Below are 114,205 nucleotides of genomic sequence, written 5' to 3'. Positions count from 1 at the left end.
GTCCCGGCTGATGTTGAGCATGACTTTGACGATCGTGGTGCCGGCCGCCGTCTGCCGGGCCTCGAAGTCGTTGATGGCCGTGTAGCGGCGCTCGAGTTCCTCGGGGCTGGCCCAGCTGTGGACACGGTGGATGAGCACGTCTTCATAGTGCGAACGGTCAAAGACGCCCACCATGCCCGCGGCCGGCGCCTCTTTCTCGATCCGCCACAGGAAGTCATAGGACTTCTCCTCCGCGGTGGGGGCCTTGAACGACTTGAGCTGGACCCCTTGCGGGTTCATGGAGCCCATCACGTGCGTGACAATTCCACCCTTTCCGGCGGTGTCCATGGCCTGCAGGATGAGCAGGATGCGCCGGGTACTGCCGAACCTGGACCCGGCAAATAGCTGCTCCTGGAGCTGTGCGAGGTTGTCATCCAGGTCAGCGAGCAATTCTTCGCCGGCGTTTTTGTCCCCGTCATAGCCCGGGGTGGAGTCCGGATCCGAGTCCTTCAGGCTGAAACCCTTGCCCGCCTTCAGGGTGGCTGCGGGATTCTTCGTAAATCTCACGACGTCTGCCATCAAGGGCCTCTTTCCGGTTCACGCAGCCTCCGTTAGGGACACATGGGAGCACCCATGCCGCGCTGCTGTCCTCAGGCTAGTTGCCCTTGTACCGGCTCAGGAAGTCCGCCATGCGGTTGATTGCCTCTTCGAGGTCCTTCACCAGCGGCAGCGTGACCATCCGGAAGTGGTCGGGGCGGACCCAGTTGAAGGCGCGGCCGTGGGAGACGAGGATCTTTTGCTCGCGCAGCAGGTCCAGGACGAATTTCTCGTCGTCGCGGATGCGGTACACCTCGGGATCAAGCTTCGGAAACAGGTACATGGCACCCCGCGCCTGCTGTGTGCTGACGCCGGGGATGGCGTTGAGCATGTCGTAGGCCTTGTTCCGCTGCTCAAGCAGGCGCCCGCCGGGGAGGATCAGATCGTTGATGCTCTGGTACCCGCCGAGCGCCGTCTGGATCGCGTGCTGCGCCGGGACGTTGGCGCACAGGCGCATGTTCGCGAGCAGGCTGATGCCCTCGAGGTAGTCCGCGGCATCCTTCTTGGGTCCGGAGATGGCCATCCAGCCGGCCCGGTAGCCGCAGACCCGGTAGGCCTTGGAGAGGCCGCTGAACGTCAGGCAGAGGACGTCGTCCCCGGTGAGGCTGGCCATGTTCACGTGCACGGCGTCCTCGTAGAGGATCTTCTCGTAGATCTCGTCCGCGAAGAGCACCAGGCCGTGCTTCTCGGCGAGGGCCACGATCTTCTTCAGCGTGGCCTCCGGGTAGACCGCACCCGTGGGGTTGTTGGGGTTGATCACCACGAGGCCCTTGGTGCGCGGGGTGATCTTCGCTTCGAGGTCCTCCAGATCCGGCTGCCAGCCGGAGTCCTCATCGCAGAGGTAGTGCACGGGCCTGCCGCCGGCGAGGGCCACGGAGGCAGTCCACAGCGGGTAGTCCGGTGTGGGGATCAGGACCTCATCACCGTCGTTCAGCAGCGCCATAAGCGACATCGTGATGAGCTCGCTGACGCCGTTGCCCAGGTAGATGTCATCGACGTGGATGTTCTGGATTCCGCGGGTCTGGTAGTACTGCGACACTGCGGTGCGGGCGGAGAAGATCCCGCGGGAATCGCTGTAGCCCTGGGCGTGCGGCAGGTGCCGGATCATGTCCACCAGGATCGCGTCCGGAGCTTCGAAACCGAACGGCGCCGGGTTGCCGATATTCAGCTTGAGGATGCGGTGTCCCTCGGCCTCCATCTGCTGGGCGGCTTGGAGGATCGGTCCACGGATGTCGTAGAGGACATTATGAAGCTTGGTGGACTGCTTGAATTCTGCCATTCATCAAATATGCCATATGGCGGATGTACTGCGTCCGCGTCATGTCTCACAGCCGTTTCCGGCCGTCACAGGCACCGGGACCACCTCGGCAAACACGACGGCGGCAACCGGACCCCGCCGTGAGGCAAAGTCCGGCAGCCGCCGTCGTACGTCAGGAAATGAAGGAGGTGCGCCCTACTTGACCAGTCCCTTGTCCTTGAGCCATGCGGCCGCAGCGTCCTTGGGGTTCTGCTTCTGGCTTCCGCTGACCGCGCGGTTGAGGTTGATCAGGTCATCCGTGGTGAGGACCTTGGAGACCGAGTTCAGGGCTTCTTTGGCCTTGTCCGTCATCTTGGCCTTGTTGTAGAGGGGCAAGACCTGCTGGGCGATGAAGTTGTTCTTCGGGTCTTCGAGCACCACCAGATCGTTGTCCGCGATGGACGGGGTGGTGGTGTAGATATCGGCCACCTGGACCTGGTCCGAGAGCAGGGCCTTCAGCGTAACGGCGCCGCCGCCGTCGCTGAACGGTTCCAGCTTCTTGGGGACGCAGTTGTAATTCTTCTTCAGGCCCGGCAGGCCGTAGGCGCGCTCGGCGAAGGTCGCCGGGGCGCCCACCACGATCTCGCCGCAGACCTTGGCCAGGTCCTCGAGGGACTTCAGTTTGTACTTCTCGGCGGTGGCCTTGGTGACCACCATCGCGTCCTTGTCCTCGGCCTTCGAGGCGTCGAGCACGGCAAGGCCCTCCGGCAGCTTGCCGGGCAGCGCCTTGAAGATGTCCTCGGCAGAGACCGCTGTGGCATCCTTGCTGACGTGCAGCAGCAGATTGCCGCTGTAATCGGGGATAACGTCCACCGAGCCGTCCTGCACGGCCTTGAAGTAAACCTCGCGGGAACCGATGTTCGGCTTGGTGCTCGCCGTGATGCCGGCCGCGTTCAGCGCACCGGCATAGACCTCGGCGATGATCTGGCTCTCGGGGAAATCGGCGGAACCGATCACAAGGGCTGAGCCGGACGCGGCACCACCGGTGGCGGGAGCGGACGAGAGCGGATTGGATGAGCCTCCGCAGGCGGACAGAGCCATGGCCAGGCCCAGGCCAGCGGCCAGGCCGCCGAATGCGCGCCTGGCAAGTGCTTGGGGGCGGGGTTCTTTCATGACGTACCTCCTTGAACAACAGGCTCCGGGGTTACGGGGTCTGTGAGATCCACCGCAGCCTGCTGGCTCCGGTTTGGCTGGGATGAGGCCCCCCGTGACAGGAAGAGCCGCTGGAAAAGGGCAAGGACCAGGTCGATGGCGATGGCGAGCCCCGCGATGAGGAGGGAACCGCCCAGCATCTGCGGGAAGTCGGACAGGACAAGCCCGTCGAACAGGTAGCGGCCGAGGCCACCGAGGTTGATGTATGCCACCACCGAGACGGTGGCGATCACCTGGAGGACACCGGTCCGGAAGCCGCCGAACATCACCGGCAGCGCGTTGGGGAACTCGGCGCGGAAGAGCACCTGGAGTTCGGTCATACCCATGGCCCGTGCTGCGTCCACGACGTTCCGGTCGACGCTGGAGATGCCGGCGTAGGTTCCGGCAAGCAGGGGCGGCACGGTCAGGATCACAAGGGCCCAGACCGGCGGCATGAGCCCGATGCCGGCCAGCAGGACGAAGAGCGTCAGCAGGCCGAGGGTGGGCAAAGCGCGGAGGGCGCCGGCGAGGGCCACGACGGCCACCCGCCCGCGGCCGGTGTGCCCGACATACAGTCCGATGGGAATGGCGATGGCGGTGGCGATCACCATCACCAGGCCCGTGTACTGCAGGTGTTCGGCCAGCCGCGCCGGGATCCCGGCGCTGCCGGACCAGTGCTCCGGCTCGGCGAGCCAGGCGAGGGTGTCCGTGACGACGTTGCTCATGCGTTTCCCCCGCCGGACTTAGGACGTGAAAACCGCTGTGCCGCGGACGGAAGGGCCGCCTTGTCCGGGGTGGGTCCCTGTGCTGCGGCGGCCCGGGTCCACGGCGTCAGCAACCGCTCCAGAAGCACCAGCACGGCGTCCATCAGCAGCGCGAGGATGAGGATGGCAATGATGCCCACGATCACCTCGGTGACGAAGTCGCGCTGCAGCCCCGAGGTGAACAGCATTCCGAGGTTCCCGATGCCGAGCAGTGCCGCGACGCTGACAAGGGAGATGTTGCTGACCGAGACCACCCGCAGCCCGGCAAACAGCACCGGCAGCGACAGCGGCAGGTCGATCTGCAGGAAGCGGGCGAACGGCTTGAAGCCCATCGCGACGGCGGCCTGCCGCAGGTCCTCGTCCACGGAGTCGAAGGAATCCAGCGCGCCACGGACCAGCAGTGCGACGGCGTAGACCGTCAGGGCCACTACCACGTTGACGGGATCCAGGATCCGGGTACCGAGAATGGTGGGGAGGATGATAAAAAGCGCCAGCGAGGGAATGGTGTAGAGCAGCGAGGAGGCCGTCAGGACCACCGAGCGCAGGGCACGGTTCTGCCTCGCGAATTGGGCGAGCGGGATGGAAATCAGCAAGCCGAAGATCATCGGCAGGATAGCCAGGACGAGGTGCTGGCCGGCCAGGCTGACGACCTGCCCGCTGTTGGCCAGGAACCAGTCCATCAGAGCGCGCCTTGCCGGGCCACGCGGTCCGATTCGATCACGGCGAGCACCTCATCGGCCTTGATGACACCGGCTACCCGGCCCTCAGAGTCCACGGCAACGCCGAGTCCGGAGGGCGAGGAAAGGGCCGCGTCGAGCGCGCGCCGGAGCGTGTCACCCTTGCGGAAGAGCGAACCGCCGGGGACCATCGCCGGGACGGCTCCGGTGACCGCGCCGGGGCCGGCCCAGCCGAGGGGGCCCAACCCGCCGTCGACCACCAGCTGCCACTCGTCCGGGATGCCGCCGTCTTGCTGGAGCTGCTCCGGGGTGATGGTCCGGGCCTGGTGGATGGTGACGCCGTCGGAGGGGCTGAACCCGAGGTGCCGGAAGCCGCGGTCCCGGCCCACGAAGGACGCCACGAAGTCGTTCGCGGGGGCGCGCAGGATTTCCTCGGGGGTCGCGTACTGCGCCAGTTTGCCGCCGAGGCCGAATACTGCCACCTTGTCCCCCAGCACCGTGGCCTCGTCAATGTCGTGGGTGACGAAGACAATGGTCTTGGCCAGGTCCCGCTGGAGCCGGAGGAGCTCCTGCTGGAGTTCGTCGCGCACCACGGGATCGACGGCGCTGAACGGTTCGTCCATAAGGAGCACGGGCGGGTCGGCCGCGAGCGCCCGGGCCACGCCGACGCGCTGCTGCTGGCCGCCGGACAGCTGTGAGGGGTACCGCTTGCCCAGCGACGAGGCCAGGCCGACGACGTCGAGCAGTTCCTGTGCGCGTTTCCGCGCCTCGGTCTTGGAGACTCCGTTAAGCCTGGGCACGGTGGCGATGTTGTCCAGCACGGAACGGTGCGGCATCAGCCCGGAGGACTGCATAACGTAGCCCATGGACCGCCGCAGCTTGGCCGCCGGAACCGAGGTGACGTCCTCGCCGCCCACGGTGATGGTTCCCGACGTCGGCTCGACCATGCGGTTGATCATCCGCAGCGAGGTGGTTTTCCCGCAGCCCGACGGGCCGACAAAAACCGTGATGGCCCCTTTGTCAATGGACATGGTCAGATCATCCACGGCAGCCTGCCCGCTTTGGTACTGCTTGGTGACACTCTGGAACTCGATCATGGCTTCAGCCATTTCCGGGCTTACCTAACTGTTGGCGGCGACGACGGACCGTCCGGCCAACTGATCATATGCATGCTGATTTTTTTGCTGCAAAGCGGGTAGAACCCAGCGTAGCCAGCGACGGCGAGAAAGTCAGTGCCTCAGCGGCTGCCGTCCCGATTCGTAAGAGACCGCATGTTGCTTCGTAGGAGACTGCCTTTTGGATGGGTGCCATACAACGCGGGGTCACTCCGCGCCCATTCCACCCGGCGGAATGGGCGCGGAGTGACCCCGCGTTGCTTTTTGTCGCTGCGCCCCGTCAGCGGCTCCGCCGGGCGCCCCCTTTGGCCCCGCCCCGGCCGGCCCCGCCCCGGCCCTTGCCGCCAGGCCTGGCTCCCTGTTCCTCAGCCTTCTCATGACTGGCCCGTTCTGCCGAGCGCTGGCTTTTGCCGGCAGCTGCGAGCTTTTGCTGCCACTCCCGCTGATACGCCCGGCTCGCTGCCGCGTCGTGGCGCCGGCCCAGGGCGGCCACTTCGCGCTGCAGCTTCAAATAGCTCGTCCAGCGGCGGTCATCGAGGGAGCCATCCGCGAGCGCAGCCTGCACGGCGCAGCCCGGTTCCCGGCCGTGGGCGCAGTCGGAGAAGCGGCACGCCCCGAAGAGGTCCTCCAGGTCGCCAAAGATCTCCGCCATCCCGTCATCCGCGTCGAACAGTCCGAAGCCGCGCACGCCCGGAGTGTCCATCAGCACGGCCCCGCCCGGCAGCGGCACGAGTTCACGGGACGTCGTGGTGTGCTTGCCTTTCCCGTCCCCCGCCCGGACTGCGCCGGTTTCCTGCGCCTCGAAGCCGGCGAGGGCGTTGATGAGCGTGGATTTGCCCGCGCCCGAGGGTCCAAGCAGCACGAGGGTTCCGCCGGGCGGCAGATGGCCCAGCAGTTCATCGAGACCGTCGCCCTGCTCGGCCGAGGTGGTGACCACGGCGACGCCGGCGGCCTGGCGCATGACCTGCCCCACGACGTCGTCCGCCACGTCCCGGAGGTCCGCCTTGGTGATGATCACCAGCGGTGTGGCGCCGGAGTCCCAGGCGGCGACCAGGGTGCGTTCGAGCCGGTTGTGCGTGAGCGGGCGGTCCACCGGGACGACCACGCCGACGACGTCCATGTTGGCGCCGAGCACCTGCGCCTCCGAAGACCCTTCGAAGGCTCGCTTGCGGCTCAGCTCCGAGTGGCGCGGCAAAACTCCCACGATGGCGGGTTCCCCCGCAGTATTGGTGCCGAGCCAGACCCAGTCCCCGGTCGCGGGAAGGTCCCCGCCGCGCGGATAGGGCAGGTGGAGCGCCCCGTCCCGGGCGGCGACGAGAACCAGGTTCCGGTCCACCCGGACAACCCGGCCCGTGCCGGTGCCGGCCGGCACGGGGTTGGCCGCGAAGTGTGCCGCGACAGCAGGGGTGTAGCCGTAGCGGTCCGGACCTGCGGTTGCGTCGATGATGTGGCTGGTTTTGGCGGCGTCTGGAGCGCCCGGTCGCACAAACGAGGGGTTTACAAAAGAAGAAGTCAACGAAGTCCCTTGGCTGGGGCCCCGGTGCACAGGCCGCGCTGGGGGTTCACGTGGAACCAGGCAGCTGATGCGGGCTAGGAGGTGCGAGAAGCCGGGGCAGGAGTACTGATATGGCTGGTATCGGCGCGCATCGCGCGCTGCGCAATTGCAGTCATCGTCTCCACCTCCCCGCTTTTGTTACCGCTTCGTCGTTGCCACTCTCGCCGGTGCGTGCCGGTGCGTGCCGGTGCGTGCCGGCTGCGTGCCGGCTGCGTTCCTAGGATATCCATGCCTGCCCCGGTGTGGCTACGGGAAAACTTCAGGGAAGTTTGCCGTTTAGCGGCCGCTCACGGTAAAGCCGGAACGCGGCGTCCACGAGCGAGACCTTGTTCAGCCCGTCGACGTCGGCCAGCGGGATCCAGGCCGCGTGGGTGGTGCTGCCGTTCACCTCGTGCCGCAGCTCCCCGCCGGTGATCTCCGCCTCGTAGACAAGGCGCAGGGACTGGAAGTCCCGTTCGCCGCCGTCGATCCGGATCTCGGCAGGCCAGTGCCCGACGTCGATCCCCAGCATGGTGCCGATCTCGGCGTCGTACCCGGTTTCCTCGTAGACTTCCCGCCGGCACCCATCCACCGGGTGCTCGGCCAGATCGAGGCCTCCGCCGGGCAGGGTCCAGCCTTCCTTGCCGCCCTGTTTCCAGTACGCCAGCAGGATGGCGCCGTCGCGGATGATGACGGCGTAGGCGGCAGGGCGGGTGTCGAAGTTCAGGCTCATTCCCCCAGCGTAGCGGCGGGACTAGCCCTGGCGGGTGTGGTCCAGGCCGGACTTGTCCTGTTCGGCCACGAGCTGGAGCACTCCGAAAACAGGCTCCCGCTCCAGGACGCGCACGTCGCTGATCCCTGCGGCAGCCAGGGCCGAGCGGAAAGACTCCTGCAGCCGTGGCACGTTCATGCCGAGTCCGCCGCCGAGGATCACCGGGCCGTCGATGCCCAACTGCCGCAGGCACTGCACCGCGAGTCCGGCAAGATCGCGACCGGCCTGGTCCACGAGCGCCTGGCTTGCGGTATGGCCGGCGGCGGCGGCCTCGACCACGGACCGGGCCCGCTGAGCCCAGTAGCGGCGTCCGGTGTCCGTGGAGTGGAAGAGCGCGATCAGCTTGGCGGGGTCCTCCACGCCGCAGTAGGCCAGCAGCGCCGTGGTCAGCTCGTCCGGTTCCAGCCCCAGGTTCATGCGGCGAAGGCTATGGCGGACTGCCTCGCGGCCCAGCCAGTAGCCGCTGCCTTCGTCGCCCAGCAGATAACCCCAGCCGCCGGCGCGCGCCTCGTCGCCTTGGCTGTTCCTGCCCCAGGCTGCCGAGCCGGTGCCGCCGATAACCGCGACGCCGGTGTTCGCCCCGCCTGCGGCCAGCAGCAGCCGTGAATCGTGGACCACGGTGATCCGGGCGCCCGGAACATGCGGGGCAATCAGGGCAGCGAGCGCCGCGGCGTCGGCGTCGGTATCGATGCCGCCCGCTCCCGCATAGACCTGGCCCACGGCTCCCCCGCCGATCAGGGCAAAGAGCTCCGCGAGGTGACGGGCGGCTTCCTCCCGGCTGACGTTCTGGACGTTTGAGCTGCCTACCGATTCATCGGCCACCGCCAGGCCGTCCTCGAAGCGGACGCCGCGGGTCTTAGTTCCGCCAATATCAAGGCCAATCACGGCGCCGGCCGCAGGGGCCCGTGCGGGGGACGGCCCGGTTGCCGGCGACGGTGAGGACGCCGGCGGGGAAGGCCTAGAGACCGCATGGGTATAAGGGGACACAGCGTCCGCCGCCGGCGGGATGTCAGAATGGGTCACCAGACCAGCCTACTGAATCGTCTCCAGGAGTGAGTCATGCCGCACGCCCTCTTCGGTACCCGCATCATCGCCGCTCCGATGGCCGGCGGGACGTCCACGCCGGCCTTCGTCACCGCCGTGCACGCCGCCGGGGGCCTGGGCTTTCTCGCCGCGGGCTACAAAACCGTGGACGCCATGAAGGCAGAAATCCGCAGCACCCGGGACTCCGGGGCACGTTTCGGGATGAACGTCTTTGTCCCCGATCGCGCCCGGCTGAAGCCGACAGATGGCCTGCGCGCGAAGGTCGAGGCCTACCGCTCCGAGCTGCGCGTCGATGCCGCACGCTACGGGGTGCAGCTCCCGCCGCTGCGGTTCGACGACGACGATCACTGGCAGGCCAAGATCGACGCGCTGCTGGAGGATCCGCTGGAACTGGTCAGTTTCACCTTCGGGCTGCCGGGCGCGGAGGTGATGCGAGCCTTGCGCCGGGCGGGCTCCGCGGTGCTCGCCACGATCACCACTGAGGCTGAAGCGCTGCAGGCCGCCGAACGCGGCGCGGACGCGCTCGTGGTCCAGCATACGAGCGCCGGCGGCCACAGCGCAGCGTTCCTACCGGGCGGCGGAGAACGGGGTGGCGGGTCCGGCGGGCCGGGCGGGCATGGCGGGTCTGCCGGACCGGGCGGCGGTCAGCCGGCTACGACGGCGGAGCTGGTCGCCCGGGTGCGGTCCGCCGTCGGGCTCCCGCTGATTGCCGCCGGCGGGGTCATGGACCGCTCCGGGCTGGACGCCGTGCTGGCCGCCGGAGCCGACGCCGCCCAGCTGGGCACCGCGTTTCTTCGCACGGATGAGAGCGGAGCCCGGCAGCTGCACAAGGATGCCCTGGCCAGCCCGCACTTCACCCGGACCCGGCTCACCGCCGCTTTCACCGGCCGCCAGGCCCGGGCGCTGGTCAATGAGTTCGTCCGGGACCACCCGCACGCACCCGAGGCCTATCCGGCCATCCATCACTTCACCGCTCCGCTGCGCGCGGCCGCGGCTGCTGCCGGGGACCCGGAGCGGCTGAACCTCTGGGCCGGCACAGGCTGGCGGCAGGCGCGGACCGGTTCGGTGGCGGAGGTGGTCGCGGACGTGACGGCAGGGCTGCCCGCCGGCGACTGACCACCATCCGCAGCGCCGAACCCGCCGACCACCACCCGCCGTCTGGGATGCCGTCTCCGGGAGGCGCCGATCATGGTGCTGGCGCGTGCGACCGCCCGGTTGACTGTGGAAAGCAGCAGGCCCAGCACTTCGGCGGTGACGGTGACGTGCCTGGTGCGCCCGAGCCCGGCCAGCAGCGGAAGAAGTTGCACGAGTTGTTTGCGTTCCACGTCCATGGCGCCGGCTGTCCTCATCCGTTCCGTATTTGACGTTGATTGTATGGAAATCATGCATTGGATGCATGCCCTGGTCCACGCCTATGGTGGGGGGATGCCACGACTCGCATTACCCCGCCGCGCCGCCGCACGCGTTCCGCCCGGGTCACCCGTCCCGTCTTCCGACGACGGTCATCCGGCCGCTGACGGTGCGGCTCACGCTGCGGCTGACGGCGCGGCTCACGCTGCGGCTGCGGCTCACGCGGACGCTCCCGCCTGGACAGGACATCCGAAAGGATCCGCGGCGTACAGGAAGGTCCTTGCCGGACTGGCCTTCGCCGGCGTCGCGACCTTCGCCCAGTTGTATTCCACCCAGGCGGTGCTGCCCATGATGGCGGCGGACCTGCAGGTCACGGCGGCGGAAGCGGCCCTGACCATCTCGCTGGCCACCGTGGGCCTCGCCGTGACCGTACTCCCGTGGTCCTTCCTGGCCGACCGGATCGGCCGGGTCCGGGCCATGATGTGGGGCATCTCCGGCGCCACTGTCCTGGGGCTGCTGGTTCCGCTCGCCACAACCTTTCCGATGCTCCTGGGTCTGCGGATGCTGGAGGGTATGGCCCTGGGCGGCATCCCCGCCATCGCGATCGCGTACCTCAACGAGGAGGTCGACAAGGCCCACGCCGCCATGGCGGCCGGAAGCTACGTCGCGGGCACCACCTTGGGCGGACTCTCCGGCCGGCTGCTGGCCGGCGTCGTCGGCGAGCTGTGGGGATGGCGGGCCGCGGCGCTGGCCGTCTCCCTCCTGGCCGCGGCGGCAGCCGTGTTGTTCCTGGTCCTGGTGCCGCAGGCGCGGGGATTCACGGCTGCGGCGGCCAGCGGCTTCCGCGGCGCGCTCCGGACCCTGGCGGGCCACGGCCGGAATCCCCGGCTCCTGGCCCTCTACGTCCAGGCGTTCCTGCTGATGGGCGGCTTCGTGGCGGTCTACAACTACCTCGGCTTCCGGCTTACCGGGGAACCCTTCAGCCTGCCCGCCACCGTCATCAGCCTGATCTTTCTCGCCTACCTGTCCGGAACGGTGTCCTCACGCTGGGCAGGCGGGCTGACCCTGCGGTTCGGGCGGCGCAGCGTCCTGATCGCCGGAACCGTGCTGATGGTGGTCGGCCTGGCCATGACACTCACCCAGCTGCTGGCCCTCATCATGGCGGGCCTGCTGCTGTTTACCGGCGGCTTCTTCGCGGCGCACAGCGTCGGCGCGGGCTGGACCGGAGTCATTGCCACGACCGGCCGCGCCCAGGCGGCCTCGCTCTACAACCTCGCGTACTACCTCGGCTCGAGCATCATCGGCTGGGCCGGCGGGCTGGTCTTCCAGTCACTCGGCTGGACGGCCCTGGCCCTTACCGTGATCGGGCTGGCGTGCACGACGGCGGTGATCACCGCCGTCGTGCATCCCGCACGGCAGCAGCCGGTGCCCGGGGCACCGGCACCGTAGCGCTGGAACGACCGCAGGGCTAGCTCGCCTTTTCGCTGATTCGTCCCTGAGTCTTGGCCCGGGGCCGGGAGGGCACGGCTCAGGGACATGCCCCGCGCCGGGGCCAGCGGCTGGACATAATGGCATTGTGCCCAGTCCCGGGCGCGAAGAATGGGCACGTCCCGCGGGACTGGACACCCGACCCAAGGGACATGCCCCGCGCCGGGCCCAGCGGATGGACATAATGGCATTGTGCCGAGTCCCGGGTGCGAAGAATGGGCATGTCCCCCGCCCCCGCCCACCTGTGCGAAAACGTCCTGGCGCTGCCTAAACCCCCGCCGAACCAAAGAAAATGCCCGCTAGCGCGTCGACTCGATCGCCTGCACGAGGTCAGCCACCACGTCCGAGGGGTCCTCGAGGCCCACCGAAATGCGGAGCAGGCTGGCGTGCGGCTTGGCCTCGGCGGTCACCGGCCGGTGGGTGAGCCCGGCCGGGTGCTGGATCAGGGTGTCGATGCCGCCGAGCGAGACCGCGTGCGTGATCATGCGGACCGCGGAGGGTATCCGTTCGGCGTGGTCGGCGCCGGCCATCTCAAAGGCCAGCAGCGAACCGGGGCCGGCCATCTGCGTCCCGATCAGGCCCTGCGGATCGCATTCCGGCAGACCGGGGTAGAAAACGCGCCGGACCAGCCCGTGGCCGGCGAGGGCGACGGCCACCTTCTGCGCGCTGGCCTGCTGGGCGCGGACCCTGACCGGCAGCGTCGCCAGCCCGCGGTGGAGCAGGTAGGCCGGCCAGGGCGTCAGGATACCGCCTGTGACGGCGCGGATCTGGCGCAGCCTGGTGGTCCATTCCGGTGCCGCGGCCACGACGCCGCCCATGGCGTCGCCGTGCCCGCCAAGGAATTTCGTGGCACTGTGCAGCACCATCGCGGCACCGTGCTTGAAGGGCTGCTGGAGGACAGGGCTGGCGAAGGTGTTGTCGACCAGGAGCGGGACACTGTCCGCGGCAACGGCCACCCGGGCGATGTCGACGAGTTCCAGGCTGGGGTTAGCCGGCGTCTCCAGGATGACCAGTCCGGTGTCCGGCCGGAGGGCGGCGCGGACGCCCTCCGGGGTGGAGAACGTGACCTCGTTGCCGAGCACACCCGAGGCGAGCAGGTAGTCGCTGCCGCCGTACAGGGGACGGACCGCGACCACGTGTTTCTTTCCGGTGGCCACGACAGCGAGCAGCACCGCGCTCAACGCCGCCATGCCGGTGGCAAAGGCGACGGCCTCCGGGGTGTCCTCCAGGACGGCGACGCCCTCCTCGAAGCGGGCCACGGTGGGGTTCCAGAGCCGCTGATAGACCGTGCTCTGGCCCTCAACGTGGGTGCCGCCGGTGGCCATGTGCTCATAGGCGAGGCCGCCGTCGTGCACCGAGGGAAGCGGCGCCGTGGTTGAAAGATCGATGGGCACCGCGTGCACACCCAGTTCAGTGAGGCCATTCCGGCCGGCGTGAACGGCCAGCGAGTCTTGAGAAAGCACCTTGCTCCTTATGAATATTCACCATTGAATGTGGCAAGTATCTGGCAATAATTCGGAGTTTTATAGGGCTAATGAATGGAACTGTCGGAATCCGGCGTTTATGATGAACAGACCACATGTCAAGGAGGATCCGTGAATAGCAGTGCGAAGAATATTCGGCCGGGCGCGGGTGCCGGCGAGCCGCTGGACGCTATCGATGAGCGGTTGCTCGCGGCCCTCGTCGCCGATGCCCGCATCTCCAACAAGCAGCTGGCGGAACTCGTTGGCATCGCCCCGTCCACCGCGCTGATGCGCACCCGCGCCCTCTCCGAACGCGGGATCATCCAGGGGTTCGAAGCCAAGCTCAGCCTGTCCGCCATCGGCCGCTCGGTGCAGGCACTGATCGCCGTCCGGCTGCGGGCGCACGACCGCGAGCAGATCGACCGCTTCACCGCACGGGTCCCCAAGCTGCCGGCCGTACTCTCAACCTTTCACACCTCGGGCTCGGTGGACTACCTGTTGCACATCGCGGTGGCCACCACCGAGGACCTGCGCGACTGGGTGCTGGACAACCTGGCCACCGATCCCGTAGTGGGCCACACCGAGACCACACTCGTGTTCGACCACATCCAGGGCAACCAGGGCCCGCTCCCGGACTAGAGCGCGTCCCGGCGCAGGGCCGTACGAAGGGTGATGACCGCGAGGGTCCCGGCGGCAATCGAGCAGAGCACCACAAAGCCGGCGACGGCCGCCTGCAGGCCGACCACGCCCGCGGCAACCCCCAGCCCGATGACGGGGAACGCGCTGCCCAGGTAGGTGATGACGTAGACGGTGCTGACGATCTGCGCGTGGCGCGAGGCCTCGACTTTTCCAGCCACATCGTTGAACACGGTCCGGAAGGACACGCCCTGGCCGACGCCGGCCGTGATGCTCGCCAGGATCAGCAGCCACGGGCTGCTCCAGGCGGCGGCAGCGGCAATCAGCAGCACCGATACCGCCAGCACGCCCAGCCCGGCCGGCACCACAAAGCGTCCCCGCACGGCCAGCAGCTGGCTCAGGGCCGAGGACCCGAGCGTCACTCCCGCCAACAGGCCGATCAGCGGCCGTGACTCGGCGTGGACGATCGCCGCAAAGTAGCCGGGCGCAAGCGAGAGGCAGAAGCCGAAGACCGCGAAGCTGAGGAACCCCACCGAGGAGGCCAGCCAGAAGGCCCCGCGGGCCTCGCTGGACACGGACGGCCGGCGTGGTGCCAGCACCCGCAGCGGCTGGGGCCCTGCGATGGAGCTGACGGCCGGCCGCGCTCTGAGCAGGTACAGCGGGACCAGCAAGGCTACCAGGACGAGGGAATGCACGTAGTACGGCGTGGACGTTGGCACGGGAAGGAGCGAAAGCACTCCGCCGATGGCCGGCCCGGCGGCCACTCCACCGGCGGAGGCCAGGAGCGTGAACCGCGAGGCCCATTCCGGACGGCTGGGAAGCAACTCACGGAGCGCCGCGGAGCTGGCTCCGGTGGCGAGTGCCACCGCGATGCCCTGCAGCGCCCGGCCGGCACAGAGCGCTATGAGGCTGTCGGCGGTGGCGAAGACGGCGCCGCCTGCCAGCCCCACCAGGACCGCCAGCACCAGGGCGGCGCGGCGGCCGATGTGGTCCGACCAGTGCCCGGCGAGCATCAGCGTCGCCACGAGCGCCAGGACATAGGCGGAGAAGGCCACTGTGACAGCCAGGGCGGTGATGCCGAGTTTGGCCTGCAGCAAGGGGTACAGCGGGGTCGCCAGATTGGCACCCACCAGCAGTGTGAAGATCACGACGCCGGCCATGACCAGCCGCGCGGTGGTGGAAGCATCCCAGGCCCGGCGGTCAGCCGTGGCCGGGCGCATGCGGAGTTCGCTAAAGACAGACAAGCCCGGGCCCTTTGCATGGAAGCGGGCCGCGCGCTTTACCTCTGGTGGGGGAACCGCCGGCCCGGTGACAATTGGTCCCTAAAGTTTGACGCCTTCATGACCTATTGGGCTAAGGTCTGTGTCAAAATTGATCAAAAGAGTCAATTGCAAGCTGCCAAAGTGAACTGGAGTGATGATTTGAACAGTCTGGACCCCACCGACCTGAAAATCCTGCTGGAACTGATCAGGGACCCGCGGATCCAGATCGGCGACCTCAGTGAATCCCTGGGCATCGCACGGAACACCGCCCAGTCCCGCCTGCGGCGGATGCAGCGCTCCGGTTTGCTGCACGACGGCGGGCGCGAGATCGACCTTGAGGCGGTGGGCTACGACGTCGTCGCATTTGTCACCATCGAGGTGAACCACCGCGAACTCGACGGCGTGGTGGGCGCCCTGCGCCTGATCGCGCAGGTCCTGGAAGTCCACGAGATCTCCGGACGCGGCGACGTCTGGTGCCGGGTGGTGGCCGCCGACACGCATAACCTCCAGGCCGCCCTGCGGTCCATCCTGCGGATCAAGGGCGTCATCAGGACGGAGACCGTCCTGGCCCTCCACACGCACATCCCGTACCGCACCGAGCCGCTGATCAGCAGGCTCGCCCAGGGCAGTTCACTGGCTCCCGGCCGCTCGAAGTGACGGTCCGCACCCTGCGGCGCGGCGCGTTCGGCAGCCGCTGCCGCCGAACTCCCCGGGGACACGGGACAATTGCCCCGTGACTATCATCGATAACGCCGTTTACGTTGACGGCGTCCGCAGCGCCGAGCCGCAAAGCCTCGAGCAGACCTTCGAGACCCTGACAGAGCGTGGCGGCATGGCGTGGATTGGCCTTTACCGGCCAACGGAAGCCGAAATGGCTGCCGTGGCGGCGGAATTCGGACTGCACGGACTGGCCGTGGAGGACGCAATCTCGGCGCATCAGCGCCCCAAGCTGGAACGCTACGACGACAACCTCTTCACTGTGCTTCGCCCGGCCCGGTATCTGGAGGAATCTGAGACGGTGGAATTCGGCGAGCTGCACGTCTTCACCGGCAAGAACTTCGTGGTGACAGTTCGGCACGCCGAGACCGGCGGCGTCGCGCAGGTGCGCCGGCGGCTGGAACGGCGCCCGGAACTCCTGGCCCAAGGTCCCGAGGCGGTACTGTATGCGCTGCTCGACCAGGTAGTCGATGACTACCTGCCTGTCGTTGCCGGGCTGGAAAACGACATCGACGAGATCGAGGACCAGCTCTTCAGCGGCGACACGACCGTCTCCCGACGGATCTACGAACTCGCCCGCGAGGTGATCCAGTTCCAGCGCGCCATCCACCCGCTGCCAGCCATGATGCAGCTGCTCCGGCGCGGCTTCGAAAAATACGGCGTGACGAGCGAGCTGCAGCACAACCTCCGCGATGTGGAAGACCATGTGGCGCGGCTGATCTCGCGGGCCGATTCGTTCCGCGACCTGCTGCAGAACGCCCTCACCCTCGACGGGACCCTGACCGCCACCCGGCAGAATGAGGCGAGCGCGGAACAGAATGAGCAGGTCAAGAAGATCTCATCCTGGGCCGCCATCTTTTTCGCCCCGTCCATTGTGGCGGGCATCTACGGCATGAACTTCCAGTCGATGCCAGAGCTGCAGTGGACCTTCGGCTATCCCATGGCCATCGGGCTGATGGCGGCCACGGCGACGCTGATGTACGCCATTTTCAAGAAAAAGGGCTGGCTGTAGCCCCGGCAGGCTGACGTCAGGCCCGCCCGGCAGGCTAGCGTCAGGCCCGGCAACGGACTGGTTTCAGTGCCCGGCCTGCGGGCCCGGCTGCTTACCGGCGGAGGCGCGCCTGAGCCACGAGCCGGCGGAAGGCTAGGACGAAGACGGCCTCGATCAGGACCATCAGCCCGAGCAGCAGCCACGCACCCTGGCTGATGAAGACGACAGCCCCGCAGACCACGAGGATGGTGCCGAGCGTGAGGGCGTAGACGGCGAAGCCGATGGCTACCTTTGCGCTGCGGACCCCCGTGCGGAAGCCAAATCCCACGGGTTCACCACCCGGGTATCCCTCAACGCGGTCCGGACCCGCCGGCTTGAGCTCATCGAACTCATCCCACGGGTCGCGGTCCTGATCCTGTTCGGCCATGGTCCCATTATCCCGCGGAACGGCCGTGCTGCGGGGTGCGTCACAGGCCCGGGGTCACATTCGCCGCCTGAGGCTGGCCAGCCTCAGGCGGCGCGCACCTCGACTTCGCCCGGGTCCGCGCCGTCGGCGCCGAACACGAGGTGGCGGTTGGCAATCTTGTCGCTGAAGAAACGGTCGTGGCTGACCACCACCACAGCCCCCGGAAAGTGGATCAGCGCCCGTTCCATGACCTGGGTGCTGGACATGTCCAGGTGGTTGGTCGGCTCGTCCAACAACAGCACCGAGGCACCGGACAGCAGGCACTGCGCCATGGCGACACGCGCTTTCTGCCCACCGGAGAGGTTCCCGATTTTCTGCTTGAGATCGGCCTCCGAGAACTGGAACATCGCGAGGAACCTGTTCACGGACTTCTTCGTGGCGCTGAAAGCCAGGCTGTCCGGCAACGCGTTGACCGCGTGGGACACGGTGTCGGCGTCGTCGAGGTCTTCGAGCATCCGGTTGTAAGAGACAAAACCGGGCCCTTTGGCCCAGGCCACGTCGCCGGAATCCGGCTGCTCCTCCCCCGTCAGCACCTTCAGCAGTGTGGACTTGCCGCTTCCGTTGGAGCCGAGGACCACAATCCGGTTGCCCCGGCGGATCTCAAAGCTCAGGCCCTCGAACAGCACCTTTTCGCCATAGGACTTGCCCAGTCCCTCCACCCGGCAGAGCACATCCTTCACGTGCAGGCCGCCGTAGATCTCCGTGACGATCTGGTCCACGGGCCGCGGTGTGCGGGACTTCTTGATCTTGGCCAGCTGGTTCCCCAGCCCGCGGCCGGCGGCCTTCGCAGCCTCGCGGCGGTCGGCGATCCCTTCGGCCTCAAACGCCAACAGCTCCGATTCGTGCACAAACTGCTGCTCAAGGGTCTTGAGGCGGAACTGTTTCTGCACCACATATTCGCCAAAGTTGCCCGGGTACTCGTGCAGATGGAAGTTTTCGACTTCGATGATCCGGGTGACGACGGCGTCCAGGAACTTCCGGTCGTGCGAGACGATGATCGCGGCACCCTTGAAGTCCCGGAACCAGCCTTCCAGCCATTCGACGCCGGCCACGTCCAGGAAGTTGGTGGGCTCGTCGAGCAGCAGCACGTCCGGGCCCTCCAGCAGGATCTTGGCCAGGGCCGCGCGGTTGCGCCACCCGCCGGACAACTCATCGATCGCGCAGCTGCGGTGCGCCTCGTCGAAGCCGAGGGTCGTGAGTACCGTGTCGATGCGCCGCGGGTAATCCCAGCCGTCGAGGCGGTCCATCTCCTCGAACAGCTCGGCCTGGCGCTGGATCAGCCGGTCGAGGTCTGCGCCGGAAGGGTCCGCCGCGATGGCCGCGTCAATGGCTGCGAGCTCGGCTTCGATGGCCGTGATCTCGGCGAACAGTCCGTCAAGCACCTCCCGGATTGTGGCGTCGCCGTTGAGTTCGGAGAACTGGGAGAAGTAGCCCACCCTGGTGCCCAGCTCCAGGGTCACGGTGCCCGTATCGGGTGTCACCTGGTCGAGGACCAGCTTGAGGATGGTCGTTTTCCCGGAGCCGTTCTTGCCGATCAGGCCCACCCTGTCCCCGGCTTCGAGGCGGAAGAACGCCTCGCGAAGGATCTGGGTGTTATCGAAGCGGACGCTGACATCCTGCAGCCGGATCAGACTCATGGGTATTTTCTCTCTCGCGTTGGGGCTTGGTAAGGCATGTGCGCGCCCAGCGGCGCGTAGCACTGCGAAGTACTGCGTGGCGCCTGGCGCTAACGGGGAAGGAGCCGCCACAGGGACGTGACCTCGGCCGTGCGGGCCTGGAACAGCGGATCGTTGCGGTCGGATGCCTTCGGATGGGTTGGCCGTGTGTCGAGCCGTTCCAGGACCTCCAGGCCGGCCGAGTCGATGGCGCCCAGCAGCTCGTCACGGGTCCGCAGGCCTAGATGCTCGGCGAGGTCCGAGAGCACGAGCCAGCCCTCACCGCCCGGCTCCAGATGACTGGAGAGCTCGCTCAGGAAACGGAACAGCATCCGGCTGCCGGGGTCGTAGACGGCATTGTCCAGGGAGGAATGCGGCGTGGCCGGAATCCACGGCGGGTTGCACACGATGAGCGGGGCGCGGCCGGGCGGGAACATGTCGCCCAGCACAGCCTCCGCACGGTCCTGGACGCCGAGGTTCCGGAAGTTCTCGACGGCGCACGCAATCGCGCGGGGTTCATTGTCCGTCGCCACCACGCGGTGGACGCCGCGGCGGGCCAGAACAGCGGCGAGCACCCCGGTGCCTGTTCCGACGTCGAACGCCAGCGTGCCAGAGGGCAGCGGAGCGGCGGCCACCAGGTCCACGTACTCGCTGCGGGTGGGAAAAAACGTGCCGTAGTGCGGATGGATGCGGCCCTGCAGCGCGTCGACGTAGACGCCGTTTTTTCGCCACTCGTGGGCACCGATGGCCCCGACCAGCTCATGCAGGGACACCACCGAAGATTCGCCGATTTCCCCGTATGCCTCCACGACGGCGTCCTGGAGGTCCGGCGAGCGCCGCAGCGGCACCACCGGGCCCGGATCAAGCGGGATCAGCAGCAGGCCGAGGATGCGCGCGCGATGCGAGCGGGCCTGGCGGTGCCGGTAGAACCCATCGGCCGGGGTGTCAGCGGTCTTCTTCTTCTTCCCGGCGCCCACCCGCCGGTCCATGGCGTTGAGGATCTGCCGCGCATTGTGAAAGTCTCCGTGCCAGAGCATCGCGATGCCCTGGGACGCCATCCGGTTCGCCTCATCGGCCGTAAGCGCGTCGTCGACCACTTCAACGCGCGCAGGCGCCGGCCTTCCGTTCGCCGATCGCCACCGGGCAGTCCTGCTGTGGCCGGCCTCCGCCCAGGTCACGACGGCGGGCCCATCCGCCCCGGCTGCCTGCGGGGGCTGGAGGGCCGGCGTCGGGATGGCCAGGGGGCCTGGCACGGCGGTAGCGATATGAGTTCCATTCCCAGAGTCCGAGGGGCGGATCGGAGACTGAAGTTTGCGGCGGGATTCCGCGATGCCTGGGATGCGGTCCAAGATTTCGGCCAAGGTTTCGGCGATGAACCGAGCCCGACGAAAAGCCGATACTGCCGCTCGACGTATGCCCTCAGGATACAGCTGGGCGATGGCCGTCATCCGCCATCCGGCGTCAGGTCATTCGCTGTCAGGCCAGGGCGGCTGGCTCTCGGGGCCGGACCGTACTGTTACTGCGGGATGCGGCTGCGCACGATCTCGCTGACGGCCTTGCCGTCGAAGCGTCCGGCGACCTTTGCCGTGACGGGCTTCATCACGGCACCCAGCTGCCGGATGGTCAGCTCAACACCATCAGCCTTGAGTGTATTGATAACCCCGTCCACGATTGCTTCCACCTCGGCGGCGGTCAGTGCCTGGGGCAGGTACGCCTCGATGATCCGGGCCTCGGCAATTTCCGCTGCCGCCCGGTCCGTCTCCCCGGCCTCGGCGTAGATGCGGGCGGTGTCGCGGCGCTTGGCGGCTTCCTTCTGGAGCAGCGAGGTGACCTGGGCGTCGTCGAGCACCATCGGCGTCTTACCGGACTTCTCGCGGGTTTCGATTTCGCCCAGCACGTTGCGCACCGTGGTGAGGGCCAGCTTGTTGCGGTCCTTCATGTGGCTGACGACGTCAGCGTGCAGGCGTTCTTTCAGGGTGGTCATGATTCTCCTCGTCTCACTGGACAGGATATCGGGAATGTCCCGCTCCCCCGGCGCGTTGGCCGCCACGTCAACTACAGTTCGAGCAAGAGCGTGTCTGAGCCGCCGTTGCGGCCGGCCTTGACGAAGCCGGAACGCCCGTAGAGGACCCGGGCCCGGTTCCCGTCCTCGACGCTGAGGCTGATGGCCCGGAGTCCACGCGCGGATCCGAGGGCTATCAACCCTCTCATCAGGGCCGAACCAACGCCTCTCCCGCGATAGCCGGGCAGCACACCGATGGTGAGTTCGGGGACGTCTGCGGCCACGAATCCGTACCCGGCGTCGTCGGCGGCGAAAATCCGGCACCAGGCGGCACCCACGCCGGCGCCATTGACTGTCTCGGCGACTACGCCGAAATCTTCCGTTCGTTGCCAGCCCGCGAGGTAGTGCGCCAGTTCGGGCTTGTTCATGAACTGCTCGGGCGTGCAGCGGGCTTCGCCGCTCCAATTCATCGCTTCGAAGCCGGCCGCGGCGAGGATCAACGCATCATCGGCGGTTGCTTCACGGATAGTGACTGCCTCGGTGTCCATGATCATGAGGGTAGCGCGGCTGATGGTTCGACAGCTGCCCCTCAGTTCCTTTCCGGCGGGTTTGTAGACTCGGGGCATGTCGAATCCGGAAGTGCTTTCAGTTGAGCGCTGGTGTTCGCGCTTTTTGGGAGAGGGCGCACTCATTGCGCTGACTGCCCTGGCGGGCGGCCAAATGTCGAGCCTGTTTCGCTTCGACGCTGGGGACGGGCGCTCGTTTGCCGTAAAAGTCCGGTTGGATCAACCGGCCAAGGTAGACCGCTGCCTCGAAGTCCAGCGGTTTGCAGCCAGCGAGGGGTTCCCTTGCGCCCGCCCGGTTACGGCAGCTTATTCGCTAACGGGTGGATTGATTGTCTCGGCCGAAACGTGGCTGCCAGGCGGAGAGATGCAAACACCGGACGACGCATCGTTCACCCAGCGCTCAGCGACGCTCCTGGCCATGCTTTCCGGGACTCTCGTTTCCCAATCCCCTGCCGGATTTCAACCGCCCCCGCCGTGGATGCACTGGAACCCGCCGGGCGGGGACCTGTGGCCCGCCAATCCAGCTATCGACATCATGGACCAGAGCCTTGTCCCCGAACATGTGCGCGACGTCGCCCGACGCGTCGCAGCCCGGCTGGCGGAAACCACCTTGCCGTGGGTGATTGGTCACGGGGACTGGGAGAGCCAGAACCTCCGATGGAAAGGCTTCCGGCCATGGGCGGTCCACGACTGGGACAGCCTTGTCGCATTGCCTGAAGCGTCGATCGCCGGAGCAGCATCTGGGGCGTTCACCAGCACGGACGTTCCGACCCTCGCCCCGCTCGAAAGCTCCGAAGAGTTCCTGGAGCACTACCAGAGAGCAAGAGGCCGTCCATTTACCCGGGAGGAACACGAAGTCGCCTGGGCGGCGAGCCTCTGGCCTGCCTTGCACAACGCACGGGGCGAGAGCCTCTTCCGGTCCAGGCCAGAAGCACTTCACGAACTGACTCAACAGGCACAGGAAAGACTCAAGCGCGCACACGTCCACAGCTAAACATCCCCGAAATTGGGGGTAGGGTCCACTCATGACCACCCCAGGCGCCTTCTCGACCAAGCCCACAATTGAGGGCGAGAAGGCAAAGCTTCGTCCGTTCACGCAGGCAGACATCGATGCCATGGGACCGATCCTTGCCGACCCTGAGGTGCTCAGGCTCACCGGGTCCGTTCATACCACCGCCGAGGCGGAGAGCAGGTCGCCCGTGCTGGACGCCTCCACGCGCGAATGGTACGAAACACGATCGGATCAGGCAGACAGGCTGGATCTGGCCATCGTGGACCAGGCCACCGATTTGTGCGTCGGCGAGGTCGTCCTGAACGACTGGAACGAGCACGATAACACCTGCAACTTCCGGATCCTGATCGGGCAGTCCGGCCGCAACCGCGGTATCGGTTCGGAGGCTACCCGGCTGGTTCTCGCCCATGCCTTCCGGAGCACCAATATCAACCGGATCGAGTTGGACGTATACACCTTCAATCCACGGGCGCGCCGTGTCTATGAGCGCAGCGGGTTCTCGCACGAAGGACGGAAGCGGGCCGCCCTCACCTTCGATGGTGTCTACATCGATGCCATCGTCATGTCAGTACTCCGGTCTGATTGGGAATCCTGACGCCAGACCGGACCCCAGTCGTGTGCGCCTCGCAGCCACGGTCATCAGGTGAACAGATGCTTGATCAGCGTCTGGCCAGAATCCCCTGTCGCGACATGCAGTTCCCCCTTGTCTGTCCCGAGCGCAACGATCTTCCAGCCCCGCCTCAGCTCGGCAGGTCTTTTGGACGGCGGATCCACCTGGCCGCGGTCCACTAGATCGGAATACACGGTGATCCGGCCTTCGGGTTGGCCTTTGTCCACGTAGTCCGGCTGGAATTTCATCACGCCGCCGCTCAGCTCCGCAAAACCCGGCAGCCACCTGCCCCGCAGCGATCCCGGGAGCGCGTCCGCATACCGGAGGGCGAGTTCGATCACTCCGCGTTCGGCGTCGCGCGCCAGACGCGCTTCCTTCTGCGGCTTGGCCATGCGCACAAGCAGGTACGTGCCGAGACCCATACCTATGGCGACCATGGCCGTCGAACCCCAGAATCCGACTTCGTCCCGAAGCAGGTTTGAAGCGAACAGTGCGATGAAGAGCAGCCAAACGTTTGAGGAGACAAGGGCTTTCTCCCAGCTGCCCCGGGGCGACGGCTTGAGCATTTCCACTGCCATCTTTGCATCCTATGGTCACGGGGCCCGTTTGGCAGGGGCGTGCTAGATACTCTTACGCTCGATATATAACCATATCTTCCTAATGAGATCGTGAATTAGTATTTGAAAATTCCAATCCTCGCTGAAATGGTTAGCAGAGCCAGGCCGTCCGGATGACAACGACACCGCGGTCCGCAGACTGTCATGAGAGGACAAGTCCCGTTGCTCATCGAATCCACACCGGACAACAGCGTGCTGACAATCGTCCTCAACGACCCGGCGCGCCGAAATGCCATGGGCGATCACATGCGCGGCGAACTCGTCACGGCCCTCGAACGTGCCGCCGGCGACAGCTCGGTGCGCGCACTGGTGCTTCGGGGCGCGAACGGCAACTTCTGCTCAGGAGGCGACCTGACGGCCATGCCTCCGGAGAACCTCACCGCGGCCCGGCAGCGCCTGGCTCAAGTCGCCAACTTGGTGCGGCTACTCTGCGGCTTCACCAAGCCCACTCTTGCCGTTGTGGAGGGCGCCGCCGCAGGCCTGGGAGCCAGCCTCGCCATCGCTTGCGACTACGTCTACATGGCGGACGACGCCCGGCTCATGTTCCCTTTCACCAGGCTAGGGCTCCTGCCCGATGGAGGAATTCTGCACAGCCTGGGAGCGCGGATAGGCGTCCCCAAAGCGAGGCAGTTGCTGCTCGAGGGCCAGACACTCGGCGCGGACCAGTGCCTCCGCCTCGGGCTGGCCGACTACTGCTATCCGCCGGACCAACTCGCGGCGGAAGCCGCGGCCAAGGCGGGCAACCTGGCCGCTGTGGCGCCCCTCTCCGTCGCGGGCATTAAGAGAGCCTTGGCCGAGGGGCTTCCTTCTCTGGAAGACGCTTTCGCCGCCGAGCACAGCGACCAGCCCGCGTGCTATTTTTCCGGCGATTTCGCGGAAGGCAAACGGGCTTTTGCCCAGCGTGGACTCCCCGTCTTCACGGGATCATAGACAGGGTGAATCGAGTTGAGGAGTGCCAGGAACGGTTCCCGCGACTACCGGTGGCCGGCCTCCGAACTCCTGATGCTGCTCGACGTCTCCAGGATCGGCAGCGGATCCATCACCGTACGCTACTCGGCCATCCAAGAATCCGCGCCCGTCTTCCGGGGCAGCACCGTACTGGTCCCGTTTGAAACGAAAACGAACCGCCCCAGAAAACTAAGCACCGCTGAAACCGAATACCTCTCGCGGTATTCCGAAACGGAGACATCATGACCGAATCGACCGACTTTTTCCTGCTGGAAGAATCGCTGACAGCGGAGCAGCGGGCCATCGCCGGCCGGGTGCGCGCCTTCGCCAACAAAGAGGTCCTGCCCATCATCAACGACTACTGGGACCGGGCAGCGTTCCCTTTCGAGCTGGTGCCAAAAATCGCATCACTGGGAATAGTCGGGACCACCATCGAAGGGTACGGATGCCCCGGCATGGACCGGCTCTCCTCGGCCCTCGTCTCTCTGGAGATGTCCCGCGTTGACGGCAGCATCAACACTTTCCTCAGCGTCCAGTCCGGGCTCACCATGGGATCGATCGCACTGCTGGGCGATGAGGACCAGAAAAGCCGCTGGCTGCCCGCCATGGCCGCGCTGGACAAGATCGGCGCCTTTGCCCTGACGGAACCGGACCACGGCTCGGACTCTGTGGCATTGGAGACGACCGCACGTCGCGAAGGTGACCATTGGCTGCTCAACGGCAAAAAGCGCTGGATCGGCAACGCAAGCTTCGCCGACGTCGTCATCATCTGGGCCCGCGACGACTCGGACGGTAAAGTCAAGGCCTTCGTGCTGGAAAAGAACCCCGACGGCACCTACCCCGCGGGCTACACCACGGAAGTCATCACGGGCAAGATCGGCAAGCGGGCCATCCTGCAACCGGACATCGAGATTGCCAATCTGCGGATTCCGGCCGGCAACATGCTGGCGGCTTCGACAGGATTCAAGGATGTGGGCCGCGTGCTGATGGCCACCCGGGGCAACGCCTCCTGGGAGGCTCTCGGCCACGCCATGGCAGCGTACGAGGCGGCCGTCGCGTATGCCAAAGACCGCGTCCAGTTCGGCAAGTCCATTGCCAGCTTCCAACTCGTCCAGAACAAGCTCGCCAATATGTTGGCCGAGCTGACAGCCATGCAGCTGATCTGTTTCCGGATCACCGCCTTGCAGGAGCAGGGAAAGCTGACCGGTCCGATGTCCTCGTTGGCCAAGATGCACACCGCAAAGAAGGCGCGCTGGATCTGTGCCGAGGCCCGGGATGTCCTGGGCGGCAACGGGTTGCTTTTGGACTACCACGTTGCCCGCCATATGACCGACATGGAGGTTGTTCACACCTATGAGGGGACCGACTCCATCCAATCGCTCATCCTGGGGCGCGAGATCACCGGCATTTCCGCTTTCAGCGGGTCTTAACCGCTGCCGGGAAGGGGGACTGCGCCGAAATGGCGAAGTCCCCTTTTTTCCATTCCCGGCTAATCCGTGGCTGCAGCCATGAGCGCGTGGCGTCCGCGCCTCCGAAGCGTGTTCAGTGACGTTGGTGTTCTCCTCGGTCAGTGGCCGGTTAGGCGCCGGCCGCCGTCGATCAACAGCTCGGTGCCGGTGATGTAGGATCCAAAGTCGCTGAGCAGAAAGGCGCAGGCATCGGCGATTTCCTCTTTCCGGGCGAGCCTTCCCAGCGGAATATTCGCCAGGTGCTCGTCCATCTCCGCTTCCGTTCCGTACAAGATCCCGGCGCCGCCGGTCTGACCCGTCAGCCCGGGTGTGAGCACGTTGAGGCGGACGCCGTGGGGTGCCCAGGCCGCGGCAAGCGACTTCGTCATTGCCAGCACTCCCGCCTTCGCGCTGGCTGAATGGACGGTGTCCGGGTTTCCCGTCAGTGCCGCGGAAGTGCCGATATTCACTACCGACAAGGGCACCGAGGACGTGATGGCACGCCGGCCCACTGCCTGTGTAAGGTTCCACGTGCCCTTGAGCACGATGTCAACCACCGCGTTCCAGCCATTCGGTGTCAGGTCCAGCGGGTTGACGCGGAAATTTCCGGCGGCGTTGTTCACGAGCAGGCCTACCGGACCGAAGTCGGTTTCGATGGCTTCAAGGGCGTTATGCACCGCCGCTTCGTCACGGACGTCCGCCCGGTACCCTCTGACTTCGAATCCTTTCGCCGTCAGGGCGGCGGCGGCGGTCTCAAGTTTGGTCTCATCGCGTCCGATGATTGCTGTCTTGGCGCCGAGGGCTCCCAGGCGTCCGGCAATGGCCAGGCCGATCCCGGAGGTGCCTCCCGTGACAAGCGCGGTCCGGCCGCTGAAAATTTGGGTGCTAAACATCCGCTTCCGCTCCTTTTCTCACCGGAGGTAGACCCGGCCTGGATCGATTTCGTCACGGAGCAGCCGGAGTTCTTCCCGGGTGGGCGGAGGCGTCACGGTAAGGTCATCCCGCACTGTGACCGGCCACCCGGTCTGCTCACGGACCTGCTCCAGGGTCACGCCCTCGTGGATACTGGCCAGGCATAATTCACCCGCTGCATCCGCTTTGAAGACACCGAGTTCGCTGATGACGGTGGTGACACCAGCGCCCCGCGTCGGCACTTTGGGATCGACCCGCCGTGCTGCCGCCGGCGAGGGGCTGGTGCAGAAGTCGAGCTCCCGGACAAAGGAGGTGCTGTTGTGTCGGCGCATGACGACGAATACCTCCTGGGAGTTCGCCATCACCTCGGCGGCGCCCCCGGAACCGGGAAGGCGGACCGTCGGCGAGTCCCATGGGCCAATGACGCTGGTGTTCAGGCTGCCGAACCTGTCGATCTGCGCCGCGCCGAGAAAACCCACGTCGATCCAGCCGCCCTGCAACACGTATCCGAACAGCACGGGCATGGACAGGATAGCTTCGGCTCCGGTGGCCAGTGAGGCATCGGCGATGGTTTCCGGAAGTTTCGGCGGGTGAGCACCACAGACACCCGACTCGTAGATCTGTTCTATGTCCGGAGATGTGGACTTCTGCGCGAGCGCAACGGCAAGGGTTGGCAGGCCGATCCCGGCAAAAACGCGCCGTTTCCCCTGCAGGTAACGGCAACTGACAACCGCCAAGAGCTCACTGACGGTGTAGTGCGGAGATGGTACCGGCCCGACGGTGGTTGCCTCGGCAACGCTGGTCATAGGACGCTCCCATAGTTGACGGGGTTGGACAGGCGAGGGAACGGCGTCAGCCGGTCAAAGAATCCGTCGCCGAGTTTGCTGAGGTAACCGTCGTGGTCTGCCGGGTCGTGGATCCATTCCTGGATCCAGCGTTCGAGACGGTCCGGGTCTTTGCTGATGGCTGACCAGGAGCGGTAGAAGTCGTTGTCCCGGTCGTAGTGGCCCTGCGCGAAGGATGGGTGCGCCCCATATTTACACTCGACGACGGCATCGACGACGAACCCGGGGATGAGCGTCCTGTTGGGGTCGGAGCGGATAACGTCGTCGTCGACAATCTCCTCCACCAGCACGATGGTGCGCCTGGACGCGAACGCAACCTCCTGCTGCGGCCCGAGGATCCCCCAGCTCTGGATGTTGCCATGCCGGTCCGCCCGCTGAGCGTGGAGGATGGCCACATCGGGGTTCAGGGCGGGCACCACATAGGTCTCGACATCCTCCGCGAAAGGGGACGCTACCTTCCTCAGCTGGGGATTGATTTTGACCAGGTCGCTGCCGGCGTAGGACCTGATCGGCATGAACGGGATCCCGGCGGCACCGGCCTGGTACCGGGCCAAGAGCCCATAGTGGCTGTATTCCTCAAGCTCGAGCTCGCCGGGACCGCCAGCCTCGACCGCCCGCCGCACCGCATAGAGGGAACCGACCGAGCTGTTGCCGGTGAACGCGAAGACCATCTTTTTCACGCAACCGGCCGCTACCAGCTGGTCGGCAATAATGTCTGGTGTCATCCGCACCAGAGTCAGGCCCGCCAGCCCCTGCCGAATGATTTCGTGGCCTGCCGCGAAGGGGATGAGGTGCGTGAATCCCTCCAGGGCTACGACGTCGTTGTCGGAAACGAAGGTGCTTATTGCATCTCTCAGGGAGAACAATTTTTCGGCCAAGGGGAACTGCCTTCCGGATCTTTCGTCGGGTCCCCCTCATGCTGGCACCCCAGATATATAAGAGTCCAATACATAAATCGGACTTCTGTGATAAGAATCAAGTCTGAATCATCCGAATCTGATCTGAATCGAAAGGGAACAGTGGAACTCAGACATCTGGCAGGCTTTATCGCCACAGCGGAGGAGCTGCATTTCGGCCGGGCCGCCGCCCGGCTACACCTGGCGCAACCCGCCCTGAGCCAGCAGATCCGGCTGCTGGAGAAAGAACTCGGGGTCCAACTGTTCCACCGGAACACGCGGTCCGTGACCCTCAGCGATGCTGGAAAAGCACTCCTCGGCCCAGCCAAACAGGTCATGGCCGACGTCGACATCGCCCGCCGGTCAGCGATTCTCGGGAACTCGGAGATCGTCGGCAGGGTGATCATTGGCTTCGCCGGGGCAAGTAGCAGGAACGTACTGCCTGTGTTGGCACGTGCCGTCCGGGCGGAACAACCCGGCATCGAACTGGTGCTCCAGGGGCAGACATATGCCGGCACGGCGATCGCCGAGGTTGCGGCCGGCGACCTGGACATTGGCTTCTCACGCCTTCCGGTCAACAACCAGAGCATCGCCACCCGCGTCTATGGCTACGAACGGATGGTGGCTGCCCTACCGTCGGACCACCCGCTGGCCAGCAAAGAAACGATCCGGGTTTCGGACCTGGCGAGCGAGCCGTTTGTTACTTTCCCGGGCACCCAGGGCTCCACAGTGCGGGATGCATTGATCCATATAGCCATGGGCGCCGGCTTCACTCCGCGGATCATGCAGGAGGCCCCGGATTCATACACCATCCTCGGACTGGTTGCCGCCGGCGTCGGGGTGACCATCACCGTATCGTCCGTGCAGCACATCGACACGCCGGGCCTCGTATACCGGGATCTGGAGGACGACCTTCCGGACCTCGCTGCCGTACTGGCGTGGCGGAAGGACAACGTCGCCACGGCCACCAACGCTGTGCTGGAAATCGCGCAGCGGGTACTTCCAACACCACCGCGTCCCAGCTCATCAGCCATCCATGCGGCGGAAGGCATCGATTTATAGGATTTCCCACCGACTGTAGGTCGGATTAGATATTGGACGCTATGAATTTGGACTGTCAGGGTTGGGGATGAAATTCACCGTGTGCTGCGTCACAGGGTGCCACAGCCAGACAATGGAGTTGTTGTGAGCGGATTACAGAAGACGGAATCGGGCACAGCCCAGCTCCGGCAGAAGATGGCCAGGAAGGCCGGCCTAGCATCTTTCGCCGGAACCACCGTCGAATGGTATGACTTTTACGCCTACGGGACAGCCTCCGCTCTTGTCTTCGGCAAGATCTTCTTCCCCGCCCAAGATCAGGCGGTGGGCACCTTGGCTGCCTTCGCAACGTTCTGGGTCGGCTTCCTCGCCAGACCGCTCGGCGGAATCATCTTCGGTCACATCGGCGACAGACTGGGCCGCAAAAAAGCCTTGGTAGCCACCCTGCTGATGATGGGAATCTGCACCACCGCCGTCGGTCTCCTACCCACCTACGCCCAGATCGGCAGCTGGGCGGCGGTCATGCTGGTGGCACTGCGACTCGTTCAGGGCATTGCCATGGGCGGCGAGTGGGGTGGCGCCGTCGTCCTTGCAGCGGAGCACGCGCCCAAGGGCAAGGGCATTCTCTACGGCGCCTTCGCCCAGCAGGGCTCCCCCATGGGCAACCTGCTTTCAACGCTTGTGTGGCTCATGGTGGCACAGCTCCCCGACGAGGATTTCACCACATGGGGCTGGCGGGTCCCGTTCCTCCTGTCGGCGGTACTGGTGGGAATCGGACTCTTCGTCCGTTTGAGCATCGAAGAATCTCCGGCCATGCGGGCGCTCATGGAGACCAAGACCGTGGCCAAGGCACCCCTGCGCGAAGTACTCCGAAAGTCCAAGGGCATCGTGGCCCTTGGCATCGGAGCGTGCGTAATTGCCGTCTCGGCAACCTACTTCAAAGGCACCTTCGCGCTGGCTTGGGCGGTCGATGAGGGGCTCTTCACCAGGACAAGCTTCCTGTCCATCGTGACCATCTCCCTCGTGGTGCAGTTCATCGTGCAGCCATTCGGCGCACTCATCGCCTCCAAGCTCACCCTGCGCACGGCGGTGCTCCTGATGCTGGTCCCCGAGCTCCTGGTCCTTCCCATGATGTTCATGATGATCGGGACCGGGGACTACATGTTGGCGGCCGTTGGCATGGCGCTGGCCACCATCCCGCACTCCATGTACTACGCCGCGCTGGCAGGGATCCTGGCTAAGTCGTTCCCGCCCAACATCCGCTATACCGGCATATCCCTCAGTTACCAGCTCAGTTCAACCGTCTTTGCGGGGACGGCACCCATGATGGGCCAGTTCCTGCTCAACGCGACAGGATCCATCCTGGCCGTCATCGTCTTGGCCCTCGTGCATGTGGTGATCACGATCGCCTCAGTTCTCGGCCTATTGTCACGCTCGCGTAACCTCGGCGCGGACTACGGGAGCGCTGACAGCTTCGGAACGGAAAGCGAGACTACTCCCGCCGCCGGAGCAGAGTCTGATCGCAGCCCCAGCCTGCAGCGCTAGGATCCACCGAAGCACTGAGGAGGCAGTTGCCCAGTGTCTGGTCGGCTTGGTGCCAGCCGCCATCGTCGAGGTCACCGGTGCTCGTCCGAAGTGTGGTTGACCACAAGGTCCATGACCAGCTTCATACCTCAGGAGTGAAAGCCGGTGATCAGTTCATCGAGAGTTTCAAGATTTCCGAAGACCGGATCGATGACTCGATAGCCGCTGATGCCATAGCCGTTGTCGTTCTGCGGGGAGCGGTAGACCGGCGAGAGCCGCAGGACATCGACGCCGAGTCGGTGCAGGTAGTCGGGCCGGGAAATGATGCAGCCGAGGTCGCCCGGGCCGTAGCCGTTGGCATCGGCAAAGCTGCACGAATAGGGCTGATAGACCACGGCACCCTTGAACCAGTCCTGATCTGCACTGACAGGTGGTTCCGTGTGGGTTCCGGCGGGACCGAAAGTGGTCGCCGCTTGCTTTGAGCTGTGCGTTTCCTTCCAACGCGAGATCTCGGCGGCGGCGCGAAGTCGCACAGCTATGACCAGATCGCCCGGGTCCTGAGCTCCGGACCCGGCCGGCCCATCCGGTGCTAGGCTGAGCACGACACGACGGGGGACGGCTGTGCAGGGGATGCCAAAAGGGGCTCGACGTCGTCTATCCGCAGGCTCTGACCTAACTCCGACCCCGGATGCCCACCCGGTGGCCCGCACCCCCGCCTACCGGGCTGCCGTGACGTGGCCGCGCTGGCTGATGGGGACCCTGGTGGTGGTGTACTTCCTGGCCCTGATGCTGCCTGGCGAGCGGCCGCATCCGTTTGTCGAGCTGGGCCTCGGCAACGCCACCCGGTGGGTTCCCATAATCGTGGCGTGGTGTGCCGTGTACCGCACCCGGTTCCGCAGGCTGGAGTTCCTCTGCGTTGCGTCCGGCCTGACCCTGTGGGCCGGCGGCGACCTGTACAACTACTTCGCCCTGGACGGTTCTGGCGTGCTCTCCTCGCCCTCACCCGCCGACGTCGGCCATCTGCTGTTCTACCCGCTTATGCTGATCGCACTTTTCGTGCTGTCGTGGCGCACGGTACGGACCCTCACCGGTTCGGTGCTGCTGGATATGGCCGTGGGAGCGCTGGGGGGCGCAACCCTGTTCGCCGTGCTCCTCGATCCGGTTCTGAGCGAGGCCGCTTCCGGGCCAGCCTCGCTGTCGACGACGGTCGCCCTCGCCTATCCGCTGAGCGACGTGCTGCTGGTGGCGATGATCACAGGCATGGCCTCTGCACCGAAGCTCGGCTTCGGCCCAGGCTGGATGGTGCTCTCCATCGGCCTGTCCACCTACGCCGACACCGACCTGGGTTATGCCCTCCTCTCGCAGCAAGGAACGTACGTTTCCGGGTATGTCCTTGACGTGGGCTGGGCGATCGGCGTCATGCTGGTTGCGTGCTGGGCGGATGTTGCCTCCCGGGTCGAAGTCCGTCTGGCGGCCCCCGCAAGCCAGGTGCTTCCGGTCTCTGTGCCGATGCTCGCCGTCGTTGTCGGGCTTGGCGCGCTCCTGCTCGGCACCCGAATGACCCTGTCGACTCCTGCTGTGGTTCTCGCCGCAGCCACGGTCGCTGCGGCGGCGGTTCCGCTCACCTTTCGGCATCGGATCGTGCGCCGCGAGTCGCGCACAGACGAGCTGACCGGGCTGCCGAACCGGCGGGCGTTCTACGCGGACGGGCCCGCCCTACTCGGCGGCGGCACCGTGGGCAGGGCCAAGACTCTCCTCGGCCGAGCCGTCCGGGTGAGACCCCGTTCTACCACAGCCAGCCCGACCCTCCTGGCCGGCTCTGACGATCCGGTCTCCCTCCCGGCAGGGTCCCAACAACTGTCAGGAACGCAAAGCAGTCTCTCGGCTCCGCCGCGGGTCCGCGGCAGTGCGCTTCTGTTGCTGGATCTGGATCGGTTCAAGGACGTCAACGACAGCCTCGGGCATCAAGTGGGCGACCGGCTTCTCGTGATGGTGGGGGAACGGCTGGCCGCGAACGTCGGTCCGGGCGATCTGCTGGCGCGGCTGGGCGGGGACGAGTTCGCGATCGTGTTGCGTCAGGCGGATGAGGCAGCGGCGGTGGGGACCGCGCTCCGAGTGCGGGCGGCGCTGGCTGCTCCGTTCGCATTGCCGGGCATCGGCCTGCAGACGAGTGCGAGCATCGGCGTCGCGCTTGCACCCGGTCACGGCCGTGACCTCAGCGTGCTGCTGAGCAAGGCGGATATTGCGATGTACAAGGCAAAGGAGTCGCGAAGCGGCCATCACGTGTACACGGTCGGGGACGATGGCCACGGCGATGCCCGGCTGCGCACCCTCGAGGAGCTGCGGCTCGCGCTCAGCGATGACCAGTTACTGCTGCACTATCAGCCCAAGGTCCAGTTCGGATCCGACGAGGTTGCCGGGGTAGAGGCGCTCGTGAGATGGCAGCACCCCCGGCGTGGCCTGGTGTACCCGGACTCGTTTCTGCCTCTGGTCGAGGATGCCGGGCTGATGCACGAGCTGACCCGGGTAGTGCTGACGAAGGCCCTCGATCAGGCGCTCGTCTGGCAGGAGCGGGGCCACCCGCTCACGATCGCGGTAAACCTGTCGGTGAGTTCCCTCGTCGACACGGACCTGCCCACCCGGATCGCCGCGATGATTGCGAATCGCGGCCTACCGGCGTCAGTGTTGATGTTGGAAATTACCGAGAGCTTCTTCATGACCGATCGGGCGCGGGCGCTGGATATCCTCACCCGCCTGCGGGATGCCGGGATCCAAATCTCGATCGACGATTTCGGAACCGGGTACAGTTCCCTGGCATATCTGCGGGAGTTGCCGATCGATGAGCTCAAGCTGGACCGCTCATTCGTGCTGCCGATGGCCGAGGACCCACGCGCGGCCGCACTCGTGGCGTCGACGATCGATTTGGCGCACAAGCTGGGCCTGCGGATTGTCGCAGAGGGAGTCGAGGACAAGGCCGCGCTGACCGAACTTGCCAGCTATGGCTGCGATTCCGCGCAGGGCTTCTTCCTCTCCCGGCCGGTCACCGCCGACCAACTCGACACCTGGCTAGCCACCCGCACCGCCGCCGTGGCGGCCACCTAAGCGCCGTCCTCACCAGTCAGACCGTTACCAAGTGCCGCCTCGTCGACCGGCTGCAGCCGGCGGACCTCGCCCGACGCGAGAGCTGCGTTCTGACCGGCATGATCGGTCTCGCGGTCCGGGATGACGCCCTGCACAGCAATCCAATCCGGGATTTGGGCCCCATCAAGCTCGCCACCAAGAACGTCCAGGCCCTGTCAATCAAAGACGTCGAGTAACTCCGAACAGTCATCCGCAACTGGCAGGAAGACCCCAACCACCAGGGACGGCCTCGCGCCACAGATCTGTCCGTTGTCTTGGATGTCTTCTTGGCAACAGGTGCCCGCATCGGTGAGGTCCTTGCCGTGGCGGCCCGCCCGTCGGAATATTCGGGCGCCAACGATTTCTCCTGTCGTTCGGTCCATCTCGTTGCCGTGGTGAGTGGGGCGATTCGTTTAGGCGCCGGATCTCGTGAGGTAAACCGTACATATCTGTACGTGATAATGCTACAGTTATCCATACACTCATGTATGAGATATCTCGCGGATTCCCCGAAAGGAGTGTCATGACCCATCACGAGCAGTCACCTGCCGCAGCTTCACGAGAGGTACCCGCCGACCGGCCGGCGCGGGAGCACAAGCGCCTAGGCGCGTTCCTGGCTGCCGGAGCGGGCATCCTCGTCGGTATAGCCGTTGTGGGCGGGATTATCGGTCTGGGCGTTGTGCGGACGATGACACAGAGCTTCGCCGCCCAAACAGCATCCGAGCTTCCACCGCAGCCTCGCATCGACCAAGCGACAGGACGGATCCAGGTGGCGGTGGTGATGGGCGTTGGTGGATCAGTGGTGGCGGACGTGCTCGCGCCGTTCGGAATCTTCGCCCAATCTGATGCCTTCAACGTCTTCACCGTTTCAGCCGACCGCGCTCCGGTGGGGCTCTCGGGCGGCCTCACAGCGGTTCCTGACTTCTCCGTCGCTGACCTCTGTTCGGGACGGGCGCCGGAGGCGGACATCATCGTGGTTCCAGCCTTCGCTGACCCGGCAGGTCAGGCGAACGAACCCATCAGGACATGGATCAAGCGGGTATACGCCAACGGTGGAACGGTCCTCGGCGTCTGCGCCGGCGCACGCGTGCTCGTCGCCGCAGGTTTGCTCGACGGCAAGACGGCCACGTCGCACTTCGCCGACCTCGCCGACCTCGAGGCGAATCACCCGGAAACGATCTGGGTGCGCGGCGAACGGTACGTAGACGACGGGCGCATCACCACAACCGCGGGCGTGACGTCGGGAATCGCAGGCGCCCTGCACCTGGTCGAGCGATTTTCCAGCAGCGCAGAGGCGACGCGTATCGGTCAAGACATAGGCGCGTCCGACTGGAGCTTGTCGGGTGGAACCAGCATGCCGATTCACAGGGCCGGCCTAGAGGATTATCCGTACACGCTCGGCTCGGCGCTGCCCTGGTTGCAACCGAAATGGGCTGTGGCACTCACCTCTCAGACCGACGAGATGGCCGTGGCGGCAGCGTTTGAGGTCTACTCGAGCAGTTCGTTCGCCGTATCGCTGGTCCCTGTGGCGACGGAATCCACCATCCGGACCAGGCACGGCTTCGCTCTGATCGCCAGTAAACCCGAGCAGATCAACGGCAGTGTGGACCGCCTGCTCCTCGCCGGTGGGGTCAACCCCGAGATGGCGCCGTTGATCCAGTGGAGCACGGCGAACGCCGTTCCGATGTTCATCCCGCACCGCGAAGACGGCGAGTCATCTTTCGGACCGCTCGTTCGAGACCTGGCACAGGTGTCGGATGCGGCGACAGCCGCCACGCTCGCCAAGTACATCGAGTTCCCCGTGAACGAAGTCCGAGCAGATACTGCGCTCCCGCCGAGGCTACTTCTGCTCATTACCTCAACCGTCCTTCTCGGCGCGACAACGGCCGTAGTGACGTGGATGCTCGCTCGCCCGGGGTCGCGGCTGCGCCGAGCACTCCGCGGCCGGGCGGGGAGATCTACAAGGTAAGGCGGGGAGGCAGCATTCCTGTCGATCCGCATAGCGGGTCGGATTCAGCCAAGCCTCCACCGAACTCCCCCGCACTGTCGCGAGTCGCAGTTGCGATCTTGTCCCGCCAACGCAGTACTCATTTATCCGGGCCCTCAAGCCGCCCGCACCAGCGCGCGGATCGACTCTCTGACGAGCTCCGCCGCTTCATCCTCCCTCAGGCGTCCGGCGCGCACCTCTGCGGCTGCCGCGTGCAGGATGGCTATGTAACACGCGGACTGCCACTCCGCCGGTTGATCATCACGGAACAGTCCTGCGGAGCGACCCTCCCGCAGCAGCGCCCGTAGCCGCGCCATCGGACGATGCTGATGCTCCGCGTGAAGGTCCGCCGGCAGTGCTTGCTCCACGGCGGCCACCACCCCGGTCAGATCTGCCAATAGGCGCCAGGAGGACTCGACGAGTTGATCGAGTGCAGCCCACGGCCCTGCAGTCAGATCGACAGCAGCGAAGCTGGCCTCGGTACGGTCCATCGTCTGATCCAGCACACTCCTCAGAAGCTCCTCGCGTGATGAGAAGTGCGCGTACAGCGTCACTCGGCCCACGCCGGCGGCTGCAGCGATTTCCACCATGCTGGCCCGGGGGTTGGCGTTCAAACATTCGACCGCCGCACTTAGGATGGCGTCCCGGTTTCGAACCGCGTCCGACCGCAGGGCTCGTTGCGACGATCGTTGACTCATGCGGGCCTCTCTTAGGTACGTTCTCGTACACCACTGTAGTGGATACTGCTCGCCGGCCGGAGTCGGTGATGACTATCTCTGGACGTTGGCTGTCGTCGTCGTCCAAATCCTGCAGGGACTCGCATGCTGACCCAGGGACCGGCGGCCCCCCAAGGACCTATTTGGTCGCTGAAATGACAGCCCCGCACGGCCCAGAATCCGCAATCAGGTTTGTCCTACCAACTAGTTGACGTTGAATACCCGACCCTCTAGAGTTGGCCATACAAACTAGTTTGAGGAGATTACGATGGACCGGACGCAACTCAAGGCGGCGGCAGCGAACTACACCTACTTGCGAGGGCTCTTCTTCATACCGTTAGGCGCGCTCCCAATCATCAGCGCGCTGGGGAACACGGGTTGGGGCCCGCTGCAGTACCCCCTGGTTTTCTTAGGCGTCGTGGCGCTAGTAGGGATCGTGTGCGTCCCGATCAACAACTTCTACAACAAGCACTACGGCAAGCTTCGCCCCTCTGCCGGACAGCAGGCACGTGCCGCGGTCGCGGTTGTCCTTGCAATCGTGGTAGTCGTGGGAGGTTCTACCCTGCTGCGCAGCCAAGCGAGCTGGTCCCTGAACCTCCCGGTTAACGCGACCGCGGTGACCCTGTCCGCAGCCATTGTTCTCTCCTACGCCGCCGGCCGCGTCCTCAAGGCCCACCACCTGATCATCTGGGTGACCGTCCTGATGGCGGGAGCGATCCCCCTATGGGACGGTCCGGATCCGAGCAACATCGGCCTCGCGATCGTAGGGGTGGCCCTGATGCTGAACGGCATCCTGGACCACCTGCTCTTCGTTCGCACCTTCGGAGCGCCCGCGGCCATCGAAGTCAAAGACGGCAATGCCTGAGCCTAAGCCCGCCCCGGTGTTCGACCGGCTAGTTCACGAACCCGGCCGGCTGGCAATCCTCACCGTCCTCTCCTCGGTGACCGATGCCGACTTTATCTTCCTGCAGCGGGCGACGGGGCTGAGCAAAGGCAACTTATCCAGTCACCTCACCAAGCTCGAGGAAGCCGGACTGGTGAAGATCGAGAAACGGTTCGTGCGGAAGAAGCCCAACACCAACATCGCCCTGACCGAGGAAGGCCGGACACGGATCGCACGGCACTGGGAACAGCTCGACCAACTCATGCGCCTCTCAAAGCCCTCGTCATGACCGGGCGCGGAACCCGCCACAACTAGGCCCCCGCCCTGCCTGGACCAACCCATAGGTAATCAACGTATGTGAGTGCTCGGGTCTGCGAGCGGATTGGAGAGCTTCGATGGCAATAACAGCGGAGCAGCTGAACGACGTGGTCACTGCAGCGGCAACGAAAGCTGCTCGATACGCCGGCGTCGTGGTCGCCGCCTTCACGGGCACCGACACGGTGGTACAGGGCTGGGGCACCACCGGCCACGGCAACCCGCCGCCGAGCGCCGAGACAGTCTTCCAGATCGGATCGATCACAAAGGTATTCACCGCGCTTGCCCTGGCCGATGCCGTGGTACGCGGCGAGCTGTCACTGGACACACCGCTCGGTGAATACCTCCCCGGAACTAAGCAGCCGGGTACGGTTGCGGACATCTCCTTGGCGCATTTGGCCACGCACACCTCCGGGCTGCCGCGGCTTCCCGCCGGCCTCCGCCGGAAGGCCCTGCGCAACCCGCTGGACCCCTACCGGGAATTCGGAACCGAGGACCTGCTCGCTGCGCTGGCCGCCTGCAGGCTGCGCTCAGCGCCGGGGAGCAGGGTTCGGTACTCGAACTTCGGCGCCGGCCTGCTTGGTGAAGCCCTGAGCCGGCAAGCCGGGCTGCCCTATGACCGCGTTATTGCGGAGCGGATCACCGGCCCGCTAGGCATGTCCGAGACCGTGGTGCGTCTGCGACCGGACCAGCTCGAGCGCCGGGCCGTTGGCCACAACGTCCGACGTCAGCCCGTGCCGGACTGGGATCTAGGCGGCATGCCCGGCGCGGGAGCACTGTACTCCACGGCCCATGACTTGCTGATCTTCGCGCGCGCACACCTCTACCCTGAGACGACCCCGCTCGCCGACGCGCTGCGCCTGGTCCAGCCACCGCGGGCCAAGGCCAACCGATGGGTCAGCGTCGGGCTGGGCTGGCATACAGTGCGGGTGCGGGGAACCAGGCACACCGCCCTGTGGCACAACGGCGGGACCGGTGGCTTCAGCTCTCACCTGTCAATACTGCCGCACGCAGACGCGGGTGTCGTGGTCCTGGCCAACTGCTCCCGGTTGGTGGACCCCATAGGGTTCCGAGTGATCGAGCAGCTTGCTAAGGCGATGCCGTCCAAGTAGCTTTGGTGTCCCCTTGCGGGGCGCCCCTTCCGGGCCGAAAATGTGCGTGCGGTCGGCTGTCCAGCACGGGTGCCACCGCGATGACTGCCCCGAAGGTTTCCGGGGCCATGAGCGCCGACGTGGCCACCACGGGTCCGCCGTGCGAGGCCCCCACGGCCACGAGAATTCAGGCTTGGTCCACCCTGCGCTCCAGGCCGCGGTCCGTTGCCACGACCATGGTCCCTGTAGCGGGGTCGTAGGCGTCTCCGTGACCGTCGTCAGAGATCCTGCCCATCACCTCACCTCGCAGTTGGGGGCAGTGCACCCCCACGTTCAGGATCCGCTCGAGCGACAGGGACTCGATGCCGCACGGGGCCCGTCGGGCGTTTCCGACACCACGACTCCGGGCCCGCCTACGCAGGTGCGGACGCGGCGTGAGCGCGGGCCACCGCCGGCGGCCAGATCCACCACAGTGAGCAGATCACTCCAGGGTTCCCATAACCGGCCGAGACCAGTTGTCACCGCAATGTAGCGCCCGGCGGGGTCGCAGGCGAGGTGCTGGCCAGGGATAGCAACGGAGATCCGGTGCTGGACAGGATGCCCGCAAGGAGCAGAGCCTCCGAAAGGAGTGCCTGTGTCGAGGGGGTCCGCGATGATCACGGTTCCGCCGGCATCGTCCACAAACGCGCACCACCCGCCGCCTAAGGGCAGGATCCCGGCGTGTTCGGCGAGGACCACGTCCTCGATCAGTCCCACCCTGGCCCCGGCCCCGGTGTCAGGGAACTGGACCGTTCCGGCCTTCTGGTCTGCAACTACAAGAATTTCGCGTGGCATGGCACCTCTCCAACAAACATTTGAGAATGATTCTCACGAATTGTAGTGTGGCGGTATCACCACACGGCAGCGATCAAACACCGATTGACAAGGAGACCACCCATGGAGAACGCCAAGGTCCTGATTGAAGTTGAAGTGACCGAGCAGCTGGCACACCTGTCGGCAACGCAATCGAACGCCCTGGTCGAAAACCCGTTCGACTAGTCACTAAGCCAGGGGGGCGGGCGCGCCGGCATGTCCGCCCCCTTAATCCGCCCGCATTCACCGCACCCCCGGAAAGGGAGCCAATGCACAGCCATACAATCGACGCTTTCGACGTGACCGGGCGCACCACGGTCCGTTCAGGGGACGGTGTTCTCCTGCGCTGGCGCACCACACCGCGGCGGGGCCGGGGGACTTCACCCTCGCCCCACCGCCGCACATGCAGTCCGCCGTGATGATCAACGGAGCTTGTCCCAACAGTGGGACGGCGTTTGCAGGCATCTTCGCCAGTGCCTGGTCCGGGGAGGAACCGGGGCCCATGGACCACCCGGGCCCCCGGCAAAACAGCTGGGAAGGACCGAGCCATTGGGGCATCCCGCTTGGCGACGACCGTGTTCTTGGACGCGGGCCCGGACGGGTCCCGGCGCTGGCGATGCTCCACACCCTCTGGTGGAGCGGTCAGTTCCATGCCGATCCTGCCACCGGACTGCCGGGGACCATCCGGCAGCGCGCGGTCCCCTCGGCAGGGGCCTGCTATCCCGTTCAGCTCCATGTGCTGTGCGGGGCCGGCTGCGCTGTCCCGCCCGGCGCCTACGCCTTCGACGCCGACCGCGGCCTGCTGGCGCGCCGGGGCGACACCGGCATGGCAGACAGTGCTGCGGGAGGCACCACTGGCACAGCGACGGGCGCCGTCGTCGTGTTCACCGCACTGCCGCAGGGACACTACCCACCCTCGAACACCTGGCCGCAGGCGCCGGCGCAGCACCATCGCGCTGCGCGAACCGCCGGCCGCGCAGCCTCGCCCCCGCGGCCCGCTGGATCGAGGACTACCGCCCCGGTTTACTTGGCGGAAGTCTGCCGTTCCATGGCTTTCCGGGGGTGACGGCCAGCCAGCTCGCGCGGCGGCGGAGCGCCGCCGTCGGGCGTCCTTCGTCCGCCACGGGGATCCCGGCGCGGGAACCGGCCGGGCTACTGCTGGAACAGGCGCTGGCGACTCTTCCGCTCAAGAAAGCCGCATCCTGCCGAGTCCTTCCGCTGGACCACGCTCTACTGCAGGACCCACTGCTCGCCGATCAGTGCGCAGGCCAGCAGTGGATCCGGAACCTGAACGGCATGCTGCTGTTCCAGACGTCCGCGCCGCCGGACCCCACGGGGATGTGGTGGGCCGCATCACTCTCCGCCCACATCCTCTACACCGCTCTCGCGGCCGACGCGCCGCTGCACTTCCGCCCCATCGGCGGCTGGACCGGCACACAGGGCGGCTGGACCACCCTGCACGGGCTCGGATTCACCGCCGACACCCCACCAGAAAGGACCCCACGTGCTGGTCAATAGCAGACTCCTGGCCATGACCGGCGGTCACCGGGGCAGGCTCGCCGCGGTCACGGCCGTACTGTGCGCCATCACCGCGAGCTACTGGCTCCAGGCCTGGTTCCTGGCACAGGCCCTCGGCGGACTGGTGCAGTCGATCCGCAGTGCGAAGCCCGGTTTGCAGCTGGGTGCCGTGCCGTACCTCTCAGCGGTGCTGGCGTGCGGGGTGGTCCGCCTTCTCCTGCAGCAGCTCCACAGCCGCCTGGCGAGTTCCCTGGGGGCCGCCGTCCGGCTTGACCTGCGGCGCAGCCTGGCCCGAGAGCTGTTGCGGCCGGAACGGTTGAGCGACGCCTCCGAACGCGGCGGTGCGCGGCGGCTGGCGCTCAGTGAGGGCGTGGACGGAGTTGACAGCTATATCACCCAGTACATTCCGCACGCCTTCCAGCTCCAGCTCCTGTGTCCGCTGCTGCTGGCCGGTCTGGCATGGCTGAACCCGCTGCTTGCCGGGGCCCTGGCCATGGCCGTGATCCTCGCGGTGGGCGCTCCCCGGCTCTGGGGCAAGCTGCTGGCCAGCCGCGGGAAACAGCACTGGGACTCATATGAGGCACTCAGCGCCGACTTCCTCGAAGCTCTCCAGGGCATGCGGACCCTGAAGATCCTGGACGCCGTACCCCGCGTCCGGAAGAAGCTGAAGGGCCGCTCGGATGAGTTGCACCGTGCCACCGTCGCCACCATGCGCACATCCCTGGCAGACACCGCACTGGCGGACTTCGGCATCCAGGCAGGGCTGCTGGCAGCCGCCGCGCTCACCGCACTGGCCGCCGTCGGGGCCGGGCCGCTGCCTGCCGTGCAGGACCCGGGCCTGACATATTTCGCTTTGCTGCTGTCCTCGGAGGTGTTCCGTCCCGTCCGTGACCTCGCCCGGCAATGGCATGCCGGGTATTTGGGTCTGTCGGCGCTCGGCAGCATCGACGCAGCGCGCGGTCCAACCACAGATGACCGCGACGGCGCGGTCACGATTAAGCGCCAGGAAGCGGCCGCCGTCGCGGTTCCGGCCACCCACCGTCCCGAGACGCTGATCCTTGACTCCGTCTCCTTCCGCTACGCCGACGACGCCGACTGGGTCCTCCGCGACGCCTCGGCGCGGATCCGGCGGGGCGGTATCACTGCCCTGGCCGGGGTCTCGGGCGCCGGAAAGAGCACACTGTTCGATGTCATCCTGGGCTTCCTGGAGGCCGAGGGGAACCGGATGCTGGACGGACGGGCCTTGCAGCCGGGTGACGTCAGCGTGGTCTCCCAGCGCAGCTACCTGTTTCCCGGGAGCATCCGGGCAAATCTGCTGGTTGTGGCGCCGCATGCCACGGACAGTGACCTCCTTCAGTCGCTGGGTCAGGCGGGGCTGGGCCACGAGCTGCGTACCTGGCGCGAGGGCCTGGACACCGTCCTGGGCGAAGCCGGCGGGTCTGTGTCCGGCGGCCAACTCCAACGGCTCGCCATCGCCCGCGCCCTGCTGGCCGATCGGCCCGTGCTGCTCCTCGATGAACCCACCTCGGCGCTGAACGCCGGTCTCGCCGCCGAAGTCATGGACGGGCTGCGCGAACAGGCCCGGGAAAAGATCGTCCTCATGATCGCCCACCGCCCCGAGGTCTTGGCCGCTGCGGACACCGTGCTCCGGCTCGAGGGCGGCGTCTTGCGCGAATCAATCCCCGGGGACCCGGCATCCCCCGGAAACCTGCTCGAAGGAGCCCCACAGTGAGCGCCACAGCCCCGAACTTTCTGCGAAGGTCACCTCTTCTTGCCCTGGTTCCGCACATGGCCGACGAGTGGGCGGGCGTGGCCTGGACCGCCGTCGTCGGCATCCTGAACAACCTGGCGCTGATCGCGCTGGCCGTCATCGGATCGTATGTGGTGGCGCTGGCTGTGGTCCTGGGAGAGCTCGCCCAGCCGGGATGGTGGCTCGGCGGTGCCATGGCCGTGCTGCTGCGAGCCGTTCTGACCTGGCACGAGATGGACCTCTCGCACAGCATTGCCTACCGGATCCTGGCGGCGCTGCGGATGGCGTTGTTCGATGGCTTTTCCCGGGGCGTGCCGGCCCGGAAACGCGGGCAGCACACCGGCAAGCTCGCCGCGACAGCCATGGGCGACGTCGAAAAGCTGGAGTTTTTCTATGCGCACACCGTGGCCCAGCTGGCGGGCGCAGCCCTGCTCCTACTTGGCGGCTTCGCCGTGCTGCTGACCGTCGGACCCGCCCTGGCCTGGGCCCTCCTGCTGGGGGTCACAGCGTTGGTCGCAGTCACGATCCCCGGCCTGCGGAAAGGATCCGTCCTGGGTGCCCGGGTGCAGCAGGCCAAGTCCGAACTGTCCGTCCTCGCCGTGGACCTGCTGGCGGGCACGCGTGAGATCCTCGGATTCGGGTTGCAAGAACATGCGCAACGCCAGCTAGCGGACCGCACCCGGGCCGTGGACGCCGTGCAACAACGGCTCAACGCGGTACTCGCACTGGCGGGCTCGCTCCGTGAGCTGTGCGTTCTCGGGACCGTGGTGGCCGTGTTCCTGACCGCTGTGTCCCAGCCCGCGCCGGATCCTGTCTGGCTTCCTGCCCTCGTGGCCGGCACCCTGACCCTGCTGGCACCCGTGGCCGAAGGCGTGGCCACGGTGACCCAACTGCAGCCGCACCGCGCCAGCGCCCAGCGAGTCATGGAAGGGATCCGCCTGCCGTCCGAGACCCCCGTCGCGGGCACAGCGGCAACCGTCGAAGCGGACGGTCCCCTGGGCGTTCAGGTGCAGGACGTGGCGTTCACGTACGACGGCGGCGCGGCAGCATTACGCCCCGTCTCCCTGTCGGTGGCACCCGGGGAACACCTGGGGATCAGCGGCCGGTCAGGGGCAGGGAAGTCGACCTTGGCCCGGCTACTGCTGCGGCTGTGGGCACCCGATGCCGGAAGCATCTCCCTGGTCTCACGTGCCGGGAAGTCCGTGGACGCCTGGGCCGTGAACGAATCCGGATTCCGGCGCCTGGTAACGCTCGTGGAGCAGGACGCCCGCGTCTTCCACGGCACCGTCTTGGAGAACATGCGTCTGGCCGCGCCGGAGGCACAGGAAGTGGAGGTGCTCGCGGCGCTGAACCGGTCGGGGCTGCCATTGCTGGGTGAGCGCTGGACCGAGGGCGTGCACACAATGATCGGCGAAGAGGGCATGAGCCTGTCCGGCGGGGAGCGGGCGCGCTTCTGCCTGGCCCGGGCGCTGCTGCTCCAGCCCAAGGTGCTGGTGCTGGATGAAATAACCGCGAGCCTGGACGCGGCATCGGAGCAAGCCCTGATGGAAGCCGTGGCCGGGCTGTCCGGTCTGACTACAGTGGTCACGATCTCGCACCGGGAATCCACGCTGGCAGCATGCGACCGCCAGCTGGGGCTGGACGACTAATTGCGCCAGCAGGAATCGCCCGCCACTGCATGCAGTGACGGGACTCCGGCGTGCGCCAGAGCCCCGTCACTGCCGGATCTCAGTGTTCGTCGTAGTGGCCTTCGTGTTCGGCGTGCTTGTGGCCGTCGTGGACGTAGTCCACATGGTCGCCGTGCTGGACCGCTTCGTGCGTGCAGTCCGGTCCGCCGTGCTGGTGCTCGGCGAGGGTATGTTCTGCCTTGACTTCCTCGGTCATGATGTTCTCCTTCGCGGGCGCCGGAGCGAGAGCGGCGCCTAGCTTTCCTGGCTGTGAGCGATGGCGTCTTGGATGACGCGGGCCACATGGTCATCGGTCAGGGCGTAGATGGTTTCGCGCCCTGACTTTGTCGCTGTGACCAGATTGATCCCCCTGAACAGGCGCAGGTGCTGGGAGACCAAGGGTTGGGACAACTTTGTTGCCCCAGCCAGGGCACTCACCGACGAGGCTTCGTGGGCGAGCACGGCAGGATGCGAAGGCGAAAAACGCAGAAAGAGCACGAATCAACGTTGCCGCCCCCGAGAGGGAATCCGCACCAGCCATCACACGCAACACATAAGCATTTTCTTGTGGGTTTGGCAACAGTTTTTCGCGTAATCGCCCGGGAACTGAAGAGAGCCTCGGCCGGAAATTTCCGGCCGAGGCTCTTCAGCAGGTCTCTGCTGCCGTTGGACGCTTAGAAGGCGTCCGGGTGCAGCGCCTTGGCGATCTGCTCCACGGCGCGGATATTGCCCCAGGTGCCGGGCATGACGTCGTCGGAATCGATGGCCACCATCCGGCCGTTCTTCACCGCGGCCACCTCGGGGAACTTCTCCCGCAGGAACGCTCGGGTGGCATCCTCGTGAGCCTTATCCAAGGTGGTGAAAACGATGACCTCCGGGCCCTTTTGAACCAGCGTTTCCGGGGAGATGACGGCCGAGAAGAACTTGGCGAACGCCGGGTCCGAAGGGCTGAAGACGTTCTTGCCGCCCGCGGTCTTGATCATGTCGTACTCAATGCCGGCGCCGATCGCGGCCATCGTATTGCCCTCCACAAACAGCTCGACGACGCTCGGCTGCTCCTTTCCTGCCACGGCCTTCTCCACACGGGACAACGCCTCGGCGGCTTCCCCGCGGACAGCCTTGGCCTGCTCTCCGGCGCCGAACACGGCCCCGATGTTCTCGATGTCCGTCAGCAGGTCCTTCACCTCTGCGCTGCTGCGCCGCTCCGTGCATCCGGCGGTGGCGATGTACGATTCTGCGCCGGCCTGCTTAAGCTGCTCAATGCTGGCGAAACCCTGCTCCGCGGTGAACTCATATCCCGTGGGCGCGTAGACGAAGTCCGGGCTTACGCCCAGCAGGACTTCCCTCGACGGCGGCATCTGATCGCTCAGTTGCTTGACCTCGCCGCTGGCCTTCAGCTCCGGCACCAGTTTGCCGCCCTTCGTCTGGGCTTCGGCCACTACCTTGTCGGCCAGGCCCAGTTTGACCATGAGCTCCGACTGCCCCGGCGTCATGGACACGGCACGCTGCGGCACAGTCCCGAAGGACAGGGTGCGTCCGCAGTTCTGGATGGTCGCTGCGTCCTTGCCGGGCAGTTCGGTGGCCGCGGTGGACGTGACAGCCTGGCCACAGCCTGCCAGCAGAGTGCTGCCCAGGGTTAGGGAGCCGAGCAGTGCCGCGGTTTTGCGCGGGATGATGCGTTTATTCATGGCTTGCCTCCGGTGTTGGTGGTTCAGCGTTGGTGGGTTCAGCGGGATGCGGCGGAAGGTGCCGCGGGAATCTTCGACGGCGGTGCCACGGCGATCAGCGCCCGTCCGGTCAGGGGGTGGACGAGTTTCCTGGAGTCCACCCCGAAGGTGCTCCGGATGAGGCCTTCGTCCAGGACGTCGTCGGGCCGACCGAACGCCTGCAGCCGGCCTGCCTTCAGCACGGCCACGTGGTCACAGAACTCGGCCGCCAGGTTGATGTCGTGAAGCGCCGCCAGAACGGTCAGGCCTCGTCCGCTCACCAACTGCATGAGCTCGAGCTGGAAGGAAATGTCCAGATGGTTGGTGGGTTCATCGAGCACCAGCACAGGTGATTCCTGCACCAGCGCCCGGGCCAGCAGGATACGTTGCTTCTCCCCGCCGGAAAGCCCCGCAAAGTAGCGATGCCCCAGGGCGGAGGCCCCGACGTCGTGCAGTGCTTCCTTCACCAGCCCGAGGTCCCGGGCCGAGTCGGCGCCAAAGCCGCGCTGGTGCGGCACCCGGCCGAGCATCACCACCTCACGGGCAGTCATCGGGAATTCCTGGCTGGATTCCTGTGCCATCACGGCGATGCGCAGGGCCGCGTCCCGGGCACTGAGCCGCCGGACATCCTCGCCGTCCACCCGCACGGTCCCGGCGGAAGGCTTGTTGACCCGGTACAGGGTGCGCAGGAGCGTTGATTTGCCGCAGCCGTTCGGGCCAAGGAGGCCCAGGACCGAGCCGGACGGGACCTCCAGGCTGACGTGATGGACGATCGGTGTACCGCCAAGGGAGATACTGACATCGTCGAAGGTGACCTTCACCGGTTCACCCCTGCCCGGTTCGCTCCGCTGCCGCGCATCAGCCAGAGGAAGAACGGAGCCCCGACGGCGGCCGTCAGGATGCCGATGGGGATCTCGGCCGGCTGAGCCACCGTACGGGCGAGCAGATCCGCGAACATCAGGAACAGGGCTCCGCCGAAGATGGTAACCGGCAGCATCCGCCGGTGGTCCGAACCGACTGCCATCCGCGCGGCGTGCGGGACCACCAGGCCCACAAAGCCGATCCCGCCGCACACGGCCACGGTAGTCGCGGTCAGCAGGGCCGTGGCGAGCAGCAGTGTGCGGCGCATCGCCTGGACGTTGACGCCCAGGGCCGTCGCGGTCTCGTCCCCGGCCAGCAGCGCATTCAGTGCGCGGGATCGCAGCATGGCGTAAACGGAGATGGCGAGCAGGCTGAGTCCAGGCAGCAGCAACTGCGGGTAGGTGGCCGCTGAGACGCTGCCGAGCAGGAAGAAGAGCACGCTGTACACGTTCTGAGCATCGGTGGTGATAGTCAGAAAGTTCGTGACGGCGGAGAGCAGCGAACCGAGCGCCACACCCGCCAGGATCAAGCGGGAGGGGGCGATGACCCCGCCCTGCTTCGCGAGCAGGTAGACCAGGACCGTGGCGCCGGCCGCCCCGGCAAAAGCGGCAGCATTGAGGCCGATGCCCGCGACAGCGGTGGAACCGGCAACGATCGCCAGCACCGCGCCGACGCCTGCTCCGGCCGAAACGCCCAGGATGTAGGGCTCAGCGAGTGGGTTCCGTACGTTCGCCTGCAACAGAGCGCCGGCCAGCGCGAGGCTGGCCCCGGCGGTTCCGGCCAGCAGCGCCCGGGGAAGCCGGAAGTTCCACACGGCCTGGTCCTGCGCCACGGACACCGAGCCGTCAACCATCCACGGCATCCCGGGGACGAGGTGGCCGGTCACGATTTGCCAGGACTCCCCCATAGTCGTTTCCAGCGGTCCCGTGCTGCCGGAAACCACCAGGACAAGCACGACGCCGATCAGCAGCACGGGAACCAGACAGCGTTCCAGAAAACGTAGTTTCCCCCGGAACTGCAGCCCCGCCGGGCCAGTTGTGGAGCGGGCAGGAGGGGTTCGAGAGGCAAGTTCAGAGGCATGAGGAGATCCAGTCACGCCCTGCATCGTATCCCAAATGAGAATGACTTGCATTTAGGCCTACGGTATCCGCGATACGGACACCGGCAAATCCTGCCATCCGACCGGCGCCGGCGGCGTCCGGGCATTCACCCTCGGCGACGACGAGGTGGAACTGGCTCTGCATTGCTAATGCGAACAATTCTCATTATGATGGGGGTATGCATCTAACCGTTGTCAGCTCCCTCGACGTCTTATGCCGCCAACAGGCTTGCGAGGCCCTGGCTGCCGAGCACCCTGCGGCCGTCGCGGTTCTCCACGACCTCCTGGAAAACGGTGTGGTCATCCGCCGTGTCTTCGGCCGGTCCGGGCCGGTCGAGCGGGAAGAAACCCTCCTGGAACACGGCTGCCTGAGCTGCACGGTGCGCCTGGATGTGGTTCCCACGATCGAGCGACTGCTGGCCCTGGGCGAGGACCACATCATCATCGGCCTCCCGCCAGCGGTCCCCGCATCAACGGCCGTCAACGCCCTGAAGCGCGGACTCGCGCACCGTTTCACCATCGATTCAGTCGTGCTGGCTTGTGCACCGGACGCCCTCGAGGACCACATCTGGGACCACCACACCGTGTTTGAGTCCGGGTTCACCGCCGTCCCCGATGACCAGCGGACCCCCGGGGAATTCCTGATTGGCGAACTCGCGTTCAGCGACACTGTCCTTCTGGCCGACCCCGACCTGGTTCCGGTGGATCCGCGCGGACGCGCCCGCGGCGTGCAACTGCTTGGGCAACTGGCCCCGCACGCCGTCATCACCGGGAATGCCTCCGACATCCGCCCGGGCCGGCACGACTACGCGGAGGCAACGGCCAGGTCAGTCCCCGGCGCTGTGCGGGTCCCCGCCGGGCCGTCCGCTTCCCCGTTCAGCACCGTCACCCGGCGGGTCGAGCGTCCGCTCCATCCCGAGCGGTTCCGCCACGCACTGGCCACCTTGGCGCAGGGATGCTGCTGGCTCCGCGGCCGGCTGTGGATAGCGGCGGCCCCAGAATGCCGGATCGCCGTCCAGGGCATCGGACCGCGCGTCTGGCTGGAGAACACCGGGCCATGGCTGACCAGCCAGACACCCCGTCCCGCGGCGGACTGGACGGACGCCGCCGGCGCGCGACTGGACGGGCGCCCTGACGCTATGGACCGCGGGACCGTCCTCGCGGTCACCGGCGAAGACATCGACGCGGCCGAGATCACCCGGCTGCTCGCAGACTGCGAACTTACCGACGCGGAAATAGCTGCCGGCTTTGCCGGCCTGCACGATCCGTTCGGCCTCACCACAACCCACTGAACCCAACAAAGGAGCAACAAATGAAAGTACGGAACTCGCTACGTGCCCTAAAGAATATGCCGGGAGCACAGGTGGTTCGCCGCCGCGGCAGAACCTTCGTCATTAACAAGAAAAACCCCCGCATGAAAGCCCGCCAGGGCTGACGTCCACGGCCGTCAATCGGCCGAAAACCCCCATGACACCGTTGACTGGCGGCCCGGCCTGAACTCGAGCCCGAAGCCGACCTCGAACTAGTGAACGTGTGAACGCTGGATTCTCCGCCTGGAATGTCAACCGGAACTCGACCCGACGAACGCGTCCTCAACCGGACAGAAAAGGTGTCTGCCATGCAACGCAAGAAGGTCACGCCGACTACCGGTCCTGGAGCCGACGGTCCCCTCGTTGCGCTGTGTGAAGGCCACCGGTGCGATGCGCTCCACCGGCTCGCCGACGCTCAAAACGGTGCTGATCGGTTGCGGTCGACAATCGCGGCCAGTCGAGGCGCGGTACTCGTCTCCACCCAATGTCTGGGTGCCTGCGCCAGCGGGTCTGTCGCTGCGGTGGCCCGTCGCGACGGAGCTACTGGAGTGACCGGACCGTCCGTATGGCTGGGTGGCGTGGATCAGCCAGCGGTCCTCGACGTTCTCCTAGGTTGGATCGAATCCGGCGGCACAGCCGGTAGCGCTGAACCGGCCGACACGCTGCCACTCGCGCTGCAGAACGCTGTTATCGGGGTTGGCAACCCGATCCGTGCGCACAGCCCCAAGCGCTGACCCCGTGCCGGGCACGGTAGGCACCACCGCCACGCGACTTTGTATTTTAGAACGTCGGGTAAGCGTCGGCTGGACCCAAAATCAGGTAAAAGGAAGCCCTCCAACTCAACGTTTCCGCAGGTCAGAAGGCTTTTGCAGTGGAGCTAAGGAGATTCGAACTCCTGACCTCTTCTCAGAGGACAGTGCCTTTCATTGGTTGCCAAGAGCTTGCGTCGCCTAGATTATCCGCGGAATCTAGCCGTTTTTTGCACCAAGGCCGATCTATGACATATCAACCTTTTTCATCATTTCCGTGGGGTAAACGTGTGGCGGACAGCGACTTGGATCGACGAAGCACGAGTCTTCGGGAGGGAACCGCATCTCCGAACTTCTCCGTCCGCCGTCACCACCGAAGGTCCACCTTCTTATTCAAACTTCTGATCCCCAAGACATTCGCCTCGGCTGACTGAGGTAGGCATCCTAGAGGTTCATCCATGACGACTCACATCCCGCTTCCTGCCGGGGGCGATGGGGTGCTCCACGAGCCAGCTGCCGGCAACCTGGCAACTGATAGCGGATACTACGTCAACCTGAGTAAGTCGCTGTCAAGGCCTCTAGGTTTTCCGGCTCGAGAACATGTTCAATAGCCATGATGCCCGCCCCGATGACCCCGGCGTCGGCCCCGGTACGGGCTTGAACGATTGAAAGGTGTTGGGTAGCCAGAGGGGTGGAGCGTGAATAGACAACTTCCCGCATCCCCGCGATGAGCTGTTCACTCGCTTCAGCCATCGAGCCGCCGATAACAATAAGGGACGGGTTGAGGATGCTAACGCACATGTTGAGGACCTCACCTATATCCCTCCCCGCCTGGCGCACAGTCTGGCTCGCCAGGAGGTTTCCTTTCCGGACCAGGGCAACCACATCACTGTCGCGCTCAAGCTCTACGCCCTCAGCCCTCAGAGCCGCCGCTATAGCCGGCCGTCCGGCAATGGCTTCCAAGCACCCGATATTGCCGCACCGGCAGGCGATGCCTGCCGCCCGCCCGATTGCAATGTGCCCAACATCGCCTGCAGAGCCGTCGGCACCGCGCTGCAGCTGTCCGCTGCTGATGATTCCGGAGCCGATGCCCGTGGCGACTTTGAGGAAAATTATGTTGTCGGACTCCGGCCACGCCACGGCTCGCTCGCCGAGAGCCATGATGTTGACGTCGTTATCCACTAGGACAGCCACGTCGTAGCTGCGCTGGACATAGCGAGGAACGTCGAATCCGTTCCAACCCGGCATGATCGGGGGCTGCGAGGGTTTCCCGGAAGAATGCTCCACCGGACCGGGAAGCCCGATGCCTACAGCGACGACATCGCTCTTTTTCCGCCCGAGCCCTACCGCCTGTGAATCGATTGTTGCCGTGAGCCATTCGAGCACCGGCTCGGGTCCCGCGGCGATTTGGATCTCCTCAGTGACTTTGGTCAAGGTATTTCCGGCGAGATCCATAATTGCCACCGTGCCGTGGGTTGCACCGATATCCGCTGCGGCAACCACCCGCGCGGTAGGGTTGAACGCCACCAGGGCCGACGGCCTGCCGCCGGTGGAGGCCGCGTCACCGACTGGGGCAATGAAACCGGTCTTCATCAGTTCGTCAATCCGCGACGTGATGGTGGAGCGTGCAAAACCAGTAGCTGCCGACAATTCAGAACGCGTGCGCGGCTTGCCGTCCCTCAGTATCTGGAAGAGCTCGCTCGCACCGAATCCGGGCGCATGCTTTAAGCCTTTCGTGCTTGGAGACTGGCCGTCTCCGTCGGTCAAGGTCCGCGTCAAGGTCATCAAGGCCCTTTACTGCTAGGGCTCCGCGCGGCAGCGGGAGCGGTCGTTGTCGTTGAATCCTCATGACCCGGGCTTACCGTTGCTTGAGTTCCTTCAATAATTAGATCAAAGTTGACAGACGCCGTGCAGCACCGATGAGCTTTGATGTTTCGGGCCCTTCGAAGTACCCGGCCCCACCTGACATGTGTCACGACGCCGGCCCCCGATCTCTTACTTGGTCAGGCCGTTGTAGGCACTGCGCACGTAGGCGTCGGAGGCCCTGAGTTCCTGGCCAATCTTCTCCAGGCTCCAGCCGTGGGTTCCGTGGCACTTTATGCTGGCTGCTCCTTGGTAGCCGGCCCGCTGAAGCTCTGACAGCAGGAACCGGTGGTCCAGGGTCCCTTCTGGTGAAGGGAGCTGCTTTTCGCCGGGACCGAAATTCAGGCCGTCCACGCCGTTGCGGTAGGAGCGGTCCACGTCCCAGATGTAGTAGTAGTAGAGCCTCTTGCGCTCGGTCAGGAAGGCGATGACTTCGCTGATGGTCTCCTGCATGACCCACATGTGCGGGGGCGCCAGGCAAACCCCCAGGTAGGGATCGTCGATGTCGCGGATGAGGCGCTTGATCTGGGCGAACGTGTCCACGCCTTCATCCCACCGTTTGTCTTCGTTGCCGCCCGCTTCGAAATCGGCCGAAAAGGGAACCGTGAGGTGGTTTTCAACCGCGATGCGCACGCCTGCCTTGGCGCCTGCTTCCACTATCGGCGGCAGGAAGGTTCCGACATAGTCGGGGTAGTTGGCTTCGCAGTCGAAGATGACGGTATCGATCCCCAGATCGGCCGCAAACTGGACCCGCTCCAGGATCTCGTCCTGATTCTTTCCGTAAACCGTGAGACCGCACGCCTGCATGCCGTACTTCGCCAAGAGGTCGCGGATCTTTCCGGGGTCATCGCCCGGATTGACGTGGTGGGCCAAGGGCGCGGCCGAAGACCAGAGATTCACCTCAGTGAATCCGATGTCCGCCAGGTCTCTGACGGCATCTTCGAGTGACATGTCGTGGTACGGGAGGATCTCTGCGGTGTAGCGGAACATGCTGCTTGTCCTTTTCTTAGATATCGACGCTGAAGCTTGCGGTGTCACTTCCAGACGAACACGGCTTTTTCGGTCTCGCGCCGATCGAAGGCTCCGAAAGCCTGCTCGGCGTCTTCCAGGGAATATTCGTGACTGATGATGGCTTCGACGTCTACTTTGTTGTCATCGACAAAGCGCAGGATCTCCTGCCACTCGCCTAGGGGGAAGTACCAACCGCCGACCACGGTGAGGAGCTTGCGGATGACCTGGTCGCTGGGGTTGATTTGCGTGGCACGGGATTCGCCGACGAACGCTACGCTTCCCAGCTTCGCCGCCGAGTCCAGAGCGGTGTTCTGGCCCGCGGGGTTGCCGGAGCAATCAATGGCGACTTCGACGCCGCGGCCATTGGTCAGCCCGAGAATCGCTTCCATGGCGTCAGCGTCTTTGCTGTTGACGACACTGTCCGCGCCCAACGCCCGGGCCTGCTCCAAGCGCTCGTCGAGAATGTCGACTGCGATCACGCGGGCACCGAAGGCTTTTGCTACAAGAACAGCGGCCGAGCCCATCGGGCCCAGGCCAATGACGGCGACTGTCTTGTTGCCGCTAACTGCCATCTTTTTCTGTACGTGGTACTGGCTGCCGATCATGTCGGTCATCACGGCGCCGGCCTTGAAACTGAAGTGCTCCGGCAACGGCAGGGCGTTCCTCGCCGCAATGGTGAAGTATTCGGCATCCCCGCCCGCAAAATCGAACCCGAAGCATTTCCATTCAGGGCAGAGCATGGAATAGCCCTGCCCGCAGTACTCGCAGTGGCCACACCCGACGGCAAGGTGAGCGGCGACGCGGTCGCCGACCTGCACGCCCCTGACTGCGCTTCCGACTGCCACCACGACCCCTGCTGCCTCGTGGCCCGGTACGACATCCCCGGCGTCCGCGGTGCCCCCGCCGACGATCGGGTTGCCGTAGTAGAGGCTCATATCGCTTCGGCAGATGGCGGAGGCCTTGGTCTCCACCAGGACTTCGTGGGGTTCCGGCTCCGGCCGTTCCCGATCGGCGACAAGGACCTTCTTGTCCCCGGGAAGAATTACTGCACGCATCGTCGCGACTCCTTCTTTTTGATCTTGCTCTCTGGTGAGCGGCGCCGAACGAAACTATGGCGGCGGGGCATAGGCCGGGAGGCCCACGCTTCTCATCATCAGGTTGAATCCCTGTACGAGTATGACACCGGACACACGACCTATGTCAATACGCAGACAAAAGTATGCTCGCAAACAATCAATAGTTGCCGGTAGGAGGCAAAGCCCCGTGCGCGATGGCGCAGACTGCGGCCCTTGGCCCTCAGCTCAACCCATAGCAAAGGTTGCTAATGCCCGGGGGCAATCGGAAGTCAGATCCTTACCTGCAACTTTTGCTTGACCAAATGCAAAAGTACTCCTACTCTGTTGTGAGGCGGATCACCGCCAATGATCACTGGAACGGCGCCTGCTGCGGTTAGAGACAGGCACCGAAAACGAAAGACAGGCCCATGCTCAAATCTCAGAGTCGAGTGTCAAAATCCCGCTTGGTGGCGGGGCTGGGCGTCGCGGTGACGGCCGCCCTGTTCGCAACAGGCTGCACGGCCAACTCCCCCGCTCCCAACGTCAGCGCCGCGAAGCCGGCCGAGCTGAGGATGCTGTACACAACGGACGAGGCAAATAGCGCCGCTGTGGCGTCGCTGGTCCCGCAGTTCAAGGAGAAACTGGGAATCGACCTCAAGATCGACAACCAGCCCTATGACGCCCTCCAGCAGAAGGTTTTCTCCGAGTTCGCATCCAGCAGCAGCTACTACGACATCGTTGTTGTCGACACTCCGTGGGCGCCTGCCCTGGTCCAGAACCTGGAACCGCTGACCCCCTACCTGCAGAACAAGGATCTGAACAAGGCGGTGGCTGATTCCAACGTCGGCGACTTCATCCCCAAGGTTTTCTACGACACAGCCGTCTATAATGCCGAGTCGCCGCTCAAGCGATACCCGGAAGAAACGGCCAAACCGGACCCCTCGGCGATCAAGAGCGCCGGATTCGACATTTACGGGCTTCCGATCCAGTCAAACGTCGCCATCATGGGATACCGCAGCGATCTTTTCAACGATCCTCAGCAGCAGGCAAACTTCAAGGCCAAGTACGGCAAGGACCTGAAGGTTCCGACAACGTGGGAAGAGTACGCCCAGGTGGCCGAGTTCTTTACCCAGCCGGACAAGAACCTCTACGGCACGACCGTAATGGCGGGCGTCGGAGACTGGGCTACCGATGATTTCAAAACCCTGCTGGCTTCCTTCGGCGGAGACGGCACACTGGTAGACCAGGACCTGAAGCTTGCCTTCAACACTCCGGAGGGCCTCGAGGCGCTCAGCTACTACGCGAAGCTTGCCCAGAGTGGCCATGTACCGCCGGGCAGCACCTCTGCCGACTGGGGAACCACCGCGGAGTCGTTTGACAGTGGACTTACCGCGATGACGATCAACTACCACGACCTCAAGCTGGCGGACAATGTCAAGGGCGGCACCATCGGGTACGCCCCGGTGCCCACGGCCGAAGCAGCGGGCCCGCACTTCGGAACCTGGATGCTGAGCGTGAACAAGAATTCCAAGAACAAGGAATGGGCCTACCAGGCGATCAGCTGGCTTACGGCTGCTGAACAGCAGACAGCGATGACTGCAAAGGCACTGCACCCGAGCCGCGCATCAGTGTTCGCGTCGATCAAGAGCGACAACCCGATGGCGCCCTTCTACGAGACGCTCGGCAAGTCCCTTGAAGTTGGCGTCGGGCGCGCACGCTTGAGCAACTACACGGAAGTCAGCCACGAAGTAGCTGTCGCCGTGAACAACGCGGCAACCGGTTCTTCCTCGCCCCAGGACGCCTTGAAGACAGCGGGCGACAAGGTGTCGACCCTCCTCAAGTCAGCCGGTTACTGACGTGTCGCTCGCGTCACCTAAGGAGCACCAAACATGAAGTCCGCAGTCACAGTGCCCGACGCTGGTTTGAAGGTTCAAGGCGCCCGTCGCGCGGACGGTCGCAATTCGACCGCTCCGCACGACACCAAGCGGCTGTCGTGGAAGAAACGTTCGCTCCCTTGGGCCTACATGGCCCCCGCCATGATCGTCCTCTTGCTGATGACGGTCGCTCCAGCCATCTTTATCTTCTATTCAGCCTTCCGCAACGATAAGATCCTCGGCGGCGTCGGCCGGTTCGTCGGGCTCAACAACTTCGTCGAGGCAGTTACGAACGCGTCGGTCCGCAACGCGTTCGGCATAACGCTTGCGTTTGTGGCCGTGGCAGTCATTTTGGAGATGCTTCTGGGCTTTGCGCTGGCCTTGCCCCTGGCGGCACAGACAACCGCCAATAAATGGGGGGCCGCGCTGATGCTGCTGCCCTTCGCGGTGACACCTGCCGTCGCGGCAATGGTCTTCAAGCAGTTGCTCAATCCAAACTACGGCTGGGTCGGCTACTACCTGGGATTTCTGGGATTCCCGAAGGGAGTCGATCTCCTCGGCGACCCGACTTCCGCCTGGATCGTTCTCGTCATCCTTGACATGTGGCAGTGGACGCCCTTTATTGCACTGATTCTGATGGCAGGACTCCAGTCCCTGCCGGCAGAACCACGGGAAGCCGCCATGGTCGACGGTGCGAGCCCCTGGCAGATGTTCCGCCACATCACCCTGCCGGGCATGGTGCCCTTTATCGCAATCGCGGCGGTCCTCCGCACCATCCAAGCCTTCAAGACCTTCGATTCATTCAAAATCCTGACTGGCGGAGGCCCTGGCGAATCGACCGAAATCATCAATCTCGGCATATACCGAGTCGGTCTTCAAAGCTTCAACGTGGGCCTGGCCTGCGCCCTGGGTGTGATCTTCCTGATCATTCTCTCGCTTCTGGTTCCGCTCATGCTGCGCGTCATCGGTCGCCGGTCCGATCCTGAGGAAATGTAATGAGTACTACTTCATCATCCGTCCGCCGCGGGCTAATTGCTCGCGTGATTGTTGGCCGCACCTTCCTGTGGGCCTGGCTCCTGGTGGGCCTCGTGCCTCTGATCTTCATGCTCATCACCTCCATCAAGCCAGCCGGACTTGCGAACCAAATACCTCCGGCGTGGTTCTTCGCACCGACGCTGGAAAACTATGCCTCCGTGTTGACGGCAGGGGGCGGAAAATCCGAAAGCTTCGGTCAGCTCCTGCTCAACAGCGCCATCGTGAGCCTCGGCGCCACAGTGCTGGCCATCGCCGTCGGCGTGCCCGCAGCCTATGCCCTGACCATGAGGGATTTCCGGGCACGAAAGGGCCTGTCTTCCTGGATTCTCTCCACTTACATGTTCCCCCCGATCGTTGCGGTAATCCCGATCTTCGTATTTGCCGGCCGACTGGGTCTCATCGACACCTATGCCGCGCTGATCATCCCCTACGCCGCCTTCAACCTGCCCATCGTGGTGTGGATCCTCCGCAGCTCCATCCTGCAACTGCCGTACGAGATCCAGGAAGCAGCGATGGTGGACGGCGCGTCACACTGGACCATTCTTCGGCGCATCATCTGGCCCCTGCTGGTACCGTCCGTGGCCACGGCAGCCGTGCTGACCATCGTCCTGTCCTGGAACGAATTCCTTTTCGCCCTGTCGCTCACCCGCAGCGGAGCAAAGACAGCCCCGGTGGGCCTGCAGCAGTTCACCGGCATGTATGGAACGGACTGGGGCAACATCACCGCCGCGGCCACGCTCATCGTCGCGCCGATTCTCGTAATGATGATCGTGCTGCGCCGGCAGATGGTCGCCGGGCTGTCCTTTGGTGCCGTGAAGTGACTAGGCCCGACGAAAGCAAGACCACAGATAGGCCCTTGGGAGTGGCAATGATCGGCTACGCGTTCATGGGCAAAGCCCACTCGAACGCCTGGCGGAACGTTGCCAGCTACTTTGATGTCCCGGCCTTCGAGCAGAAAGTCCTCGTCGGCCGGGACCCGGCAGGGGTTGCTGCCGCAGCGGACAAGTACGGCTGGTCGGAGTCAGCCACGGACTGGCGCGCCGTCCTGGACCGCGATGACATCGACATCGTCGACATCTGCGCCCCTGGCTTTATGCACGCGGAAATCGCCATCGCGGCGCTAGCCGCGGGCAAGCACGTCCTGGTGGAAAAGCCCCTGGCCAACACACTGGCGGAAGCCGAAGCCATGGCGGAAGCCGCCCGGGAGGCCCGGGCGAGGGGTGTGCAGTCCATGGTGGGCTTCAACTACCGCCGCGTCCCAGCCTTGGCACTGGCCCGGGAGCTGATCGCCGAAGGCCGGATCGGGACCGTCCGGCACGTGCGTGCCGCCTACCTTCAGGACTGGCTGGCGGATCCGGAGTCGCCCATGAGCTGGCGTCTGAAGCGGGAAGCGGCCGGTTCCGGCGCCCTCGGTGACATTGCCTCCCATGCGATCGACCAGGTGCTGTTCCTGCTCGGGGACCACATCACCGAGGTTTCGGGGCGGACGCACACGTTCACGACGCACCGCCCTGGGGCGCGGGGCAGGGAGGAAGTTACGGTCGACGACGCTGTGTGGGCCACGCTGACGCTCGCCTCCGGGGCTATCGCCTCCGTCGAGGTCTCCCGGGTGGCCACGGGCCAGAAGAACTCGCTCAAACTGGAGATCTACGGCGATAAGGGCTCCCTCGTGTTCGATCTAGAGGACCTGAACGAACTGTGTTTCCTGGACGCCACCGTCCCGGTCCGGGAGCAGGGCTTCCGCCGGATCCTCGTCAACGAGCCCGAGCACCCGTACGTCGGTGCGTGGTGGCCGCAGGGTCACATCATCGGATGGGAGCACACCTTTACGCACGAAATCCGGGACTTCCTGGCGGCCATCGGCAGCGGGACCACGCCGTCGCCGTCGTTCGACGACGGCCTGGCTGTCCAACGGATCCTGGCCGCCGTGGAGGAAAGCTCGGCTGCGAAAAGCGCGCTGATCCAGCTGGCATCCCCCGTCAGAGAAGGAGCCTGACATGTCCGGCCCGCTTCGGATCGGGGTGCTGGGGGCATCCCGCGTCAGTCCGACATCCATCGTTGAGCCGGCCATGCTGACCGGCGCTCGTCTGGTAGCTGTGGCCGCCCGTGACCGCGCCCGTGCGGAGAATTTCGCGAATCAATACGGAGTGGAACGGGTTTACGACACCTATGCCGACGTGATTTCTGATCCGGAGGTTGAGGCCATCTACAACCCCCTCGCCAACGGCTTGCATTCCGAATGGAACCTGCTTGCGATTGCTGCAGGAAAACATGTCCTGTCGGAGAAACCATTCGCAGCTGACGCTCCGGAGGCCCGGGAAGTCCGCGACGCCGGCAAGCGCGCCGGGGTCGCCGTGGTGGACGGTTTCCACTACCTCTACCACCCCGTGACAAGACGGCTTCACGAATTGCTGAGTTCCGGCGAGCTCGGCGAGCTGCAGCGGGTCGAAACGATGATGATGATCCCCCCTCCAGCCCCGGAGGACCCGCGCTGGTCACTCGCGTTGGCTGGCGGCGCGTTGATGGATTTGGGCTGTTACAGCCTGCACGCCGTCCGCGCGATGGCGCCCTGGGCAGGCGGCGAACCCCGGCTGGTCGATGCACGCGGCGCCGAACGCGCCGGGCTGCCGGGCGTGGACGAATGGGTCGATGCCGATCTGGTGTACCCATCAGGAGTAACAGCATCGGCGCGGTGCCACATGGCCGGAGGCGGCCTTGACTTGACCTACCGCCTCATCGGAAGCAAGGGTCAGGCCACTGTGGCGAACTTCGTTCTTCCGCACACTGATGACCGCCTCTTGGTGAAGACAGCCGCGGGCGAGCGCGTGGAGCACCTCGGAACGCGTTCTTCCTACACTTACCAGCTTGAGGCGTTCACGGCGTTGGTGCGTCATGGAGTCCCGATGCCCACCGACAGTGACGATGCCGTCCACACCATGGAACTGATCGACGAGTGCTACCGGGCCGTCGGGCTTGAGCCCCGCCCCCGCCACCGTCCCGCAACCTCTGAAGGAGCCTGACATGCCCCGCCCGTACACCCTGTTCACCGGCCAGTGGGCCGATCTCCCGTTCGAGGAAGTCGCCCGTCTGGCCTCCGGCTGGGGCTACGACGGCCTGGAAATCGCCGTCTCCGGCGACCACCTCGACGCCTGGCGCTGGGACGAACCCGGCTACGTCGACTCCAAGCTCGCCGTCCTGGCGAAGTACAACCTCAAGGTCTGGGCCATCTCCAACCATCTCAAGGGCCAGGCCGTCTGCGATGACCCGATCGACTTCCGCCACCAGGGAATCGTCGGGGCGAAAGTGTGGGGCGACGGCGACCCCGAAGGCGTCCGGCAGCGCGCAGCCGAGGAAATGAAGCACACCGCCCGGCTCGCCCAGGCGCTCGGCGTGGACACTGTTGTCGGGTTCACCGGCTCGTCGATCTGGCAGTACGTCGCGATGTTCCCTCCCGTCCCTGCCTCGGTCATCGAGGCCGGCTACCAGGACTTCGCCGATCGCTGGAACCCGATCCTGGACGTCTTCGACGAATGCGGCGTCCGCTTCGCCCACGAGGTCCACCCCTCTGAAATCGCCTACGACTACTGGACCACCGTGCGGACACTGGAGGCGATCGGGCACCGGGAAGCCTTCGGGCTTAACTGGGACCCGTCGCACTTCATGTGGCAGGGCATCGATCCGGTGTCCTTCATCTGGGACTTCAAGGACCGGATCTACCACGTGGACTGCAAGGACACGAAGCTGCGCCCCACCGGACGCAACACCGTGATGGGTTCGCACCTGCCCTGGGGCGACCCGCGCCGGGGCTGGGACTTCGTCTCCGCCGGCCGCGGCGACGTCCCCTGGGAATCGTCCTTCCGCGCCCTCACCGCCATCGGCTACGACGGACCCATTTCGATCGAATGGGAGGACGCCGGCATGGACCGCCTCCACGGCGCCCCCGAAGCCCTCGCCGCACTCAAGAAGTACGACTTCCCGGCGTCCAACACCCCCTTCGACGCCGCCTTCAAGCAGTAGCCTTTGTGGCCGATACAACGCTTCACGAAGCCTGGACGGCGCTGTCCAGGACACGGGCTACGTCCGGGCGCCCTGGGCTCACAGGACCGTCGAAAGGATTGTCTACACGTATGTGACCATGAATCCGTCTCCGAGCATATAAGCGAAGGTGTAGCGCCATCTTGTCGTCCGCTGCTCACCACCAGCAGCCTACGGCGCCCGGCATGGCGCAATCGTCTCAAACCACCTGCATTTCATTGAAATAAGTGAGCCCCACGGGCCGCTGTCGCCGCGGGCGGGAACTGGTGCAGCGCCGGTGCAGGTAAGGGGACGGTCGTGGCATTCGTGGGGGCGGCAGCATCCCGATAAGTAGTTGGTGCGTTTTCGGTGGTTTTTCAGTGGTAATTCTTGTCTGTTCCGCTAGGATTGAATGACTAGTGGAAGGAGCGTGACACCTGTGAGCATATCCATCGATGTAGGGGCCGCCCATGGCGGAACCGCACGGCTGGGCATCCGGGAGATCGTCAGGCAGCTCAACAGTGCTCTTGGGGCGACGCTGGTCGCAGCACTGGCCGGCAGCAAGGACCCGAAGATCAGCTACCGCTGGGCCCGCACTGACGGACCTGAACCGCGGGCTGAGGCTCAGGCCCGGCTCCAACTGGCGCACCGCGCCTGGACGGCTGTGGCGGGGGTGGAAGGTGAACACGTGGCCCGGCTGTGGTTTGTCGGAGCGAACCCCTGGCTGGGCGAGGTCTCCCCGATCGAGGCAATCCGGGACATGCGCGCCAAGGACGTCATGAGCGCGGCTGCCGCCATGACCGAGGACAGGTTCTCCGTTTGACGCAGGTCTGTGCGGCCACGGGCCTGGCCTATGTGGAAGGGCCGGTGCTCGGTACAGAATCGCAAAATCCTCGTATGGGCCGCTAAACCCGCTGCCGCGCACCGTCGGATCCGCCGACAGGGCTTCATGGTCACGTTTCGACACTCCTGGATCGACGGTGTACCTGGCCGGGGATAAGAGGACCGCGTATGCCGAGGCCCTGGCCATGGCGCGGGTGGCCAAGGACTTCCGCAACGCTATTGCTTTCGCCGCCCGGCAGTTCGGCGTGCCTCTGGAGGATGCCAGGAGGATGATCCAGGACGACTGGACCAGGAACGGAAACATGGTTCCGGGCTGGCTGCCGGCCAGCTGGCGCGACGGCCGGCTGATGTACAGCCTGCAGGTCAACGGTCCGAAGCGGTGGGTCGATCTCACCGCTGCTGAATCGATCGCCGCCCTGAACCGCCATCTCGGCCAGCAGCTCGAGGACGCCTTGGGCATTGCGGACATCACCCTGGCAACACTGGCAGTCGAAGACCGCGAACCAACGACACACATCGCCCAATGGCTGCGCGAACAGGTCCTGGACGACGGCAACTACGCGGCCGGCGTCCGTGCACATTCAAAGTACGGCGGCGGTGTGTGCTGGGCCTACTCGATGCGCCGCAGAGACGACAACCTCGGCGCCGATCCAGTCGCTGTCCTGGACGCGACAGAAATCCACCGCAACGACCCGGACCTGGAATGCGTTCTCGCCATGTACGGGCTGGATTGCCGCTGAGGCGCGCATGAGGGTAGCGAAGACCGACCCAAAGAAATCTTGCGCCAACCGCGGCGTCGTCTTATCCACCGAAGGCCCATGGGAGGCGCCCAGTCACGCCGGGTTCGATGACAAAGATGGCGCCGGCATGCGGCTCATCCGATTGCTGCCGGGGCGAAAGACCGTTCCGGGCGGAGGTGATGAACAGCTGGTTGAGGTCGGGGCCACCGAAAGCGACGCTTGTGGGTCGAGTGATAGGCAGTATGACTGTTTGCAGCAGCTTGCCCTGCGGGCTGAACCGTTGGACCCGGCCGCCGTCCCACATGGCCACCCAGATGGTTCCTTCGGCATCCACTGTGATTCCGTCGGGGGTCGCGACCGGGTCGGGTAGGTCAACGAGCAGCCGGCGGTTGCTGATTGCCCCGGTTTCGACGTCGAAGTCGTATGCGTCCAGGCGCCGGGTGGTCGAGTCGGTGAAGTAGAAGGTGCGTCCGTCGGGGCTCCAGTCCAGGCCGTTGGAGATGGATACGTCCGTCAGGACCCGCGTCACCTGCATGGTGGTGCTGATGCTGTAGAGGCTTCCGGCCGACGGGGAGAGGTCGGTTGCCATGGTTCCGGCCCAGAGCCTGCCGGCTGGATCGCAGGCGCCGTCGTTCATCCGGTTTCCCGGTTTCTCGGCCTCGATGGGTGCGGCAAGTTCGAAGGCGTTCCCGTCGGGGTTGATGAATCCGATTCCATCACGGACGGCGCACACCAGGCCGCCGGTCCGGCGTCGGGCGACCATTCCGACAGGTTGCCCGACATCGATGCTGCGGTCCTGGCCCGACGCGGGGTCGAACATGTGGATTCTGCCGGCGAAGATGTCAACCCACAGGAGTTCCCCGCGTTGCTGGTCCCACCATGGTCCCTCGGCGAGGTCGGCGTGGGCATCCAGGGCAACCTCCACTAGCAGCGTTCTCATGACCCTCCCACCGACGCTGCCCGTCGGCACTGCATCGTTTACCGTGTTCTCTGCTGAAGCTTTTTACGGGCCATGCCCGCAGATACCGTCGCATCTGTGGGTCCGGTCCGAACAGGTTCCGGGATCGCACTCCGTTGGTGCGAGTGCGATCCCTGGACCGTGACGCGGTTTCAGGGGATGCGGCGGCTCATTGGAACCGGGCACCGGTAAGGGTGTATTTCTCCAAGGCTCCCTCAGGGAACTCGATACCCAGCCCCGGAACGTCCCGCGCTTCGACATATCCGCCGGTGACAGTCAGCGGCTGTTCCAGGAGGCCGTCCCAGCCGGGTCCGCCGTAGGCGTCGAATTCGATCATTGGCGCATTTTCGCAGCTGAGGATCGTGTGAAGTCCTGCTGCCAGTGCCACCCCGGTTCCGGAGCTGCAGGCGATATGGGGCACACACAAGAGGTTCCATGAGCTGGCCATGTCAGCGACACGCTTGCATTCGGAGATACCACCGACGCTGGTGCAGTCCGGCTGGAGGACGTCGAAGGTCCGCTTGCGCAGCAGATCGATATACTCGTACCGGGTGAGCAGCGACTCTCCCCCGGCGAGTTTGAGTGAGACTCTGTCGGCCAGCCAGGAGTGATCATCGATGTACTGGGTCAGGCTCCGCGAAAGAATGGGTTCCTCCAGCCACAGGACGCCCAGTTGTTCGAGTTCCCTGGCGAGGGTGAGCGCCTCGCGGCGGTCGAAGGCCATGTTGGCATCGACCATGATGTCGATGTCCGGGCCTACTGCGTCGCGGACCCGGGAAACCATGTCGACGCCGTGGCTGATGCTCGGTCCGTTGCGCAGCTTCATGGCGAAAAATCCCTGCTCAACAGCGGCGATTGATTCTTCCACGATCTCTTCGGTCGGTTTCAGAGACGGTGCGTAGTAGGCCTTGACCTTGGACTTGGATGCTCCCAGCAGACGGTACACGGGCTGGTTGCTGGCCTTGCCGAGAAGGTCCCATAGGGCGATGTCGATGCCGCTGAGGGCATAGGTTTCGATGCCGCGGCGGCCCCACATATGAGTGGCGTTCAGCATGTCCTGCCAGATCGAGGCGATGTCGAGCGGGTCGCGTCCGATGAGCATCGGTCCAAGCTGCTGGTTGATCAGCGGACCTACTGTTGAGAAGTACTCAGCCGAGAAACCCGCTTCGCCGATTCCTTCGATTCCTTCGTCGGTTTTCACCCGGACGAGGATGCCTCCTTTGACGTTGACTTCCATGGCCCCCCATCGCAGGGGTTCCTCCAGGGGCACCCCGACCGGGAACGCCCTTATCTCTGTTATTTTCATTCTCTTGGGTCCTTTGGCGAGTGTGGAGTGTCTGTGGACCGGCGGCCCGGCACTTCGAGGAAATGCCGGGCCGCCGTCCGTCTTTCTGGTTACTGTTCGCGGGGAGCCGACTGGTTCAGGTACGGGATGAGGTCGTACCAGTCGTACTCGCCGTCATAGAAGTACTCGGTGGTGTCGTAGGTGCCGTCCATGGTGTCCTTCAGGGACTTCGGGCCGGGGAATCCGATGGTTTTCCATCCCATCTGGTCCTTGTTGCCTCCGTACACAGGGTCGCTGTAGAACCCTTGACGGGTGTGAAGGCACAGTGTGTCGAAGAACGGAAGGTTTTCATCGAATGAGCCCTGGAGGAAGGTCGTGACGGGTTCCTTGGTACCGAGGGTGACCTTGATTGGTTTCGGTGCGCCTGAGAGCGCAATCAGGACCTGGTCCTGTTTTTCCTCGTCAAGGTCGACGAAGTTCTTTCCGTCCAGGTTTCGCGCAATCGCGTCCAAAGCCTTGACGCCTTCACGGTAGAGCTCCTGCATCTTGTATTGCCGGCCCCGCCAGGCGTCGGCATGTTTGCCTGCAAGTTTCAGGAATCCCGAGCCGTCGGCTGCCGCGAAAATGTAGTCGATCCCCGACACGTACCGGTCGATGAAGACAATCACTCGTGCTTCCCTGGCCCCCGGGTCGTGGTCTGTGGGCATGATGCGGGCCGTTGCCGCTTCGACGGTGTTCCATTCGTGTTCGGTGAAGAAGTATCGCTCTGTCGAATCCGGGTCTACGGGTTCGCCGACGATTTCCCATTCTGATTTCAGTGTCATTTCAGGACTGTCCTTTCCCTCAGGCAGGCTGTGCGAGCCGTTCGACCCGGCCCTTGGAGTAGGTATTGGCGATGTAGTCAGAGCAGCGCCAGGCGTTGGCCATCATGGTCAGGGTCGGGTTCACGCCGGTGGCCGTCGGGAAGCCCGAGCCGTCAACCACGAACAGGTTTTCGACGTCGTGGGCCTGGCCCCATTCATTCAGCACGCTCTTGGAAGGGTCCAGGCCCATGCGGGCGGTGCCGTGCTGGTGGCAGGTATTGCCGGTCATCTTGTCGAGGTAGACCGGGACCGTCTTGCGGGCCCCGGCGGCTTCGAGGATCTCAGCGTTCTTATCAACCTGCCACTTGCCCATGGCGATGTCGTTGGCGTGCGGCCGGTGGGTGATGCGGGCGACCGGGAGACCCCAGGCATCCTGGACGGTCGGGTCGAGGTCGACACGGTTCGATTCGACGGGCATGTCGTGCAGGATCAGGCCGATCTTCATGGCGTGGTTGAAGTAGTTTCGGTCCGCGTCTTTGAGCGCGTCGCCCCAGGTGGGGCGGCCCGGGAAGACCCAGTTGACGGGGTGGCAGGTCTGGGAAGCAGAAATGATGCAGCCGCCGATGTGTCCGCGGTTTTCGTCCGTTTCGTAAAATTCAAGGGATCCGCCGGAGATGTAGTTGCCGGTGAAACCGTTCAACGGTTCGTCGATCTCGTTGTCGAACAAGCCGACCGCGAAGAGGTATTCGTGGAAAGTGGCGTTCTTGCCCACGAGGCCGGTGCTGTTCGCCAGTCCGTCGGGGAACTGAGAGGAGCGGGAGAGCAACATCAAACGTGCGGATTCGATGGCGCCTAATGCAAGAACGACAATCTTAGCGTCCTGCTCGACCTCGTTGCCGTCCGGATCCACATAGAGGACCCCGGTGGCTTTCCCGTCTTTGCCAATCTTCACTTCGCGGACGAAACTTTCGGCGCGGACCTCGAAGTTTCCGGTGGCCAACGCGTCCGGGATGAAGGTTGTCAGGATGTTGGACCGGGCGCCGGACGGGTCGCCGTACTGGTTCCAGAAGCTGGTCTTGTTGAACGAGTCACGCCCGTTATGGTCGTTGGTGACCATCGCGTGAGGGATCGGGAACGCGTTGATGCCCATCTTGTTGCACGCGTCGTAGAAACGCTTCCCGTAACGGGTGGGCCGCAGGGGCGGGCTGGGATACCCCCTGGAGCGGTACGGTTCGTACTTATCGGCGCCGGCGATTCCCGAAACCCCGAAGGCCCATTCGACCTTCGTCAGGTAGGGCTCCAGATGCTCGTAACGGAACGGCCAGTCCGCGAGGTTCATGCCGTCGACGTCGCCATGCAGGGAGCGCAGCATGAAGTCCGATTCGCGGGGTCTGGGAACCCAGCCGGCCCAGTGGTTCGTCCCGCCGCCAACCATCTGCGGCGTTGGGGAGAACGAAAAGGGCTGGGCCACTTCGTCTTCTGCGTACCGGAGGGTCCGCGGGAACAGCGTGGGGTCCGGCCACATGTAGTTGCGGTTGACGAACTTGAGCTCGTCCCCCGAGTAGTGCTCCTGTGCGCGAAGCCACGGGCCGCGGTCAAAACCGATAACCTTCAGCCCGGCCTCACTCAAGACCTTCGCCGCCGTACCGCCGTTGGCACCCAGCCCGACGACGACGACGTCAACGGGTTCAGGCTTCTTCGTTGTAGCCACTGAGATTCTCCTAAGTTCGATGACGGCACCCGTGCCGTCCGTACCTTCTTTATTTCGATTCCTCCGATGCGGGAATCGAGCCTGTGGGGTCGGGGCCGCGCGCCGCCGGGGTCGCCGGAACGCGGCCCTCCCGCCGTAATCCCGCGGTCCTGTTGCTTCTGCCGCGGGCATGGCCGCTCGCTAAGAGACGGCCACCCCGGTCTCGTACCGCGTGCCGGCAGGGTCGTTGGTCAGGTCCGTGGCGCGGTTGTGCGTCGCGTGTTCAGTTCCGGTCGGGCGTCCTTCCATGTGCGCGATGATCGCGCGGGTGAAGTCGGGAAGATCGACAGGGGTCCTGGAGGTGATGACGTTCCCGTCCACGACCACAGCCTCATCAACCCAGGTGCCGCCGGCGTTTTCCACGTCGTCCTTGATCGGCAGGTAGCCGGTGGCGTGCTTGCCTTTGAGTACGCCGGCGGATGCGAGGACCCATCCGCCGTGGCAGATCGCGGTGACGAGCTTGCCTGCCTCGTTCATGTCCCGGACGAGACCGATCATTTCAGGGTGCAGGCGCATGTTGTCCGGCGCGAAGCCGCCCGGGACAACGACGGCGTCAAAGTCCGAGGCGCTGACGTCCGCGGCGGCCGCGTCGACCTCCATCGGGTAGCCCTCCTTGCTGTGGTAACTGTTCTTCGTTCCGCTGCCGATGACCCGGACATCCGCTCCGGCCTCCTGCAGGCGGAGCAGCGGGTACCAGCCTTCCAGGATCTGGTACTCATCTTCGATCAACAGCGCAATCTTGGATCCATGCAAACTCATGGGGTCGCTACCTTTCTCATTGTGTGAATTCAGAACGGGGGTTTAAGGCCCCGCCCATCCGGGGCGGCTTCTGCGTCCCGACCATGCAGACCCGGGGTCCGGACAGTTTCGGAACGGCCGGTGAATGCCGGAAAACTGTTCCGGTCCTCTCGCGGCCCTTCGCGTCCAATCATCCGGTTATCAGGTGGTCTGAACTCTGCCGTATTTGCATATCGATGTCAAGGGTTTGAAATGGTCTGCGGCCGGATGGCTGCGCTCGTTAAATCCCGCGGCATGGGACCACGTGCTCCCATGCACGACGGGCGTTCCCAGGGAGCCATAGCCCCGGGACTTGCAAGCGGCCCGTCCGATCCGCGTGGGACAGGGGCACGGGAAGTTCTCCTTGTAGAAGATGCGTGGCTTATCCGAGTGTTCGGGCTGCCGACCGGATCAGCATGGCAACGGAGGTTGCGCCGGGATCGATGAACCCTCGGGACTTCTCGCGGGCGTAACTTGATTTCCCTTTACGGGCGACCATGTCGGCGGTCGCATCACGACCGGCCTCAGCCGCTGCCGCGGCGGATTGCAGGGCCTCCGACGGGGACTTCTTCGCCGTCAACTGCGCCCGCAGCGTTTGGACGGAGGGTGCCAGCGCGTCATACATGGTCTTATCCCCCTGCTTGACGTTGCCGCGCTCAACGACGCCCTGCGCGGCCGCCTCGAAGGCGTCTGACAGCAGCCCGGCGTTGATCGACGGCGCGTCGCCCACGGTACGGGCCATCCGCAGGAAGATCGTTCCGTAAAGGGCTCCGCTGGATCCGCCGACCGAGGACACGATGTGCAGGCCGACCTGCTTGAGGAACTCCCCGGGAAGCGCCGTGCTGTCCCAACCCGGCACGGACTGCAGCAGTGCCGACATCCCGCGCTCCATATTCGAACCGTGATCTGCGTCGCCGCTGGCGGCATCCAGATCACTGAGGACGACGTGCTGCTCGATGATCTGGTGTGCAAAGTCCAGGATCCAGCGCTCCAAATCCGGTCTGGTCAGGCTCATATCCGTGGTGTTCATCCTCATCGTCCCCATCTCAGTGCGACTGTCTGGACCGGAGCATCCCAAAGCCTGGTCAGCTCCGGGTCAAGTTCCAGGAAGGTTACGGCGGCTCCGGCCTGATCGAGGGAAGTCACGAAATTTCCTACCAGCTGACGTGTGACGCGGGCGCCGCGGGCTTCTGCCGCCGCGGCAAGTTCACCGGCCAGAAGATACATTTCCTGGTGCGGCGTGGCTCCCATCCCGTTGACAAGCATGAGCAGCTCGGCGCCTTCCGCCGGCGCGATGTCGGATAAGACCTCGTTGACCATCAACCGTGCAATTTCCTGTGCGCTTGTCATCGGGACCCGTTCGCGCCCGGGTTCACCGCTGATGCCGATGCCCAGATCCATGTCGGTATCGGCAAGTTCGTAGACTGGTTTTCCGCGTGCAGGCGGTGTGCACGAGGACAATCCGACCGCGAACGTCCCGGATCGGGAGACCACCTTCTGGGCAAGGGCCAGCACTTCGGCCAGCTCCGAGCCTTCCTCGGCGGCGGCCCCGGCAATCTTTTCGACAAGAACCGTGGCCCCGAGGCCCCTCCGGCCGGCGGTCTCCCCGTCGTCGGGGATCGATACGTCATCATTGACGACAACCTGGGCCACTTGGATATCTTCGAAAAGGAGGATCTCCTGGGCCATCCCAAAATTCATGACCTCGCCCGTAAAATTCTTGATGATGTGCAAAACGCCCTTTCCTGAGTCGGCGCGGCGGGTGGCGGCCACGATCTGATTCGGGACCGGAGATGTGAAGATCTGCCCCGGTGCGGCGGCATCAAGCATTCCGTAGCCGACGAAACCGGTATGCGTCGGTTCGCAGCCCGATCCCCCGCCGCCCACAAGGCCCACCTTGGGACGCGAGGGAAGTTCCCGGCGCTGAAGCACGCGGTTGCCGGCGTCCCAGTCCAGGATCCCCCGGTGCGCGCCGACCAGCCCTGCCACGTAGTCATCGACCGCGGCAGACGGTTCATTCATGAATTTTTTCATCGGCTTTCCACTACCTCCGGCATTAAGACCGCGCGTTTTGTCACGGTCGCCCCGATCATATTTATTGGTTCGATGATCGGGTGGTCTGACCAAAGTTTTCCCCAGGAACCCGTTCCCGTCAATCCCCCGCCTCCGACTTCCCAAAAAATCGGCGCAACTACTCCATCCCGGATGACCCTGAAACACGAAACCGCGCCTGCTCGCCCCTGCACCGAGAAGCGCAGGTTAAGCGCCATCCCGGCCGCCGTGACAGAAATCACGGAAAGGTATTGACAGAGATCTTGGTCCTCTCGTAGTGTTCAGACCACCGGATCACCTGCCATCCAGTTCTCTGTGCAGGGCAGGTGGCCCGTGAGGCTTGAAGTCCGCGGCCGCGCGGAAAACCGATGGGCGCCGGCGATGCTGCCGGCACCCGCAACAAGGAGAAGAAATGTCGTCACTGGACTACACCTACGAAAACATTGATAAAGTCATCGACCGTTCGCACTACCTTGCTCCGACCGTCGATCCAAAGAAGACGATGCTGCTCGTCCTCGACATGCAGAAGGCCTGCGCAGAGCCCGGTGGGGCAATGTACATTCCCAGCGTCGGCGGTGCCCCGGAGGGCAAGGACGTCATCGAGCCGGTGAAGAACGTGCTCGAAGCCTGCCGCGCAAAGGGGATCCCGGTCGTTTGGTCGCTGTGGGGCCTGCGCGCGGATGGCAAGGACGCTGGCTATGCCGACGTCAAGTGGGGCATTGAAGGTCAGCTTGAAAGCTTCCCCGGGTCCTGGGGCAACGGCGGCGACGAGCTCGTGGATGAGCTCAAGCCGCTCGACGACGAGCCCGTGATCCGCAAGCACCGTTTCTCCTCGTTCTACGGCACCCCGCTGAGCGAGTACATGCGCCGCGCGGGGGCCGACACCCTCGTCGTCGCAGGACTCTCCTCGGGCAACTGCCAGATTGCCACGGCCATCGACGGCGCCAACCAGGACTACAAGATTATTGTCCTGGCCGACACCACCGCCGCCATTCCCTCGGGCCAGGACGACCCGCCGGGCTACGGTCAGCACTGGGAAGCGCTGCGCAACATCCAGGCCAACCACGGCGACGTGCGCACGAGCAAGGAATTCCTCGAACTCATCGACGCCGCCTGAACTGTCTGCGGTGCGCGGACCTCGTCCCGCCGACCTCCGGCGGGACGAGGTCCTCGACAGCACCTGCTGCCCCAGACTGACAGTAGCCTTCCACTGGACCGGTGGCAGGCAACCATTGCCTTCCACTGGACCGGTGGCAGGCAACCATTGCCTTCCACTGGACCGGTGGCAGGCAACCATTAAAAGTTATCAGACCACCGGGTTACCGGGGTACCAGCTCTGAAGCCGTTTCTCGACAATGAGGTCACCTGGAATGAACAACAACGAAAACTCTCAAAGTGTCCCTGCCGGACCTTCCGATCAGCCCATCGTGTCCGTGCGGGGAATCGGCAAGGTCTACCCCGGAGTCGTGGCCCTGGCCGACGTCGACATCGACCTGCGTCCCGGCGAAATCCATGGACTCCTCGGCGAGAACGGGGCGGGGAAGTCGACCCTGATCAACATCCTTTCCGGAACAGTGTCCCCCACGGCCGGAACTATCCGGGTCTCCGGCTCCGAGGTCACCATCGCCACTCCCCGCGATGCCCGGGACCTCGGCATCTCAACCGTCCACCAGGAACAATCCCTGGCCCCGAATCTCACCGCGGTTGAAAACATCTTCCTCGGCCGTGAGATTATCACCGGCAGGAACCGGCTCGCCGGCGTCCTCGACGAAAAGGAAATGCGCACCCGGGTCCTTGAACTCGCGCACGAGTTCGGCCTCACCGACCACGACATCAAAGTCCCGATTGAGGCCCTCGGTGCCCTGAAACAGCACGTCGTCCAGATCATCAAAGCCCTGGTCTTCCGGACACAGGTCCTGATCCTCGATGAACCCACCTCCGGGCTGGCGGACCACGAACGCCTCACACTGTTCAGCTATATGCGCCAATTGCGCCAAAAGGGCATCTCGCTTCTGTGGGTCACCCACCGGCTCGACGAGCTCTTCGGCCTGGCGGACACCATCACCGTGCTCCGCGACGGTCGGCTTGTCTCAACCGTGGACCCTGCCGAGCAGACCGCGGACTCGCTCGTCCGTCTTATGGTCGGGCGCTCCAACCTTGCCGCGCGGGAAGACATCGTCGCGGAAGGGCGGGCCCACGGCTTCACCGGAGCCCGGGACGAAGTCCTGCGGCTGGAATCGGTCACCCGGCACCCCCTTCTTCATGAGATCAGTCTGTCCGTCCGCCGGGGGGAGGTCCTCGGGCTGGCGGGCATCGCCGGGGCGGGGCGCACGGAAACCGCCATGGTGGTCCTGGGCGCCGACCACCCGGACTCGGGAAGTATCTTCCTGCATTCCAAACCGGCCCTCATCCGATCCCCCCGCGATGCCCGGAAGAAAGGCATCGCCTACGTTCCCGAAGAGCGCAAAACCCACGCCATTCTCGGGGACTTCTCGGTCAAGAGGAACATCACGATCTCGGACCTGAAAAAGACAGCCGCGGGAGGACTGTTCCTCCGCGGCGGCCAGGAGACCGCGACCGCCAAAAAATATGTCCACGACCTGGGGGTGAAAACGAGCTCAGTGCAGGAAAAGATCCGCAACCTCAGCGGCGGGAACCAGCAGAAGGTCATCATCGCCCGGTGCCTCTTCACCGAGCCCGACCTGATTATTTTCGATGAGCCGACCCAGGGCATCGACGTCGGTGCCAAAGCCGAGGTCTACCGTCTGATCTACGAATTCGTGGACCAGGGCGGAGCCGCGATCGTGATCAGCTCCGAGTTGCCCGAGCTGATCCGCGTATCAGACCGCATCGCCGTCATGCGCGAAGGAACCATCGTTGGCGAGCTTGAGAGCACGGGCCGGGATGAAGCAGCCTCCGAAACCAGCGAACTCGGAGAACGGATCATTTCTCTGGCCACCCGAGGAGCAGTAGCAGCATGAACATTTTCCAGCGTTTTTCTCGAGTACTCGCCATTGACGGCGTCGCCGTTTCGATCGTGTTCCTGATCATGTGTGTCTACTTTGCCATCGCATCCCCCTATTTCCTCAGCCCGGACAACATCTACAACACCTTCGTCGAATCCGTTTCCGCGGTGCTGCTGGCGGCCGGCCTGACTTTCGTTCTGATCAGCGGCGGAATCGACCTGTCCATCGGGTCCAACATCGGTCTGAGCGCGGCCGCCACGCTGTTCGCCATCATGAACGGAGCCCCCACCGCACTCGCCGTCCTCGCCGGGATCGCGACCGGGCTGATCTTCGGTCTCGTGAACGGGGCGTTCGTTGCCCGGTTGGGGGTCAGCGACTTCATCGTCACCCTGGCCACCCTGAGCATCGGGGCAGGCGTGCTCCAGGTCTTTACCGCCCGTACTCAGCTCACCGGCACCACGGAGAGCTCCTTCCTCGCCCTCGCAGGCGGGAAGATCGCCGGGGTCCCGACAGGCGTGATCATCACGGCCGTGATTCTGATCATCCTGGAGGTCGCGCTTGTCAAGACACCTTTCGGACGTACGGTCTACGCCGTCGGCATCAACCCGAACGCAGCATACCTGGCCGCGGTCAGCGTGCGCAGGACCAAGTTCGCGGTCTTCGTCATCTCCGGAATTGTCGCTGGCGTCGGTGGCGTGCTCCTGGCATCCAAACTCAATTCCGTCCAACCCGGGCTCGGGGGCGGTTATGAACTCACGGCGATTGCCGGGTGTGTGGTCGGCGGTGTCGCCCTGGCGGGCGGCCGTGGAAGCATCTGGCGGGCCGCGCTCGGAGCCTTCTTCCTTTCCATCCTCAGCCGTGGCCTGCAGCTGATCGGTGTCGACCCGCTGTGGTTCTCGATCGTGACCGGTGCGGCCATCGTTGCCGCGGTGGCTTTCGACCGCGGCGCCCAAAAATGGCTGCAGTCCATGCTCCGCCCGGTATCCCCCTTAACGGTCGCAACCCAGAATCCTCAGTGAGGCCCAACATGTCTTCTTCCCTGAACACACCTGCCCTCGGTTACCGGATCGAAAGGCTCCTCGCCAAACCGGGCTCCGGCCTGGTCTTGCTGCTTGTCCTGTTCATCATCGCGATGACCTTCGTGTCGCCTGCCTTCCTCAGTTTCGGAAACTGGGAGAACATCGCCAACCAGGCTGTTTTTGTGCTCCTTCTCGCGCTGGGCATGACGATCGTGCTCATCGCGCGCGGAATCGACCTGTCCGTTGGTTCTGTCATGGGCCTCTCGGCCGGCGTGTGCGCTTTCCTGATCAATCAGGGACTGATTCTCCCGCTCGCATTGTTCGCAGGCATCGCCTGCGGACTCTTCTGCGGCCTGTTGAACTCACTGATGATCACAAAACTGGGGCTGCCCGACTTTGTTGCGACTCTCGCCATGCTCGGTGTTGCCCGAGGCGTGCTCTTCCTCTGGACTAAGGGAACACCCTTCACCCGCTACATGACGCCCGAATACAGGCTCGTAGGAGGCCAGGTCAAGCTCGGAGGGATCATCAGCATTCCAATCATCGTTGCCATCATCTTGTGCATCCTCGTATCACTGATGCTGCGCAAATCGGTTATCGGGCGCCATCTGTACGCTGTCGGCGGCAGCCCGGACGCAGCCCGGCTCTCCGGTATTTCAGTCCCCGCCGTGAAGACGTTCGCCTACGTGGCCAGCGGCGGCTGTGCCGGCCTGGCCGGCGTCATCCTCGCAGGGCGCGCCACCAACGTGGCCCCCACCCTGGGAACCGGCTACGAAATCCTGGCCATCACCGCCGCCATCATCGGCGGCGCGGCCCTGACCGGGGGACGTGGCCGGATGGTCGGCGCCGTTCTCGGAGCCGTGACCATCACACTGATCGCCAACGCCATGAACATCGCCGGCATCACCTCCGAATGGCAGCAGGTAGTCACCGGAATCATCCTGTTGCTCGCCGTGCTTCTTGACCGTCTCACGGCGTATTTCAAGCAGCGCCAGACCAGCGCGGAAATCGAACAGTCCCCGCAACAAAAACCTGCCCCCGCGACCGTGGCCAAGCAGGCCCTGAGCTGATCCACCATTCCCGGCAGCGGACCCGTCTGACCCAACCATGCCCACCCCTGCCAAAAACACCGCATCCCCGCCCCACAGCCTGAATTTCAAAGGAGAAATACAATGGAAACAACCCCTCCCCGGAACGAGAGCCTGACGTCAGGATCCACCCGCCGACACCTCCTCGGGGCAGGTGCGCTGATGGGAACGCTCGGTCTGCTCACCGCCTGCACAACTCCTCCCGGTGGATCGACGGCCGGTGGCGGAGGCGGCGGCGGCGGCCAGGAAGGCAATGCTGATTTCACCGCCACTGTCAAGAAGTTCGTCAACGGGCGCACCGTCCAGGTCGGCTTCACCCCCCCGGTGCTTTCCGAGTACTACACCCAGATGGAAAACGCCGCCTTCACCCGGATGGCACAACTGGAGGAACTGTACGGAGTCCAGTGGAAGTGGGAGAAGTCCTCACCCACGGGCAACTTCAGCGCCGTTGAACAACAGATCAGCACCGTCCAGACCTGGACCAGCCGCAAGTTCGACATCGTTTTCATCTGCACGGGCGCGAACTTCGCAACCATGCAGGGCGTCTACAAGAACGCAATGAACGCGGGCACCAAGATCTTCCAGTTCAACCAGCCCGTCGAACTGTATCCGGTCGATCAGATCAACACCGTCTCTAACATCGGCTACGACAACCGCTGGCAATCCGGCTACGTGGCGGGAAAGTTCATCGCAGACACGCTCAAGGGCAAGGGCAAGATCGTTCAGATCATGGGCCCGGCCGGTTCCGACTGGACCAAAGCGCGACTGATCGGCTTCAACCAGGCCATGGCCGAAAACCCTGGCATCGAAGTAGTCGGCAGCGCCGACGGTGGATACCTGCGCGATAAAGGACTGTCCGCAGCCCAGGACCTTCTCACGCGTCACCCCGACATCAACGCCATTTACGGTGAGAACGAGGACATGGCCCTCGGCGCTTCACAGGCGGTCGACGCCGCCGGACTGAAACAGTGGGACGGCTCACAGGGCATAGTCATCGTCGGAGCCGACGGGTTGCTTTCAGGTATGGAAGCGATCCGAAACGGCAAGATGACGGCATCGGTGGACGTGAACTCCGTCGACAATGGAACCAAGATGATTGACACCGCGTTCCAGTCCGTCGTCCTGGGAAATTACGTCCCTAAGATTTCGAACATCACGACCCACCTCGTGACCAAGGACAACGTGGACACTTACGCCGCCTACATCAACGGCATCATGTCACCCCCGAAGAAATACTGAACCGGGCACTCAACCGTGCCCGTCGCCTTCGGTCTGCAGCCGACTGCGGCGAGTGCGAAGGGTGGGCGGCAGAACTTTTCGATGCCGCCCACCGTCCCGAATCCCAGAGAGTGGTTCATAAGCCTGCTGATGATTAGTGATCAGGCCACCAGACCACTATCATGAAGTATGTCTGAGAGCCATCCCGGACGGTGAAGGAGAGACCATGGCTGAATATGCAAGCAAAATCGAGCGCGTCGAGCGGCTGCGGGTATCGGACTCCGTCGCCGCCCAACTGACGCAGCTCATCACCAAGGGCGTGTACGCGGTAGGTGAGAAACTTCCTGCCGAACGCGTCCTTGCGGAGGAATTCGGAGTGAGCCGCAGTTCGATGCGTGAAGCCATCCGGGGCATAGAGGCCAGTGGTCTGCTCAACAGCAGCCATGGCGTCGGGGTCTTCGTGGTCAGCAATACCGTTTCCACCCCAGGCCAGTCCGACCTGCTCGTGTTCGAGGACTTTACCGTGCCCGAACTGTTCGAGGTACGGCGGATGATGGAGCGCGACGCGGCCGGTTGGGCAGCAAAGAGAATTACCCCCGCGTTGACCTCGGAGCTGGAGAGCATCATGGAACAGTGCGCAGATCCGGACCTCTCCGACGGGGACTTCGTGCGGCTGGATATCAAGCTCCATCAAACAATTGCAAAAGCTTCGAGAAACGAATTGCTGACCAGCCTCTATGGCGGTCTGGAACCGGCCCTTCTGAAATACTCCCTCCGCGTGATCGCGCTGCCCGGGCGGCGTGAACACTCCCACGCAGGACACGCCAGAATTGTCGACGCGATCGTCACCGGACGGGTTCGCGAAGCGCGCGAAGCCGCCGTAGCCCACATTCGCGACGTCGAACGGGACATCGCCAAGAGCTTGGCCCAACCGGTAGCCAGCCAGGCATAAGAGCGGGCTCCGGCGCGGCACCGTAAAACGCCGCGGCAGGATCAGCAGCAGCTCAATCTTCCTGGGTTTCTGCCTCAGGAGCCCGACTAACGAAGGAAAACGGACAAAGACATGGTCGCATCTCCCCCCCTAGAGCCGACGCCTCCGCTGGCCGGTCAGGTGATAGCGGTGCTGCGCACCACTCACGCAAGTGAATACCCGCCGGTGATTGAAAGCCTGCTCTCCGGGGGCGTCCGGTTCATCGAACTCACACTCACCACCCGGGACGTGTTCGATCTTCTTCCAGAGATCAGGAGAACATTCGGAGACGCCGCGGAGATAGGCATCGGCACCGTCACCACCACAGGACAGGCCGAACGCTCCCTTGACGTCGGAGCACAGTTCCTTGTGACACCTACAATGAACCTCGACGTCGTGCACGCCGCTGTGGCCCGCGGAATCCCCATCATCCCCGGCGGACTGACCCCTACCGAACTGCACGCAGGCTGGAGTGCAGGCGCGACGGCCGTCAAGGTCTTTCCCGCTTCCACGGTGGGGCCGGACTACATCGGCCAACTCCGAGGCCCTTTCCCGCGCATGCAGCTCATACCAAGCGGCGGAGTCAGCATCGAGGACGCACCCCGATGGATCCAGGCCGGCGCCCTGGCCGTCAGCCTTGGCGGCCCGCTGATAGGGGACGCCTTCGCCGGCGGAAGTCTTGCCCAACTCACAGACCGGGCACGGCGTGTCACCGAACTGGTGGCAGCGGCAGCCGAGGAACGCAAAGGCACGGACCGGTGACCATCCCGAATCGGGCGGCCGGTAGCGCTGCCGTCACCCCATGCCACATCACAGACGTCGTCACCTTGGGCGAAACCATGGCGCTGATGAAGGCCGAAACGCCCGGACCCCTGGCCCACGTCGCCTCACTGAGCCTGGGCATGGGGGGAGCCGAGAGCAACTTTGCCATAGCGCTGCGCAGGCTCGGCACCTCGGTAACGTGGGCAGGCAGAGTCGGAGCCGACAGCCTCGGAGACATGGTGCTGCGCGAACTCGCGGCCGAAGCGATCAACACCGTCGCAATCCGTGACGACACAGCTCCCACCGGACTCATGATCAAAGAACGCAGAACCGCTAACGCAGTGAAGATCTGGTACTACCGCAAGGGCAGCGCCGGATCCCGACTATGCCGCGACGACGTCCCGGTGGACCAGATCGCCCAAGCCAAACTGCTCCATATAACCGGCATCACACCGGCCCTGTCTTCTACCGCAGCGGACGCGGTCAGCTACGCCCTCGACTGTGCAAAGGAGGCGGGCACCCTGGTCTCCTTCGATCTGAACTACCGGGCAGCGCTGTGGTCCCCCGAAGAAGCAGGAGAACAATACCGCCGGATCATCCCCCGGGCCGACGTCGTCTTCGCGGGGGACACGGAAGCGGCCATAGCGGTCGGTGCAGGACAAGACCCGTGGGATCTCGCCCGGCGCATGAACGAACTGGGCGCCGCCCAAGCCATCATCAAACTCGGCGCCGACGGATGCGTCGCCGTTGTGGACGGCGCACCCCACGCCCAAAGTGCCATCCCCATCCGGGCGGTGGACACCGTCGGAGCAGGAGACGCCTTCGTAGCCGGCTATATCGCCGAAATGCTCAACGGCAAGGACGTTCCCCAACGTCTGCTGACAGCCGCACGGACAGGCGCGTTCGCATGCTTGGTTCCCGGAGACTGGGAAGGCATGCCCCGGCGTAGCGAACTGGACCTGCTGGACGCAACAGAACCCGTCTCCCGATAAAATACCGCACGTCCGTCACCGCGTACGTGAAAAGGGCTTGAAGTCCAGTGCCGGACATGACCGAGCGCCTGGAAAGGAGAAAAATCAGCAATCCACCAGCCACACCGGCGACCCGCGTCCTGGCAGAAATGCTGGCCCCTTGGAAGCTAGCCTTCGACAACCACCAGCCGGAAGACATCGTCGAACTCTTTTCACCCGATGCGCTCTTCCAGGGGATCACGCCCGCTCTACTCAGGGGTCGCGAACAAATCTTCGGGTACTACGACGCACTTGCCCCCGGCATCACGACCAGCTTTCAAGTAGTCCAGACCCGTGAGTTGGCCGAGAACATTATCAGCGGATTCGCCGCCGTCACCTTCACCTACCCGGACGGAAGAACGGTACCCGTGCAACTATCCCTCGTTCTAAGCCGAGAGGAGAACACATGGCTCATCGCCCAGTACCACGTCTCTTCAATCTCCCGGGGTGAGCCGTCCAGCAAAGCAGCGATGTCGGCCATGATGAATCCCTTCGGGGCGGATGGTGACTGAACCGGAACCAGGTCGATAGGCCAAACTAGGTAGACCAGCAGGGCCACCAGCCGCAGGCGGACTCCCGCGGGTGTGGTGGGGCCCGCAGTGAGTCGGCGCAGGAGGACGAGTCGGTCGGGCAGCAGCAGCAAGGCGTCCTTCATGGCCACGGTCGCCGGTTGCTTTGCCCACAGCTCCACCGGCCGCAGCAAGAACTATGCCGAGGCCAACTCAAACCGTCGACCCGGAGTCAAAAACTCTTGACACAACGGGACTTCGGTGGCGGCTGCGATTAGCACGGCCCTGACTGGCAGGCCACGTCGGGGCGCGATAACCGGTTCCGGTCTTGGCTCGGGTTTTGGGCGGAAACGCAACCCTCTCGAGGTCGCGTTCGGCGACTTCGCCGGACAGGCCGAGGGACTCGAAGTTGTAGGGGTCTTAGGCGATTTGCTGGACCAGTTCCGAATCCGGTGCAACGAGCTGTTGCACAAAGTTCGACGGCGCCGCCCCGGTGCGTTCCAGGGTTTTGTTCATGAGCACATTTCGGGACCAGCCGTACTTCACGGCGGCCGCGGCGTACCAGTCCCGGGCCTCCGGCTCCAGCCGTTCGTTCAGAATGGTGCTGATATGGCCCCAGGGTAAGTGTCCCACAGGCTGTGGGACATTTGCGTCGAACGCGGGCCATGCCTCCGCGAAGCTGCGCATATATTGCAGATTGGACCGTGACAGACCGGTCATGTCAGGAAATTCGGCCCCGAGGTCCTCGGCCAACCTGCCGATGACTCCACTCCCCCAGCCGTCGATGGCCTTGCGTTCCAGGATGGTCCTGCCGACCGACCAGCCGGGGCGGTGGAGTCGGACTCGTCATCGCTCTAGCCGCAGGCCGCGATCTCTACAACGGTCCGAAACTCACCCGTTATTACGGCCGGATCGTCGTGATCTCGGGTCTTGCAGCCATCGTCGCGCCTTTCATCGGGGTCTGCTGGCCTCGGTCATCGACTGGCGTGGGTTCTTCGTCGTGCTCACCGTCATGGGCCTGGGTGTCACAGCTGCCGTCGGCGTCGGATTCGGCGAGACGCTTCCTGCCGCCGCGCGGTTACCCGGCGTCAAGCCCACCAGTCCTTCAGTATGTTCCGCGGGCTGAGCGGGCTGTCAGGAAGCCGTCATGGCGCTGCGGAAGATGCCACTGACAATTTGTCAGCCCCCTCCAGCCGTCTCACCCGTGACCTTGTCGTTTTCGCTGTGACTGCACAATAGATGCACCCGCGTCATGCCGCCTAAGTCCCGCTCTTCCATGAATGGCCAGAAGCAAATTCGCTATTTGTCATTCTGATCCCCATCATCGCTGGGCGGGCCCTCCGCGCAACCAGGGCGCGACGCGCCGGCCACGATCCGAGATTTCGTTCGGCGCTCCTCCGTCGCTTATTTCCTCGCAAAATCTTGGCTCGCTCCCGGTTCCCCAAGTTGCACTCCGGCCCCTCGTACCCAGCGGTGGCTCCTCTATCAGAACGACGCCGAAATCTGACAGGCACAACCGGTGCCCGCCAGTTGATAAAGGAGAAAGGCCATGGAAAAGTTCACCATCAAAACCCCCGCCGACGTGCTCAGTTTCATCGGACACACCCTGGGGTTTTGGCCCCGCGAAAGCCTCGTCTGCATCACTCTCGCCGATAACCACGTCGGCGCCACTCTGCGCGTTGACCTGCCGAAGCCCGGAGCAGAAATCAGCTATGCACAAACCGTCGCCCGATACTTGGCCCACGATGCTAAGGCCGCCAGCGTGCTCTTCGCCGTGTACACGTCTCTGCCCGCAAGGGCCGGCCTCGCAAGGCCGCACGCCGCAACCATCGCTGCATTGACTGGCGCCCTTGCAGAGCGGGGAATGTCCATCCGTGACGGACTCCTGGTAGGAGATGAAGCAGTTTCACAATACGACGGCGACCCCGGTGACGGACCGTCTCTGCCCCTGGCCGCAACCGAGTACAGCCAGATCAACGCCGAATTTGTCTACCGCGGCAGCACCATCGCCTCCACAAACCGGATCGCTCTGCCGGCCCCTACCAAAGAAACCCAAGCCGCGGACGCCGTCGAAAGGTGCGTGAGATCCATTCAGCGCCTGAACGTAGGCACTGCGATGGATCAGGCCTGGAAACTCTGGACCGGAATGCTCGACGCGAAGACTTACCCGACCGACGAGCAAACCATCGGCCTGATCGCGAACCTCCAGTTCCCCACCATCCGGGATCAACTCATGGCCGACATCCCCGGAATCGACGAACCACTCGACCGGGTCCTCCTGGCGCAAACGCAGTGCAGGCCGCAATGGTCCCGCATCGAATGGGCGGAACAGCTGCTGGTACACGCTTACACGCACAGCAGCACCAAACATGCGGCGCCGATCCTCACCGCGATCGCCTTCATCAATTGGTGGGAAGGCCGAGGAAGCAAGGCACACCAGTTCCTCCAGCTCGCCCTCGAAGCCGACCCGGACTACCGTCTGGCCAGGCTCAGCGACCAGATGATCGGTAGCGGAATGGTCGCCGGCTGGACCATGGACAGGAACACGGCGTATCGAAATCCCGGGCTCGAAGCATCCTGAACACGTATCGAGAGATTGATCTGCCCGGGGAACCGGCAGTCAGGCTGACGCCACACGGTTTTGGAGCCAGCCAAACACCGCTGCGTCCCACCCCTCCGGATCGACATTCCACTCCTGCGTGTGCTCCACAGAGGGAAAAGTCACCAGCGTGGCCAAATCACGACGGCGGTCGACAAACCGGCGGGAAACCGCGAAGGGAGTCGACCGGTCCCTTTCACTGTGGATCACCAGTACAGGAAGGCGGAGCTCGTCAGCTCGGGCCACCCCATCCAGGGCCCTCAGATTCAAGCTTGTTCCCAGCCCTGCGATCCAACACAGCCGAGGTGACCCAAGAATCCGCAGCCCCAGGGCCGCAATCCAGCGCGGAAGCATGCTGGATCGGGCGTTGGCCATCAGGGTGCTCTTCCAGTCAATAACCGGTGCATCGAGAACGAGCCCGGCAATGCGGTCCCGGAACTCCGACTCCAGGGTCAACTGAAGGGCAATCGTGCCGCCGAGGGACCACCCGAACAACACAACTTGGCGCGCGCCCTGATCCACGGCATATGAGACAGCCGCGTCCACGTCGCGCCATTCGGACTGTCCCAGGTGGTACCGCCGATCCGTTGACGCCGGCGCTTCCCCATCGTTCCGGAATGAAACCACCAGAGAGGTGTATCCCAGCCGGTCCGCCACGGGTACACCGCGCAGCGCGCCGGATTTCTTGCCGCCCAGGCCATGGATATGGATAGCCCATGTGCCGGAATCTCCTGCGGCGGCTGCAGTCGGTGGGAACTGCCAGGCAGGCGCAATGCCGTTCTCCACGGGAATCCCCACGCTTTTGTAGGGAAGGCCAAGTGGGTTCGGCGTTGGATAGACGTATCCGCTCCAGACCCCTGCCCTGGCACTCAGCAGGTCCCCCGAGTCAACCCGTTCAACCAGTCGCGTCACCGTCCCGACGGCGGCGGGGCCGGAGCCGTCGTCGGTGGCCACGATCTTTCCGATGCAGGCGTGGCCTGCGCCATTGGAAAACCAGATGCTGTAGCGGCCCGGAACCGTGGTCCGGGGTGATGCGGGCAGTTCAATCAGCAACGAATTGTTGCTGTCGCGGAACACCCTGCGGATCGGCAGATCCTCAACTCGCCGCGACGTGGGCACCACAATCTGACGCGCGAAATAGGCAGCAGCAAAAAGCGCTGCGGCGCCCGTCATGACACCTCCGATGACCACGCCAACAACGGTCTTACGCATCGCCGTCATCCTCTGGTTCTTTCATGCGGTCGTCGATTACTTGGCGTAAACGCAGCAGCGTGGCGGGGGAAATCGCCTGAAGCTGACGGGCTGCAAAATTCCTGACGCGATTTTCCCTCAGCGTCCGCAACAGTTGAAGCTGGGCATCGACCAGATCGGGGATCTCCCCCGTGTCGTCCAGGAGATACCGGGAGTCGACGCCAAAATAGTCGGCGAGGTTCTGTAGAAGCGCCGTGTCCGTCGCCATGGGACCGTCGCCACTGCGCATGTAAGCCCACCGCGAGCGGGACAAGGGCGTTCCACGGTCTTCCATGTGCCGGCTGATCTGCGGATAGGTTAAAGGCGAAAAGCCTTGGGCCTCAAAAAGATCCAGGAGGAGATTCAATTTTCGGGCGAGGCGTGCTTGCGGCGTTTCCGAGAGCCCGCCGTCGTTATCTGTCACGAATTCACCTCCCCCTTGATTGACGTCCTGGCTCCCCAAGACCTGGGTGTGGAAGCCCGGGTTCCGAGATGCTCCTCCGCTTCAGCCAGTACTTGAATATCACTCTCCCCCAGTGACATGGCAAGTTCAGGGTCGACCAAGAGGGCGTCCTGGATCTCCACCAGCATCCGGTGGAGACGCTGCTTGGACGCATCCCGCGGGTCACTGGCCACCGCCGGAACATTGAGCCGAACCCCGGAGCGAGCCGCGGTGGTTCGTTCCCAAGGCTCAGCTAAGCGGTCGAGGAGGACGGCGGCACTCCGGGAATCGGACCTGCGCTCAAGGCCACGCGCGACAGGCGGCAAGGCAAGGCCCACGCACAGAAACGCCATTGCTCCGAATACCGCGGCGTCGTACACGTAGGAAAGCCACATCATCGACTCAATCTCTCCCATCAGGTGCAGGACATCCATGCCCAGCACCGCAAGAACGAGCACCACGGCCAAGGAACAGCCGACGCCGATGAAAGTGAGTGCGACGCGGAAATACGGCCTCGCCATCTCGCCACGGAACTTGAAGCACGTATAGCCGGTGACGGTCACCACCACCCCGATATAAAGGAACTGGATGCTTGAGTACGCGGCGGCTGCCCACTGGCTGCCAAAGTCCTTCATAAAAGAGGTGGACGTCCGCGGAGCATCAACCAGGCTGAAACTGAGAATCAATGCGACGACGACCACTCCCAGAAGGGCCAATCCGCCCCAGTTTTGCCGGTCCGTCGTCTCGTCTGGATCGGCCGCCCGCAGGATTGCCCGGGACAAGAAATAGATCCCGACGACCATGAAGATGTTGGCCACCAGGTCCAGGACATTGCGGCCGCCGAGAAGCCGGTCTCCCTCGAGGTAGATCGTGTCGACGTTCAGCGTTAATGCGGTGGCAATAGTCACGGCCGCCACGATGATGCTGTGGTCGCTGCGCCGCTTCATGCTTGGAAGGAGGCACAGAACCAAGCCCCAGATCACGGCGGCGGCAAAGACCTGGATCACCCCAAAATCCTTTCAAACGACCGGGGCTCTATGCTGCTGTCCCGAATTGCAGCGGCGAAGAGATCCGCCAGGGTCTCGGCGGCGGCTTCGATGTGATCCAGGAAGTCACTGCGCCCCAGGATGCGCGAGACTTTCTCGCCGGAAAGATTAGGAAACAGGGTTTCGGCATAGTTCGCGGACACCACCGCCTCATCGTGGCGGAGCACCATATGTCCGAGTTCGTGAAGGATAAATTGCTGGCGGTGAAGCGACGACGGCGTTGGCGCGTGCAGGATGATCTCCCGAGTATTCGTGGACAGCCACAGCCCACAGACCGTTCCGCTGTTCAAAGACTCACAGACGTCGATCACAATCCGCCGTCCGCGGACTTTCTCAATGATCGAGATCAGACGGTCCAAGGAAAGGCGGCGTGGCAGCTTCAGCGCCCGGAAGCCCTCCGCAGCGCTGCGCGCCGGCGAATATTCAGAGTCAGCAAAATCTCCCATTGGAATCCCATCATCTGGACTGCTGACTCGTATCGACGCCCGCTGCCCTTCGACGAATCGGCCCGCTCATGTGCGCCCGCCAAGAATCGCCTACCACCATTGAACGCCTGTGCTCTGGACATGTCCAGAGCCCCAAAACCGCACCACCCTCACACCTCTGGCATCCAAGGCAGTCGCCGTGAGCGCGTACTCACGGCAAGTCATGTCGCAGGGCGCGCCGGCGTTGATGAACAACTGTGAGCGGAAAGATTTGCGGGGAATGCGGCGAGCGCTTCGAGCCGTCGCGCACGTCGCAGCGCTTCTGCGCTACGCGCTGCGCCAACCGACAGCGTGATCGTCGACGGCGGCAAAGTGCAAAGGGGGCGCCGCCCTCACCCGGCGCTGCGCTCGCTACGCCCGCTCCACGTGCCAGAGCATCGGCCCCAGCGGAACCCCCGCACAACGCCGAGGCCAGTTTGTCTGCAGCCCCCGGGAAGAGCAACCGGCTCCTGGATTCGCTGCATGCCCAACTCCGATCCCAAGCCGTAGACATCGACCATTTGGCAGCAGAGAACTCGGACCAGCGTGCCATCATCAAGAGCCTCCGCGTCGAAGTCGCCAGCCTGCAGGCCGCGCAGGGAACTGACGCCCAGGACTTGGCTCGCCTCGCAGGCAAGCTACTGGCTCTATCCCAGGCCACCGGCCTTGAAATAGACGACACCACGAAAGCCATATTCCGCCGGCGAGGGTGGACATCCTCCAGCCGCCATCGGGAGGCACAGAAGCCATGACCATGTCTATTGCCCGGCTATCCGCCCAGTCGGGCCTGAAGTACCTTTTCAAGACCACCATGCTGGACGATCGGACAGTCGCTCCCGCCGATGCCACCACGTACTACATGAAAACGGGCACGCCGCAGGGCCGCTGGCTTGGTTCCGGCCTGCAAGGCATCAGCCGGACCAGAGGACAGGCCGTCACGGAATCCGACGCCAAAGCCGTTTTCGATCAGGCTGTCCACCCGGATACAGGCACTCCCCTGGGGCGTCAGCACGGCCAACCCACCGTCTTCCAGAACAGCCAGGGCCGAACCGAAACGCGCCACGCCGTCGTCGGATTCGACCTCACGTTCAGCGTTCCCAAATCCGTGTCCGTCCTCTGGGCCCTGAGCCCCCGTGCTCTTCAGGACCAGATTCTCCAGACCCACCACGACGCCGTCGACGCCACCATGCAGTGGCTCGAAGAATCGGTCATCCACACGCGGGCCGGCCGCAACGGCGTCGCCCACCTCGGCACCGGCGGCACCATAGCCGCCACCTTCGACCATTGGGAGTCCCGTGCCGGGGATCCTCAGCTGCACACCCATCTGGTCATCGCCAACCGCGTCCAGCGGATCACCGACGGTGCGTGGGTCACGCTGGATTCGCGGACGCTCTACAAGGCCGCGGTCGCTGCCAGCGAGCACTACAACGGTCTCCTCTTCGACGCACTCCACCGGAATCTCGGCACCGACGCAGACATCCGCGAACCGGCCGCGAACACGCACAACCCCAGCCAGCAACTCACCGGCGTTGACCAGGTGCTGGTCCGCGAATTCTCCAACCGCTCCCGCCTCATCGACCTCGAAACCGATCGCCTCGTCGCCGAATGGACCGCCAGCCACAGCACTCCCCCAACCGCCACAACCACCATCAAGCTCCGGCAGCAGGCAACCCTTTCCACCCGCACGGCCAAACCTGAATCCGCCGCGCCACTTCATCAGCTCTCCGCACAGTGGCAGGCCCGCGCAGCGGCCAACGGCTTCGAGCCCAGCCTCGTTCTCGCGAACACCGTGCGACGCTCCCACGCAGCCCCTTACCGCACCTGTGACTTCACGGCCGACTGGATCGACGCTGTCGGCTCACTGACCCGCGAGCGCGTCGCGATGAAACGCGCCACCTGGAACCGGTGGAACCTCCTCGCGGAAGCCGAACGGGTCTGCGCCGACATTCGCTGCAACACGCCGGCGGGCCGCAACACCATGATCGATGCCGTTGCCACCGCCGCTGAAAACCAGTCCGTTCCACTCAACGAGTACCGTTACACCGCCCCCGTCAGCGCGCAGCCTGATCTCCGCTTCGCAAACCGCAGCATCTTCGACTTCCACGGTTCCCGGCTCTACACAGACACGGCGACCCTCGCCAATGAGGCTGTCGTCATGGCGGCAATGAACGACGACGGCGGCCCTGCGGTGAGCGCGGCCGTCGCCATGGAATCGCTCGCCGGCTACAAACACCGCAGTCGGCTTGAACTTCACAGCGACCAGCTCGGGGCGGCGGCCCAAGTGCTGCTCAGCGGCAACCGGCTTGATGCCGTCGTCGGTCCCGCCGGAACCGGCAAGACCACCACTCTCGGCGTGGTCAAGGCAGCCTGGGAAGCGGAATTTGGGGCAGGTGCCGTCGTCGGACTGGCGCCGGCTGCGGCGAGCGCCGAGGTCCTCGGGCGAGAGCTGGCAATGGCCACGGAAAACGTCGCGAAATGGCTCTACGAGTCTGTCGGCCAGGGAGCCGGCCATCGGGCTGCACAGTTCTTCGACACGGAGCAACAGCTCACCGTCGGCGCTACTCCCGGCCCGCTGTCCCTTCAGCTCGCTCAGAGAGCCGCTCGGCTCGCTGCCGAACAGGACAGATGGAGGTTTCATCCGAACCAGCTGGTCGTCGTCGACGAGGCTTCCATGGTGTCCACCCTTCAGCTGTCCGCGCTGGTACAGCAGGCGCGGGACGCCGGATCCAAAGTGCTACTGGTGGGCGACCCCGGGCAATTGGATGCCATAGATGCTGGCGGTATCCTCGGATGGCTGGACCGGCAGGGCAAGACGGTGCGGCTGAGCACGATTTGGCGGTTCGAACAGGAGTGGGAGCAGGACGCATCGCTGAAACTCCGTGCCGGGGACTTCGCGGCAATCTCCGACTATGACCAGCACCAACGCATCCAACACGGATCGTACGTCGACATGGTCGACGAAGCCTATCTGAGCTGGCAATCGGACCTCCATGAAGGCAAGTCGTCCATTCTCATCGCGGCCGACAATGACACGGTCAGCATGCTCAACCAGCGCGCCCAGGCCGACCGCGTTATCCACGGTTCCGCAGACGCGGAACACACTGTTCCGCTCAGCGACGGATCGCGGGCCGGCGCTGGCGACACCGTCATTGCCCGCCACAATGACCGCACCATCACCGACAGCAGCGGTGACTTCATCCGGAACGGAACCATGCTCGACGTCGTCCGAACTGGCAGGCGCGACGGCTCACTTACGGCGGTTCGCCGGGACACTGGCGCCATGGTTGCTCTTGGCCAAGAGTATGTTGAGACCTCGGTTGAGCTGGGATATGCGACGACGGCCCACCGTTCGCAGGGCATCACCGTGGACACCGGACACACTGTGGTCACACAAGGACGACTCACCCGCGAGCTGCTGTACGTGAGCATGACCCGCGGACGATCGGGAAATCACGCGTATGTCAGCGAAAACGATCCTTCGAACGACGAGCCCCTGGATCCCTATTTGCAAGCCTCGTGGCGCCAGATCCTTGGCGAGATCCTTGCCGCCGAAGGCGCCGAACGCACAGCCCACGAAGTCCGCGACGCCGAGCATTCGAAGGCGGACAGTCTGGAACACCTCAGCGCTGAATACGACTACCTCGCACAAATCGCAGCCGCCGAGGACCTTGCGGGGTTCCTTGAGACTCGCTCTCCCGGCAGGGCGTCCGAACTCCAGCAGTCACCTTCGTGGGGAGCGGCTGTCGCAGCCTGGCGCCGGTCGACTGGCGTTAGCCGTCAGGGCACGCAACGTGTTGTCATCGCTGCCCTGGAAACAGGCGCGTCGGCTCGAGGTATGGCGGCTGTCGTCCACTCCAGACTCCGTCAGTTTCTGACCGGGATGCCCGCCAATGGCAATGATCCCTTGGCTGAAACTGTCCGCACCTCTCGTCCCGATCTGGCCGACATGATCTACCAGGTTCAGAACCGGATCCAGCAGCGGATGAACCGTGTCACCCACGACGCCATGATGCGTGACACCGAATGGAAACGGACGCTTTTGGCGACCTTGGGTCCAAATGCTCTTCCCGAGGACGCGACCAGCGTCATTCGCCAGGTCGCCATCCACAGGGACCGTTGGGGTATCGATGATTCGCACCTCCCGTGGGGCCCTGTTCCGGACTCCTACGACAGGGAGCAACAGGAGCAGCATGCAATTATCGGCCACCTTGTTGATCGAGCCGCTCTCTCCTCAGCCCGCCACCTTCAAGCTTCGAAGTGGATTGGTGTCCCAATTGCTTCGGAAGAACGTCTTATCAATGTCGGCTGGCAACTCTAAACTAGTCGAGAAGGTAGTCCATGGATGCAAACCCAGTCCTGAGACCGAAGCTTGCGACACCTGCGTTGGTTCTGACTAGCGTGGCTCTCTCGATGTGTGTCACATACCTTCTGGGAATTATGGCCGCCAGCTGGCCGCCTACATTGCTGCTGCAAGCGATGGCCCCTGCAGCCCTCCTGGCCACCACTGTTGCTGGCGCCGTTTGGTTGGTGCGCCTGCGCCGGCTTCGTTCTTGGACAGCGGCCGCAAACGAAAAGTGGAATCGCTTCGACGAGGCAAAGCTGGCGCACCAGACCACAGCAGAGGTCACAGTTCTGAGCGTCGATTCCCTCGAACCCACGGGATCCTGGATAACGATCAGGTGGAACCGTTTCGAACACATTCAGCGCGCCTGGATCGAAGTGCTGCCCGATCCAATCTGGCCAGGCTCAGTTCTGCTGATTTCCCCGGATCCATCCCAAGTCAGGCCGGGCGCCCCTTGGCCAAGTACCTATTACATCCAGGCTCCGAATTGTCTCGCCTGGGCGCCAATCCAACGGTTATGAACAGGGCTGCACTCCACGATTAAGCCGATGGGCGGCAAAGCCCCATTTGGCCGAGCAATCGGCTCTGAGATTGCACGCGGCCGGACAGGATCTAAAACAGTCACGGAAATGATCCTCACGACCGTGAACCGACCACCCAGATCATCGGCAAAGTGATCGCCCCGTTCATGGTCGACATTGTCCAGATCCTGGTCTTCTTCAGCATCAACGCCGTCGGCTACCTCTTCCTCCTCGACAAACTCGACATACCCGATGTGGACCTCTCAACCGTAAGCTTCGAGCCCAGGACCATGATCCTCGGGGCTTTGCTGCTCGGCGGTTTCACCGACTTCAACAGTGTCCTGGTCGCGATCAGCGCGATCATTGGCTGGGCACCGCCTGTGGTGGCTTTGGCTTTCAGCGCGCATTGCGCTTTCAACGATGTTCTTGGTCCGTTCTGTCTTCTTGGCGATCGCGGCGGCCGAGACGCCGATGCGCGAGAGCCGGCGGTAGGCGTCTGCCTCGTCGGCTTCGGTCAGTTCGGTGGGCTGGATGTTCTCCACGACCTGCGCGTAGAGTCGGTCGGCTTCTTCCGGGCTGGCCACGATCATGACGGGGATGGAGTCGCGTCCACAAAGGTGAGCTTGCCGTGCGCACTCGTGGTATCAAGCCACGGCTCAGCCAGAGAAGGGAATCTTATCCCCCTGCTCCCCAGCACTGTCACAATGTCAGCCAGGTCCGACTTACTGCGCCCCAGCCTGGTGAGGTCAGCAACCATCAGGACATTGTCCGGCTGCAGGTAATCCAAGCATTCCATCCACCGCGCCCGGTCCTACGTCGCCCGTGAAGCGTATTCCTGGCAACCTGGGGATCCAAAGACTGTCCCCGGGGGCTGACCCTCGCATAGCCGATCACGTCGCCCGACACGTCAAACCTACCAACGTAGCTTTCATTTCAGAAAACCAGTTCTGGCCAACACTACCGAGGCATACCGGTTGTTTTTCGTCCTATTTTTCGGATTCCGTCGCCGAAACCGACAATGGGTGTTAACGCCATATGAGAAGGCCCTGCTTCCCTTGTAAACAAAGGGAAGCAGGGCCTTTCGCTTTGTCTGGAATGGTTCTGCGGTAACGCAGCAGTAACAGAATTCTTGTGGCACTCCTACCTTCCTACACTCCGCACGTGCGCTGCACCATCGCCAGGACTCCCCTGCCGGCCCCTACGAATTTGTCGGACGCCTGCCTCCGCATCTACGTTGAAGGGCATGGGCAACAACGATTCTTTTCCAGCGGTGTTTTCTGACCTGGTGGAACTTTGGCGCAAAGCACCGTCTCCTGTTCGTTTTCCGGCCGGTGACTGGACCCGAGAAGACAGGTCCAGGGCCGCCGCAGATGCCCTTGGTTGGGGTTGGCTGGTTCGCATGATCCGCAGTGCGGAGGCTGCCGTTCTTTTGCAGAAGAATGGATTTAGGCAGGAAGCGGCACCCCTGGAACGCACAGCGTTGGAGCATTCGATGCGACTGCACTGGGCCATTACCGCGCGGACCACTGCCTTCGAAATCGCACTTCGGACCCGGGGTGCGTCGATCCGGAGGATGAAGAAGGCACAATCTGATAGCTGGTCGTTCACGGACGAGCAATTGGCCACAATGGATGCGGAGATGGACGAGGCCAGCGAGGATTTCCAGAGTCAGGATAACCTCCAGCACCTGAAGCATGTCGTTGACCAGGACCCGGCCTTGAAGTCGTCCTACATCGCCTGGCTGAAGTTGTCACAGTTGGCCCACCCGACTATCGAGAGCGCGCGACCTTACTACGAGAAGATGTCGAGCGACCCGGGGTATGACCTCCATATGGAGCCGCTACATCCGGCGGACAGCGTAGAAAGTCGCATGTCTCACAGCCTGATGTTGGGCCTGGCCGGCTACGCCTCGATCGCGGGGCTGGATGATCACTTCCTCGATCCGCTTGATAGGATCGCAGCCCGCTGGGCCGCCTTGGTCAAGGGGGACGAATCCGGCGCTTAGCCGAGTCCGGCCCAGCAGCTCAGGGTGAACCTCAGTCTTGTCGGATAATGAGCTGTTCGACCTGCTCGGGTTCACTGCTGAGGTCTTCCGCCCATTCGGCCATGCACCTTGTGTACCGGAGATAGCTACCGGACCCGTGCCAAGTGAGCCAGAGGGGCCGAGTCCCCGGGTGGCTGGCGGTGCGACTCGATCAAACCTGCCCGGCAGGTTAGGGGCACCCTGCGCATCAATACTGACCGACTACCGAGGCACTGCGAGCCGTTGGCACCGGCCGTGCACTGATCGCGGGAGCTCGTCAGAAGGGTCGGCTATGCATAACAAAATCGTGACGCAAGGCTTGCCCAGCCGGAAGGGACTTTCTTCTTCGGTTCTACTCATAGGATCGATCAATGACGAAACTCTTCCTCTTCCACGGCGGCGCTCCTGGGCTCGAGGACAGCGGCCTCATATTGCCACCCAGCAAGACTGGAGCCTTGTCCACCACGCTGCAGTCAACTTTGGATGGCGGTCTAACCGACATAGCCCAACGGCCGGACAAGGTGTACTTGACCTCGGATGTAAAGCTGGCCCGGGTGTACGCCGGCATGTGGACCGACCCAACAGCCAAAGCCCAGCGGGCTGGCGGCGGGTCGGTCTATGAGGTCGAAGTTGAAGACGGAAGCTTGGTGCCGGATGAAGACCTTAAGTCCTTGCTCGGGGTCTCGTTCCAAGCCGATTCGGCCGTCATCGTCCGCGTCCAATACAAGAATGTTCCCTTCAACAAGGAACAGTTCGCCAAGAAACTGAACAACGTTCTCCGGGATCACGCACGTGCCAAAGGAACGAGCTGACATGATCTTCAAGCAACCCCACCCAAGGGACTCTGCCTTGATTGCTGACGAAAATGGCCTTGCGGGGTCACGAACGAGCGAATCGGCGCGGGCCTGGGCGGGGATGCGGCTAGATTTCGCCGAAATCAGTGATTGGCATCAAGCAAACACTGAGTCATACACCGCTGCGCCAGGGTCGCTTCTGCACGTTGCTGACGCCCTGAGCGAACCCCATCAGGCTTCCCATATAGTCGGATACCTCCTGCTCACCGCAGTGGACCATCTCCACGCCCTCAAAATGGTGATGGTGGACGCCGGCTCGCAGCACATATTTGCCCCGTACACCCTGATTCGTGGAGCAATCGAGAACGCATCCACGGCTCTTTGGGTCCTGCAACAGGATGATCCACGCTCGGTCGCTGTACGCGCACTCACGCTGGAGTATCGCGGTCTCCTTGATCAGAGACGCGCAGCCAGAACCGTGGACCCCAAGGCTGAGATAGACAAAGATCTCCTAAACATCTTCACTGCTTGCCTGGACCGGCACGGATTTACCCAAGAAGAAGTTAAGTCGGCTCCCCAACATCTGCCCCTCATCGAAGAAATTTCCAAGCACTTCCACATTCGAAACGCCGCACTGACCTGGCAATTTTGCTCAGCAGCTGCCCATGGCCGCCAATGGGCTTGGAGGTACCTGACTCAGTTTCAAGCCCAGGACGACGACGGGGCCTCCAAGGTCCTCAACGGCCAGTTGACCTCCAACGACACGATCATCGCGAATTAACTCAACACTGCCTGCGATGTAGTGCGGAAGGCACTGGGCGTTCGAAAGCTTCATTCCCGGATCGCCTCCCATACCGGCACTAGTTTCGTAAAACCGGAACTTGCCCTCCACGTCGTCCGAGCCGGCCTTTACGTACCCGGCCGACATTAAATAGTCGGCTTGACGTGCCCTTCCTGGAGCATCAATAGCCTGATCAGAAATACCCCTCAGAATGGCGGCACAACATCGGCAGCCGCCGGTTCAGATATCGTAGCCGCGTGAGCGATGACATAGCAGGAACCTTCTGGGCAGGCAGTGGCCCACGCGTCTCAGGGACCCTAACGTTGGATCCAAGCAGCTATTCTCTGGAGCTTGAGGGATTCTGCGTCACCCCCGAAAGCCTCGACATCCAGCCAGGCTACGTGGCCGTCAGCTCCGACCCCGCAGCAATCACTGCGGATTTCGCGCCTCGCACCATCCTCGGTGAGCTGGATGGGCAGGCCAGCGTAACGCTTCTCGGTGCCCACATGGACACCGGCTCTGTTCTTCTTGGTCCCCTTACTCAGAGGTTCACCGGCTCCTCTTATGTCCTGGGCACTCACATCGATAGCGATGAGCACCCAATTCGTGGCATTCGGTGGGCTTGGAACTTCTCATCCGGTGACGCTGGATGGCTTAACGACCCTCCGGCTGCTGTTACCAACGGCCCTTTGCGCGGTGCACTGAAACCTTGGGCCTTTGAGAACAGACCAGGTCTGGAAATGGAGCTGTCGGACCCCGCTGAACTACGCGTCGTTCGGCAGGGAGCCATGACAGCGATCACCCAATTCCTGGTGCTGTGGACCGGTTGCTCGATTGATCTGTCTCACGTGGAGATTCAGCTTGAAGACAAAAATTGGTACAAATGCTCACCACCCTCGTCGGACGGGGGACGATTTTCGAGAACTAAGCTTCTGCCGCTCAACGAGATCACACTCCAACACTTGGCTCGCTGGTTACCTATGGCGTTCAAGCTGGACCCGCTGCCCTACATTGCTTCCGCCAGAGCCGGCGTACTCCAGATCGACGCCCAGGCGGTAGCTACTGCCCTTGAGGGACTTCACCGTCGGTTGATCGGGGACCGCCGCCGCCCCTTCGCCCCACTCAGTAATGGCGTTGTAAAGCGCGCCACGCGCGCAGCACGAAAAGCCGGCGTCAAGGTTCTTGTCGAAAGCGGCTTTGAGGATGAAGCCCTTGCTGGCAGGTTGTTCAGCGAAGCCCTCAACCATATCGACCAGCCCAGCTACCAGCAACGTGTGGCGGAGTTGGCAGCCCCAGTATTGAGTATGGCGCCGGGTCTCTGCGGGCCGGACCTGACCGCTTGGGTCAAGACCATGAAGAACATCCGCAACGATCAGAGCCACCAGCTGCTCGATCGCTTTTACGACGAAGAAGTGACCCAGTACCACATCGCCAGCCTCTCGGGACGGTGGGTCCTCAAGCTCCGGCTCTTGATTGAATTCGTTGATCCCGTCCGGCTGGGCTCTGCCCTTCGAGAGGCACAATCCTTCGCCTTCACGCTGGCCAATATGGACGTCGAGCATTATTGGACAGGGTTCTCCTGCTTGCGAACCTTCCGTGATTCTGGTGAACATGCTTCGACGGAAGGGACAGGTTGATGCAATGACCCAAGTCGCGGCACAGGGGCCACACGCTGTCGGTTGTTCCTAAATGCTGAAGGGCCGGCACTGTTCAACTTGCCTGAAATGTCAGGTTGAAGTCTATGAGTTTCCGGAAATTCGGCCGAAAAATAGGGATTCCGCCCCTAACCTGACACCCATCAGGCCGTAGATCCGTCGTCGAGTTGGGTTATGCCCTAATCGGACAGTCAGAACGGTCCGTCACGGCCATCGACCACCTTTGATACCGACCCTGGATTCTGACCAGCTACACTCTTTCATCCTGATTCGGCGTTCCGGCCGCTCAACCCCAGCTGCCGACCTTGGCCCCTTGAACGGCGGGGCTGTGGGTTCGTCCGCGGCTGGCGACTCCCGTAACTATGTCTCGAAACCTCTGACTGAATCGGTGAATTCACCGTTGTTTGTTTACGCGACACATCGGAGCAGCCTACAACGACACCGATCGGCTACGCACACGTTTGCGACACGGCAGCAGTCCACCGACGGTCGCCCGCGCAACCGCCAGAACCGACTGTGATCCCCCGGTATTGAACGTCTATGAACTTGCTTGGCTTTCCACGTTACTAGTTGCGAAATCAGATACTTGCGATCCGTCCTCCATCATCTTTTTCGCATGACGGAGCAGCCAGTCCCATGAATGGATGTCGATCCTGGCATCTTCAGCAGACTGAGCACGTGCCGGCTGCCTACTAAATGATGGGCTGTCTCGTCCGATGATGACCAGGCCAGGAGCCCTGTTCGTTATCCCGTGTAAACCAAGCTCAGTCTGGGCGTAGGCCACGTTGGTCATCATCCAGTCTCGCCAGTCTTGGATTTGCTTCACACCGTGCCTCGTCGCGCCGGACAAGGTCCCGTCATTGTTTTCTATCGAGTGCCTTGCAGCCTCGATTTCGACCGTGGCCCACTGGGGACCAACGCTGTTGATTCCTAGTACCAGGAAATCAGGAATGTACTCCGATCCGAGACGCTTTTGAGGCATGACAAACGTCTTCCAACCACCCATGACAGTGGAAGCAAGCAATGCAGGATACATCTCCAGCAGTTTCTGGAACGGTGCCTCCATCCTCTCCCCGGACTCTAGAAGCTCCTCCAATGCGCGGACTGCTTCAGGCTCTGGGGCATTCTTCTCTAGCGCGAACTCCTCAAGCGCCACGAACCTCTCGTGGCTAATTGAGTTATAAGCAGAGGCGTTACGCAACGCGGCATCAACGGCAGCTGCCGCTTCAGCATGCTGAGGGGACCCTACCGGCTCAACCATGACCAGATTGTTGGGCCAGGCCCGCCCGGCGGGCCTGCCTCGAAAATGCACACGACCGTCTTCGCCGATGCTCGAAATAACCCGATTACTGCTCGGCTTTGAAGGGGCAGATACGACGTCACCCTCAGATGGTTTCAAGTCGCGGAGACCTCGCGCTGTCTTCAGCATGTATCTGGCTTGGAACCAGGCACTAACCTCTTCGGTCGCGCCAGTTCTTAGAAATGCAGGCTCCATTACTTCAAGGTCATCTTCGAGCTCAGTAAGGGCTTCGGGGATATCTACCTTTTTTCCGAGTTTTCGAAACAACACGGACGACAACCCCTCCTGCATGATGACAGCCGCGACGGGCGCGGGAACATCAGACGGGACATTGATACCTGTGGCGGCTGCGATTTGAATCTGCTCATCGGTAGGCGCGCCCGACAGACTCTCCAGCTTCTCTGCTATCAATTGCCATCGGGGCTTCGTCTCGGCGGACGACACAGTCTTCGACATGGTGGCGAGCGTATCAGTGGGAACCGTTTTTGCTTCTGCGCCGAGCACCCTTGACTTCAATGCCCACAACATAACGGTCATTATGTTGTGGATCTATTTCGCCTTCAGGGCTCGGCTAGAGCCGAGCAATCTGATCGGTCTCCGCGCCACGACCCGCACGGACCGACACGTGGGCTGGCACGCGCCGGACACCTTGATCGAGGCCCTGCCAGGAACATGCAGGAAGACTGGAACGCCTGCCCCGCTCCCGGGAGACCGCGGAGGACTATGGGCTTGGACGCCGCGGACAGCTCAACCCGAGCAACGACGAGGTCGAAGCCATTCGCCTCGGATTCGCGACCCACGCTGAACCACGGCGGCACGCCAGAGCCAGGCCAAAGGGGTGCAGCTGGGTTCAATCCCTCGGTTATACCGAGTTATAGGGGGTTATTGGGTTTTTCCTATAAGTGGCTAAACTGCCTATAAGTGGCAATTGTTGGAGAGGGAGAGTCTCAGCGCGGTGCTGGATTGGCTGACGTTGACGGGCTTGGATGTCACTGTCCGTCTGGGTGAATGGTGCACATCCTGATCAGTGTCACCACTCGTCGGCATCGGAACATTGCCCTAAACGGCAGACCGAGTGGCAAGATGACTCCCATCATGGACAGGCGGTTGCGGCGCGCTCCTGACGCGGAATGGGTGTTGATGTACTCGGGGTGAGCCGGAAACGCATCGCTGAGCTGGTGCGCGCCGAGCCCGCAACGGTTGGTTACCACCTCGTCATCGCGCCGCCTAGACCCCTGGCTTGAGGCAGCACACCTGGCGGCCGCCAGCACCAGAACCAGGCCCTCCCCTGCCGCCGTTCTTCCGGTAGTAGGCCGCTCTCAGCTTCACAGATGATAGGTGGTCACCGGGCATGGGGAGGCGGGGTCGTAAGCGGGTGAGGCATTATCCTCACTTATCTGCGGTGCAGCGTCGTCGAAGCGTTTCTCTTCGCTTCCCTACGGCCGCGGACGAGCTTCACCGAGATATTGTCGGTGACCTTCAGCCGATCCAACGTCGCTTTCTCAACGATGTCGATATCCCGCAGTTGAGCCTCCGAAGGATGAAGGCCTCGCAACGTCTTGAATAGTGCGTCGTCTTCCAGGGGCTTTCGCGATGGTACTTGGTGTGTCATCAGAGCCTCCTTCTAGTTCGAATTGTAGCTGGGGTCCATCTTCAAGGCGATGAGGGCCGCCGCGGGAACGGCCAGCTTTTCTTCCCTATCCCGCCCGCCCAGTAGAGCTTGCGTTATCTCCACGTCCCCGCGGTTCGGAATGTCGATCGCTAGGATGCCTAGAAGCTTAGTGCCATCCACTGACAGAATCGGGGTGGCGAGACTCTCGTAGTATTTGCCCGCCATCTCTCGCAGTTCCTCATCGGTGAAGCCGAAGCGTTCACTGGGATCCAGCGAGGCGATGATGTCGTTCGCCGACTCATCCTTGTTGTTCAGAGCCCTGGACAGATCCACCCAGTCACAGTGCACAGTTTTCCTAGAAGCCGCTGCAGCCCCGATGGCACCCTTGGCTCCAGCCCACTGAATGTTTGAGCGAGGTGGGTAGTCGTCCAAGCGGTAACGCTCCAAGGGAACGAGCTTGAAGCTTTGCCTCGTTTTCTTGTAGGTGAACACAGAGCCCCCCAGATAAACGATGTTAATCTCTGTGCTCTCACTGAGGGTCTTCAACACACCAAGGATGACGCGCCGAATCTCGCTCTTCACTGCCTCGTCGCGTTCCACCCTTTTAGCCCTTAGGAGGCTGAATCCGCCATCCACGGCAACGATGGTTGCCGCCAAAATCCCGGAGATGACCGACGTTGTGAGCCAGTCCGCTTGGGCGACGCCCATGAAAGCGGGTGTCAGAGGAACCGGCACCCCCGGCACTTGTGGCACGTATCCCGAGACAGGCTTGTCGGGTAGCTTCGAGAGACCCAGCGTGATTGCTGCAACCAAACCCGCCACGATTTTCAGAACGTCCCACAACCATTTTGGCTTCTTCAACAAACCCCCAAGGAATCAATCAACAGTCGATCGTACGCCAACGGGATCCGCGGCGAGGCTCCTGAGTGTTCCATTTCCTGGGAACCGGGACACCCCGGGCAGACACTCCCCCACGGGTCACAGTTGGAACGGCGCGTTATTTCTCAGTGGCGGTGTGGAGCCTAGACGCCGTTGAAGAACGTCATGATTCAAGGCTTAGCGACTCCCAGTCATAGTCCGGCAGCAGCTTGTTGTCTCGGATGGAAAGGTAATACTTGCGCTGTATCGGTCGGGTTCCGGTCCCTAGGCTGCTGCCTTCACCCTTAGGATCAACCAGCCTCCAATGGCCGTCCATTGACGGGATTGGTTCCACGATGGTTCCGTCGCAATCAACTCTTGCCGTGTCGAGGGCGCCCGTGTCCATGGGACTAACGCTGGTGACTGTAAATTCGTGCCCGGGTGATGTTCCGTTGCGCCGCCGGTTATATATTTCGATCCATTCTTGGACAGTGCGCTCGACGTGGTACAGGTAACCGCTGAGAGTATCCCCCGAAGGCAGGACAATCTCTCGAAGCTCGTCATCACCATTTGTTAGTAGTTCGTTGAACCGAAAGTGCGCCGCCCCCGGCCCATCATTGATGACCGTGATATCAAGCCTAACCAGGACGCGGATATCCTTATCTCGAGGGAGAATGAACTCATGATTCGCGGTCAGCGGGATGGGATCAGCATCGACGAGTGGAGCAGGAACCAGCGGGGGCCACTCGATATCGTCGTCTATTAGTACGCGGAACCGCGGCATTGACGCATCGATCCGGCTCTTAACCGCTTCGGAAACCATATAGAGCGTTTGCTTTTGCTGGACTTGGGCTAACTCCAGCGATCTGGTTGCTGCATGGACCGTGGCTTCCGTCGCGTCAGCAGCCCGTCCAGTCTCCCGCGCAGATTCAGCCGTGGCCGTGGCCGCTCTTGCCGTGGCGCCAGTTTGGAAGGCAATTATGATCGCGCTGACGCCCGCGGCGAGTGCGGCGAAGGCAGTGGCCACAGCCGCAAAGATCGTCCAAAATTCGTTACCCAATTCCCAGCCATTCTCCCGTTTCAGACACCGGGCCAGTCTATGGCCCTCACGTTTCCAAATGGCACGCCGACAAGGGCAGTAGGATGGTCGCGGCAGGGCGTCCTGCTGCCTTGGGTTTGAGACGAGTCAGTTGAAGGAACCAGCGCTGACGACTACTAAGCCGGCCAACTTGGTTGTGTCCAGTCCAACAGGTGAATCCTCGTTGAGAACGTTGAGGACGTATCCCGGCGGAGTTCGACGCAACCCCCGGAGTATTTGAAGGAAGTAAGGGGCGGAGAGATGTCCCCGGTCGAGTGGTAACGACTCGAACACAAAATCCTCACTGATCTGATCCTCGCGAGTCAGGTTCTCTTCCATAAGCTCGAATTGCCAATATCGCCTTTCCCTCGCCTTAGACACGAGCTGTTTTGCCACCGCCTGGGGGACACCGGCCGCTTCGGTGGTCATGAATTCCTTCAACTCCGGTGTAAGTCCGTAAGTCCGTTCCTGTGCACGAGGCGTTTCAGTGTCCGCTTGTGGATCCGCGAGACTCTCCATTGGGATCGATTGCTCATAGGCAACCTTCGGCTGTGTTCCTATGCCGTCGGCCAGTACGGACGGGTAGAACGAAACCGATTTACGGACGCAACGGTCACACTGCTCATAATCGGAAGGCTGGTTCTTTACACCGCATCCAACGGGCTTCCTGTAGTTCGGAGAACCAAGATAAAGCGCGTAGCTCCGCGCTACTTGGAGGACATCTGCCGTTGCATGTAGATCTTGCCACTGCTTCCCCGACTTATATCCAAAGTCGATGAGCCATTCTTCGTTCTTGTCCTTCTTCAGTCGCTTCGCTTGCACAAGCATGCCGAAGGATGCGCCGTCATCGCCAACCCACCACCACAACCAGTCAGCCCCCATACCGGCACCGTGCTCTTTCAACCGCTCATCGCCCCCCTCTTGAAGCTTGGTGAAAGGAACGACCTTCACCAACGGGGGGACCTCGACGAGCATGATGTTGGTAATGGTCTCTTCATCCCAGCCCAAACCGGAAGTCTCACCCTTGACAATGAATTGATACGCAGCATTTCGTGCTTGCTCAAGAACTTGCTGGAGAGAGGGGCTGGTGGAGTTAGTCACCTTGTACTGACGACAGTTCCTCCACCACCAGGAAGCCGCATCAATACGTCTGGTGCACCATTGGGCAACGACCTCAGTGGAACCTGCAGCTATAGAGGGGCCTCCGGGGCGAGAAGTCTGTCCCATTTGGTTGTGGGACGGTCTCAGGTCGGATGTTCTCTACTTCTTGTGGAGGTTGAGGTTGTAGCCGCCGCACCGACAGCGCAGCTCCTCTTTGGTTGACCCATTTTGGACCAGATGGATCCAGTCAGTACATTTGCTCGTTGGTGCACAGGAAAAGGTCTAGGAAGGTCCGCAAGGCTTGAGCGACTGGTCTAAAGTCAGCCGAAGAGAATGACGCCCAGTCATTGAAATGGACAGCTGGGTTGATGGCCCATGACTCGTTGTCTTGGGATAGCGACGCTGCCTTCCGTTCTTCTTGAAGGGCCTTTATTTGAGCGATGTCCGCGGCGCTAGCCCAGGAGTTTGCCACGCTCGCCGCAACGCCTAGGAGCTTATTGTGTTGAGCTTTGACAGATGCGAGGAGCTCACCCAACTCGTACCTGGCGTCACTCTGTTACACGACTTGTCCCTTAAGGACCGACGTAAGATCGGTGAGAATCGCCTCCAAATTTCTGCGAAGCTTGGCCGCTGCGCTGGGTACGTCATCGCTGGACAGGTCGGCCTCGATCTTGTCCCAGAAATCGATCCCATCTTCGTACGGCGGCCCATCGTTAACGGTCCATCCTTGGAAGCGCGCTTGATTTTTATTAGCGACGAGTCCGGACTTTTGCATCTGCCTAGCCCACTTCCGAGCCGGCACCGTGGCAAGATGACACCCATCATGGACAGGCAGTTGCGGCGCGCTCCTGACGCGGAATGGGTGTTGATGTACCGGCTCGGGCTGAGCCCGAAACGCATCGCTGAGCTGGTGCGCGCCGAACCGGCCAGCGTCGGTTACCACCTGGTCATCGCTCGCCGCCAGGACCCGGGGCTCGAGGCAGCACACCTGAACGCCGCCGGCACCAAATCCAGACGTTTCCCTGTGGACCTTGTCCGCATGGAACAGATCGTCAGCTGGGTTACCGATGAAGGCCGTCTCCCCCGTGACCGATCCCAGGACGAGGGTGAACGGTCGATGGCCCGGTGGCTCTCGGACCGCCGGCGCGAAGCAGCCGAGGGCACCCTTCACCCGGCCTACCGTGACGGCCTCGACCGGGTCCCCGGCTGGGACGGGAACCACAGGGCAGCGGCAGACGAGGCAAGGTGGCATGACCGGCTCGCCCAGCTTGTGGCCTTCCGCGCCGACGGCAACGACTGGCCCCGCCACCACCACTTCGCCTCAGAGCGGGAACATGCTCTCGGAGTGTGGATCCACGCCCAGCGGCAAAAGCACCGCCGCAGCGAACTCGACCCCGCCAAGATCGAGCTTCTTAACGACGCCGTTCCCGGCTGGCAGACCGGCAGGTCCAGGGGCCGTCCTCCCAGCCCATAAACGCCATACCCGCCCCCATCACTCAAGCACGGAACGAACGTTTTGCGTGCCGGTAGCTTAGTGGCGGCTCTCCGGTCCTCCAGGTTGGAGAGCCTGGAGCCTCCACCCTCGAGTCCTTGATTCGCAAGGAGACTTCCTCCTCATCCAGTCAGCCAAGCTCAAGGCAGCACCTATTCAGGGACAAAAAAGTTTCCTGACAGGACGATGCCGGAGCGTCACTCCTGATCCGCACCTTGTAGTGCAGCACGTGGGTCTGTCATACGGCGTTCGAGCCTCTTAGCCGAAATCGGTCAAGGGGGCTCTGCATAAGACCGCCAACAGTCTTTGGTCCAAAGTTTCACCGGCGGCACGCTGATACTTGTCGCTGACATATTGGTGCCAGCGAGATGGATGACGCGGCGTACCTCCCACAGTCCACAGATGGTCAATCCCCTCCTCGCTTGCGGCGCGCACGAGCCAGGACACTTGGGACTTCCGCATTCTTGCAGCTTCCCCGGTCAAGCCGCTGATTCCCCACGCAGCGAGCAATAGATCAGCGCCACTGATAGCGCGCCGCAGTTGCTCCTGCGCTTGAGTCCACCCGTCTGCGCGTGTGCCAACTACGTTGATGTCCTCCACCGATCGGGTTGGCGTAGCGAAGAGATTTGCCACTGTCACGGAATCGCAGCCCAGTGCTTGGCGTGCAGCCTCTACGTGTCTTAGCGAGGCAACCCCGGTGGTCAAGGGTGGGTTGAGGAGAATAGCGACGAGTTTGGCCATGAAGAACGCCTAGGTTGAGGCTTTAGGGCGAAGTTCCACCGTGGCCCCGGCCGTAATCTGCTCGACGATCAGCCGCTTCGAGTCGGCGGGGAGGTCCGGCGGTAAGAACCGCACTGCCGACAGTGCCGCATAGGATCGGTCCAACTCGAAGCTTAGCCATTTCCGATTCAACTTCTCTGCCGCAGATCCGGTGGTGTTGGAGCCCCCGAAGAAGTCAACAACGAGGTCACCCGGATCAGTCAGCATCTCGATGAAGAATCCAGGGAGCTTCTCAGGGAACCTAGCCGGGTGACCTGTGAGACCAATCGCTTTGCAGTCGCGTAAATATTGATCGTTGGACTGGCTGTTAGGTATCGACAGCAGGTTCCCTGGCAGGGCACCGCCGTTATCGATCGCGAACGCCTCACCGATCTTGTGTTCGGAAGGTCGATCTTTGGGTGTGTAGTGCTTGGACGGGTTCTCCAGCAGCTTCCTCATGGACGCTGAATACGGAACGCGGACTCGACCTACGTCTGCCTTAGGAAACTCGCTCTTAGAGAGCCACCAGACTGTATTAACCGAGTCCTTGGCTCGGATCTTGCGCTTGTTGACCCATTCGATTGGGGAGGGGAGCTTTGAGGTGTTGTTCCAGTAAAACTCTTCTGCAAGGAAGTACCCCAGGTCGTCGACAAAAGCCAACAGCGCACGAAATTGATGCAGCGACCGTACCGGAGACCCCTTCTGGTATGCCCCCCCGATGTCAATAACCAAGCTTCCTGACGGCTTCAGGGCATCCAGAGCCAGTTTCGCGAACTGCACCAACCAGGCTACGTATTGCTCCTGGTCCTCGTTTCCATAGGCTTTCTTGCGCAGCAGTGGAAACGGCGGACTCGTAACGAACAAGTCGACGCTTTCCGAGGGCAGCCGACCGAGCAGCTCCAAGCTGTCGCCGCAGACCTGAGCACCGAGCGCGGTTGTGTAGCAGATCTGTTCGGACAGATCATCCAATATTTCTTGCATGAGCTTCCTTCGATAGACCTGCGCAACTCAGTTTAGCCGTTCTTTGGCACAGCATCTGCTGGACAGTGCCAGGGATCGGAGACGCGAAACAGTGCGGATTTACCGCTAACGGCAGAACCAGCTGAGACACTGAGATCCAGCATTCATCAAGGTTCTGGGGACTGGGGGCATGAGCATGGCGTTGTTCGATCCGCCATGGTTCAGCATGTCTGAAGTTCAGTTCCGCGCAGCTCTTCCCGACCACGGAACGATCACAAGCACTCAACTTCACCAAGTCCTGGTTCGATCAATTTCCGACGCAATATCCGAAGTGCCGGCGGACGCGGCTCTCAAACTGAAGCCTTTGGTCGTCAAGACCTGCCTGCCGCTGCGTACCTCTCTACGCTTCTACGTCTACAACGCCACTCAGCACTCGTCAGAGCGGCAAGCGGGGACCTTCAAGATTCAGCTCACTGCAGGAATCGAAAAGAGCTCGGAGGAAACAGCCAGGTATGAATTCGATCGAAGCGATGGCATCCGCCCAATAGTTGTGGGGTACCACACTGAATTGGACGTCTTCATCTTGTGGGACACGGACCTTCATGATGCAGGTGAGGGCTTCCCGTTCTCGAAGAACGTTCAGGCCCCGCCAGAGATTGTCTTCTCAGCCTTGGCAACGGGATTGGCAGAAGGGCAACGACGGCTGAAGGTCCCAAGGAGCACCGAGACCATAATCGGTGCACGGCCTGCACGCCTTTCGGAGGCGATTGCCCTCCGGCTCCAGCGCTCCACAGAAACGCTGCTCAAGGGGGACATGTAATGCTCAGAACGCTAGGCGAGCTGAAAACGGAATATTCCAGCGAGTCTGACGACATCGCGAAGGACTTCTACGGGCCCTGCTTTCAACGGGCGACGACCTATGACCGGATCACGGGGTTCTTCAGCTCCACGGTGTTCCACCTCTTGCACGGCTCATTGGGGTCCTTCATCCAGACTAACGGCGGGAAAATGCGCATCCTGTGCTCGCCAAGGTTGAGTTCCGGGGACGCAGAGGGCCTCGTCTACGGATACTCCGCCAGAGATGACGCTGAACTGTCCAACGTGCTCTTGAACGAGCTTGGGGACTTACTGGACTCTCCCGCGGCCGTCGGGGCCACGCTTTTGGCTGCCCTCGTGGCCGGCGGCCACCTCGACCTTCGCCTAGCGAAGGTGTCTGCCCACACGGCATCCAACAGCAAAAGCATGTTTCACGACAAGGTCGGCGTCTTTCGGGACTCAGACGGTAATAGCGTTGGATTCCGAGGTTCGCTCAACGAAACCTACTTGGGGCTCTCCCAGCACGGCAACATTGAATCGATAGATGTGTGGCCTTCCTGGGTTGGAGGACGCGACGCCGAACGTGCCCAGAAGGCCACAGAACGGTTCAACGACCTCTGGGAAGGAAATGTACCGGGAGTCACCGTCGTGCATCTGCCCTCTGAGATCCAGAGAGAACTTGAAATCGTAGCCCGGGACGTCGATCTGGAAGCGCTCCTTCGAGATACAACGAAATCCCCTGTCAGGGCACCAGCAGCCCCGACTGTCGGAGGAATCACATTACGACAGCACCAAATTGACGCGTACAAAGCTTGGCGGGCTAACGGTCATCGGGGCATCTTTGCCCACGCCACAGGATCAGGAAAAAGCGTCTCCGGCTTGTACTGCGCACAGAACGCAATTCAAGAGGGCCTAATCCCCATCATTTTGGTGCCCTCCAGGCTCCTACTGGAGCAATGGTTCACCCATGTTCGTGAAATATTGGGTGCCAAAGTTATCGCCGTAGGCGCTGGACACAACGAATGGCGGCGTATGCCCCTAATTAGGGCAGCTATGGAGCAGCGCGATCCGTCCAACCCTTACGTCATTCTGGCCGTTCTCAACAGTGCAGCTACGCCTGCCTTCAGAGCGCAGGTTGAACGTCATGTGTCCGACGTTTTCGTTCTCTTCGATGAATCTCACCGCGCCGGCAGCTTGCAGTACCGCGAACTCTTCGATTGGCTCCAAGCGCCCCAACGGCTAGGCCTTAGCGCGACCCCCGACCGGGCGAATGATCCAGAAGGAACAGCAGCGATCGCCGGCTTTTTCGATGGAACCGTTCATCGGTACACGCTGAAGAATGCTCTGGATGATGATGTCCTTGCCAAATACGTCTACCACCCCCAGTGGGTTAGCCTCACAGATGACGAGCAAGAACGATGGGATCTCCTGACAACGGAGATCCGCCGACGCACGGCCATGGATCGGTCCAAGGACAGCACTGCCCCCGCATCAGATCAGCTAAAGATGAAGCTGATCGAGCGTGCAAGGATTGCGAAATCAGCTGCCCGCAAAGTGCCGGCGGCAGTCCAGACGGTCGCCGAAAACTACAAACCGGAAGAGAAACAGAAGTGGCTCATTTACTGCGACAACCAGACGCAAGTGGAGGAACTGCGGATCGGCCTTCTTGACCGGGGCATCACGGCATGGGCCTACCACACAGCGATGAGTGGAGATCCAGCCAACACCTTGCGAATGTTTGACGCGGAAGGCGGGATCGTTGTATCGATCAGATGCCTCGATGAAGGCGTCGATATTCCTTCCGCTACGCACGCCCTGGTCATCGCATCTTCCCGCAATGAGCGGGAGTTCATCCAACGACGCGGCCGCATTCTGAGGCAAGCACCAAACAAGACCATTGCAACATTGCACGACATCTTGGTCTTGCCTGATCAGGTACAGAGGAGTGATTCGTCTTGGCCTCTCGTAGTTGGAGAGATTGCAAGGGCCTCGCAGTTTGCGGTTTGGGGGCTAAACACGGATTCACTGTCGAAAATCGAAGCCAAGGTGATCGACATGGGAATCACGCTCGATGAGCTGAGCGGGCTCATGGCAGCAGGGTATGAAGAAGACGAAGAAACAGATGGGGTGGGGTAATTGCAGGACGAGTCGTCAGAGCTGTACTCGACAGTTCGAGAAGTTCGAGAAGAGAAGTTTCCAGGCATCGATGTCAAGTTAGTAGAGGATCTTCTAGGCATTCAGGTGCAGTACGCTTCAGACCCTGTCGAGGCCAAAAAACGTACTGAGACGATGATCAATGCCTGGGCCGCGGGCCAGGGCGAAAAGGGGTAGCTGTATGTTGACTCTGACGAGCCTGACGCTGCGGGACTTTGGGCCATACAAAGGTGAGCAGACCATCTCCTTCTCCCGTGAAAACGGCGTCTACATTGCGTACGGCCCCAACGGCAGGGGTAAGACGACGCTCCACAACGCGTTCCGCTATGCCCTCTATGGGGAGATACTTCGCCGCAATCGCCCCGAGCAGCCGGGCGAACTGGCTAACTCTGAGTCTTCTAAGGAGCGAGGGTACGGGTCCTTCGCAACCGTGCTGGAGTTCGTCAGCGAATCCATGAAGTATCGACTGACGCGCCGGTACGACGAGCGGGAAAACCCGCGGGAGATGATGCTGCTCGAACGCGATGGAGCGGTCCTGGCGCAGGATGATGCAAAAAAGATCATGAACCGGCTCGCTCCCCGCTCTGTGAGTCAGTTTTTCCTGTTTGACGGCGAGCTGCTGCGAAAATATGAAGCCCTTCTGGACACCGATTCGCCTGAGGGCCAGGATCTCGAAAGAGAGATCGAGCGGGTCTTGGGCATCCCCCTCGTTGTTCAGGCACGTGAGCACGTCGCGGAATACCGGAAATCAGCAGCCCGACGCCTGGCTGATATCGCAAAGACGGAAGAGGACACCAAACGCCTCGGCTCAGCCCTCCAGCAAGCCGAGGACCTCAAGTCCAGCCTGCAACAGTCTGCCGGGGAGATCTCCGTGGATCTGCAGAAGGCGCAAACACGCCTCGACGAGTTGGAAGAACAGCTCAAAACGCAACAGCAAAGCGAGGTCCTGTTGGATCGGCTCGATGTATTGCGCCAAAATCTGAAGCGTGCCGAGGAGAACGAAGTTTCTGCCCGCCAGGCTCTAACCGAGGTGGGTCCGGATCTCTGGAAATTGCTGCTGTCGTCCCGCGCCCAAAAGCATGTTGATCATTTGGTATCCGAAATAGAAAAGAGCGAATCCGACCTCAGCAAGGCCCAGGCTCTCGAGCGCGACCTGGAGCACCTGGACCACCAGACAGATTGCCCGGTCTGCCACCGGGGCACAGATCCCGAACTGAGAGAGCGGCTCCTATCTGAGCTCCGTGATCAGCTCATTGGTCTCAACAGCGAAGAAATTCGCACGAATCTGGATTCGTCTCGAGCGGCCAGGAAAAAGTGGGGCGCCTTTAGCCCCACGGATGTGCGGTTGGTTATTGACCGCGACAAGGCACTGCGTTCGTACCAATTGGAACGGCACGAGATCCTTGAAGAAATGGATGACTCCGAGGCGAAGCTAAACGTCATCGGGGAAGACACCATCCGTCAACTGAGGACGGAGCGCAAGGACCGAAACCTGCAGATTTTCCGGGCGAACGAGAGACTTCAGGATCTCGATCAGCAGATCAAGGAACAGGACAGCAACATCCAAGGGCTCATCCGCAATATTGGCCGTCACACGGGTAAGACTGATCAATCCATCATCCTCAAAGAACAGGTCGCGGCTGAACTGGTCAAGCTTTTCGACGAGTCCATTACGGCGTACCGTGCCAAGCTCCGCCAAAAAGTGGAAAAACGGGCATCCGAAGTCTTCGTTACTTTGGCCGCCGAACCTGACTTCCATCGGCTTAGCATCACAGATGGATACGGACTCCAAATACTCGGGCCCGACGATGAGGTGATCACCGGACGTTCCGCAGGTTATGAACACCTTGTCGCGCTCTCACTCATAGCAGCCCTCCAGGACAGTGCGGCAGTTCGGGGACCAGTGATCATGGACTCCCCGTTCGGCCGACTTGATCCAGACCACACAGCTCATGTAGTTGCCGCTCTCCCTAGGCTGGCCCGTCAAGTGGTACTTCTCGCGTTTGAAGGCGAATTCGACCGCCAGGAAGCGGTAAACGCACTCGGTGCGAACTTGGTGGGGGAATACTCATTGGAACGAGTCTCCGTCCGGCACACTCAACTTTCTGCACGAAGGAGCTAATTCATGTCGGACTTAAGGAACATCGCGCTGACCCTTGAAGCTGAGGCTTGCTTGGAGGACCTCAAGCGCGTTCTTGCTGTTGAGGATCAAATGGCGTTGATCCGGCTCGGGTTTGCCTACGCCGTCGAAAACAGCCTCTCCCCCGAACGAGATAACTCAGTTGGAACGCCGGGGGGCGCCAACTACGTCAGCGCGAACCTCGATGACGAAGGCCTCATGTCGTTTATCGCGCAGGAAGCATACCCTGTGCATGCAGATGAGCCCTATAGGGCCGTTCAGGTGCTGATGAGTAAGGGACTGCGACGCTTAGCGGACGATGTCCGCAAAGGCGACATCGGCAGCATAAGCGATCTCTTTCCGCAGAGGTGAAGGCAGGAATGGCAGACACGTCGGGCACCGCGCCCACACGGTTCCGTGTCCAGAAGGACAATGGCGAGTGGTGGACCATGACGTTTGGCGGCGGCCGCAAAGGCGTGCGCTGGGACCGCGAAGATCCCACCGTCCAGCATGAGGCGCCCAACGAGTCGCGCAGATACGCTGCTTCCGCTCCTGGAGACAACCAGTTTGCCAAGGAATGGAGCGAGTACGTTGCCGAGCGCCTGATTCAGGCGCTCGAAGAGGTGTTTGAAGAAGCTAGGCCCTACATCGAAGAATGGCTAATATATACGGCATTTCCTTGGCTACAGAGGACTGCAAAGACTGCATGGACCCGCATCAGGGCCCAAAAGAAGTCAACGCAATCAATTCAATTCATGCCCGCAGAAGTACGAATTACCGATGTCGCCCCCACGAATGCAATTGTCCTCGCCGAACGGACTGATGAGCACGCTCAGGCTCCCTCATCCCTCACACCGGAGGAAGCGCAGAAGCAACTCGAGGACATAGCTCTTCTCACGAAAATCCTCGCAGCAAAGGTAAGAGACCTGGCTAACTCCGTCATCAAGGAAAGCGGAGAATCCGATGAAAGGTTTTTGGACCGACGACAGCAGGCGGAGCACCTTGCTGTCCGCAACGTAACTTCCAACATCCAGGTAATGCTGGAACAGGGCACCGATTTGGGTCAAGCGATAGCTCTGACGGCCACTTATACTCCAGCATTTGCTGCCGGCCGCGTCGAGGCTGGGCCGTTAAGTATTGAGAGCCACTCACAGCTCCAGCAAAAGCCCCGGGGCCATTAGCCCACCCGTTCAGGGCCGGTCGTGGCTAGAGGTGCTCAGCTTCCGTATTGGTCAGCAGACCGGCAAAATCCGCTCGGAGACTCGGGAGCGCCTCCCCCGCGTCTTCGCCAAGCAGATCGTTGAGAGTCCAGACCGCGAAGTAAGGCTGCCTGGGGAGCAGGATGCCGACTCTGCGGATACCCAGCGAATCGTCGAGGTCGAGGAGTGCGTAGCCAAGCAACTGGAACAAGGTGTCCCTGATCCAGGGACGGGTGATCTCCTCCCGGGTCTTTAGGTCCACGAGAATGTCCCCGACAGCCCAATCAGCGTCCGCGCCTCCTACTGCCCCGCTCCCGAGGAAGCATGGGTTGGGCACGTAGTCGCCGCCCGCCTCGATGCCCCGGTTCCACTCATCCAGGAGCGGCTCGACCGCCCTTCTCATGAGAGCGATGTCGAAGAGCAACGAGTCGTCGATGCTCATCATGAGATCGACTGCGTTTTTCGCGCGCTTGATCCGTCGACCCAGTTCACCGGAGAGGGCCGCGTCAGGGCCCGTCCGCGCGATGCTCTCGCACCATGCGAGAGGAACCGAGGCCCTGTCTAGGCTCAGCGGGTCAGTGTCCGGCTCCTTCCAAGTGAGATAGGCGAAGCCTAAGGCCTGCTCCAGGACCTTGTGGATGTGCTTTCCCCGGTGGACGACATCGGGATCCGCGGCAAGTATGTCGAGGCCCCTTTGAGCAACCGTGTCAACGAAATCGAAGTCGGGCAGGTCCATCCGGAGGCGATAGTCGAGAGCCATACCCGCCACGGCGGCGTGACTTTGGCGGTCCTTCACAGCTTCAGGAATGGGTAGCTGCGTTTTGAGCGCAGTGAGCTCGTCGAAGCCGAAGGACGAAGCTACCTCGTGGCCCCTGCGGCCACGAGTTCCGGCTAGTGCGAGCTGCGGAGCGCTCTCGTAGATGAATTGCCGGATCGGCGATTCCTTGCTGCTGAGGTGGCGCGTGAGGGCCATAGTGCGACCCTACCGCAGACGTCCGACAAGCCACTCCCTAGCCGCTGTCTATTCCGGGCTTGTCTCATGGAATGGAAAAATGATCAGATGGACGACTACAGCATCTCGACAAACGAAGCCGCCGACATCCTAGGCATTTCTGCGTTATATCTGCGCAAGCGGCTGCGTGCTGAAAGGCCTTCCGGGGCCATTCAAATCCCCGACAAGAAAAACGGCTGCTGGTACCTCACCGCTTGGTACGTGGAGCAGCTGGCGGCCGAGTACGGCAGCCGCGTCGTCCTGCCAAAGAGTGCTGCGCCGGCACTCGCTTCCCCTTCCGAAATTGTGAACCACCATTTGCCGGTGACCGACACAGGGCACCGGAAATGGTCAGAGTGGTTTCCGTTCAATCTGGCGCTGCAGCTTGCACCGCGGTTCCCGGGAGTGTATGAGTTTCGGATGGCCGAGGAGGCGGAATCCGGACCGGTCTACATCGGGATGGCTGGGAAACGTAAGGGAAAAGGTCTCCGTGGTCGGTTGTCCATTTACGGGCGCGGGCGTGGAGCGACATCCGGTCTGGGAGAACATGCAATGGACCGAGCACTAGCCGACCCGGCGTGGCTTCAAGCACGCTTGGACGAGGCTTTGGAAGGTCGCCCGATGCGCGCGACGACCGCAGCCCGTTCTGCCATCGATCATGCGCGCCTGGAAGTTCGTTGGCAGACGGTATCTACTAGGGCAGAGGCATCGGCGCTCGAGGCCCAATTAATCGCTGAGCGCCCCGGCCAGTTATGGAACCGCCTAGCGCTTCCGGATGAAGGTGCGAGAACCGCACCTACGAGACTTTCTAGCGGAGCCAAAGTAACCCGGTCTTAGTCGGCCGGGCCCTTCATAGGCACATACTGACGAAGGGGCTGATCTTCCATTTCAGCAAGTTGATGATCTTAGCCTTTTGCTTCGGGCTGAGGTCATCCTTGTTTCCCTTCTACTCGCAGCTGAACCATATGCCCTGGCCCGGGTCTCCGCTTCCCCTGGCCAGGGCTAAGGCGACATGGTGGTGAGGCTGCACGGCGGACTTCAAACGGGAGAGGTCCCCCGCCTACGGCGTCGGCAATCTCTTTCGGCATAAGGTGTTCCCGTGTCTGATCTACAACCCTTTGCCCTCTGCAGGCCTGCAGAGACGGCGGTCTCGGCCATACCGGAATTTGTCAAGGTGAATGAGGCCAGTGGGAGTTAGGCGGCTTCTTTTGCTGCGGTCCTCTCGGCTGGATTGTTAATCCACGCAGTGTCGGGCAGGGCGAGGATCTTCGGGTCCTTGTTTGTGGT

General features: G+C 63.2%; 108 protein-coding genes and 1 pseudogene (1 of these 109 cut by a window edge). 55 read left to right on the top strand and 54 right to left on the bottom strand.

The features are described from left to right. The 9 genes from AC50X6_RS13355 to AC50X6_RS13315 form a co-directional block, all read right to left on the bottom strand. Positions 1–558, bottom strand: the 5' portion of a protein-coding gene (locus tag AC50X6_RS13355) for a polyphosphate kinase 2 family protein (RefSeq protein WP_494966686.1). Its footprint begins 297 nt before the window's first position; 558 of the gene's 855 nt are visible here — the first part of the coding sequence; it begins with the start codon at positions 556–558; its stop codon lies off the left edge, out of view. A 76-nt stretch (positions 559–634) separates the two neighbouring features. Beyond that, positions 635–1,855, bottom strand: a complete 1,221-nt coding sequence (locus AC50X6_RS13350) for a pyridoxal phosphate-dependent aminotransferase (protein ID WP_326968025.1) — start codon at positions 1,853–1,855, stop codon at positions 635–637. Positions 1,856–2,029: 174 nt separating this feature from the next. Then, positions 2,030–2,986, bottom strand: a complete 957-nt coding sequence (locus tag AC50X6_RS13345) for an ABC transporter substrate-binding protein (protein ID WP_494966685.1) — start codon at positions 2,984–2,986, stop codon at positions 2,030–2,032. Then, a complete protein-coding gene (locus tag AC50X6_RS13340; RefSeq protein ID WP_494966684.1) occupies positions 2,983–3,729 on the bottom strand; it encodes an ABC transporter permease in 747 nt (248 codons plus the stop codon). The genes AC50X6_RS13345 and AC50X6_RS13340 overlap by 4 nt, the downstream gene beginning before the upstream one ends. Further along, entirely contained in the window at positions 3,726–4,448 is a 723-nt protein-coding gene (locus AC50X6_RS13335) for an ABC transporter permease (protein ID WP_494966683.1), read from the bottom strand. The genes AC50X6_RS13340 and AC50X6_RS13335 overlap by 4 nt, the downstream gene beginning before the upstream one ends. Further along, on the bottom strand, positions 4,448–5,554 hold the full coding sequence (locus AC50X6_RS13330) for an ABC transporter ATP-binding protein (RefSeq protein WP_494966682.1): 1,107 nt from the start codon (positions 5,552–5,554) through the stop codon (positions 4,448–4,450). Before AC50X6_RS13330 ends, AC50X6_RS13335 begins: the two co-directional genes overlap by 1 nt. A gap of 286 nt (positions 5,555–5,840) precedes the next feature. Further along, a complete protein-coding gene (gene rsgA / locus AC50X6_RS13325) occupies positions 5,841–7,046 on the bottom strand; it encodes a ribosome small subunit-dependent GTPase A (protein ID WP_494966695.1) in 1,206 nt (401 codons plus the stop codon). Positions 7,047–7,374: 328 nt separating this feature from the next. Next, positions 7,375–7,827: an NUDIX hydrolase gene (locus AC50X6_RS13320; protein WP_494966681.1), complete on the bottom strand. Its 453-nt coding sequence runs from the start codon at positions 7,825–7,827 to the stop codon at positions 7,375–7,377. A 21-nt stretch (positions 7,828–7,848) separates the two neighbouring features. Then, positions 7,849–8,751: an N-acetylglucosamine kinase gene (locus AC50X6_RS13315; protein WP_494966694.1), complete on the bottom strand. Its 903-nt coding sequence runs from the start codon at positions 8,749–8,751 to the stop codon at positions 7,849–7,851. Positions 8,752–8,925: 174 nt separating this feature from the next. On the opposite strand from AC50X6_RS13315, the gene AC50X6_RS13310 reads away from it, so the two are divergent. Both AC50X6_RS13310 and AC50X6_RS13305 read left to right on the top strand, forming a co-directional pair. Then, positions 8,926–10,026 (top strand): nitronate monooxygenase, encoded by a 1,101-nt coding sequence (locus AC50X6_RS13310; protein ID WP_494966680.1) that lies wholly within the window; start codon positions 8,926–8,928, stop codon positions 10,024–10,026. Between the two features lie 309 nt (positions 10,027–10,335). After that, entirely contained in the window at positions 10,336–11,709 is a 1,374-nt protein-coding gene (locus AC50X6_RS13305; RefSeq protein WP_494966679.1) for an MFS transporter, read from the top strand. Between the two features lie 338 nt (positions 11,710–12,047). On the opposite strand, the gene AC50X6_RS13300 is transcribed toward AC50X6_RS13305, so the two are convergent. Continuing rightward, positions 12,048–13,211, bottom strand: a complete 1,164-nt coding sequence (locus AC50X6_RS13300) for a trans-sulfuration enzyme family protein (protein ID WP_494966678.1) — start codon at positions 13,209–13,211, stop codon at positions 12,048–12,050. A 132-nt stretch (positions 13,212–13,343) separates the two neighbouring features. Between AC50X6_RS13300 and AC50X6_RS13295 the strand changes: the two genes are divergently transcribed. Further along, the gene (locus tag AC50X6_RS13295) at positions 13,344–13,850 is read left to right on the top strand and encodes an Lrp/AsnC family transcriptional regulator (protein WP_326968016.1); all 507 of its coding nucleotides are present in this window, start codon (positions 13,344–13,346) and stop codon (positions 13,848–13,850) included. Here the strand turns inward: AC50X6_RS13295 and AC50X6_RS13290 are convergent. Then, positions 13,847–15,091: an MFS transporter gene (locus tag AC50X6_RS13290; RefSeq protein WP_494966677.1), complete on the bottom strand. Its 1,245-nt coding sequence runs from the start codon at positions 15,089–15,091 to the stop codon at positions 13,847–13,849. The two genes, AC50X6_RS13295 and AC50X6_RS13290, sit on opposite strands and share 4 nt — an antisense overlap. Before the next feature lie 177 nt (positions 15,092–15,268). Here AC50X6_RS13290 and AC50X6_RS13285 point away from each other — a divergent pair, with 177 nt between their 5' ends. Together AC50X6_RS13285 and corA are read left to right on the top strand one after the other, a co-directional pair. After that, on the top strand, positions 15,269–15,766 hold the full coding sequence (locus AC50X6_RS13285) for an Lrp/AsnC family transcriptional regulator (RefSeq protein WP_494966693.1): 498 nt from the start codon (positions 15,269–15,271) through the stop codon (positions 15,764–15,766). Between the two features lie 76 nt (positions 15,767–15,842). Next, positions 15,843–16,838 carry a magnesium/cobalt transporter CorA gene (gene corA, locus AC50X6_RS13280; RefSeq protein ID WP_494966676.1) on the top strand — a complete coding sequence of 332 codons (996 nt, stop codon included), beginning with the start codon at positions 15,843–15,845 and terminating at the stop codon, positions 16,836–16,838. A 91-nt stretch (positions 16,839–16,929) separates the two neighbouring features. Here corA and AC50X6_RS13275 read toward each other — a convergent pair whose 3' ends face one another. The 5 genes from AC50X6_RS13275 to AC50X6_RS13255 all read right to left on the bottom strand — a co-directional run bounded on the left by AC50X6_RS13275 (position 16,930) and on the right by AC50X6_RS13255 (position 21,488). Next, the gene (locus AC50X6_RS13275) at positions 16,930–17,244 is read right to left on the bottom strand and encodes a hypothetical protein (protein WP_494966675.1); all 315 of its coding nucleotides are present in this window, start codon (positions 17,242–17,244) and stop codon (positions 16,930–16,932) included. An 83-nt stretch (positions 17,245–17,327) separates the two neighbouring features. Beyond that, entirely contained in the window at positions 17,328–18,920 is a 1,593-nt protein-coding gene (locus AC50X6_RS13270) for an ABC-F family ATP-binding cassette domain-containing protein (protein ID WP_494966674.1), read from the bottom strand. Positions 18,921–19,009: 89 nt separating this feature from the next. Then, positions 19,010–20,116 carry a methyltransferase gene (locus AC50X6_RS13265; protein ID WP_494966692.1) on the bottom strand — a complete coding sequence of 369 codons (1,107 nt, stop codon included), beginning with the start codon at positions 20,114–20,116 and terminating at the stop codon, positions 19,010–19,012. A 338-nt stretch (positions 20,117–20,454) separates the two neighbouring features. Continuing rightward, positions 20,455–20,922 carry a GatB/YqeY domain-containing protein gene (locus AC50X6_RS13260; protein ID WP_494966673.1) on the bottom strand — a complete coding sequence of 156 codons (468 nt, stop codon included), beginning with the start codon at positions 20,920–20,922 and terminating at the stop codon, positions 20,455–20,457. Between the two features lie 71 nt (positions 20,923–20,993). Further along, positions 20,994–21,488 carry a GNAT family N-acetyltransferase gene (locus AC50X6_RS13255; RefSeq protein ID WP_494966672.1) on the bottom strand — a complete coding sequence of 165 codons (495 nt, stop codon included), beginning with the start codon at positions 21,486–21,488 and terminating at the stop codon, positions 20,994–20,996. Between the two features lie 76 nt (positions 21,489–21,564). Here AC50X6_RS13255 and AC50X6_RS13250 point away from each other — a divergent pair, with 76 nt between their 5' ends. Further along, positions 21,565–22,500 (top strand): phosphotransferase, encoded by a 936-nt coding sequence (locus tag AC50X6_RS13250; RefSeq protein WP_494966671.1) that lies wholly within the window; start codon positions 21,565–21,567, stop codon positions 22,498–22,500. 31 nt (positions 22,501–22,531) lie between these two features. Beyond that, positions 22,532–23,113 (top strand): GNAT family N-acetyltransferase, encoded by a 582-nt coding sequence (locus AC50X6_RS13245; protein WP_494966670.1) that lies wholly within the window; start codon positions 22,532–22,534, stop codon positions 23,111–23,113. A gap of 44 nt (positions 23,114–23,157) precedes the next feature. Here the strand turns inward: AC50X6_RS13245 and AC50X6_RS13240 are convergent, their stop codons facing one another. Further along, a complete protein-coding gene (locus tag AC50X6_RS13240; RefSeq protein ID WP_494966669.1) occupies positions 23,158–23,706 on the bottom strand; it encodes a hypothetical protein in 549 nt (182 codons plus the stop codon). Positions 23,707–23,889: 183 nt separating this feature from the next. On the opposite strand from AC50X6_RS13240, the gene AC50X6_RS13235 reads away from it, so the two are divergent. From AC50X6_RS13235 to AC50X6_RS13225, 3 genes are read left to right on the top strand one after another with little or no spacing between them, the layout of a single operon-like run. Then, positions 23,890–24,675 (top strand): enoyl-CoA hydratase/isomerase family protein, encoded by a 786-nt coding sequence (locus AC50X6_RS13235; protein WP_494966668.1) that lies wholly within the window; start codon positions 23,890–23,892, stop codon positions 24,673–24,675. 15 nt (positions 24,676–24,690) lie between these two features. After that, positions 24,691–24,939 carry an acyl-CoA thioesterase family protein gene (locus tag AC50X6_RS13230; RefSeq protein WP_494966667.1) on the top strand — a complete coding sequence of 83 codons (249 nt, stop codon included), beginning with the start codon at positions 24,691–24,693 and terminating at the stop codon, positions 24,937–24,939. Then, positions 24,936–26,123 (top strand): acyl-CoA dehydrogenase family protein, encoded by a 1,188-nt coding sequence (locus tag AC50X6_RS13225; RefSeq protein WP_494966666.1) that lies wholly within the window; start codon positions 24,936–24,938, stop codon positions 26,121–26,123. Before AC50X6_RS13230 ends, AC50X6_RS13225 begins: the two co-directional genes overlap by 4 nt. 137 nt (positions 26,124–26,260) lie before the next feature. On the opposite strand, the gene AC50X6_RS13220 is transcribed toward AC50X6_RS13225, so the two are convergent. From AC50X6_RS13220 to AC50X6_RS13210, 3 genes are read right to left on the bottom strand one after another with little or no spacing between them, the layout of a single operon-like run. Next, the gene (locus AC50X6_RS13220) at positions 26,261–27,034 is read right to left on the bottom strand and encodes an SDR family oxidoreductase (RefSeq protein WP_494966665.1); all 774 of its coding nucleotides are present in this window, start codon (positions 27,032–27,034) and stop codon (positions 26,261–26,263) included. Between the two features lie 18 nt (positions 27,035–27,052). After that, entirely contained in the window at positions 27,053–27,859 is an 807-nt protein-coding gene (locus tag AC50X6_RS13215) for a CoA-transferase subunit beta (RefSeq protein ID WP_494966664.1), read from the bottom strand. Beyond that, on the bottom strand, positions 27,856–28,776 hold the full coding sequence (locus tag AC50X6_RS13210) for a CoA transferase subunit A (protein ID WP_494966663.1): 921 nt from the start codon (positions 28,774–28,776) through the stop codon (positions 27,856–27,858). The genes AC50X6_RS13215 and AC50X6_RS13210 overlap by 4 nt, the downstream gene beginning before the upstream one ends. Positions 28,777–28,917: 141 nt before the next feature. Between AC50X6_RS13210 and AC50X6_RS13205 the strand changes: the two genes are divergently transcribed. Then, positions 28,918–29,856: a LysR family transcriptional regulator gene (locus AC50X6_RS13205; RefSeq protein ID WP_494966662.1), complete on the top strand. Its 939-nt coding sequence runs from the start codon at positions 28,918–28,920 to the stop codon at positions 29,854–29,856. Positions 29,857–29,979: 123 nt separating this feature from the next. Further along, positions 29,980–31,377: an MFS transporter gene (locus tag AC50X6_RS13200; RefSeq protein WP_494966661.1), complete on the top strand. Its 1,398-nt coding sequence runs from the start codon at positions 29,980–29,982 to the stop codon at positions 31,375–31,377. Positions 31,378–31,505: 128 nt separating this feature from the next. On the opposite strand, the gene AC50X6_RS13195 is transcribed toward AC50X6_RS13200, so the two are convergent. Then, complete coding sequence (locus AC50X6_RS13195; protein ID WP_494966660.1) at positions 31,506–31,889, bottom strand: alpha-amylase family glycosyl hydrolase; 384 nt, start codon at positions 31,887–31,889, stop codon at positions 31,506–31,508. Positions 31,890–32,055: 166 nt separating this feature from the next. Between AC50X6_RS13195 and AC50X6_RS13190 the strand changes: the two genes are divergently transcribed. Together AC50X6_RS13190 and AC50X6_RS13185 are read left to right on the top strand one after the other, a co-directional pair. After that, positions 32,056–34,458 carry a putative bifunctional diguanylate cyclase/phosphodiesterase gene (locus tag AC50X6_RS13190; protein ID WP_494966659.1) on the top strand — a complete coding sequence of 801 codons (2,403 nt, stop codon included), beginning with the start codon at positions 32,056–32,058 and terminating at the stop codon, positions 34,456–34,458. A gap of 541 nt (positions 34,459–34,999) precedes the next feature. Beyond that, positions 35,000–36,445, top strand: coding sequence for a DJ-1/PfpI family protein (locus AC50X6_RS13185; protein WP_494966658.1), 1,446 nt, complete (start codon positions 35,000–35,002; stop codon positions 36,443–36,445). A gap of 134 nt (positions 36,446–36,579) precedes the next feature. Here the strand turns inward: AC50X6_RS13185 and AC50X6_RS13180 are convergent, their stop codons facing one another. Further along, positions 36,580–37,161, bottom strand: coding sequence for a TetR/AcrR family transcriptional regulator (locus AC50X6_RS13180; RefSeq protein WP_494966657.1), 582 nt, complete (start codon positions 37,159–37,161; stop codon positions 36,580–36,582). A 286-nt stretch (positions 37,162–37,447) separates the two neighbouring features. Here AC50X6_RS13180 and AC50X6_RS13175 point away from each other — a divergent pair, with 286 nt between their 5' ends. The 3 genes from AC50X6_RS13175 to AC50X6_RS13165 all read left to right on the top strand — a co-directional run bounded on the left by AC50X6_RS13175 (position 37,448) and on the right by AC50X6_RS13165 (position 39,489). Next, positions 37,448–38,044 (top strand): hypothetical protein, encoded by a 597-nt coding sequence (locus AC50X6_RS13175; protein ID WP_494966656.1) that lies wholly within the window; start codon positions 37,448–37,450, stop codon positions 38,042–38,044. Then, entirely contained in the window at positions 38,037–38,351 is a 315-nt protein-coding gene (locus tag AC50X6_RS13170; protein WP_494966655.1) for a winged helix-turn-helix domain-containing protein, read from the top strand. Before AC50X6_RS13175 ends, AC50X6_RS13170 begins: the two co-directional genes overlap by 8 nt. A gap of 106 nt (positions 38,352–38,457) precedes the next feature. Beyond that, a complete protein-coding gene (locus AC50X6_RS13165; protein ID WP_494966654.1) occupies positions 38,458–39,489 on the top strand; it encodes a serine hydrolase domain-containing protein in 1,032 nt (343 codons plus the stop codon). On the opposite strand, the gene AC50X6_RS13160 is transcribed toward AC50X6_RS13165, so the two are convergent. Together AC50X6_RS13160 and AC50X6_RS13155 are read right to left on the bottom strand one after the other, a co-directional pair. After that, positions 39,467–39,643: a prolyl oligopeptidase family serine peptidase gene (locus AC50X6_RS13160; protein WP_494966653.1), complete on the bottom strand. Its 177-nt coding sequence runs from the start codon at positions 39,641–39,643 to the stop codon at positions 39,467–39,469. The genes AC50X6_RS13165 and AC50X6_RS13160 overlap by 23 nt on opposite strands. 158 nt (positions 39,644–39,801) lie before the next feature. Continuing rightward, positions 39,802–40,302, bottom strand: a complete 501-nt coding sequence (locus AC50X6_RS13155) for a hypothetical protein (protein ID WP_494966652.1) — start codon at positions 40,300–40,302, stop codon at positions 39,802–39,804. A gap of 102 nt (positions 40,303–40,404) precedes the next feature. Between AC50X6_RS13155 and amiA the strand changes: the two genes are divergently transcribed. The 5 genes from amiA (at position 40,405) to AC50X6_RS13130 (ending at position 45,237) form a co-directional block, all read left to right on the top strand. Next, on the top strand, positions 40,405–40,506 hold the full coding sequence (gene amiA / locus AC50X6_RS13150; protein WP_494966651.1) for a streptamidine family RiPP: 102 nt from the start codon (positions 40,405–40,407) through the stop codon (positions 40,504–40,506). 316 nt (positions 40,507–40,822) lie between these two features. Beyond that, positions 40,823–41,386: a hypothetical protein gene (locus tag AC50X6_RS13145; protein ID WP_494966650.1), complete on the top strand. Its 564-nt coding sequence runs from the start codon at positions 40,823–40,825 to the stop codon at positions 41,384–41,386. Then, positions 41,383–41,838, top strand: a complete 456-nt coding sequence (locus AC50X6_RS13140; protein WP_494966649.1) for a hypothetical protein — start codon at positions 41,383–41,385, stop codon at positions 41,836–41,838. The genes AC50X6_RS13145 and AC50X6_RS13140 overlap by 4 nt, the downstream gene beginning before the upstream one ends. Beyond that, positions 41,825–43,570 (top strand): ABC transporter ATP-binding protein/permease, encoded by a 1,746-nt coding sequence (locus tag AC50X6_RS13135; protein ID WP_494966648.1) that lies wholly within the window; start codon positions 41,825–41,827, stop codon positions 43,568–43,570. Before AC50X6_RS13140 ends, AC50X6_RS13135 begins: the two co-directional genes overlap by 14 nt. Next, positions 43,567–45,237, top strand: coding sequence for an amino acid ABC transporter ATP-binding/permease protein (locus AC50X6_RS13130; RefSeq protein ID WP_494966647.1), 1,671 nt, complete (start codon positions 43,567–43,569; stop codon positions 45,235–45,237). The genes AC50X6_RS13135 and AC50X6_RS13130 overlap by 4 nt, the downstream gene beginning before the upstream one ends. Before the next feature lie 79 nt (positions 45,238–45,316). Here AC50X6_RS13130 and AC50X6_RS13125 read toward each other — a convergent pair whose 3' ends face one another. From AC50X6_RS13125 to AC50X6_RS13105, 5 genes are all read right to left on the bottom strand, one after another. Further along, positions 45,317–45,472 carry a zinc transporter permease gene (locus AC50X6_RS13125; RefSeq protein WP_326967997.1) on the bottom strand — a complete coding sequence of 52 codons (156 nt, stop codon included), beginning with the start codon at positions 45,470–45,472 and terminating at the stop codon, positions 45,317–45,319. 38 nt (positions 45,473–45,510) lie between these two features. Beyond that, positions 45,511–45,753 carry an ArsR/SmtB family transcription factor gene (locus tag AC50X6_RS13120; RefSeq protein WP_494966646.1) on the bottom strand — a complete coding sequence of 81 codons (243 nt, stop codon included), beginning with the start codon at positions 45,751–45,753 and terminating at the stop codon, positions 45,511–45,513. A gap of 176 nt (positions 45,754–45,929) precedes the next feature. After that, a complete protein-coding gene (locus AC50X6_RS13115; protein WP_494966645.1) occupies positions 45,930–46,943 on the bottom strand; it encodes an ABC transporter substrate-binding protein in 1,014 nt (337 codons plus the stop codon). Positions 46,944–46,981: 38 nt separating this feature from the next. Beyond that, complete coding sequence (locus tag AC50X6_RS13110; RefSeq protein ID WP_494966644.1) at positions 46,982–47,782, bottom strand: ABC transporter ATP-binding protein; 801 nt, start codon at positions 47,780–47,782, stop codon at positions 46,982–46,984. Further along, a complete protein-coding gene (locus tag AC50X6_RS13105; RefSeq protein ID WP_494966643.1) occupies positions 47,779–48,918 on the bottom strand; it encodes a FecCD family ABC transporter permease in 1,140 nt (379 codons plus the stop codon). The genes AC50X6_RS13110 and AC50X6_RS13105 overlap by 4 nt, the downstream gene beginning before the upstream one ends. 182 nt (positions 48,919–49,100) lie before the next feature. On the opposite strand from AC50X6_RS13105, the gene AC50X6_RS13100 reads away from it, so the two are divergent. Next, positions 49,101–50,213, top strand: coding sequence for a GTP-binding protein (locus AC50X6_RS13100; RefSeq protein WP_494966642.1), 1,113 nt, complete (start codon positions 49,101–49,103; stop codon positions 50,211–50,213). 20 nt (positions 50,214–50,233) lie between these two features. Continuing rightward, positions 50,234–50,356 (top strand): type B 50S ribosomal protein L36, encoded by a 123-nt coding sequence (gene ykgO / locus AC50X6_RS13095; protein WP_283536582.1) that lies wholly within the window; start codon positions 50,234–50,236, stop codon positions 50,354–50,356. Between the two features lie 1,173 nt (positions 50,357–51,529). Here ykgO and AC50X6_RS13090 read toward each other — a convergent pair. From AC50X6_RS13090 to AC50X6_RS13080, 3 genes are all read right to left on the bottom strand, one after another. Further along, positions 51,530–52,765, bottom strand: coding sequence for an ROK family transcriptional regulator (locus AC50X6_RS13090; RefSeq protein WP_494966641.1), 1,236 nt, complete (start codon positions 52,763–52,765; stop codon positions 51,530–51,532). 210 nt (positions 52,766–52,975) lie between these two features. Beyond that, entirely contained in the window at positions 52,976–53,833 is an 858-nt protein-coding gene (locus AC50X6_RS13085) for a sugar phosphate isomerase/epimerase family protein (protein ID WP_494966640.1), read from the bottom strand. 44 nt (positions 53,834–53,877) lie between these two features. Continuing rightward, positions 53,878–54,909 (bottom strand): zinc-binding dehydrogenase, encoded by a 1,032-nt coding sequence (locus AC50X6_RS13080; RefSeq protein WP_494966639.1) that lies wholly within the window; start codon positions 54,907–54,909, stop codon positions 53,878–53,880. Between the two features lie 449 nt (positions 54,910–55,358). Here AC50X6_RS13080 and AC50X6_RS13075 point away from each other — a divergent pair, with 449 nt between their 5' ends. The 8 genes from AC50X6_RS13075 to AC50X6_RS13040 all read left to right on the top strand — a co-directional run bounded on the left by AC50X6_RS13075 (position 55,359) and on the right by AC50X6_RS13040 (position 63,415). Further along, positions 55,359–56,765, top strand: coding sequence for an ABC transporter substrate-binding protein (locus AC50X6_RS13075; RefSeq protein WP_494966638.1), 1,407 nt, complete (start codon positions 55,359–55,361; stop codon positions 56,763–56,765). A gap of 33 nt (positions 56,766–56,798) precedes the next feature. Further along, positions 56,799–57,779, top strand: a complete 981-nt coding sequence (locus AC50X6_RS13070) for a carbohydrate ABC transporter permease (RefSeq protein WP_494966637.1) — start codon at positions 56,799–56,801, stop codon at positions 57,777–57,779. After that, positions 57,779–58,639, top strand: a complete 861-nt coding sequence (locus tag AC50X6_RS13065) for a carbohydrate ABC transporter permease (RefSeq protein ID WP_494966636.1) — start codon at positions 57,779–57,781, stop codon at positions 58,637–58,639. The genes AC50X6_RS13070 and AC50X6_RS13065 overlap by 1 nt, the downstream gene beginning before the upstream one ends. A gap of 47 nt (positions 58,640–58,686) precedes the next feature. After that, entirely contained in the window at positions 58,687–59,814 is a 1,128-nt protein-coding gene (locus AC50X6_RS13060; RefSeq protein WP_494966691.1) for a Gfo/Idh/MocA family protein, read from the top strand. A 1-nt stretch (position 59,815) separates the two neighbouring features. Next, positions 59,816–60,838 (top strand): Gfo/Idh/MocA family protein, encoded by a 1,023-nt coding sequence (locus AC50X6_RS13055; protein WP_494966635.1) that lies wholly within the window; start codon positions 59,816–59,818, stop codon positions 60,836–60,838. Between the two features lies 1 nt (position 60,839). Continuing rightward, on the top strand, positions 60,840–61,835 hold the full coding sequence (locus tag AC50X6_RS13050; protein WP_494966634.1) for a sugar phosphate isomerase/epimerase family protein: 996 nt from the start codon (positions 60,840–60,842) through the stop codon (positions 61,833–61,835). 436 nt (positions 61,836–62,271) lie between these two features. Beyond that, a complete protein-coding gene (locus AC50X6_RS13045) occupies positions 62,272–62,655 on the top strand; it encodes a hypothetical protein (protein ID WP_494966633.1) in 384 nt (127 codons plus the stop codon). Positions 62,656–62,812: 157 nt separating this feature from the next. After that, entirely contained in the window at positions 62,813–63,415 is a 603-nt protein-coding gene (locus AC50X6_RS13040; protein WP_494966632.1) for a hypothetical protein, read from the top strand. 61 nt (positions 63,416–63,476) lie between these two features. Here the strand turns inward: AC50X6_RS13040 and AC50X6_RS13035 are convergent, their stop codons facing one another. The 7 genes from AC50X6_RS13035 to AC50X6_RS13005 form a co-directional block, all read right to left on the bottom strand. Then, positions 63,477–64,355: an SMP-30/gluconolactonase/LRE family protein gene (locus tag AC50X6_RS13035; RefSeq protein WP_494966631.1), complete on the bottom strand. Its 879-nt coding sequence runs from the start codon at positions 64,353–64,355 to the stop codon at positions 63,477–63,479. 187 nt (positions 64,356–64,542) lie between these two features. Then, positions 64,543–65,679 (bottom strand): mandelate racemase/muconate lactonizing enzyme family protein, encoded by a 1,137-nt coding sequence (locus AC50X6_RS13030; RefSeq protein WP_494966630.1) that lies wholly within the window; start codon positions 65,677–65,679, stop codon positions 64,543–64,545. Between the two features lie 89 nt (positions 65,680–65,768). Further along, positions 65,769–66,482, bottom strand: coding sequence for a gluconate 2-dehydrogenase subunit 3 family protein (locus tag AC50X6_RS13025; protein WP_494966629.1), 714 nt, complete (start codon positions 66,480–66,482; stop codon positions 65,769–65,771). Positions 66,483–66,501: 19 nt separating this feature from the next. After that, complete coding sequence (locus AC50X6_RS13020) at positions 66,502–68,172, bottom strand: GMC family oxidoreductase (protein WP_494966628.1); 1,671 nt, start codon at positions 68,170–68,172, stop codon at positions 66,502–66,504. Between the two features lie 180 nt (positions 68,173–68,352). Further along, complete coding sequence (locus tag AC50X6_RS13015) at positions 68,353–68,970, bottom strand: type 1 glutamine amidotransferase domain-containing protein (RefSeq protein WP_494966627.1); 618 nt, start codon at positions 68,968–68,970, stop codon at positions 68,353–68,355. Positions 68,971–69,370: 400 nt separating this feature from the next. Next, entirely contained in the window at positions 69,371–70,018 is a 648-nt protein-coding gene (gene dhaL, locus AC50X6_RS13010; protein ID WP_494966626.1) for a dihydroxyacetone kinase subunit DhaL, read from the bottom strand. A gap of 2 nt (positions 70,019–70,020) precedes the next feature. Next, positions 70,021–71,022 (bottom strand): dihydroxyacetone kinase subunit DhaK, encoded by a 1,002-nt coding sequence (locus tag AC50X6_RS13005; protein ID WP_494966625.1) that lies wholly within the window; start codon positions 71,020–71,022, stop codon positions 70,021–70,023. Positions 71,023–71,452: 430 nt separating this feature from the next. Between AC50X6_RS13005 and AC50X6_RS13000 the strand changes: the two genes are divergently transcribed. The 9 genes from AC50X6_RS13000 (at position 71,453) to AC50X6_RS12960 (ending at position 80,585) form a co-directional block, all read left to right on the top strand. Then, positions 71,453–72,157 carry a cysteine hydrolase family protein gene (locus AC50X6_RS13000; RefSeq protein ID WP_494966624.1) on the top strand — a complete coding sequence of 235 codons (705 nt, stop codon included), beginning with the start codon at positions 71,453–71,455 and terminating at the stop codon, positions 72,155–72,157. A 253-nt stretch (positions 72,158–72,410) separates the two neighbouring features. Next, on the top strand, positions 72,411–74,021 hold the full coding sequence (locus AC50X6_RS12995; RefSeq protein ID WP_494966623.1) for a sugar ABC transporter ATP-binding protein: 1,611 nt from the start codon (positions 72,411–72,413) through the stop codon (positions 74,019–74,021). Beyond that, entirely contained in the window at positions 74,018–75,025 is a 1,008-nt protein-coding gene (locus AC50X6_RS12990) for an ABC transporter permease (protein ID WP_494966622.1), read from the top strand. Before AC50X6_RS12995 ends, AC50X6_RS12990 begins: the two co-directional genes overlap by 4 nt. Before the next feature lie 8 nt (positions 75,026–75,033). Further along, positions 75,034–76,095 (top strand): ABC transporter permease, encoded by a 1,062-nt coding sequence (locus AC50X6_RS12985; RefSeq protein WP_494966621.1) that lies wholly within the window; start codon positions 75,034–75,036, stop codon positions 76,093–76,095. Between the two features lie 102 nt (positions 76,096–76,197). Continuing rightward, positions 76,198–77,352, top strand: a complete 1,155-nt coding sequence (locus tag AC50X6_RS12980; protein ID WP_494966620.1) for a sugar ABC transporter substrate-binding protein — start codon at positions 76,198–76,200, stop codon at positions 77,350–77,352. A gap of 205 nt (positions 77,353–77,557) precedes the next feature. After that, positions 77,558–78,283, top strand: a complete 726-nt coding sequence (locus tag AC50X6_RS12975; RefSeq protein WP_494966619.1) for a FadR/GntR family transcriptional regulator — start codon at positions 77,558–77,560, stop codon at positions 78,281–78,283. Positions 78,284–78,394: 111 nt separating this feature from the next. Next, a complete protein-coding gene (locus tag AC50X6_RS12970; RefSeq protein ID WP_494966618.1) occupies positions 78,395–79,063 on the top strand; it encodes a bifunctional 4-hydroxy-2-oxoglutarate aldolase/2-dehydro-3-deoxy-phosphogluconate aldolase in 669 nt (222 codons plus the stop codon). Further along, a complete protein-coding gene (locus AC50X6_RS12965; RefSeq protein WP_494966617.1) occupies positions 79,060–80,055 on the top strand; it encodes a sugar kinase in 996 nt (331 codons plus the stop codon). The genes AC50X6_RS12970 and AC50X6_RS12965 overlap by 4 nt, the downstream gene beginning before the upstream one ends. 56 nt (positions 80,056–80,111) lie before the next feature. Next, positions 80,112–80,585 (top strand): YybH family protein, encoded by a 474-nt coding sequence (locus AC50X6_RS12960; protein WP_494966616.1) that lies wholly within the window; start codon positions 80,112–80,114, stop codon positions 80,583–80,585. Positions 80,586–81,002: 417 nt separating this feature from the next. Here the strand turns inward: AC50X6_RS12960 and AC50X6_RS12955 are convergent. After that, a pseudogene (locus AC50X6_RS12955) lies at positions 81,003–81,392 on the bottom strand (DUF1016 N-terminal domain-containing protein); the annotation flags it as partial. Between the two features lie 739 nt (positions 81,393–82,131). On the opposite strand from AC50X6_RS12955, the gene AC50X6_RS12950 reads away from it, so the two are divergent. Beyond that, positions 82,132–83,163 carry a DUF4192 domain-containing protein gene (locus AC50X6_RS12950; RefSeq protein WP_494966615.1) on the top strand — a complete coding sequence of 344 codons (1,032 nt, stop codon included), beginning with the start codon at positions 82,132–82,134 and terminating at the stop codon, positions 83,161–83,163. Between the two features lie 39 nt (positions 83,164–83,202). Here the strand turns inward: AC50X6_RS12950 and AC50X6_RS12945 are convergent, their stop codons facing one another. Genes AC50X6_RS12945 through AC50X6_RS12930 form a run of 4 tightly spaced genes read right to left on the bottom strand, consistent with a single transcriptional unit; the run spans position 83,203 to position 86,345 of the window. Continuing rightward, entirely contained in the window at positions 83,203–84,393 is a 1,191-nt protein-coding gene (locus tag AC50X6_RS12945) for an alpha/beta hydrolase (RefSeq protein WP_494966614.1), read from the bottom strand. Next, positions 84,386–84,835, bottom strand: a complete 450-nt coding sequence (locus AC50X6_RS12940) for a hypothetical protein (RefSeq protein ID WP_494966613.1) — start codon at positions 84,833–84,835, stop codon at positions 84,386–84,388. Before AC50X6_RS12940 ends, AC50X6_RS12945 begins: the two co-directional genes overlap by 8 nt. Beyond that, on the bottom strand, positions 84,832–85,860 hold the full coding sequence (locus AC50X6_RS12935) for a hypothetical protein (RefSeq protein WP_494966612.1): 1,029 nt from the start codon (positions 85,858–85,860) through the stop codon (positions 84,832–84,834). Before AC50X6_RS12935 ends, AC50X6_RS12940 begins: the two co-directional genes overlap by 4 nt. Beyond that, on the bottom strand, positions 85,857–86,345 hold the full coding sequence (locus AC50X6_RS12930) for a hypothetical protein (protein WP_494966611.1): 489 nt from the start codon (positions 86,343–86,345) through the stop codon (positions 85,857–85,859). The genes AC50X6_RS12935 and AC50X6_RS12930 overlap by 4 nt, the downstream gene beginning before the upstream one ends. Before the next feature lie 539 nt (positions 86,346–86,884). On the opposite strand from AC50X6_RS12930, the gene AC50X6_RS12925 reads away from it, so the two are divergent. Further along, positions 86,885–87,115, top strand: coding sequence for a hypothetical protein (locus tag AC50X6_RS12925; protein WP_494966610.1), 231 nt, complete (start codon positions 86,885–86,887; stop codon positions 87,113–87,115). Beyond that, positions 87,112–90,681, top strand: a complete 3,570-nt coding sequence (gene mobF / locus AC50X6_RS12920) for a MobF family relaxase (protein WP_494966609.1) — start codon at positions 87,112–87,114, stop codon at positions 90,679–90,681. Before AC50X6_RS12925 ends, mobF begins: the two co-directional genes overlap by 4 nt. 808 nt (positions 90,682–91,489) lie before the next feature. Here mobF and AC50X6_RS12915 read toward each other — a convergent pair. Further along, entirely contained in the window at positions 91,490–91,816 is a 327-nt protein-coding gene (locus tag AC50X6_RS12915) for a hypothetical protein (RefSeq protein WP_494966608.1), read from the bottom strand. Next, positions 91,813–91,983 carry a recombinase family protein gene (locus AC50X6_RS12910; protein WP_494966690.1) on the bottom strand — a complete coding sequence of 57 codons (171 nt, stop codon included), beginning with the start codon at positions 91,981–91,983 and terminating at the stop codon, positions 91,813–91,815. Before AC50X6_RS12910 ends, AC50X6_RS12915 begins: the two co-directional genes overlap by 4 nt. A 486-nt stretch (positions 91,984–92,469) precedes the next feature. On the opposite strand from AC50X6_RS12910, the gene AC50X6_RS12905 reads away from it, so the two are divergent. The 4 genes from AC50X6_RS12905 (at position 92,470) to AC50X6_RS12890 (ending at position 96,461) form a co-directional block, all read left to right on the top strand. Continuing rightward, complete coding sequence (locus AC50X6_RS12905) at positions 92,470–93,231, top strand: DUF5677 domain-containing protein (RefSeq protein ID WP_494966607.1); 762 nt, start codon at positions 92,470–92,472, stop codon at positions 93,229–93,231. Positions 93,232–93,620: 389 nt separating this feature from the next. Further along, complete coding sequence (locus AC50X6_RS12900; protein ID WP_494966606.1) at positions 93,621–94,061, top strand: hypothetical protein; 441 nt, start codon at positions 93,621–93,623, stop codon at positions 94,059–94,061. A gap of 1 nt (position 94,062) precedes the next feature. Beyond that, a complete protein-coding gene (locus AC50X6_RS12895; RefSeq protein WP_494966605.1) occupies positions 94,063–94,824 on the top strand; it encodes a hypothetical protein in 762 nt (253 codons plus the stop codon). Positions 94,825–95,081: 257 nt separating this feature from the next. After that, positions 95,082–96,461: a HEPN domain-containing protein gene (locus AC50X6_RS12890; RefSeq protein WP_494966604.1), complete on the top strand. Its 1,380-nt coding sequence runs from the start codon at positions 95,082–95,084 to the stop codon at positions 96,459–96,461. A gap of 556 nt (positions 96,462–97,017) precedes the next feature. Here the strand turns inward: AC50X6_RS12890 and AC50X6_RS12885 are convergent. From AC50X6_RS12885 to AC50X6_RS12865, 5 genes are all read right to left on the bottom strand, one after another. Then, complete coding sequence (locus tag AC50X6_RS12885; protein ID WP_494966603.1) at positions 97,018–98,316, bottom strand: Shedu immune nuclease family protein; 1,299 nt, start codon at positions 98,314–98,316, stop codon at positions 97,018–97,020. Between the two features lie 856 nt (positions 98,317–99,172). After that, complete coding sequence (locus tag AC50X6_RS12880) at positions 99,173–99,391, bottom strand: hypothetical protein (RefSeq protein ID WP_494966602.1); 219 nt, start codon at positions 99,389–99,391, stop codon at positions 99,173–99,175. Positions 99,392–99,403: 12 nt separating this feature from the next. After that, complete coding sequence (locus AC50X6_RS12875; RefSeq protein ID WP_494966601.1) at positions 99,404–100,252, bottom strand: hypothetical protein; 849 nt, start codon at positions 100,250–100,252, stop codon at positions 99,404–99,406. Positions 100,253–100,433: 181 nt separating this feature from the next. Beyond that, positions 100,434–101,309 carry a hypothetical protein gene (locus tag AC50X6_RS12870; protein WP_494966600.1) on the bottom strand — a complete coding sequence of 292 codons (876 nt, stop codon included), beginning with the start codon at positions 101,307–101,309 and terminating at the stop codon, positions 100,434–100,436. A gap of 126 nt (positions 101,310–101,435) precedes the next feature. Beyond that, positions 101,436–102,428 (bottom strand): DUF6615 family protein, encoded by a 993-nt coding sequence (locus AC50X6_RS12865; RefSeq protein WP_494966599.1) that lies wholly within the window; start codon positions 102,426–102,428, stop codon positions 101,436–101,438. A gap of 811 nt (positions 102,429–103,239) precedes the next feature. On the opposite strand from AC50X6_RS12865, the gene AC50X6_RS12860 reads away from it, so the two are divergent. Then, on the top strand, positions 103,240–103,902 hold the full coding sequence (locus AC50X6_RS12860) for a helicase associated domain-containing protein (RefSeq protein ID WP_494966598.1): 663 nt from the start codon (positions 103,240–103,242) through the stop codon (positions 103,900–103,902). A 276-nt stretch (positions 103,903–104,178) separates the two neighbouring features. Here the strand turns inward: AC50X6_RS12860 and AC50X6_RS12855 are convergent, their stop codons facing one another. Then, on the bottom strand, positions 104,179–104,661 hold the full coding sequence (locus AC50X6_RS12855; protein WP_494966597.1) for a DUF1643 domain-containing protein: 483 nt from the start codon (positions 104,659–104,661) through the stop codon (positions 104,179–104,181). A 9-nt stretch (positions 104,662–104,670) separates the two neighbouring features. Further along, entirely contained in the window at positions 104,671–105,660 is a 990-nt protein-coding gene (locus AC50X6_RS12850) for a DNA-methyltransferase (protein WP_494966596.1), read from the bottom strand. Between the two features lie 169 nt (positions 105,661–105,829). Between AC50X6_RS12850 and AC50X6_RS12845 the strand changes: the two genes are divergently transcribed. From AC50X6_RS12845 to AC50X6_RS12825, 5 genes are all read left to right on the top strand, one after another. Next, positions 105,830–106,459 (top strand): hypothetical protein, encoded by a 630-nt coding sequence (locus tag AC50X6_RS12845; RefSeq protein WP_494966595.1) that lies wholly within the window; start codon positions 105,830–105,832, stop codon positions 106,457–106,459. Beyond that, positions 106,459–108,591, top strand: a complete 2,133-nt coding sequence (locus AC50X6_RS12840; RefSeq protein ID WP_494966594.1) for a DEAD/DEAH box helicase family protein — start codon at positions 106,459–106,461, stop codon at positions 108,589–108,591. Before AC50X6_RS12845 ends, AC50X6_RS12840 begins: the two co-directional genes overlap by 1 nt. A 199-nt stretch (positions 108,592–108,790) precedes the next feature. Beyond that, a complete protein-coding gene (locus AC50X6_RS12835; RefSeq protein ID WP_494966593.1) occupies positions 108,791–110,731 on the top strand; it encodes an AAA family ATPase in 1,941 nt (646 codons plus the stop codon). A gap of 3 nt (positions 110,732–110,734) precedes the next feature. Beyond that, the gene (locus AC50X6_RS12830) at positions 110,735–111,100 is read left to right on the top strand and encodes a hypothetical protein (RefSeq protein ID WP_494966592.1); all 366 of its coding nucleotides are present in this window, start codon (positions 110,735–110,737) and stop codon (positions 111,098–111,100) included. A gap of 8 nt (positions 111,101–111,108) precedes the next feature. Beyond that, positions 111,109–111,909, top strand: a complete 801-nt coding sequence (locus AC50X6_RS12825; protein WP_494966591.1) for a hypothetical protein — start codon at positions 111,109–111,111, stop codon at positions 111,907–111,909. A gap of 25 nt (positions 111,910–111,934) precedes the next feature. Here AC50X6_RS12825 and AC50X6_RS12820 read toward each other — a convergent pair whose 3' ends face one another. Continuing rightward, on the bottom strand, positions 111,935–112,900 hold the full coding sequence (locus AC50X6_RS12820) for a hypothetical protein (RefSeq protein WP_494966590.1): 966 nt from the start codon (positions 112,898–112,900) through the stop codon (positions 111,935–111,937). A gap of 66 nt (positions 112,901–112,966) precedes the next feature. On the opposite strand from AC50X6_RS12820, the gene AC50X6_RS12815 reads away from it, so the two are divergent. Beyond that, positions 112,967–113,755, top strand: a complete 789-nt coding sequence (locus AC50X6_RS12815) for a hypothetical protein (RefSeq protein WP_494966589.1) — start codon at positions 112,967–112,969, stop codon at positions 113,753–113,755. Positions 113,756–114,205 lie beyond the last annotated feature (450 nt).

It is taken from the genome of Pseudarthrobacter sp. HLT1-7, assembly GCF_059383435.1.
Note: the sequence above shows the minus strand (reverse complement) of the source record. Positions and strands in the feature narration are given on the sequence as shown.

Excerpts from the sequence above, each read along its gene's own strand:
- AC50X6_RS12975 (WP_494966619.1), top strand. The coding sequence starts at position 77,558 with ATGGCTGAATATGCAAGCAAAATCGAGCGCGTCGAGCGGCTGCGGGTA.
- AC50X6_RS13255 (WP_494966672.1), bottom strand. The coding sequence starts at position 21,488 with ATGGACACCGAGGCAGTCACTATCCGTGAAGCAACCGCCGATGATGCG.
- AC50X6_RS13015 (WP_494966627.1), bottom strand. The coding sequence starts at position 68,970 with ATGAGTTTGCATGGATCCAAGATTGCGCTGTTGATCGAAGATGAGTAC.
- AC50X6_RS13250 (WP_494966671.1), top strand. The coding sequence starts at position 21,565 with ATGTCGAATCCGGAAGTGCTTTCAGTTGAGCGCTGGTGTTCGCGCTTT.
- AC50X6_RS13080 (WP_494966639.1), bottom strand. The coding sequence starts at position 54,909 with ATGCGTGCAGTAATTCTTCCCGGGGACAAGAAGGTCCTTGTCGCCGAT.
- AC50X6_RS13270 (WP_494966674.1), bottom strand. The coding sequence starts at position 18,920 with ATGAGTCTGATCCGGCTGCAGGATGTCAGCGTCCGCTTCGATAACACC.
- AC50X6_RS13340 (WP_494966684.1), bottom strand. The coding sequence starts at position 3,729 with ATGAGCAACGTCGTCACGGACACCCTCGCCTGGCTCGCCGAGCCGGAG.
- AC50X6_RS13070 (WP_494966637.1), top strand. The coding sequence starts at position 56,799 with ATGAAGTCCGCAGTCACAGTGCCCGACGCTGGTTTGAAGGTTCAAGGC.
- mobF (WP_494966609.1), top strand. The coding sequence starts at position 87,112 with ATGACCATGTCTATTGCCCGGCTATCCGCCCAGTCGGGCCTGAAGTAC.
- AC50X6_RS13125 (WP_326967997.1), bottom strand. The coding sequence starts at position 45,472 with ATGACCGAGGAAGTCAAGGCAGAACATACCCTCGCCGAGCACCAGCAC.
- AC50X6_RS13090 (WP_494966641.1), bottom strand. The coding sequence starts at position 52,765 with ATGACCTTGACGCGGACCTTGACCGACGGAGACGGCCAGTCTCCAAGC.
- AC50X6_RS12895 (WP_494966605.1), top strand. The coding sequence starts at position 94,063 with ATGATCTTCAAGCAACCCCACCCAAGGGACTCTGCCTTGATTGCTGAC.
- AC50X6_RS12825 (WP_494966591.1), top strand. The coding sequence starts at position 111,109 with ATGGCAGACACGTCGGGCACCGCGCCCACACGGTTCCGTGTCCAGAAG.
- AC50X6_RS13215 (WP_494966664.1), bottom strand. The coding sequence starts at position 27,859 with ATGACCAGCGTTGCCGAGGCAACCACCGTCGGGCCGGTACCATCTCCG.
- amiA (WP_494966651.1), top strand. The coding sequence starts at position 40,405 with ATGGAGAACGCCAAGGTCCTGATTGAAGTTGAAGTGACCGAGCAGCTG.
- AC50X6_RS12880 (WP_494966602.1), bottom strand. The coding sequence starts at position 99,391 with ATGACACACCAAGTACCATCGCGAAAGCCCCTGGAAGACGACGCACTA.
- AC50X6_RS13240 (WP_494966669.1), bottom strand. The coding sequence starts at position 23,706 with ATGGCAGTGGAAATGCTCAAGCCGTCGCCCCGGGGCAGCTGGGAGAAA.
- AC50X6_RS13305 (WP_494966679.1), top strand. The coding sequence starts at position 10,336 with ATGCCACGACTCGCATTACCCCGCCGCGCCGCCGCACGCGTTCCGCCC.
- AC50X6_RS12835 (WP_494966593.1), top strand. The coding sequence starts at position 108,791 with ATGTTGACTCTGACGAGCCTGACGCTGCGGGACTTTGGGCCATACAAA.
- AC50X6_RS13310 (WP_494966680.1), top strand. The coding sequence starts at position 8,926 with ATGCCGCACGCCCTCTTCGGTACCCGCATCATCGCCGCTCCGATGGCC.
- AC50X6_RS13145 (WP_494966650.1), top strand. The coding sequence starts at position 40,823 with ATGGACCACCCGGGCCCCCGGCAAAACAGCTGGGAAGGACCGAGCCAT.
- AC50X6_RS13345 (WP_494966685.1), bottom strand. The coding sequence starts at position 2,986 with ATGAAAGAACCCCGCCCCCAAGCACTTGCCAGGCGCGCATTCGGCGGC.
- ykgO (WP_283536582.1), top strand. The coding sequence starts at position 50,234 with ATGAAAGTACGGAACTCGCTACGTGCCCTAAAGAATATGCCGGGAGCA.
- AC50X6_RS13030 (WP_494966630.1), bottom strand. The coding sequence starts at position 65,679 with ATGAAAATAACAGAGATAAGGGCGTTCCCGGTCGGGGTGCCCCTGGAG.
- dhaL (WP_494966626.1), bottom strand. The coding sequence starts at position 70,018 with ATGAACACCACGGATATGAGCCTGACCAGACCGGATTTGGAGCGCTGG.
- AC50X6_RS12860 (WP_494966598.1), top strand. The coding sequence starts at position 103,240 with ATGACACCCATCATGGACAGGCAGTTGCGGCGCGCTCCTGACGCGGAA.
- AC50X6_RS13050 (WP_494966634.1), top strand. The coding sequence starts at position 60,840 with ATGCCCCGCCCGTACACCCTGTTCACCGGCCAGTGGGCCGATCTCCCG.
- AC50X6_RS12845 (WP_494966595.1), top strand. The coding sequence starts at position 105,830 with ATGAGCATGGCGTTGTTCGATCCGCCATGGTTCAGCATGTCTGAAGTT.
- AC50X6_RS13170 (WP_494966655.1), top strand. The coding sequence starts at position 38,037 with ATGCCTGAGCCTAAGCCCGCCCCGGTGTTCGACCGGCTAGTTCACGAA.
- AC50X6_RS13180 (WP_494966657.1), bottom strand. The coding sequence starts at position 37,161 with ATGAGTCAACGATCGTCGCAACGAGCCCTGCGGTCGGACGCGGTTCGA.
- AC50X6_RS13245 (WP_494966670.1), top strand. The coding sequence starts at position 22,532 with ATGACCACCCCAGGCGCCTTCTCGACCAAGCCCACAATTGAGGGCGAG.
- AC50X6_RS13225 (WP_494966666.1), top strand. The coding sequence starts at position 24,936 with ATGACCGAATCGACCGACTTTTTCCTGCTGGAAGAATCGCTGACAGCG.
- AC50X6_RS13350 (WP_326968025.1), bottom strand. The coding sequence starts at position 1,855 with ATGGCAGAATTCAAGCAGTCCACCAAGCTTCATAATGTCCTCTACGAC.
- AC50X6_RS13220 (WP_494966665.1), bottom strand. The coding sequence starts at position 27,034 with ATGTTTAGCACCCAAATTTTCAGCGGCCGGACCGCGCTTGTCACGGGA.
- AC50X6_RS13100 (WP_494966642.1), top strand. The coding sequence starts at position 49,101 with ATGCATCTAACCGTTGTCAGCTCCCTCGACGTCTTATGCCGCCAACAG.
- AC50X6_RS13185 (WP_494966658.1), top strand. The coding sequence starts at position 35,000 with ATGACCCATCACGAGCAGTCACCTGCCGCAGCTTCACGAGAGGTACCC.
- AC50X6_RS13060 (WP_494966691.1), top strand. The coding sequence starts at position 58,687 with ATGATCGGCTACGCGTTCATGGGCAAAGCCCACTCGAACGCCTGGCGG.
- AC50X6_RS12995 (WP_494966623.1), top strand. The coding sequence starts at position 72,411 with ATGAACAACAACGAAAACTCTCAAAGTGTCCCTGCCGGACCTTCCGAT.
- AC50X6_RS12885 (WP_494966603.1), bottom strand. The coding sequence starts at position 98,316 with ATGACCGTTATGTTGTGGGCATTGAAGTCAAGGGTGCTCGGCGCAGAA.
- AC50X6_RS12970 (WP_494966618.1), top strand. The coding sequence starts at position 78,395 with ATGGTCGCATCTCCCCCCCTAGAGCCGACGCCTCCGCTGGCCGGTCAG.
- AC50X6_RS13085 (WP_494966640.1), bottom strand. The coding sequence starts at position 53,833 with ATGTTCCGCTACACCGCAGAGATCCTCCCGTACCACGACATGTCACTC.
- AC50X6_RS13055 (WP_494966635.1), top strand. The coding sequence starts at position 59,816 with ATGTCCGGCCCGCTTCGGATCGGGGTGCTGGGGGCATCCCGCGTCAGT.
- AC50X6_RS13260 (WP_494966673.1), bottom strand. The coding sequence starts at position 20,922 with ATGACCACCCTGAAAGAACGCCTGCACGCTGACGTCGTCAGCCACATG.
- AC50X6_RS13025 (WP_494966629.1), bottom strand. The coding sequence starts at position 66,482 with ATGACACTGAAATCAGAATGGGAAATCGTCGGCGAACCCGTAGACCCG.
- AC50X6_RS12915 (WP_494966608.1), bottom strand. The coding sequence starts at position 91,816 with ATGATCGTGGCCAGCCCGGAAGAAGCCGACCGACTCTACGCGCAGGTC.
- AC50X6_RS12830 (WP_494966592.1), top strand. The coding sequence starts at position 110,735 with ATGTCGGACTTAAGGAACATCGCGCTGACCCTTGAAGCTGAGGCTTGC.
- AC50X6_RS12900 (WP_494966606.1), top strand. The coding sequence starts at position 93,621 with ATGACGAAACTCTTCCTCTTCCACGGCGGCGCTCCTGGGCTCGAGGAC.
- AC50X6_RS12840 (WP_494966594.1), top strand. The coding sequence starts at position 106,459 with ATGCTCAGAACGCTAGGCGAGCTGAAAACGGAATATTCCAGCGAGTCT.
- AC50X6_RS12950 (WP_494966615.1), top strand. The coding sequence starts at position 82,132 with ATGGAAAAGTTCACCATCAAAACCCCCGCCGACGTGCTCAGTTTCATC.
- AC50X6_RS12960 (WP_494966616.1), top strand. The coding sequence starts at position 80,112 with ATGACCGAGCGCCTGGAAAGGAGAAAAATCAGCAATCCACCAGCCACA.
- AC50X6_RS13175 (WP_494966656.1), top strand. The coding sequence starts at position 37,448 with ATGGACCGGACGCAACTCAAGGCGGCGGCAGCGAACTACACCTACTTG.
- AC50X6_RS13035 (WP_494966631.1), bottom strand. The coding sequence starts at position 64,355 with ATGAGAACGCTGCTAGTGGAGGTTGCCCTGGATGCCCACGCCGACCTC.
- AC50X6_RS13000 (WP_494966624.1), top strand. The coding sequence starts at position 71,453 with ATGTCGTCACTGGACTACACCTACGAAAACATTGATAAAGTCATCGAC.
- AC50X6_RS13115 (WP_494966645.1), bottom strand. The coding sequence starts at position 46,943 with ATGAATAAACGCATCATCCCGCGCAAAACCGCGGCACTGCTCGGCTCC.
- AC50X6_RS13320 (WP_494966681.1), bottom strand. The coding sequence starts at position 7,827 with ATGAGCCTGAACTTCGACACCCGCCCTGCCGCCTACGCCGTCATCATC.
- AC50X6_RS12820 (WP_494966590.1), bottom strand. The coding sequence starts at position 112,900 with ATGGCCCTCACGCGCCACCTCAGCAGCAAGGAATCGCCGATCCGGCAA.
- AC50X6_RS13330 (WP_494966682.1), bottom strand. The coding sequence starts at position 5,554 with ATGGCTGAAGCCATGATCGAGTTCCAGAGTGTCACCAAGCAGTACCAA.
- AC50X6_RS12985 (WP_494966621.1), top strand. The coding sequence starts at position 75,034 with ATGTCTTCTTCCCTGAACACACCTGCCCTCGGTTACCGGATCGAAAGG.
- AC50X6_RS13235 (WP_494966668.1), top strand. The coding sequence starts at position 23,890 with ATGAGAGGACAAGTCCCGTTGCTCATCGAATCCACACCGGACAACAGC.
- AC50X6_RS12945 (WP_494966614.1), bottom strand. The coding sequence starts at position 84,393 with ATGCGTAAGACCGTTGTTGGCGTGGTCATCGGAGGTGTCATGACGGGC.
- AC50X6_RS13165 (WP_494966654.1), top strand. The coding sequence starts at position 38,458 with ATGGCAATAACAGCGGAGCAGCTGAACGACGTGGTCACTGCAGCGGCA.
- AC50X6_RS12980 (WP_494966620.1), top strand. The coding sequence starts at position 76,198 with ATGGAAACAACCCCTCCCCGGAACGAGAGCCTGACGTCAGGATCCACC.
- AC50X6_RS12905 (WP_494966607.1), top strand. The coding sequence starts at position 92,470 with ATGGGCAACAACGATTCTTTTCCAGCGGTGTTTTCTGACCTGGTGGAA.
- AC50X6_RS13065 (WP_494966636.1), top strand. The coding sequence starts at position 57,779 with ATGAGTACTACTTCATCATCCGTCCGCCGCGGGCTAATTGCTCGCGTG.
- AC50X6_RS12855 (WP_494966597.1), bottom strand. The coding sequence starts at position 104,661 with ATGGCCAAACTCGTCGCTATTCTCCTCAACCCACCCTTGACCACCGGG.
- AC50X6_RS13005 (WP_494966625.1), bottom strand. The coding sequence starts at position 71,022 with ATGAAAAAATTCATGAATGAACCGTCTGCCGCGGTCGATGACTACGTG.
- AC50X6_RS13155 (WP_494966652.1), bottom strand. The coding sequence starts at position 40,302 with ATGCCACGCGAAATTCTTGTAGTTGCAGACCAGAAGGCCGGAACGGTC.
- AC50X6_RS12910 (WP_494966690.1), bottom strand. The coding sequence starts at position 91,983 with ATGGTTGCTGACCTCACCAGGCTGGGGCGCAGTAAGTCGGACCTGGCT.
- AC50X6_RS12990 (WP_494966622.1), top strand. The coding sequence starts at position 74,018 with ATGAACATTTTCCAGCGTTTTTCTCGAGTACTCGCCATTGACGGCGTC.
- AC50X6_RS13275 (WP_494966675.1), bottom strand. The coding sequence starts at position 17,244 with ATGGCCGAACAGGATCAGGACCGCGACCCGTGGGATGAGTTCGATGAG.
- AC50X6_RS12930 (WP_494966611.1), bottom strand. The coding sequence starts at position 86,345 with ATGGGAGATTTTGCTGACTCTGAATATTCGCCGGCGCGCAGCGCTGCG.
- AC50X6_RS13335 (WP_494966683.1), bottom strand. The coding sequence starts at position 4,448 with ATGGACTGGTTCCTGGCCAACAGCGGGCAGGTCGTCAGCCTGGCCGGC.
- AC50X6_RS12815 (WP_494966589.1), top strand. The coding sequence starts at position 112,967 with ATGGAATGGAAAAATGATCAGATGGACGACTACAGCATCTCGACAAAC.
- AC50X6_RS12850 (WP_494966596.1), bottom strand. The coding sequence starts at position 105,660 with ATGCAAGAAATATTGGATGATCTGTCCGAACAGATCTGCTACACAACC.